The organism is Halorubrum tibetense (assembly GCF_055396225.1).
The window spans coordinates 1950097-2065439 of record NZ_AP043742.1 but is presented as its reverse complement, the minus strand read 5'-3'; the positions used below and the strand labels follow the sequence as shown (position 1 = coordinate 2065439).

103 protein-coding genes, 1 other RNA gene and 1 pseudogene (1 of these 105 running past the window's edge) are annotated in these 115343 nt (G+C 67.0%); 49 read left to right on the top strand and 56 right to left on the bottom strand.

The window, feature by feature from the left end; translation table 11 throughout:
- Nucleotides 1-13: 13 nt before the first annotated feature.
- The 6 genes from ACZ5TV_RS10375 (at nt 14) to ACZ5TV_RS10350 (ending at nt 6272) form a co-directional block, all read left to right on the top strand.
- Nucleotides 14-208, top strand: coding sequence for a DUF7333 family protein (locus tag ACZ5TV_RS10375; protein WP_379783470.1), 195 nt, complete (start codon nt 14-16; stop codon nt 206-208).
- 67 nt (nt 209-275) lie between these two features.
- A complete protein-coding gene (locus ACZ5TV_RS10370; RefSeq protein WP_464383806.1) occupies nt 276-1226 on the top strand; it encodes a calcium/sodium antiporter in 951 nt (316 codons plus the stop codon).
- Between the two features lie 125 nt (nt 1227-1351).
- Nucleotides 1352-2806: a D-aminoacyl-tRNA deacylase gene (locus ACZ5TV_RS10365; RefSeq protein ID WP_464383805.1), complete on the top strand. Its 1455-nt coding sequence runs from the start codon at nt 1352-1354 to the stop codon at nt 2804-2806.
- A 107-nt stretch (nt 2807-2913) separates the two neighbouring features.
- Entirely contained in the window at nt 2914-4071 is a 1158-nt protein-coding gene (gene ftsZ / locus ACZ5TV_RS10360; protein ID WP_379781751.1) for a cell division protein FtsZ, read from the top strand.
- Nucleotides 4072-4183: 112 nt separating this feature from the next.
- Nucleotides 4184-4450: a hypothetical protein gene (locus ACZ5TV_RS10355; RefSeq protein WP_464383804.1), complete on the top strand. Its 267-nt coding sequence runs from the start codon at nt 4184-4186 to the stop codon at nt 4448-4450.
- 43 nt (nt 4451-4493) lie between these two features.
- On the top strand, nt 4494-6272 hold the full coding sequence (locus ACZ5TV_RS10350) for a hypothetical protein (protein ID WP_464383803.1): 1779 nt from the start codon (nt 4494-4496) through the stop codon (nt 6270-6272).
- 94 nt (nt 6273-6366) lie between these two features.
- On the opposite strand, the gene arsB is transcribed toward ACZ5TV_RS10350, so the two are convergent.
- The 11 genes from arsB to ACZ5TV_RS10295 form a co-directional block, all read right to left on the bottom strand.
- On the bottom strand, nt 6367-7545 hold the full coding sequence (arsB, locus tag ACZ5TV_RS10345; protein ID WP_379781745.1) for an ACR3 family arsenite efflux transporter: 1179 nt from the start codon (nt 7543-7545) through the stop codon (nt 6367-6369).
- A gap of 108 nt (nt 7546-7653) precedes the next feature.
- A complete protein-coding gene (locus ACZ5TV_RS10340) occupies nt 7654-8109 on the bottom strand; it encodes a RidA family protein (RefSeq protein WP_379781743.1) in 456 nt (151 codons plus the stop codon).
- Between the two features lie 232 nt (nt 8110-8341).
- Nucleotides 8342-9013 carry an FKBP-type peptidyl-prolyl cis-trans isomerase gene (locus ACZ5TV_RS10335; RefSeq protein WP_464383802.1) on the bottom strand — a complete coding sequence of 224 codons (672 nt, stop codon included), beginning with the start codon at nt 9011-9013 and terminating at the stop codon, nt 8342-8344.
- Nucleotides 9010-11562 (bottom strand): arsenate reductase (azurin) large subunit, encoded by a 2553-nt coding sequence (locus tag ACZ5TV_RS10330; protein WP_379779838.1) that lies wholly within the window; start codon nt 11560-11562, stop codon nt 9010-9012. The genes ACZ5TV_RS10335 and ACZ5TV_RS10330 overlap by 4 nt, the downstream gene beginning before the upstream one ends.
- Nucleotides 11563-11564: 2 nt before the next feature.
- Complete coding sequence (locus tag ACZ5TV_RS10325) at nt 11565-12146, bottom strand: arsenate reductase (azurin) small subunit (protein ID WP_379779840.1); 582 nt, start codon at nt 12144-12146, stop codon at nt 11565-11567.
- Nucleotides 12147-12398: 252 nt separating this feature from the next.
- Nucleotides 12399-13166: an MIP/aquaporin family protein gene (locus ACZ5TV_RS10320; protein WP_379779842.1), complete on the bottom strand. Its 768-nt coding sequence runs from the start codon at nt 13164-13166 to the stop codon at nt 12399-12401.
- A 186-nt stretch (nt 13167-13352) separates the two neighbouring features.
- Nucleotides 13353-13682 carry an ArsR/SmtB family transcription factor gene (locus tag ACZ5TV_RS10315; protein WP_379779844.1) on the bottom strand — a complete coding sequence of 110 codons (330 nt, stop codon included), beginning with the start codon at nt 13680-13682 and terminating at the stop codon, nt 13353-13355.
- Nucleotides 13683-13820: 138 nt separating this feature from the next.
- Entirely contained in the window at nt 13821-14273 is a 453-nt protein-coding gene (locus tag ACZ5TV_RS10310) for a RidA family protein (protein ID WP_379779846.1), read from the bottom strand.
- A 65-nt stretch (nt 14274-14338) separates the two neighbouring features.
- Nucleotides 14339-14623, bottom strand: coding sequence for a hypothetical protein (locus tag ACZ5TV_RS10305; RefSeq protein ID WP_379779848.1), 285 nt, complete (start codon nt 14621-14623; stop codon nt 14339-14341).
- Between the two features lie 101 nt (nt 14624-14724).
- Complete coding sequence (locus ACZ5TV_RS10300; RefSeq protein ID WP_379779850.1) at nt 14725-17232, bottom strand: efflux RND transporter permease subunit; 2508 nt, start codon at nt 17230-17232, stop codon at nt 14725-14727.
- Nucleotides 17233-17787: 555 nt separating this feature from the next.
- The gene (locus ACZ5TV_RS10295) at nt 17788-18177 is read right to left on the bottom strand and encodes an ArsR/SmtB family transcription factor (RefSeq protein WP_379779852.1); all 390 of its coding nucleotides are present in this window, start codon (nt 18175-18177) and stop codon (nt 17788-17790) included.
- Nucleotides 18178-18336: 159 nt separating this feature from the next.
- On the opposite strand from ACZ5TV_RS10295, the gene ACZ5TV_RS10290 reads away from it, so the two are divergent.
- The 7 genes from ACZ5TV_RS10290 (at nt 18337) to ACZ5TV_RS10260 (ending at nt 22553) form a co-directional block, all read left to right on the top strand.
- Nucleotides 18337-18729, top strand: a complete 393-nt coding sequence (locus tag ACZ5TV_RS10290; protein WP_379779854.1) for a cupin domain-containing protein — start codon at nt 18337-18339, stop codon at nt 18727-18729.
- A gap of 194 nt (nt 18730-18923) precedes the next feature.
- Nucleotides 18924-19253: an arsenite efflux transporter metallochaperone ArsD gene (gene arsD / locus ACZ5TV_RS10285; protein WP_379779856.1), complete on the top strand. Its 330-nt coding sequence runs from the start codon at nt 18924-18926 to the stop codon at nt 19251-19253.
- Between the two features lie 3 nt (nt 19254-19256).
- Complete coding sequence (arsA, locus tag ACZ5TV_RS10280) at nt 19257-21224, top strand: arsenical pump-driving ATPase (RefSeq protein WP_379779858.1); 1968 nt, start codon at nt 19257-19259, stop codon at nt 21222-21224.
- Entirely contained in the window at nt 21221-21601 is a 381-nt protein-coding gene (gene hcsL / locus ACZ5TV_RS10275; protein ID WP_379779860.1) for a halo-CC-star protein HcsL, read from the top strand. Before arsA ends, hcsL begins: the two co-directional genes overlap by 4 nt.
- The gene (gene hcsS, locus ACZ5TV_RS10270; RefSeq protein WP_379779862.1) at nt 21598-21822 is read left to right on the top strand and encodes a halo-CC-star protein HcsS; all 225 of its coding nucleotides are present in this window, start codon (nt 21598-21600) and stop codon (nt 21820-21822) included. Before hcsL ends, hcsS begins: the two co-directional genes overlap by 4 nt.
- Before the next feature lie 102 nt (nt 21823-21924).
- On the top strand, nt 21925-22101 hold the full coding sequence (locus ACZ5TV_RS10265) for a protein translocase SEC61 complex subunit gamma (RefSeq protein ID WP_379779864.1): 177 nt from the start codon (nt 21925-21927) through the stop codon (nt 22099-22101).
- On the top strand, nt 22101-22553 hold the full coding sequence (locus ACZ5TV_RS10260; RefSeq protein WP_379779866.1) for a transcription elongation factor Spt5: 453 nt from the start codon (nt 22101-22103) through the stop codon (nt 22551-22553). Before ACZ5TV_RS10265 ends, ACZ5TV_RS10260 begins: the two co-directional genes overlap by 1 nt.
- A 66-nt stretch (nt 22554-22619) precedes the next feature.
- Here the strand turns inward: ACZ5TV_RS10260 and ACZ5TV_RS10255 are convergent, their stop codons facing one another.
- The 4 genes from ACZ5TV_RS10255 to alaS all read right to left on the bottom strand — a co-directional run bounded on the left by ACZ5TV_RS10255 (nt 22620) and on the right by alaS (nt 27631).
- Nucleotides 22620-23144 (bottom strand): DUF2062 domain-containing protein, encoded by a 525-nt coding sequence (locus ACZ5TV_RS10255; protein WP_379779868.1) that lies wholly within the window; start codon nt 23142-23144, stop codon nt 22620-22622.
- 82 nt (nt 23145-23226) lie between these two features.
- On the bottom strand, nt 23227-23943 hold the full coding sequence (locus ACZ5TV_RS10250) for a type 1 glutamine amidotransferase (RefSeq protein ID WP_379779870.1): 717 nt from the start codon (nt 23941-23943) through the stop codon (nt 23227-23229).
- 99 nt (nt 23944-24042) lie between these two features.
- Nucleotides 24043-24843: an alpha/beta fold hydrolase gene (locus ACZ5TV_RS10245; protein WP_464383801.1), complete on the bottom strand. Its 801-nt coding sequence runs from the start codon at nt 24841-24843 to the stop codon at nt 24043-24045.
- 10 nt (nt 24844-24853) lie between these two features.
- Nucleotides 24854-27631, bottom strand: coding sequence for an alanine--tRNA ligase (gene alaS, locus ACZ5TV_RS10240; protein WP_464383800.1), 2778 nt, complete (start codon nt 27629-27631; stop codon nt 24854-24856).
- Nucleotides 27632-27859: 228 nt separating this feature from the next.
- Between alaS and ACZ5TV_RS10235 the strand changes: the two genes are divergently transcribed.
- From ACZ5TV_RS10235 to ACZ5TV_RS10225, 3 genes are read left to right on the top strand one after another with little or no spacing between them, the layout of a single operon-like run.
- A complete protein-coding gene (locus ACZ5TV_RS10235; RefSeq protein WP_379778267.1) occupies nt 27860-29746 on the top strand; it encodes a PAS domain-containing sensor histidine kinase in 1887 nt (628 codons plus the stop codon).
- A 59-nt stretch (nt 29747-29805) separates the two neighbouring features.
- Nucleotides 29806-30084, top strand: coding sequence for a signal recognition particle subunit SRP19 (gene srp19, locus ACZ5TV_RS10230; RefSeq protein ID WP_379778262.1), 279 nt, complete (start codon nt 29806-29808; stop codon nt 30082-30084).
- 2 nt (nt 30085-30086) lie between these two features.
- Nucleotides 30087-30317 (top strand): H/ACA ribonucleoprotein complex subunit GAR1, encoded by a 231-nt coding sequence (locus tag ACZ5TV_RS10225; protein ID WP_379778260.1) that lies wholly within the window; start codon nt 30087-30089, stop codon nt 30315-30317.
- Between the two features lie 3 nt (nt 30318-30320).
- Here the strand turns inward: ACZ5TV_RS10225 and ACZ5TV_RS10220 are convergent, their stop codons facing one another.
- The 15 genes from ACZ5TV_RS10220 to ACZ5TV_RS10150 form a co-directional block, all read right to left on the bottom strand.
- The gene (locus ACZ5TV_RS10220; RefSeq protein ID WP_379778258.1) at nt 30321-30605 is read right to left on the bottom strand and encodes a hypothetical protein; all 285 of its coding nucleotides are present in this window, start codon (nt 30603-30605) and stop codon (nt 30321-30323) included.
- Between the two features lie 113 nt (nt 30606-30718).
- Nucleotides 30719-32230 (bottom strand): NADH-quinone oxidoreductase subunit N, encoded by a 1512-nt coding sequence (locus tag ACZ5TV_RS10215; protein ID WP_464383799.1) that lies wholly within the window; start codon nt 32228-32230, stop codon nt 30719-30721.
- Nucleotides 32223-33755 (bottom strand): complex I subunit 4 family protein, encoded by a 1533-nt coding sequence (locus tag ACZ5TV_RS10210; protein ID WP_379778255.1) that lies wholly within the window; start codon nt 33753-33755, stop codon nt 32223-32225. Before ACZ5TV_RS10210 ends, ACZ5TV_RS10215 begins: the two co-directional genes overlap by 8 nt.
- The gene (gene nuoL / locus ACZ5TV_RS10205) at nt 33752-35809 is read right to left on the bottom strand and encodes an NADH-quinone oxidoreductase subunit L (RefSeq protein WP_379778253.1); all 2058 of its coding nucleotides are present in this window, start codon (nt 35807-35809) and stop codon (nt 33752-33754) included. The genes ACZ5TV_RS10210 and nuoL overlap by 4 nt, the downstream gene beginning before the upstream one ends.
- Nucleotide 35810: 1 nt before the next feature.
- Nucleotides 35811-36113 carry an NADH-quinone oxidoreductase subunit NuoK gene (gene nuoK / locus ACZ5TV_RS10200; protein WP_209482702.1) on the bottom strand — a complete coding sequence of 101 codons (303 nt, stop codon included), beginning with the start codon at nt 36111-36113 and terminating at the stop codon, nt 35811-35813.
- Nucleotides 36113-36448, bottom strand: a complete 336-nt coding sequence (locus ACZ5TV_RS10195; protein ID WP_379778251.1) for a hypothetical protein — start codon at nt 36446-36448, stop codon at nt 36113-36115. Before ACZ5TV_RS10195 ends, nuoK begins: the two co-directional genes overlap by 1 nt.
- A complete protein-coding gene (locus ACZ5TV_RS10190) occupies nt 36445-36717 on the bottom strand; it encodes an NADH-quinone oxidoreductase subunit J (protein WP_379778249.1) in 273 nt (90 codons plus the stop codon). Before ACZ5TV_RS10190 ends, ACZ5TV_RS10195 begins: the two co-directional genes overlap by 4 nt.
- Nucleotides 36718-36766: 49 nt before the next feature.
- Complete coding sequence (locus ACZ5TV_RS10185; RefSeq protein WP_379778247.1) at nt 36767-37228, bottom strand: NuoI/complex I 23 kDa subunit family protein; 462 nt, start codon at nt 37226-37228, stop codon at nt 36767-36769.
- On the bottom strand, nt 37225-38298 hold the full coding sequence (locus tag ACZ5TV_RS10180; RefSeq protein WP_379778245.1) for a complex I subunit 1/NuoH family protein: 1074 nt from the start codon (nt 38296-38298) through the stop codon (nt 37225-37227). Before ACZ5TV_RS10180 ends, ACZ5TV_RS10185 begins: the two co-directional genes overlap by 4 nt.
- A complete protein-coding gene (locus ACZ5TV_RS10175) occupies nt 38298-39965 on the bottom strand; it encodes an NADH-quinone oxidoreductase subunit D (RefSeq protein ID WP_379778243.1) in 1668 nt (555 codons plus the stop codon). The genes ACZ5TV_RS10180 and ACZ5TV_RS10175 overlap by 1 nt, the downstream gene beginning before the upstream one ends.
- On the bottom strand, nt 39962-40660 hold the full coding sequence (locus tag ACZ5TV_RS10170) for an NADH-quinone oxidoreductase subunit B (protein WP_379778241.1): 699 nt from the start codon (nt 40658-40660) through the stop codon (nt 39962-39964). Before ACZ5TV_RS10170 ends, ACZ5TV_RS10175 begins: the two co-directional genes overlap by 4 nt.
- Nucleotides 40657-41076 (bottom strand): NADH-quinone oxidoreductase subunit A, encoded by a 420-nt coding sequence (locus ACZ5TV_RS10165; protein ID WP_379778239.1) that lies wholly within the window; start codon nt 41074-41076, stop codon nt 40657-40659. The genes ACZ5TV_RS10170 and ACZ5TV_RS10165 overlap by 4 nt, the downstream gene beginning before the upstream one ends.
- A gap of 132 nt (nt 41077-41208) precedes the next feature.
- Nucleotides 41209-41826, bottom strand: coding sequence for a 5-(carboxyamino)imidazole ribonucleotide mutase (gene purE, locus ACZ5TV_RS10160; RefSeq protein WP_379778237.1), 618 nt, complete (start codon nt 41824-41826; stop codon nt 41209-41211).
- Nucleotides 41827-42491: 665 nt separating this feature from the next.
- An RNA gene (gene ffs / locus ACZ5TV_RS10155) (signal recognition particle sRNA) lies at nt 42492-42807 on the bottom strand.
- Nucleotides 42808-42942: 135 nt separating this feature from the next.
- The gene (locus ACZ5TV_RS10150) at nt 42943-43350 is read right to left on the bottom strand and encodes a DUF7548 family protein (protein ID WP_379778235.1); all 408 of its coding nucleotides are present in this window, start codon (nt 43348-43350) and stop codon (nt 42943-42945) included.
- A gap of 170 nt (nt 43351-43520) precedes the next feature.
- On the opposite strand from ACZ5TV_RS10150, the gene ACZ5TV_RS10145 reads away from it, so the two are divergent.
- Nucleotides 43521-43979 (top strand): hypothetical protein, encoded by a 459-nt coding sequence (locus ACZ5TV_RS10145; RefSeq protein ID WP_379778233.1) that lies wholly within the window; start codon nt 43521-43523, stop codon nt 43977-43979.
- Nucleotides 43980-44040: 61 nt separating this feature from the next.
- Here ACZ5TV_RS10145 and ACZ5TV_RS10140 read toward each other — a convergent pair whose 3' ends face one another.
- On the bottom strand, nt 44041-45570 hold the full coding sequence (locus ACZ5TV_RS10140) for a right-handed parallel beta-helix repeat-containing protein (protein WP_379778231.1): 1530 nt from the start codon (nt 45568-45570) through the stop codon (nt 44041-44043).
- Nucleotides 45571-46001: 431 nt separating this feature from the next.
- Here ACZ5TV_RS10140 and ileS point away from each other — a divergent pair, with 431 nt between their 5' ends.
- Both ileS and ACZ5TV_RS10130 read left to right on the top strand, forming a co-directional pair.
- Nucleotides 46002-49148 carry an isoleucine--tRNA ligase gene (ileS, locus tag ACZ5TV_RS10135; protein ID WP_464383798.1) on the top strand — a complete coding sequence of 1049 codons (3147 nt, stop codon included), beginning with the start codon at nt 46002-46004 and terminating at the stop codon, nt 49146-49148.
- Nucleotides 49149-49283: 135 nt separating this feature from the next.
- Nucleotides 49284-49751 (top strand): GNAT family N-acetyltransferase, encoded by a 468-nt coding sequence (locus ACZ5TV_RS10130; protein ID WP_379778227.1) that lies wholly within the window; start codon nt 49284-49286, stop codon nt 49749-49751.
- 70 nt (nt 49752-49821) lie between these two features.
- Here ACZ5TV_RS10130 and lrpA1 read toward each other — a convergent pair whose 3' ends face one another.
- The 3 genes from lrpA1 to ACZ5TV_RS10115 form a co-directional block, all read right to left on the bottom strand.
- Entirely contained in the window at nt 49822-50250 is a 429-nt protein-coding gene (gene lrpA1 / locus ACZ5TV_RS10125; RefSeq protein ID WP_379778225.1) for an HTH-type transcriptional regulator LrpA1, read from the bottom strand.
- A 121-nt stretch (nt 50251-50371) separates the two neighbouring features.
- Nucleotides 50372-51310: a thiamine pyrophosphate-dependent enzyme gene (locus tag ACZ5TV_RS10120; protein WP_379778223.1), complete on the bottom strand. Its 939-nt coding sequence runs from the start codon at nt 51308-51310 to the stop codon at nt 50372-50374.
- Nucleotides 51311-51313: 3 nt separating this feature from the next.
- A complete protein-coding gene (locus ACZ5TV_RS10115; protein ID WP_379778221.1) occupies nt 51314-53209 on the bottom strand; it encodes a 2-oxoacid:acceptor oxidoreductase subunit alpha in 1896 nt (631 codons plus the stop codon).
- Nucleotides 53210-53370: 161 nt separating this feature from the next.
- Here ACZ5TV_RS10115 and dph5 point away from each other — a divergent pair, with 161 nt between their 5' ends.
- Together dph5 and ACZ5TV_RS10105 are read left to right on the top strand one after the other, a co-directional pair.
- Nucleotides 53371-54168 carry a diphthine synthase gene (gene dph5 / locus ACZ5TV_RS10110; RefSeq protein ID WP_379778219.1) on the top strand — a complete coding sequence of 266 codons (798 nt, stop codon included), beginning with the start codon at nt 53371-53373 and terminating at the stop codon, nt 54166-54168.
- A 102-nt stretch (nt 54169-54270) separates the two neighbouring features.
- Nucleotides 54271-54672: a CBS domain-containing protein gene (locus ACZ5TV_RS10105; protein WP_379778217.1), complete on the top strand. Its 402-nt coding sequence runs from the start codon at nt 54271-54273 to the stop codon at nt 54670-54672.
- Nucleotides 54673-54714: 42 nt separating this feature from the next.
- On the opposite strand, the pseudogene ACZ5TV_RS10100 reads toward ACZ5TV_RS10105, so the two are convergent.
- Nucleotides 54715-55273 (bottom strand): annotated as a pseudogene (locus ACZ5TV_RS10100) (hypothetical protein).
- A gap of 106 nt (nt 55274-55379) precedes the next feature.
- On the opposite strand from ACZ5TV_RS10100, the gene ACZ5TV_RS10095 reads away from it, so the two are divergent.
- Nucleotides 55380-55754, top strand: a complete 375-nt coding sequence (locus ACZ5TV_RS10095) for a CBS domain-containing protein (protein ID WP_379778215.1) — start codon at nt 55380-55382, stop codon at nt 55752-55754.
- 125 nt (nt 55755-55879) lie between these two features.
- Here the strand turns inward: ACZ5TV_RS10095 and ACZ5TV_RS10090 are convergent, their stop codons facing one another.
- Both ACZ5TV_RS10090 and artA read right to left on the bottom strand, forming a co-directional pair.
- Nucleotides 55880-57127: an MgtC/SapB family protein gene (locus ACZ5TV_RS10090; RefSeq protein ID WP_379778213.1), complete on the bottom strand. Its 1248-nt coding sequence runs from the start codon at nt 57125-57127 to the stop codon at nt 55880-55882.
- A 142-nt stretch (nt 57128-57269) separates the two neighbouring features.
- Entirely contained in the window at nt 57270-58232 is a 963-nt protein-coding gene (artA, locus tag ACZ5TV_RS10085) for an archaeosortase A (protein WP_379778211.1), read from the bottom strand.
- Nucleotides 58233-58401: 169 nt separating this feature from the next.
- On the opposite strand from artA, the gene ACZ5TV_RS10080 reads away from it, so the two are divergent.
- Together ACZ5TV_RS10080 and citZ are read left to right on the top strand one after the other, a co-directional pair.
- Nucleotides 58402-60294 carry a PINc/VapC family ATPase gene (locus ACZ5TV_RS10080; RefSeq protein ID WP_379778209.1) on the top strand — a complete coding sequence of 631 codons (1893 nt, stop codon included), beginning with the start codon at nt 58402-58404 and terminating at the stop codon, nt 60292-60294.
- 158 nt (nt 60295-60452) lie between these two features.
- The gene (gene citZ, locus ACZ5TV_RS10075) at nt 60453-61595 is read left to right on the top strand and encodes a citrate synthase (RefSeq protein WP_379778207.1); all 1143 of its coding nucleotides are present in this window, start codon (nt 60453-60455) and stop codon (nt 61593-61595) included.
- Between the two features lie 10 nt (nt 61596-61605).
- Here the strand turns inward: citZ and ACZ5TV_RS10070 are convergent, their stop codons facing one another.
- Both ACZ5TV_RS10070 and ACZ5TV_RS10065 read right to left on the bottom strand, forming a co-directional pair.
- Nucleotides 61606-62820, bottom strand: a complete 1215-nt coding sequence (locus ACZ5TV_RS10070) for an ArsA family ATPase (RefSeq protein WP_464383797.1) — start codon at nt 62818-62820, stop codon at nt 61606-61608.
- Nucleotides 62821-62941: 121 nt separating this feature from the next.
- Nucleotides 62942-63238, bottom strand: a complete 297-nt coding sequence (locus tag ACZ5TV_RS10065) for a DUF7565 family protein (RefSeq protein WP_379782136.1) — start codon at nt 63236-63238, stop codon at nt 62942-62944.
- Between the two features lie 125 nt (nt 63239-63363).
- Between ACZ5TV_RS10065 and ACZ5TV_RS10060 the strand changes: the two genes are divergently transcribed.
- Nucleotides 63364-64155, top strand: a complete 792-nt coding sequence (locus tag ACZ5TV_RS10060) for a PHP-associated domain-containing protein (RefSeq protein WP_379782134.1) — start codon at nt 63364-63366, stop codon at nt 64153-64155.
- 5 nt (nt 64156-64160) lie between these two features.
- Here the strand turns inward: ACZ5TV_RS10060 and ACZ5TV_RS10055 are convergent, their stop codons facing one another.
- Nucleotides 64161-64652, bottom strand: coding sequence for a metal-dependent hydrolase (locus ACZ5TV_RS10055; RefSeq protein ID WP_379782132.1), 492 nt, complete (start codon nt 64650-64652; stop codon nt 64161-64163).
- A 145-nt stretch (nt 64653-64797) separates the two neighbouring features.
- Between ACZ5TV_RS10055 and ACZ5TV_RS10050 the strand changes: the two genes are divergently transcribed.
- A complete protein-coding gene (locus ACZ5TV_RS10050) occupies nt 64798-65898 on the top strand; it encodes a pyridoxal phosphate-dependent aminotransferase (protein WP_379782138.1) in 1101 nt (366 codons plus the stop codon).
- Nucleotides 65899-65968: 70 nt separating this feature from the next.
- Here the strand turns inward: ACZ5TV_RS10050 and ACZ5TV_RS10045 are convergent, their stop codons facing one another.
- Nucleotides 65969-67555 (bottom strand): lipopolysaccharide biosynthesis protein, encoded by a 1587-nt coding sequence (locus ACZ5TV_RS10045; RefSeq protein WP_379782130.1) that lies wholly within the window; start codon nt 67553-67555, stop codon nt 65969-65971.
- Nucleotides 67556-67624: 69 nt separating this feature from the next.
- Entirely contained in the window at nt 67625-68269 is a 645-nt protein-coding gene (locus ACZ5TV_RS10040) for an FAD-dependent oxidoreductase (RefSeq protein WP_464383796.1), read from the bottom strand.
- A 351-nt stretch (nt 68270-68620) separates the two neighbouring features.
- On the opposite strand from ACZ5TV_RS10040, the gene ACZ5TV_RS10035 reads away from it, so the two are divergent.
- From ACZ5TV_RS10035 to ACZ5TV_RS10015, 5 genes are all read left to right on the top strand, one after another.
- Complete coding sequence (locus ACZ5TV_RS10035; RefSeq protein WP_379781287.1) at nt 68621-70378, top strand: 2-oxoacid:acceptor oxidoreductase subunit alpha; 1758 nt, start codon at nt 68621-68623, stop codon at nt 70376-70378.
- 2 nt (nt 70379-70380) lie between these two features.
- Nucleotides 70381-71244 (top strand): 2-oxoacid:ferredoxin oxidoreductase subunit beta, encoded by an 864-nt coding sequence (locus ACZ5TV_RS10030; RefSeq protein ID WP_379781285.1) that lies wholly within the window; start codon nt 70381-70383, stop codon nt 71242-71244.
- 176 nt (nt 71245-71420) lie between these two features.
- Nucleotides 71421-72653 (top strand): digeranylgeranylglycerophospholipid reductase, encoded by a 1233-nt coding sequence (locus ACZ5TV_RS10025; protein WP_379781283.1) that lies wholly within the window; start codon nt 71421-71423, stop codon nt 72651-72653.
- A 59-nt stretch (nt 72654-72712) separates the two neighbouring features.
- Entirely contained in the window at nt 72713-73876 is a 1164-nt protein-coding gene (locus tag ACZ5TV_RS10020) for an acyl-CoA dehydrogenase family protein (protein WP_379781281.1), read from the top strand.
- A gap of 256 nt (nt 73877-74132) precedes the next feature.
- Nucleotides 74133-74963 (top strand): DUF2103 domain-containing protein, encoded by an 831-nt coding sequence (locus ACZ5TV_RS10015; protein ID WP_379781279.1) that lies wholly within the window; start codon nt 74133-74135, stop codon nt 74961-74963.
- 30 nt (nt 74964-74993) lie between these two features.
- Here the strand turns inward: ACZ5TV_RS10015 and ACZ5TV_RS10010 are convergent, their stop codons facing one another.
- Complete coding sequence (locus ACZ5TV_RS10010; protein ID WP_464383795.1) at nt 74994-76328, bottom strand: MBL fold metallo-hydrolase; 1335 nt, start codon at nt 76326-76328, stop codon at nt 74994-74996.
- A gap of 93 nt (nt 76329-76421) precedes the next feature.
- Here ACZ5TV_RS10010 and ACZ5TV_RS10005 point away from each other — a divergent pair, with 93 nt between their 5' ends.
- The 4 genes from ACZ5TV_RS10005 (at nt 76422) to ACZ5TV_RS09990 (ending at nt 79867) form a co-directional block, all read left to right on the top strand.
- Complete coding sequence (locus ACZ5TV_RS10005; RefSeq protein ID WP_464383794.1) at nt 76422-77189, top strand: nucleotide-binding protein; 768 nt, start codon at nt 76422-76424, stop codon at nt 77187-77189.
- Nucleotides 77186-77845, top strand: a complete 660-nt coding sequence (locus ACZ5TV_RS10000) for a DUF8054 family protein (RefSeq protein ID WP_379783092.1) — start codon at nt 77186-77188, stop codon at nt 77843-77845. The genes ACZ5TV_RS10005 and ACZ5TV_RS10000 overlap by 4 nt, the downstream gene beginning before the upstream one ends.
- Before the next feature lie 81 nt (nt 77846-77926).
- Complete coding sequence (locus tag ACZ5TV_RS09995) at nt 77927-78652, top strand: hypothetical protein (protein ID WP_464384341.1); 726 nt, start codon at nt 77927-77929, stop codon at nt 78650-78652.
- Nucleotides 78653-79324: 672 nt separating this feature from the next.
- Entirely contained in the window at nt 79325-79867 is a 543-nt protein-coding gene (locus tag ACZ5TV_RS09990) for a DUF7344 domain-containing protein (protein ID WP_379783090.1), read from the top strand.
- A gap of 230 nt (nt 79868-80097) precedes the next feature.
- Here ACZ5TV_RS09990 and ACZ5TV_RS09985 read toward each other — a convergent pair whose 3' ends face one another.
- On the bottom strand, nt 80098-82572 hold the full coding sequence (locus tag ACZ5TV_RS09985) for a S8 family serine peptidase (RefSeq protein WP_464383793.1): 2475 nt from the start codon (nt 82570-82572) through the stop codon (nt 80098-80100).
- A gap of 385 nt (nt 82573-82957) precedes the next feature.
- On the opposite strand from ACZ5TV_RS09985, the gene ppsA reads away from it, so the two are divergent.
- The 3 genes from ppsA to ACZ5TV_RS09970 all read left to right on the top strand — a co-directional run bounded on the left by ppsA (nt 82958) and on the right by ACZ5TV_RS09970 (nt 87727).
- Entirely contained in the window at nt 82958-85336 is a 2379-nt protein-coding gene (ppsA, locus tag ACZ5TV_RS09980; RefSeq protein ID WP_379781824.1) for a phosphoenolpyruvate synthase, read from the top strand.
- A 68-nt stretch (nt 85337-85404) separates the two neighbouring features.
- Nucleotides 85405-86472 carry a tyrosine decarboxylase MfnA gene (gene mfnA, locus ACZ5TV_RS09975; protein WP_464383792.1) on the top strand — a complete coding sequence of 356 codons (1068 nt, stop codon included), beginning with the start codon at nt 85405-85407 and terminating at the stop codon, nt 86470-86472.
- A 604-nt stretch (nt 86473-87076) separates the two neighbouring features.
- Nucleotides 87077-87727, top strand: a complete 651-nt coding sequence (locus ACZ5TV_RS09970; RefSeq protein ID WP_464383791.1) for a halocyanin domain-containing protein — start codon at nt 87077-87079, stop codon at nt 87725-87727.
- Between the two features lie 126 nt (nt 87728-87853).
- On the opposite strand, the gene ACZ5TV_RS09965 is transcribed toward ACZ5TV_RS09970, so the two are convergent.
- Nucleotides 87854-88900: a glycosyltransferase family 4 protein gene (locus ACZ5TV_RS09965; RefSeq protein ID WP_464383790.1), complete on the bottom strand. Its 1047-nt coding sequence runs from the start codon at nt 88898-88900 to the stop codon at nt 87854-87856.
- Nucleotides 88901-88991: 91 nt separating this feature from the next.
- Here ACZ5TV_RS09965 and ACZ5TV_RS09960 point away from each other — a divergent pair, with 91 nt between their 5' ends.
- The gene (locus tag ACZ5TV_RS09960) at nt 88992-90860 is read left to right on the top strand and encodes a S9 family peptidase (RefSeq protein ID WP_379782176.1); all 1869 of its coding nucleotides are present in this window, start codon (nt 88992-88994) and stop codon (nt 90858-90860) included.
- 81 nt (nt 90861-90941) lie between these two features.
- Nucleotides 90942-91358: a YccF domain-containing protein gene (locus ACZ5TV_RS09955; RefSeq protein WP_379782174.1), complete on the top strand. Its 417-nt coding sequence runs from the start codon at nt 90942-90944 to the stop codon at nt 91356-91358.
- A gap of 99 nt (nt 91359-91457) precedes the next feature.
- Here the strand turns inward: ACZ5TV_RS09955 and ACZ5TV_RS09950 are convergent, their stop codons facing one another.
- Entirely contained in the window at nt 91458-92243 is a 786-nt protein-coding gene (locus tag ACZ5TV_RS09950; protein WP_379782178.1) for an aldo/keto reductase, read from the bottom strand.
- Nucleotides 92244-92493: 250 nt separating this feature from the next.
- Between ACZ5TV_RS09950 and ACZ5TV_RS09945 the strand changes: the two genes are divergently transcribed.
- Nucleotides 92494-93465, top strand: coding sequence for an AI-2E family transporter (locus tag ACZ5TV_RS09945; protein ID WP_379782171.1), 972 nt, complete (start codon nt 92494-92496; stop codon nt 93463-93465).
- 749 nt (nt 93466-94214) lie between these two features.
- Here ACZ5TV_RS09945 and ACZ5TV_RS09940 read toward each other — a convergent pair.
- The 5 genes from ACZ5TV_RS09940 to ACZ5TV_RS09920 form a co-directional block, all read right to left on the bottom strand.
- Nucleotides 94215-96833 (bottom strand): heavy metal translocating P-type ATPase, encoded by a 2619-nt coding sequence (locus tag ACZ5TV_RS09940; protein ID WP_464383789.1) that lies wholly within the window; start codon nt 96831-96833, stop codon nt 94215-94217.
- Between the two features lie 3 nt (nt 96834-96836).
- Complete coding sequence (locus tag ACZ5TV_RS09935; protein ID WP_464383788.1) at nt 96837-97745, bottom strand: sulfite exporter TauE/SafE family protein; 909 nt, start codon at nt 97743-97745, stop codon at nt 96837-96839.
- A 79-nt stretch (nt 97746-97824) separates the two neighbouring features.
- The gene (locus ACZ5TV_RS09930; RefSeq protein ID WP_379783154.1) at nt 97825-98298 is read right to left on the bottom strand and encodes a hypothetical protein; all 474 of its coding nucleotides are present in this window, start codon (nt 98296-98298) and stop codon (nt 97825-97827) included.
- Nucleotide 98299: 1 nt separating this feature from the next.
- Nucleotides 98300-98716 carry a cupredoxin domain-containing protein gene (locus ACZ5TV_RS09925; RefSeq protein ID WP_379783156.1) on the bottom strand — a complete coding sequence of 139 codons (417 nt, stop codon included), beginning with the start codon at nt 98714-98716 and terminating at the stop codon, nt 98300-98302.
- A 161-nt stretch (nt 98717-98877) separates the two neighbouring features.
- Entirely contained in the window at nt 98878-99669 is a 792-nt protein-coding gene (locus ACZ5TV_RS09920) for a helix-turn-helix domain-containing protein (RefSeq protein ID WP_379783158.1), read from the bottom strand.
- A gap of 136 nt (nt 99670-99805) precedes the next feature.
- On the opposite strand from ACZ5TV_RS09920, the gene ACZ5TV_RS09915 reads away from it, so the two are divergent.
- Entirely contained in the window at nt 99806-101332 is a 1527-nt protein-coding gene (locus ACZ5TV_RS09915; RefSeq protein WP_464383787.1) for a phytoene desaturase family protein, read from the top strand.
- A 268-nt stretch (nt 101333-101600) separates the two neighbouring features.
- Nucleotides 101601-102389, top strand: a complete 789-nt coding sequence (locus ACZ5TV_RS09910) for a bacteriorhodopsin (RefSeq protein WP_379781681.1) — start codon at nt 101601-101603, stop codon at nt 102387-102389.
- Nucleotides 102390-102776: 387 nt separating this feature from the next.
- Here ACZ5TV_RS09910 and infB read toward each other — a convergent pair whose 3' ends face one another.
- Entirely contained in the window at nt 102777-104570 is a 1794-nt protein-coding gene (infB, locus tag ACZ5TV_RS09905; RefSeq protein WP_379781673.1) for a translation initiation factor IF-2, read from the bottom strand.
- Nucleotides 104571-104706: 136 nt separating this feature from the next.
- Between infB and ACZ5TV_RS09900 the strand changes: the two genes are divergently transcribed.
- From ACZ5TV_RS09900 to ACZ5TV_RS09890, 3 genes are all read left to right on the top strand, one after another.
- Nucleotides 104707-104952 carry a PRC-barrel domain-containing protein gene (locus ACZ5TV_RS09900; protein ID WP_379781675.1) on the top strand — a complete coding sequence of 82 codons (246 nt, stop codon included), beginning with the start codon at nt 104707-104709 and terminating at the stop codon, nt 104950-104952.
- On the top strand, nt 104952-105410 hold the full coding sequence (locus ACZ5TV_RS09895) for an NOB1 family endonuclease (protein ID WP_379781677.1): 459 nt from the start codon (nt 104952-104954) through the stop codon (nt 105408-105410). The genes ACZ5TV_RS09900 and ACZ5TV_RS09895 overlap by 1 nt, the downstream gene beginning before the upstream one ends.
- Nucleotides 105411-105482: 72 nt before the next feature.
- Entirely contained in the window at nt 105483-106604 is a 1122-nt protein-coding gene (locus ACZ5TV_RS09890) for a DUF2891 domain-containing protein (RefSeq protein WP_464383786.1), read from the top strand.
- 68 nt (nt 106605-106672) lie between these two features.
- Here ACZ5TV_RS09890 and uppS read toward each other — a convergent pair whose 3' ends face one another.
- Nucleotides 106673-107620, bottom strand: a complete 948-nt coding sequence (gene uppS / locus ACZ5TV_RS09885) for a polyprenyl diphosphate synthase (protein ID WP_464383785.1) — start codon at nt 107618-107620, stop codon at nt 106673-106675.
- A gap of 116 nt (nt 107621-107736) precedes the next feature.
- On the opposite strand from uppS, the gene lwrS reads away from it, so the two are divergent.
- Both lwrS and ACZ5TV_RS09875 read left to right on the top strand, forming a co-directional pair.
- A complete protein-coding gene (lwrS, locus tag ACZ5TV_RS09880) occupies nt 107737-108129 on the top strand; it encodes an LWR-salt protein (protein ID WP_379782771.1) in 393 nt (130 codons plus the stop codon).
- A 174-nt stretch (nt 108130-108303) separates the two neighbouring features.
- Complete coding sequence (locus ACZ5TV_RS09875; protein ID WP_379782769.1) at nt 108304-108954, top strand: HAD family hydrolase; 651 nt, start codon at nt 108304-108306, stop codon at nt 108952-108954.
- A gap of 69 nt (nt 108955-109023) precedes the next feature.
- On the opposite strand, the gene ACZ5TV_RS09870 is transcribed toward ACZ5TV_RS09875, so the two are convergent.
- Nucleotides 109024-111303 (bottom strand): amino acid permease, encoded by a 2280-nt coding sequence (locus tag ACZ5TV_RS09870; protein ID WP_464383784.1) that lies wholly within the window; start codon nt 111301-111303, stop codon nt 109024-109026.
- Between the two features lie 298 nt (nt 111304-111601).
- Nucleotides 111602-113455, bottom strand: a complete 1854-nt coding sequence (locus ACZ5TV_RS09865; protein WP_464383783.1) for a cation:proton antiporter domain-containing protein — start codon at nt 113453-113455, stop codon at nt 111602-111604.
- Nucleotides 113456-113580: 125 nt separating this feature from the next.
- Here ACZ5TV_RS09865 and ACZ5TV_RS09860 point away from each other — a divergent pair, with 125 nt between their 5' ends.
- Nucleotides 113581-113754, top strand: a complete 174-nt coding sequence (locus tag ACZ5TV_RS09860; protein WP_379782780.1) for a hypothetical protein — start codon at nt 113581-113583, stop codon at nt 113752-113754.
- Nucleotides 113755-113784: 30 nt separating this feature from the next.
- Here ACZ5TV_RS09860 and ACZ5TV_RS09855 read toward each other — a convergent pair whose 3' ends face one another.
- A protein-coding gene (locus tag ACZ5TV_RS09855; protein WP_379782777.1) for a helicase HerA domain-containing protein crosses the window boundary here: on the bottom strand, nt 113785-115343 show its 3' portion. Its footprint extends 445 nt past the window's final position; 1559 of the gene's 2004 nt are visible here — the last part of the coding sequence; the start codon falls outside the window, past its right edge; its stop codon occupies nt 113785-113787.

Sequence of the window (115343 nt, the reverse complement as noted above, 5' to 3'; positions counted from 1 at the left end):
CCCGATCGATCGTATGGAGTTCGATCTCCCAACTGCGGCCGGTCTGGTGGTACTGCTCGTCGCGCTCGGCGCGGGCGGGCTCGTCGGGGGCGGTATGATGGTCCTCAGTACGACCCTGACGATGGTCGTCCCCTCGATGATAGCCTTCGCGGCCGTCGTGTTCCTCATCGGGATGAAACACGGCGAGTTCCGCGCTGGGAGCGCCTGAGTGCGGTAGTACCCGCCGTGGACACCACACCGCGGCGTTTTTGAGACGACGGTGAGAACCGCCGAGCGTGCCGCTCGGCTCGCCCCTTACCGAACTCGTCCTCCTCGCCGCGGGCGTCGGGCTGTTGTACCTCGGCGCGGAGCTGTTGGTGTCCGGCGCGCGCGAGCTCGCGCTCGCGATCGGGTTGAAGGCGTCGACGGTCGGCGTCACCGTCGTGGCGTTCGCGACGACCGCCCCCGAGCTGTTCGTCGCCGTCCTCGGCGCGCTCACCGTCTCGACGGACATCGGGCTCGGCGCGATCGTCGGCTCGAACATCGCCAATGTCGGACTCGTGTTGGGGGTCGCCGCGCTCATCCGCCCGTTGGAGGTGTCCGACACCGTCTTAGAGCGTCACGTCCCGTTCATGATACTCGCGGCGTTCCTCCTCGTCGCGCTCGGCTGGGACGGTCGGATCGGCCCCCGCGAGGGGGTCGTCCTCCTCGTCGCGCTCGTCGGGTTCACGGTCGTGGTTCTCCGACGGATCCAACGGACGCAGGCGGGAATCACCGCCGTCGAGCGCGAGGGGATGCCCGACGCGAGCCCCCGAGACGTCGCCGCCGTGGTCGGCGGGATCGTCGCCTTGGTGCTCGGCTCGCGCTGGCTGATCGAGGGCGGACGGGAGCTGCTCGCGGCCGCCGGCTTCACCGACCTGTTCATCGGGCTCACCGTGCTCGCCATCGGCACGTCGCTGCCGGAGCTCGCCGCGAGCGTCGTGGCCGCCGTCCGCGACGAGGCCAGCTTCAGCGTCGGCAACGTCGTCGGCTCGAACATCTACAACGTGCTCGCCGTGATCGGGATCCTCGCGCTGGTCGCCCCGGTCGAGGTGAGCGCCGGCGTCCGCGCGTTCGAGTTCCCTGCGCTGATCGCCTTTACCGTCCTCCTCGTCGGGCTGATGTACCGCGGGAGACGGCTCTCGCGCCTCGACGGCGGGATACTCGTCGTCGCCTACGCCGGCTTCATCTACCTGCTGATCCCGTGAGCGCGACTGCTCACCGCTGATAACCGGTGAGAGGTGGTAGGCGCTGTGAACCGGAGACGCCCGCGTGCGCCCCCGGTCGGTCCCGAACCGACGGGTATTCGGCCGCCCGCGCTCGATCAGGAGGTGTGATAGCGATCGTCGTCAGCCGGGCCGACAGCGCCTCCGAACACATCGGCGAGCGACTTCGCGCGATCGAGGACTGGACGCGCCACGAGGACCCGAGCCGGCCGGACGCCGCCGGCGGCGGGGCGTACTACCGGACGGAGGGGTTCGAGCTCCGCGAGTTCGACGACCTCCACATCCACCTTTCGAACCCGGCGGCCGCGTTCGACGGAACCGAACACGAAGGTGGGTCGGGTGCCGACGCTCTCGACCTCCTCGTCTTCGTCTCCAGACACGCCGGCGAGACGGGCCGCCTCCTGACCGCACACGTCACCGGCAACTTCGGCCCCGCGGCGTACGGCGGGGAGCCACGGACGCTCGCCCGGGCCGCCCCGGGCGCGGTGAGCCGCGTCGTCGACGCGCTCGCGACCCACGCGCCCGAGGGATACGACGTCGGGATCGAGTGTACCCACCACGGCCCGACCGACACCGCGGCCCCCTCGCTGTTCGTCGAGGTCGGCTCCGACGAACCGCAGTGGGCGGACCCGGCGGCAGCGGACGCGGTCGCTCAGGCCGTACTCGACCTGCGCGGGACCGGGCCGGAGCTGCGAGGGTCCGACGGCGAGCCGCGCCACGTCGTCGGCTTCGGCGGTGGCCACTACGCCCCGCGGTTCACGCGGATCGTCCGCGATACCGAGTGGACGGTCGGGCACGTGGGCGCGGACTGGGCGCTCGGCGAGATGGGCGCACCCGAGGCGAACCGCGACGTGATCGACGCCGCCTTCGAGCGGAGCACCGCCCGACACGCCGTGATCGAGGGGCCGAAGCCCGACCTGCGGGCGGCTGTCGAGGAGCTGGGCCACCGAGTCGTGAGCGAGACGTGGCTCCGGGTCGTCGGCGACCGCCCCCTCGCACTGGTCGAGGCGCTCGAAACGGCGCTGTCGACCGTCGACGAGGGGCTCCGGTTCGGCTCCGTGGCCCCCGCGGTCGGGGGGAGTGAGGGCGAGCGCGAGCGCGCCGACGAGGGGGTCGCCGTCCGCGAGCTCCCCGCCGACCTCCTCGCGAGGGCACAGGGGATCGACGGGGACGCGGCCCGCGCGGCCGTCGAGGCGAACACGGTCGCCTTCGAGACCGAACAGGCGGGAACCCGGGCGGTGGGGCGGGCCGCGTTCGCGGCCGGGGACGGGTCCGACGCCCCGCCCGGGTACGTCGACCTCGTCAACGACCTCGCGGACGTGCTGGCGACCGGCTACGACGAGGTGGCCGTCGAACGCGACGAGGCGGGGCGACCCGCGGCGGTGATCGCACGCGAGACCGCGTTCGACCCGGGGCTGGCCGCCAAACGCGGGGTTCCGGAGGGGCCGGCGTTCGGCCGGCTGGCGAACGGCGAGGCGGTCGAGGTCGATGGCAAGACAGTGCGCCCGGTCCAGGTCTCACGCGAGACTCGAGAACGCTTCCCGATCGGCCCGTCCGAGTAGCAGTTCGGATCCCGAACTATCGGGCGTCTCGCTCCCTGATTCTCGTCCGACCCGCGTCAGACGATCGGGCAAAAATAAATACGTCCGGGTCGCAACTGGACCATATAATGGACTCTATCGTTGAGGACGCCATCGACGAAGCCGAGGAGGCCCCGGACGAGGGAGCCGGGGAGCTCGGCGACCCCGCGGACGACGGCCACGCCGGGGCGCCACCACAGACCGGAACGATGACCGACGACGAGCTACAGGACGTCCTCCAAGACCTCCAGACGAACATCACCGTCGTCGGCTGTGGCGGTGCGGGCGGTAACACGGTCAATCGGATGACCGAGGAGGGTATCAAGGGCGCGAAGCTCGTCGCGGCCAACACCGACGTCCAGCACCTCGTCAACATCGAGGCGGACACGAAGATCCTGATGGGCCAGCAGAAGACCCAGGGCCGCGGCGCGGGCTCGCTCCCGCAGGTCGGCGAGGAGGCCGCGATCGAGTCCCAAGAGGAGATCCAAGACGCCATCGACGGCTCCGACATGGTGTTCGTCACCGCCGGGCTCGGCGGCGGCACCGGTACCGGCTCCGCGCCCGTCGTCGCGAAGGCCGCCCGCGAATCCGGGGCCTTGACCATCGCCATCGTCACGACCCCCTTCACCGCGGAGGGCGAGGTCCGACGCACCAACGCCGAAGCGGGTCTCGAACGTCTCCGCGACGTGAGCGACACCGTCATCGTCGTCCCCAACGACCGCCTCCTCGACGCCGTCGGCAAGCTCCCCGTCCGTCAGGCGTTCAAAGTGTCCGACGAAGTGCTGATGCGTTCGGTGAAGGGGATCACGGAGCTGATCACCAAACCCGGCCTCGTCAACCTCGACTTCGCCGACGTTCGCACCGTAATGGAGAAGGGCGGCGTCGCGATGATCGGCCTCGGGGAGTCCGACTCCGAGTCGAAGGCGCAGGACTCCGTGAAGAGCGCGCTCCGCTCGCCGCTGCTCGACGTGGACATCTCCGGCGCGAACTCCGCGCTGGTCAACGTCACCGGCGGCACGGACATGTCCATCGAAGAGGCCGAGGGCGTCGTCGAGGAGATCTACGACCGGATCGACCCCGACGCGCGGATCATCTGGGGCACCTCCGTCGACGAGGAGCTCGAAGGCGAGATGCGGACGATGATCGTCGTCACCGGCGTCGAGTCGCCGCAGATCTACGGCCGGCAGGGTGACGGCGAGGACGCCCCCGCGGCCGCCGAGATGGAAGACATCGACTACGTCGAGTAAGCGCCCGCGACCGACGACGCCCGTCGCGTCGACTCCGATCACCCTCCGAAACTCGCGCTGGTCCGGATATCCACGCCCCTCCCCCTATCGCACGTCCGCCCGCAACACCACGATGTCCACGCCCCGCCCGTCGTTCACCGCCGATCCAGACGCAGTCCCCGATATCGACGAACCGGAGCCGGACACCGACCGCGGGCTCCCCGCGGTCGTCGGCGTCCCCGCCCTCGCGTTCGTCGCGACCGTCGTGAGCCTCGTCGCCGGTGGCGTCCTCGTCGGCGAGCCCGTGACGTGGGACGCCGCGCCCGGAGTCGTTCGGAACGGGATGACCGCTGCCGGCATCGCCGGCGGCTTCCAGTGGCTGGTCGGCCGAGGGGAGTGACGCCGTCCGCGCACTTATCACCCGTGAGAGATAACTCCGGGCAATGGCGAACGGCAGGCCCTCCGGAAGCGACGGCAGTGACGGGAACGACGGTCACGACGACGGCGGACGACGCGGCGGGCTCGGCGGTGGCTCGCTGCTGACGCACCTGCTCACGCGCGGGCTCGTTCTCGCGATCGTCGTCGGGATCGGCTATCTCACTCGACCGCTGTGGCACGGACTCGTGTACAGCGTGCTCTACTCGCCGGGTGCGGCGGTGTTCGGCGGCGGTGCGGCGCTCGCGGCCGTAGTGTTGTGGCTCCTACCGCCAGGGGTCCTCGGCGACGGGGGTGGCGGCGCGTCGCGCGCGCGGCGTCGAATGGACGGGCTGGAGGACGCCGACAACCCGATCGGCCTCCTCCTCGGCATGGACGGGGCGGCCGGCCGGAAACTCCGGCTGTTCGTCGGCGTCCTCGGGGTGCTCGTCGTCGTCGCGTTCCTCGTCGGCGTTCCCGCGGGGGCGCTCGAACAGCGGACGCTGGCACAGTCGACCGTGGCGGACGCGACGGAGCTCGACGAGTTCCCAGAGGCGAACCCTGACAACCCGCGCGTGGTGCCCCGCATGGTCGCGGACGTGACGACCCGCGGCTCCGTCTCCTACCGACAACACCGACTCGGAACGAGCGACATCGCCCGCACGGAGGACGGCTCGCTCGCTTGGTCGTACGCGATCCAACCCGACGGGTTCCGGAACCAGCTGCTCGAGAACCAGCGTGGCGTGCTCGTCACGGATATGACCCGGATGGACGACCGACAGATCCGGGCATACGAGGAGGATTTCACCTACGGCGAGGGGATGCTGTTCCAGCGATCCGCGGACTGGAACCTCAAGACGACCGACTACTTCGCGCGGTACGACGACGACGCGGTCGAGTTCAGCCACGAGGGGCGGCCGTACATGTACTACCCCAAGACGGTCCACGAGTGGCACCTGACGCCGCTACCGCACACGACGCCGACGTGGGATGGCGGGGCGTTGATTCACCCGGATGGGACGATCGAACACCTCACGCCCGCCGAAGCGGCCGACAACGAGGTGTTGGACGGCCAGCGGCTCTACCCCACGACGCTCACGCGCGCCGAGATGGACGCGATGGGGTACCGTAACGGGATCGTCAACCAGCTGCCCGTCGTCGGCGCACACGAGGACGAAGTCGAGGTCGCTCGCCTCCCCGCGGACGCCGACAACACGCAGCCGTTCGTCATCGATCTCGAAGGGGAGCGCATGTCATACGTTACGGCGATGGAGCCGTACGGCGCGGACACTCGCGGGCTCGACGAAGTATGGTTCGCCGACGCCGAAACCGGCGAGTACACCTACTTCGGCACCGGCGACGACACCCTCACCGGTCCGGAACGCGCGATGGGGATCGCTCGGTCGGCGGACTCACGGACTAACTGGGGGCAGAACTTCGTGATCACCGAGCCCGTCCCCGTCACCGTCGACGGCGACCTCTGGTGGCACCTCAAGGTGACGCCGACGGACTTCACCGACGTGACCCGCAACGTGTTCGTCAACGCCGACACGGGTAGTGCCGTCGAGATCCGCGACGATGACGCGGTCCGCGAGTTCATCCGCGGGACGGTGACCGAGGAGGACCTGGGTCCGATCGACGGGGAGGACGGCGACGAGACCGACGACGTCGACGCGATTTACTACGTGCTCGTGACGGACGACAACGGGGAAGTCATCGAGCGGATCCCGGTCGAGCCCGGCCAGGAGACGATCATCGTCGAACCCGACGACGAGCGAGCGGCGGGCAACGAGACGGCGACGGGATAGGTGGCGTCGGACCGCGTCGCGGTTCGGGTCGGTCTGGGTCGGTCCGGGTCAGTGTCGACACCGACGAGGCCGAACCCGACACGCTTGCTGGCCCTCAATCGTCGTCCACGGATGACGACGCCGAACCATCGGTTGGCCTCGTGCTCTCGAGCTGTCCGGTCTCGTAGCCCGTCCAGTCGAACCGATCCTGGAAGTAGATCGCGACGTGGACCAGCGCGAGCAGGACCGGCACCTCGATCAGCGGACCGATGACGGTCGCGAACGCGACGCCGGAGCCGACGCCGAACACCGCAACGGCGACAGCGATCGCGAGCTCGAAGTTGTTGCTCGCGGCGGTGAAGCCGATCGCGGTCGTCGTCGAGTAGTCCGCGCCGATCCCGCGCCCCATCCCGAAGCTCACGAGGAACATCACGACGAAGTAGATCGTGAGCGGGACGGCGAGCCACACCACGTCGAACGGCTGGGAGATGATGTTGTCGCCCTGCGTGGCGAACATCACGATGACGGTGAACAGCAGCGCGAGTAGCGTGAGGGGGCTGATCTTCGGCACGAACTGCTCTTCGTACCACTCTTCGCCTTTCGAGCGGACGCCGCCAAGGCGAGTCACGACGCCGCCGGCGAACGGGATCCCGAGGAAGACCGCGATCGCCCAGAACACCTGCTGGACGGTGATGTCGAACGCACCGATCCCGGCGACCATCGCGTCGAGTCCGAGGATCGGCGGCAGGAACAGCGCGAAAAACCAGATATAGACGCCGTACGTAAGGATCTGGAAGACGCTGTTGAACGCGACCAATCCGGCAGCGTACTCGCTGGAGCCGTCCGCGAGGTCGTTCCAGACGAGGACCATCGCGATACACCGGGCCATACCGATGAAGATCAACCCGAGGAAGTACTCGGGCCGCGCGGGGAAGGCGGGGACGATCCCGCTGAAGAAGATCACCGCGAGCGCGAACATGACGGTCGGGCCGATGAGCCAGTTCTGGATCAGGCTCAGGGAGAGCACGCGCCATTGGGAGAACACCCGCGGGAGCTGGCGATAGTTCACCTTCGCGAGAGGCGGGTACATCATCGCGATCAGGCCGATCTCCACGAGGTGGTACTCCTGGATCGGGTCGACGACCCCGGGAGCGACGTAGCCGAGTCCGACGCCGATCCCCATCGCGAGGAAGATCCAAACGGTCAGGTACTTGTCGAGGAAGTCCATCGACCGCGGATCGCCACAGTCCGGACAGCCACAGTCCGGACCGTGTTCGTGGCTGGTGTCGCTCACGATGCCATCACCTCCCTGATACTCGTGCGGTTCGACGAGGAGCGATACGCAGCAGTCGGATACGAGGTATGGTTCATTAGTTCGGTGAAACGGAGATCCTGAGGACGGCTACTCTTCGGCGGCGATCACGTCGAGCTGGACGTCCGCACCACCGGGGAGCGAGCAGACGCCGACGACGGTTCGCGGGGGGAGCTCGACGTCGTCGAACCGCGACGCGTACACGTGATCGACCGCCTCCGCGGCGCTCGGATCGGTGAGCTGGATCTCCAGTTTCATCACGTCCCCGAACGTGAGGCTCCGGTTGTCGGCGAGCGCGGATTCGAGGTTGTCGAGTGCCGTCGAGAACTGTTCTTCGATTGAATGATCACTCAACACGTCACCGTCGATTACGGGGAGAATACCCTCGAAAAACCGGAGATCGGACGAACCGGTTCGTTTCCCGAACGCGCCGATGTTTCCGGTTCCGTCGCGCTGTCGCCTGCTTTCGTTGCTCAGTTCGGGGTCGATGTCCATCGTGTCACGGTGCTCGTCCGCCCGCTCGGTTTCGGTCGTCTGTTGCTCCATAATAGATGAACAGTTGCTCATATATTAAAACTCTTCGAACCGGTACGAGTCGGACGCTGAACGGGAGTTCCGAACCACTGGAACAGTGATCGGGAGTATCGGATGCGCTCGGGCCAAAGCCGAACCGGCCGTCGTCTCCGGCCAAGAATTCAGTATCGGACTGGCTCCACAGTGATAACGGCGGACTCGAACGCTCCGGGACGGGCGTCTCGCAGCCCGGTCCCGAGGGCGTTCAGGACGAGTACGTTTCGGTCAGCGACACCGTATCGAACGGGAGCAGGCGTTTCGCGTCCCGGACGAACGCCCGGAGCCGTCGATCGCGTTCCGGTGACGGATCAGTTGCGACGACGGAGACGGCGAGTTGATCGTCGGTGGCGGTCGCTTCCGCGTCGAGTCCGTGGAGCGCGAGGAGCCCGTCGACCCGGTCGTCGCCGGTCACCAGCGTCTCGACCGTCACCTCGTACTCCAACGTGACGCCCGCGAGCGGGTGGTTGTAATCGAGGTGTGCGGTCTCGCCGTCGACGGACTCGATCACGCACTCGCGGCCGGCGACGGAGACGGTTCGGCCGGCCTCGCGTCGATCCGCCGGGAGCAGCGAGGCGGGCACGGCCTCGCGCTTGCGCGGGTCACGCTCGCCGAACGCGTCGTCCGGAGCGACCGCGACCGTCGTCGACTCACCGACGCCGACCGCCCGTATCGCCGCCTCGACGGGTTCGAACACGTGTCGCTCCCCGAGTACGACGACGACCGGGCCGGCGGCGTCGAGGTCGGCGATGTCGGCGTCCGCGGCGACCGCTGGATCCGTGGTGTCGACGACGTGGCCGCTGTCGGCCGCACGGGCGGTGTACGCGATCCGAACGAAGTCGCCGTCCGCGAGCGCGTCCGCCTGGTCCGTCGTCGTCATTCGGGGGCGATGTTCTCCGGCTTGAAGCTCATCCGTTCCTTCTGGTCGCTCTCGCCGAGCCGGCGGACGCGACCGGTGGCGTACTTGTACCCGGGACTGGGGTTCGCGGGGTCGAGATAGCCGGGGACGATGTCGTTGGCGACCTGGCCCGGATAGAGCCAGTACGTGAACGCGAGCCCCTCCGGAACGATCTGTCCCTGCACGGCGTCGTCGTCGTCGATGACGTACGCCACGGCGGTGAAGCTCCCCTCGCCGTTCTCGCCGTACTGGCTGTACACGTCGTCGTTGACGACCTCGACGAGGTCGCCGGCCTCGATCCCCCGGGCTTCGGCGTCGTTCGGATGGAGCTGTAAGACGTTCTGCTCGTAGCGTTTGGAGATGTACTCCAGCCGCTGGTGGGTGTACATGTTCTGCCAGAGCCGGTTGAGCCGCCCGTTGGTCACCCACAGCTCGTCGTTCTCGCGGTCGGGCGTCAGCTGCTCGTACACGTCCGCGACCCGGTCCCAATCGACCCTCATGAGGATCGCCTTCCCGCTGTCGGTGAAGAACCGACCGTCACCGGGCATCTCATCGCCGTCCGGCGTGTGGAGCCGCGGCGTCCCCTCGATCTCGCCGTCCTCCAACCGAGCGGGGAGCCGAACGCCGTCCGTGTCGAGGTCGCGCATCACCGTCGACGCCGTCGTCCCGTCCTGCTCGGCCTTCTCCGCGAGGGCTTCGATGTGGTACGGATAGCCGTCGCCGTGCTCGGCGGCGAGGTGATCGAAGAGCTCGTCGCTGCTCTCCCAGTCCATATCGTCGGCACCGAGCCGGCGGCCGATGTCGGCGAAGATCTCCCAGTCGGGTCGGGCGTTCGGCGGCCCCTCCATGAACGACGCGTAGTGACGGAACCGTCGCTCGCCGTTCCACCGGTGGTGGTTGCTCTGCTCGCCGGCCTCAACCGCCTTCGCCGGTAGGACGATGTCGGCGTACTCGGTGGTCGAGTTCGGATAGATCTCCTGGTGTGTGAGCACCATCCCGCCGTCGTCGATTCGCTCGCGGAACGCCGCCATGACGTCGTCGACATCGGCGGTCTGCGGCTGTGGTCCGCTCGTCCGCTCGCGGACGCGGTTGCGGAGCGACTGCGTGTCGTGTTCGTGCCGGAGCGGATCGTTACCGATCACGTGCCAGTGGTCGATCTCGCCGTTCCGGACGCGCTCGATCGTGTTCGGCGGGACCGGAACGTCTTCGACCCGCTCGCCCGTGAACGTCTGCGTGGAGTGTTCGGCGATGACCTCGCCGCCCGGACCGCCCTCCCACCAGCCCTCCTGGTGGCCGCCGAGCCGAGTGATCCCGGTCCCCTCGCGACCGACGCTGCCGGTCAGCAGCGCGAGGTTCGCCATCGCCGCCGTGTTCTCGTGGGACCAGCCCCAGATGAGCCCCTTCTCGTAGGTGAACAGCGTCCGTGTCTCGTCGCTGTCGGGTTGCGCGATCCGCTCGGCCGCGTCGCGGATGTCCGCGGCGTCGATCCCGGTGATCTCCGCGGCGTTCTCCGGAGCGTACCGGTCGTCCGACTGGAGGAGATCGACGTACTCGTCCGGTGTCATCCCGAACTCCTCCTGATACCACCCCTCCTCGTCGATCGCGTCGCGGTCGTCCATCACCCACTCGTCGAGGGACGCCTCGTCGTGCCACCCCTGATCGACGATGTGACGCGCGATCGCGTTCAACAGGACGGGGTCAGTCGCCTCGTTGAGCTGGAGGAAGAGGCCGTCGTTGTTCTCGGCGTAGTTCGCGGTGAACGTCCGGCGCGGGTTGATCTGAATGATGTCGGCGTTACCCGCGTCCACGTACTCGTGGAAGTAGACGTCCTGGTTCTCGTAGGGGTCGCCACCGGCGATGACCATCGTCTCGGCCTCGGCCGCGTCGTCGTAGGCGGTCGACCAGTCGTACAGTCCGGAGTGCTCGACGCCCGGACTCTCGGGGGTGTACGCCGGTCGGTTGTGAAACCCGAAGTTCGGCGAGCCGATCACGTCGAAGATCAGCTTCGAGCCGGCGAAGGTGTTCTCGACGAACTGGTACGCGTACATCTTCATTCCGTACCCGTTCGGCTCGTCCCGCGTCGCGTACTCGGTGACGCGCGCGACGACCTCCAGCGCGGTGTCCCAGTCGACGGGCGTCAGCGACCCGCCGATCCGGATCTGCGGCTGTTTGAGCCGGTCGTCGAAGTCCTCGTTGTGCTTGCTGTACAGCGACTGCGCCTGCGTCCCGCCGCGGATCGAGTGTGAGCCGCCGTTGACCTCGGCGTCCGGGTCGGGTCGGAAGAGGACGTGGTACTCCCGGCCGTCCTCCTCGATGATCTGGTGCATGTTCGGCGAGGGCCACTCCCCGTATCCCGCCGGGTAATCCACGCCGAGCGCGTTGTCCTCGGCGTCAGGTCCGCCCTCCTCGCCGACGGGCCACTTGTACACCTCGTAGCTGCAGCCGACGATACAGTACCGACAGGCCCGCGGCGATCGCTCGGCGTCCGCCGGCGGGATCGGGACCTCGCTGGTGCTCGGGTTGTCCGCCATCGTCACTCGCCCTCCTCGGGGACCGGCTCCCCGTCAGCCAAGTTGTTCCGCCGACCGTGGACGAGCCCGTCCATTCCGGTCGCGAACACGTCGCCGTCCGCGACGTCGAGGCGCACTTGCGGGAGGTCGGTGGTCGCGGGACCGACGACGACGAGTCCGCCCTTCGAGAGGTCGAAACTGGTGTAATGACACGGACACGGGCCGGCGGTACCGCGCTCGGCGTCGACGTTACCCGAGACCGCACAGCCCATGTGCGTACAGAGGTTGCTGAACGCGACGATACCCTCCTCAGGGCCGACGCCGGCGTCCGCGTCCTCCGTCAGCCGTGTGAGGAAGTTACCGGAGCCGTCGAGCGGGTACTCGAACTCGACCGTCTCTCCCACGTCGATCTCGTCTACGGCCGCGATCCGGAGACGAGGGTACCGTTCGATCCGGCCGACCCGTTCGGTCGGCGACTCCGCGGGGCCGTCCCCCTCGCCCGCCGTCGGGGGTTGGAACCCACAGCCCGCAACGGACGCGGCCCCGGCCGTGCCGACGGCTCCGAGCAGCCGTCGTCGCGTGACTGAACTATCACTATCTTTCATACTGTGATGTCGATTTATGATATGTACACTTGTATCTTTCTCATACGGAGTCGGAACTCGGTGGTGATGTTATAAGGAACAAAATAATGAAGCAGAAGGCTCATACAGCGTCTTATTCTACGATACATCCCTCTCAGCACCATGGAATCATATATTAGTCGTTTCTCATCCGTACGACGCAGTCCGCCCGGCGTTGAAGGGGACCGACGGAGTCACACGGCGACTAGGCCCGGGCGGGAGACGCCTCCCGTCTCACAGGAGGTGGTAGAGTCCCGCCGCGAGGAGTGCTCCGAGGATCGGTCCCACGATCGGCACCCACGAGTACGCCCAGTCCGACGGTCCCTTGTGTGGAAACGGGAGCACCGCGTGTGCGACGCGCGGGCCGAGGTCGCGTGCGGGGTTGATCGCGTAGCCAGTGGGGCCACCTAACGAGAGTCCGATGCCGAGCACGACGAGCGCGATCGGCAGCGCCGACAGCGCCCCGAGACCGAACCCGACCTCCTGCCCGTCGATGGTGATGGTTTGAAGCACCTCGCCCGACGCGCCGTCGAGAAATCCGGCTGAGTTCAGATACAACACGCCGAAGACCAGCACGAACGTCCCGATGATCTCCGTTAGCAGGTTCGACGAGTAGTTCCGTATCTCCGGGGCCGTCGAGAAGATCGCCAGCTTCGCGTCCTCATCTTCCGTCGCAGCAAAGTGATCCTTGTATGCCAGCCACACGACCACGCCGCCGAGGAAGCCACCGATCGTCTGCGCGACGACGTACGGCGGCACCTGTGCCCAATCGAACAGTCCTGCGGCAGCGAGGCCAACCGTTACGGCGGGGTTGATGTGGCCGCCGCTGACCTGACTGATGGTGAACACGCCCATGAACACCCCGATGGCCCAGCCCCACGTGATGACGATCCAGCCGCCGCCGTTTCCTTTCGTCTCATTAAGAACGACATTGGCGACGACGCCACCGCCGAATATAATGAGGATCGCGGTCCCGATGATCTCTGCGATGTATGGATGCATTTCGTGTCTTCACTAGATTTATATCTGCACATCTATTAAACTGAAATGGATCCCTCAGTTACCGACGTTTTTTGTAGTCTACAAACAGGCAAGGCGAGTGCCTCGAAGTGTGATCCCGAGACGATCGTCACAGACATCGCTCACTCGGACAGAGAACGTCTCACCGCCGTGGGCGACCGCAGTCGCTTACCGCGTCCGATCGAGCGCCTCAACGAGCGTTTCCGCACGCCGGGTCGTAGAATAGATCCGTGATCGCCCGTCCCTCTCCTTCTGGACGAGCCCCGCATCACAGAGCAGGGTGAGCGCGTGGCTAACGGCGCTGTCGCTGATGGAGACGTACGGTGTGATCTCGTCGAAAGACATCTCGCCGTCGGCGTGGACGAGGAGCCGAACGAGGCGGTAGCGCGTCTCGTAGCCGAGTGCGGAGAGCGTTTTGACATCTGTTGCCGTGATCTCGTCGTCGATCACCGCGCCCAGATCGATCGTATCGGTTTGATCCGACGACGCGTTCGTCATAGGTCACCCGTCGTCAGTATCGGGTATAATCGTTGTGTTGCCCGTTGTCGGGCAAGCCGGGTCGGATCTGGGATGTCCCTATCGCCGACGACGGTCGTGTGTTACCATCGGGTGGTGGCGATCGCTCCGCGACAGCGATCATTCGGCGGCCGCGATCACGTCGAGCTGGACGTCCGCACCGCCGGGCAGCGAGCAGACGCCGACCACGGTTCGTGGCGGAAACTCGACGTCATCGAACCGCGACTCATACACCTGATCGACCACTGCCGCGGCGTTCGGGTTCGTGAGCTGCACCTCGAGTTTCACCACGTCAGCGAGCGTCGTGTTCCGGTTCCGGAGCATCAGTTCGAGTCGATCGAGACACATCCGCACCTGCTCCTCGATCGGTCTCGTCCCGACGATATCGCCGTTGATCTCCGGGAGGACCCCCTGAAAGAACACCAGATCGGACTGGCCCGTACGCGTTCCGAGCGGACCGACGTTCGTGACCGAGTCACGCTGCCGTGCGCTCTCGACACTCAGCTGACGGTCGACGTTCAACTCGTCGTTACGAGCCGATCTTTCGTCGACGGCACGTGCGTTTTGCGACACACGATTGAATATACCTTGAATCAATTAAGCCGTTTCGATCGGTTCTAGAGACGGATCGGTCCCCGTCACTCGGCGGTTACGGCGGAGGGGCGACAGGTGCCACAGGTTTCGGGGTCCGGACAGTCGAACGGGTCGGTCCGCTCCGCGGATGTGGCGGTGTTGGAACTCGTTTCAGCGTCGCGATCGGCGGCGTAGAGACCCGTTCCCGGCTGTGTGTTCGTCTGCTTGTACAGTCCGTCGCCCCTCGTTCGGAGCCCACCGTAGACGGTACGCGGCGGGCCGTCCGCTTCCGACGAATCGTGTCGCGTCTCGAAGGCGCTCCGGATCGCTGCGAGTATGGTTTCCAGCATCTACCAACAATTGAGCATATATTAATGTAAATTGCTCGGCCGAGGAAGCGCTGTTGGAGTCGAGTCCGGACTGTGGTGTGGGAAAGCCGGATTTGCGCCTTCTACTCTGTCGATGACGGTTCGGTGCCGGTCAGTAGGTACCCGCGACGTGTAAGGATCAGCGCGACCGCGGGCATGAGCACGAACGCCGTGAGAAGCGCCGCGCCCATCGCCAGAGCGATCGCGATTCCGAAGTTCGATAGCACGGGGAACACCGAGACCGTCAGCACGCCGAACCCGAGCATCGTCGTCGCTCCGGAGCCGAGCACGGGGCGGGACTTCTGGACGAGCGCCGTGGCGATCGCCCGGTCCGGCGACGAGCCGCCGCCGACCTCCTCTCGGAAGCGCTCGTAGATGTGCACCGCGTAGTCGATCCCGATCCCGAGGATGATCGCTGCGGTCGTCACGGTCAGCGGGTTCCACGGCACGCCGAGCGCATACATCCCGCCGGCCGTTATCGCCAGTGCCCCTCCGGAGACGCTTCCGACGAGCAGCACCGACTCGCGGCCGGAACGCAACACGAGCCCTAAGAACAGTGCGCCGAGCCCGAAGCTGACGAGAGTCGTTCGAGTCAATCCTGACGTCACGTTCTCGATGACGTTCCGGTTGAGAACCATCTCCCCGGTCACGCGCGTCTCCATGTGGTCCGGAAGCGTCGCGTCCGCTGTCGCTTTGGTGTCGTCGATCACCTCACGTTCGGTCTGTCCCTCGATGTCCTCAACGAACACCTGAACCACGATCCGGTCGGGGTGGTCGGCGGGCGTCAACCCGAGCTGTGGCGGCCGGTCAACGCGTGTTCGATGATCGAGCGCCGCGTCGAATTCGTCCGGTTCCGGGAACGTATCGCCTTGTGGGCCGGTCGCGGGCGGGCTCGCCTCACCCACCTCCATCGCACGAGCGGGGCTCATAACCGTCACGATGTGTTCGTGTTGCTCCGCCTCGTGTTGGAACTCCCTTACTGACTGGAAGTTCTCGTACGTGTAGGCGTCGTCCGTCTCGATGATGACGTAGTTGATGTTCGGACTCGGAACCGTCGCCTCGAGCTCCCGGATCTCCTGTCGCTCTTCGATGTCCGGCCAGTAATCAAGCATGTCCTCTTTGGTGTCGACCGCGGGATATGCCGTAGCACCTCCGACGACGACCGCACTGAGTAGTAACACGATCAGCAGCGGACGCGCCGCGATCACTCCCGAGAGCCGTCCGAACACGCCCTCCACAAAGCCGGTCGTCTCGTCCACGGTGTCGTTCCGCCCCGCGCCGTCGGGATCGGTCGTCGATGTGACCGCCGCCTCGGGCTCATCGAACGTCACCAGCAACGCGATGAGGAAGGTGATCGATAACACCATCGCGGCGAGCACGCTGAAGACGACGGTGATGCCGAACTGACGGACCGGCGGCACGTCGGCGATCAACAGCGATCCGAGCCCCACCGCTGTCGTTCCGAGGACGATCGCCAAGGAGCGACCTGTCGTCCGCGCCGCGACTTCGGCAGCATCGATCGGTTGACGGCCGTGTTCTCGTTCCTCAACGTATCGGGTCTGGATCTGGAGGCTGTAGTCGATCGCGAGTCCGAGGGCGATCGGCATCACGCCAAGCATGATCGCGTTGAAGTCGAACCCGACGAACCCCATCATTCCGAGCATCAACAGGACGACCGACAACGACGTGACGAGCGGCAGTGCGACACGCCGGGTCTTCCGCAGCCGCCCGTGCATGATCGCCACGACTAACAGGAGAATGATCCCGAACGCCATGGCGAACAGCTGGATCATCTCCGGGAGCATCATCCCAAAGGCGGCCTCCTCGAAGACTGGCGTTCCGGTGAACGTCAGCTCCATTCCGTCGAGGTCTGCGTTCGCAGTGGTCTCTCTGAGTTGCTCCTCGACGATCTCGTCCTCGCTCGTCGGTAGAAAGCCGAACAGTTCGCCGTCCCGGTCTTCGGGGACCTCGATGTCTCCGTACTGCACGATGATGATACCGGTGTCCCCCCCGTCGAACATGTCTTCGGCGTCCTCAACGACCATCGGATACGCATCCGGGTCGACACCGTCGGGGATCTCCGGATACTGCTCTGTGTCCTGAATATCCGGGTGTAGGTTCGCGATGACACCCATGTTCGACCGGTGTTCGTTATACGAGTAGCTCAGGGAGTAGAGGATGTCCTCCCTCGTTTCCGGCACTTCCCCGCCACCCGGCCCAGCCTTGACCGGATGGACGGGACTGGTCACGAGGGCAGCAGCGTCGACATCGTCGTAATACGACCCGTACAGATCTGACAGCTGTTCTTGTGTTTCCGGGTCGTACAGATCCGTCCCGTCGTCAGTTTCGACGACGACGAAGACGACGTTTCCTTTGTCGAAGTCCGCCTGGATCTCTTCCCAGTCCTGCATCGTCTGGGAGTCGTCGTCGACGTACAGCTCCATACCGAGGCTCATCTGGACGCCGGCAGCACCAACGACCGAGAGGAGTAGCAGAACGAGAACGCCGGCGAACACCGCTCGTCGATTGCTCGCAGCTGTTCGACCGATCCGACCGAGTACGCTCCGTGTGTTTCTGTCGTCTTCAGGCATTCATTTGACCTCCAATTTGTTGTCTACTGTTGTGAGCACTATACATCTCTATATCCACAATTTCGGTCCGGCACCTGATCACGTGTTGTCGATATGACCGCATACTGGGAGGAGGCGATTAGCTGGACAGATCTCCGCAAACTGCTTTGAACGGGTTTTAAACCGGAAAGAGCGGAAATCACGATCAACAACTCGTGGACTGTCCATGCTAATTCGATACCGAGAAGCGTGACTATGCCGGATATACAGTGCACACTACTTTCGTATAGTCTTGCCATTTCTACACAAGATAGTTAAACGGATTTAGCCACTTAAATCTGTTTTCGACGTACGATCGAATACGGCGGATCGACTGATGGTGGCTCCCGACGCGACGAGGACGACGGAAGTCGACATCCGAGTAGCGAACATTGAAAACGCGGTCCGGATCGAACCGATCGTCGAAGTATCGTTGATCGAGCAGTCCACTCGGCGTCGAGGTGGTCGTCCGACGTCGAGTCGGTACTGATGAGACAGGGAGTTATCGACGTGGGAGATTCACACTGGGTTAGGAGGTTACCGGCGTGACCCGTCGAGTGCGACCAACAGGGCAGTGGCTTGCGCTGTGGCCTCGTACTTCCGCCACTTTCCGTCCTTGCGGCGAGTGACGAGACCGGCGTCGGTGAGCTGCGAGAGAGCGTGGCTTATCGCGCTGTCGCTAACGTCCAACAGCGGCGAGATCTCACAGACACAGAGCTCGTCGTCCGCGGTGTGGAGCAGGCGGACGATCTTGTACCGGGTCCCGTTGGCGAGCGCGGACAAGAGGTCCACGTCGGCCTCGAAATCGGATTCACCGGTCCGCTCGTCCAGCTCCTCGAGTTCGGCCAGTCGCTCGGAGAGATCCTCGTCGGTACAGCTCCCACACTCGTCGGCGACGTACCGACGAAGCCGATCGGTCGATGACATACGGGATATTTGAGCGAATGAGTGATTAAGCGTTGTGGATCGGGGGGATTCGACCCGGCAGTTGAACCGGAACGAATTAGTGCTTATTCAATCAATTCGGTGTATGCGATCGAGTACTTCGCGCCCCCCGAACGCGAACCGACCGGAGTGTGCCGTCTGATGGCCGCGTACGAGCGAGTCAACTACGCCGACGTCGAACCCGTCTCGGGAGCGATGCGCTCGCTCACCGAGTCGCTCGGCAGCGAACAGGTGGGGGTGTCGATGGTGCGGTGTGAACCCGGCTGGCGGAACGAACCGCACGACCACGTGGCGGACGACCACGAGGAGGTGTACGTGCTCCTCGAGGGCGAGGCGACCGTCGTCGTGGACGACGACTCGGTGTCGATGGAGCCGGGCGACGCGGTGTGGATCCCGCCGCGGGCGACTCGTCAGATCCGCAATTCGGAGACCGATAGCGCGTTCGTGTTGATCAGCGCGCCGGCGTCACAGTGTCGGACGACAACGTGTACGAACGACGTCGATTCGTGGTCCGCGGACGGGTTCGTCGGGTGACCGGTCAACGCAACGCCCCACCACCCACGCGCTTCTCTCCACCGAAGGGTTTATGAATAACTGAGCGTTTCTTCAAATGAAGTCGGTTGAGTGATGCACTGGCGGTCCGATCGCGAACGGAGAGAAAGTTCAAACGAACCGTCCTCCATTGACCGCCGGCCACTAACCACCGACGACAGCCGATCAACCCACACATGACCGAACTCACTCTGTACGAAGAAGCGATGTGTTGTTCCACGGGCGTCTGCGGACCGGATCCCGACGACGAACTGGTCGAAGTCAGCGCGGCCCTCGACCAGCTCGAGGACGCGTTCGACGACCTCGATGTCACTCGGGCGAACATGCAACACGACATCGACCGGTTCCTCGAAACGCAGCGGATCTACGACCGCGTTCAAGAGAACGGTCCGTCGATCCTCCCGATCACGGTCGTCGACGACGAGATCGTCGCCGAGGGGGAGTACCTCTCGTACGACGAGCTGACCGCAGCTATCGACGGAAACCTGACCCCGCAGGAGGCCTGAACGATGGCACGGACAGCACAACAGCCGGAAGCGAGTGAAACGACCGCGCGCGAAGTCGTCGAGCCGAGCGGCGACGACACCGAGTTCGTCTTCTTCAGCGGGAAAGGCGGCGTCGGCAAGAGCACCGTGAGCTGTGCGACCGCGACGTGGCTCGCCGACAACGACTACGAGACGCTGCTGGTGACGACCGACCCCGCGCCGAACCTCTCCGACATCTTCGGGCAGTCGATCGGCCACGAGGTCACCGCGATCGACGGGGTCGAGAACCTCTCCGCGATCGAGATCGATCCGGACACCGCCGCCGAGGAGTACCGTCAAGAGACGATCGAACCGATGCGCGAACTGCTCGGCGAGGAGGAGATACGGACTGTCGAAGAGCAGCTCAACAGCCCCTGTGTCGAGGAGATCGCCGCCTTCGACAACTTCGTCGACTTCATGGACAGCCCGGAGTACGACGCCGTCGTCTTCGACACCGCCCCTACCGGCCACACGATTCGACTGATGGAGCTCCCGTCCGACTGGAACGCCGAACTCGAGAAGGGGGGCTCGACCTGTATCGGGCCCGCCGCCTCGATGGAGGACAAGAAGGCGCAATACGAGCGCGCCATCGACACGCTCCAAGACGGCGAGCGCACCTCTTTCGCGTTCGTCGGCAAACCGGAGGACTCGTCGATCGATGAGATCGAACGGAGCGCGAGCGACCTCGCCGACCTCGGGATCGACTCACAGCTCCTGATCCTCAACGGCTACCTCCCCGAGTCGGTGTGTGAAGACCCGTTCTTCGAGGGGAAACGCGCGGACGAACAGGCGGTCATCGAGCGCGCTCGCGAGGAGTTCGACGCCGACGCGACGGCGACGTACCCGCTTCAACCGGGTGAGATAGCCGGACTCGATCTGCTCGCCGACGTGGGGGGCGTCCTCTACGACGGGGCGGACGCGACCGTGGACGTCGGCACGGCCGCCGACGAGGACGGCGCAGGGGCAGCCAGCGACGACGGGACTGACTTCGAGGCAGTGACCGATCCGGACGCTGTCGTCGACCAGCTCACGCCCGGCGAGGAGACGGAGTACCTCTTTTTCACCGGGAAGGGCGGCGTCGGCAAGAGTACGATCGCCTCGACGGCGGCGACGAAACTCGCCGAGGCGGGCCACGAGACGCTCGTCGTCACGACCGACCCGGCAGCACACCTCGAGGACATCTTCGGCGAGCCCGTGGGCCACGAGCCCACGTCGGTGAGCCAAGCCAACCTCGACGCGGCCCGGATCGATCAGGAGGAGGCGCTCGCCGAGTACCGCGAGCAGGTCCTCGACCACGTCACCGAGATGTACGAGGACAAGGAGGACACGCAGATCGACGTCGACGCCGCGATCGCGAACGTCGAAGAGGAGCTGGAGTCGCCGTGTGCCGAGGAGATGGCCGCCTTGGAGAAGTTCGTGAGCTACTTCGACGAGGACGGCTACGACGTCGTCGTCTTCGACACCGCCCCTACCGGCCACACGCTCCGGCTGCTCGAACTCCCCTCCGACTGGAAGGGGTTCATGGACCTCGGGTCGCTGACGAAGGGTGCCGCGCCCGCGAAGGGCGACAAGTACGACGAGGTCATCGAAACGATGAAAGACCCCGAACGGAGCACGTTCGCGTTCGTGATGTATCCCGAGTACACCCCGATGATGGAGGCGTATCGGGCCGCCGAGGACCTCCGCGATCAGGTCGGTATCGAGACCTCGCTGGTCGTCGCCAACTACCTCCTCCCCGAGGAACACGGCGACAACGCCTTCTTCGCGAACCGGCGCGCCCAGCAGGCGACGTACCTCGAGGAGATCCGCGACCGGTTCGACGCGCCGCTCATGTCCGCACCGCTTCGGCGCGAGGAACCGATCGGGTTGGCGGCGCTCCGCGACTTCGGCGAGGAGATCCCGGGACTGGCGGCTATCCCCGAGACGGACGCCCCGGAGGTGACGCCCTCGTGAGCGACGCGCGTCCGTCCGAACCCCAGGGCGAGCCGAGCGTCGAGCCGAAGCTGCAGGCGTTCATCGAGACGATCAAGCGCTCCGGCACGTATCGAGACTTCATCGAGGCGGACGAGTCGCTCGCGGACGACCCGGAAGCGATGGCGCTGCTCCGGGAGTACCGGGAGACCCGGATGCGGCTCCAGCGGAACGGGTTCGACGAGTCGACGATGGCGGAGCTCCGCGACCTCCGCCAGGAGATGGCCGACGTCGAGACGATCCAGCGACACCAAGCGGCACGGGACGCGCTGGTGGAGCTGTTAGCGCGGACGAACGACGTCATCAGTGAGGAGATCGGCCGCGAGTTCGCGCAGTCGACCGGAGGTGGGTGCTGTTGAGCACCCCGGACGACCCCATCGCTGGGGACGACGGCCCGGTCGACTACGCCGACGAGGACGTGATCGCTGCCGCCGAGGCGCTCGCTACGGAGCTGGCGGCGGCACAGGCCGAGTCGACGACGGCGGAGATCGACTCGCTACTCATGCGGTGTACCGAGGAGATATCCGACGAGACGGGGGTCGACTACGGACGCGCCTGCGGTGCCGGCGGGAGCTGTTGAACGACAGCTGTCCCTCGTAGGGATCGCCGCCGACACGTGGCGGTCCGGGGCGCGACCCGCATCAAAAGGTAAAAACCGTCTCGCCTCGAAGCCGCTCGTAACATGGACGTCCCGTACGACCTCAACAGTTACATTCGCGTGTTGAAACTGGCGAGCACGCCGAGCACCGGTGAGTTCCTCCAGGTGTCGAAGATCGCCGGGGCGGGCATCATCCTCGTCGGGTTCATCGGCTTCCTGATCTTCGCGGTCATGAGCCTCCTCCCGGGGGTCGGCGCGTAATGCCGATCTTCTCGGTCAAGACCACGGCGAGCCAAGAGCGCACCGTCGCCGACATGCTCGCCGAGAAAGAGATGCCCGAGATCCAAGCGGTGATCGCTCCCGACCAGCTCACGAGCTACGTGATGGTCGAGGCGAGCGACGGGAGCGTCTTCGCCCGGATCCTCGACGAGATCCCCCACGCCCGTGGCGTCATCCAGGGCGCGGACGGCCCCGCGGAGAGCCCGTTCTCCGAGGTCGAACACTTCCTCTCGCCGACCCCGGACGTGGAGGGGATCGGTGAGGGTGACATCGTCGAGCTGATCGCCGGACCGTTCAAAGGCGAGAAGGCTCGTGTCCAGCGGATCGACGAGGGGAAAGATCAAGTGACCGTCGAGCTGTACGAGGCGACCGTCCCCATTCCGGTGACGGTCCGTGGCGACCAGATCCGCGTGCTCGACTCCGAGGAGCGGTAACGCGCGTTCTTCCGGTCGGGCTCCCAACCGTTTCGTTTGTCCTCTCCAGCGTTCCCCGTTCCGCCGTCAGTCGTCCGTTCCGGGCGGCGCTTCGGTCTCCGTCCCGTCCGGGTCGACGATATCCGCGACCGCATCGACGACATCGATCTGGTGGGTTCGGTACGCCTCCACGAGCCGGAGACAGACGAAATATCCCGGGACCGCGGCGACGACCGCCAGGATCAGGTTACCGACGAGGAGCCGGATCACGATCTCCGGGCCGGCCGACAGCGACACCTCCGCGGGCGTTACGCCCGGGACGGGCCCCAGTATCAACACCCCGAGGGTGAAACTGGCGGCGTACACCCCCCACTTCACTACCGGGTTGAACACGATCACGGACGCGACGAGCGCCGCGCGGTTGATCCGATCGAACAGCCACGCGAGGAGGAAGAAAAGCAGGAGGCCGGTCCCGAGCGTCGGCAGCATGGTGATGAACACCCCGATCGAGAAGCTTCCCGCCGTCTCACGCGGGGTGTACTCCTCGGCGAAGGAGTGCTGTAGCTCCGTTTTGATCCGCCCGAGCCACTCGTTCGTCCGGCCAACGATCATCTCCCTCTGCTACACCACCACACGGAAAGTAGTTGTCGCCGACTCCTTGTTCCTCAGGCGTTCCGGAGCGTCGCCATGGCCGTCAATCGGTCGTGACCCGAGCCGTCCCCCGCTCCGCGGCCAAGTCACGGGCGTAGCCGACGAAGTTGTCGAACAGCGCCTTCGCTTCACAGGCAGCGTCGTACGCCTCGGGGGTGATCCCCGCGAGCACGTCGTCGACGCGGGCGTCGCCGAGCCGGTCGCGTTTCCCTTCGGTCACCTCTCGGGCGGTATCGAGGTCGTACTCCGGGTGGAACTGGACCCCCCAGCAGTGACCGTTACGGAAGGCGTGGACGCCGTGTTCGTTCTCGGCGAGTAGCGTCGCACCCGGCGGGAGCGTCGTCACGGTGTCGCCGTGAGTGGTGAAGACCGTGAACGACTCGTCGATGTCGGCGAACAGCGGGTCGTCACGGACGCGGTGGACCGCGTTGTAGCCGATCTCGAACCCGTCCATGCCGGCGACGTGGCCGCCGAGCGCCTCCGCGAGCACCTGATGGCCGTAACAGACGCCGAGGACCGGAACCCCGGCTTCGGCGGCCTCGGCGACGTACTCGACGAGCGGCGGGATCCACGGCTCGTCCCAGTAGACCGAGGAGCGCGAGCCGGTGACGACGACGCCGTCGAACTCGGTGTGGTCGGGGAGATGGCCGTCGACGGCGTCGAACTCCGCCAGGTCGGCGTCGAGCTCGCGCCGGAAGTTCCGACGCGTGCTCGCGCCGTCGTGTGCGGCGTTCAACAGGGCGAACCGGAGACGTGTCATCGGGTGTACGGAGGGGCGAACACCCCAAAACGGTTACGTCGCCGGACCGGCCCGGTCACGTCCGCGGACTGCCCTGGTCACGTCGGCGAGTCCGCCCGATCACGCCGACGGGTCGGCGGTCCGCTCCGCGAGCCAGCCGACGACGCGGTCGTTCACCTCGGCGGACGCCTCGACGCCGACGAGGTGTCGGGCGCCCTCGACCGCGTGAAGCTCGCCGCGAGGCAGCCCGTCCGCGAGCGACTCGGCGGCGGTGATCGGACAGACGGTGTCGTCGACCCCGTGGACGACGAGCGTCGGGGTCGTCAGCTCGTAGAGCCGGTCGGAGCGGTCGAACGTCTCGACGGCCGCGCGGTGCGCCTCGTACGTCTCCCGGTCGGCGTCCTCCGCGAGCCGCCACTCGACGATCCGCGAGACCGCGTCCGCGTGCTCCGTCCGGAACCGCTCGGAGAGCAGTCCGGCGAGCGACCCCTCGATCGCCGCGGAGTCGGTGGGGTCCGCCCACACCGCGTCCGGGTTGTACGCGTCGCCGACTGGCGGCGTCCCCAGGACCGTCAGGCTCGCCGGCCGTGAAGAGGCCATCGCGTACGCGAGCGCGACCATCCCGCCGAGCCCGTAACCGACGAGGTGCGCGTTGCGGATCCCCTCCGCGGCACAGACCGCGTCGAGGTCGCTCGCGAGCGCCTCGACCGTGTACGGCCCCGGCGGCGCGTCCGACTCCCCAACCCCGCGCGTCTCCGGCGTGATCACCGTGTGCGGGCCCGCGAGCGCCGCGTGTTGCCAGCCGAACTGCCAGGCACCGAGCCCGATGTCGCCACAGCAGACGACCGCCTCGCCCGGGGCGGACCGCCCCTCGTCGACCTCGTACCGGATCGAGACGCCGTCGGTTCGTGCTCGCGGCACGGCTCCGATCTCACGCCTCCTGAAGCGTCCGCAGCACGTCCGGGGCGTCGTCGAGCGCGTCGTCGAGCGCGTCGACGTCCGGCCCACCGCCCTGCGCGAAGTCCGGCGGACCGCCGCCACCGCCGCCGACGCGTCCGGCGAGCTCGGAGACGACCTGACCCGCGTTGACGTCGACGCCCTCGGGGACGCCGACGACGACACTCGCCGACCCGCCGGCACCGCTGCCGACGACGGCGACGTTACCGTCTTCCACGTGGGCGTTCGCCGTCGCGCGGAGCTCGTCCGCGTCGCCGTTGATCCGCTGTATCACGGCCGTGAAATCGCCGATCTCGACCGTCTCGGCGTCGTCACCACCGGTGGCTCGCGCCTCCGCGAGCGACGCCTTCAGCGACTCGATCTCCTTGCCGCGGGCCTTCCACTCCTCGAAGAACCGCTCCGCCGTCTCGGGGACGTCGAGCGGGTCGACATCGAGCACCGCCGCGGCGTCGTACAACGCGTCCTCCGTCCGCTGTGTCGACTCGACGGCCGCGTCCCCAGCGGCGAACACGATCCGCTCGACGCCGTCCTGAACCGGTTCCGTCTTCAACACCTTCACCGCGCCGATGTCGCCGGTGCGGTCGACGTGAGTGCCGGCACACGCCTGGACGTCCGCGTCGCCGACGTGGATCAGGCGGATGTTCGTTCCCGGCGGGACACCTCCCTGATACAGGTCGAACCCGTGCTCGGCCTCCGCTTCGTGCCGATGGGGCCACTCCTGGCGCACCGGGACGTTCTCGCGGACGAGCTCGTTGGCGAGTCGCTCGATCGCTTTCACCTCCTCGCGAGAGATCCGCTCGTAGTGACGGATGTCAAGGCGGGAGGAGTCGAGTCCCTTCTGTGCGCCGGCTTGTCGAACGTGATCGCCGAGCACCTCTCGGGCCGCGTGCCCGATCAGGTGTGTGGCGGTGTGGTGCGCTCGCAGGCGGTCCCGTCGCTCGCCGTCGACCTGCCCGCGGACGAACTCCCCTTTTCCGGGATCCGCGTCGGTGCGATGGAGGACGATCCCGCCGACCTCCTGGACGTCTACCACGTCCACGGTCGTCTCGCCGCCCGTAAACGAGCCGCGGTCGGCCGGTTGGCCGCCGCCTTCGGGGTAGAACATCGTCTGGTCCAACACGACGTCGTACCCCTCTTCGCGCTCGAACACGTCGAGGACGACGGCCTCGAACTCCGTGCGACCCTGGTCGTCGTAGAACAGCTTCTCCGTCTCCGGGAGGTCGGCGAGGCGGTCGTCGCGCTCCGTCCCCTCGCCGCCGTCGTCCGACTCCTCGTGGCGGTCGGCGACGAGCGCGTAGAAGTCGTCGGGGACGTCCACGTCGGCCCCGCGCTCGGCGGCGATATCCGCGACCATGTCCGGCTGGATCCCGTGAGAGTCGTACAGCTCCAGCAGTTCGCCGGTCGGGATCGGCTCGCCAGTGCCGGCGTACTCGTCCGCGAGCGCCTCCACCTTCCGCGAGCCGCGTTCCAGCGTCTTGTGGTACTTCCGTTCCTCCGTGCGGACGATCTCGCGGATGGTATCGCGGTTCTCGTAGCCGAGCCGCTCGGCCTGCATATCGACGAGCTCGTCGAGGGGCGCGTCCACGCCGACCTCGTCGACGAGCCGTTTCGTCCGGCGGAGCACCATCCGCGCGAGGTACCCGGTTCCGACGTTCGAGGGGACGATCCCGTCACCGAACATGTACGCCAGCGTGCGGGAGTGGTCGGCGATCGCGTAGATGCTCTCCAACGGCTCGACGAGCTCGCGGAGGCGATCGACGTCGACGTCGAGTTTGTCAGCGATATCGCCACGAGCGGCCTCCACGTCGTCGACATCGTCGATGTCGAGCCGGCCGGAGAGCTTCGCGGCACGGTGGATCAGCTCCCGCTCCGTCTCGGTGTGCTCGATCCCGGCGTTCTCCTTGAGGAACTCGATCGCATCCGGGTAGACGGCCTCGTACACCGTCGCGGTCCCCTGGCTCATCCACGTCCATCGCTCCAGACCGTAGCCGGTGTCGACGATGTACGTGTCCATGAACGAGTACGTGTTCCCGTCTTTCATCTCGTACTCGCCGTCCGGGTCCTGTTCCATACACATGAAGACGAGCGTCGCGAGCTCCGCGCCTTTATATATAACCTCGATGGCGGGCCCGGCGTTGCCGCCGCCGACCCAGGGGTCCTCGATGTAGGTTATCTCGGAGAGATCGGCACCGAGGCTCTCGAACAGCTCGTCGCAGTACCGAACCGTCTCGTCTTTCCAGTACACCTCGCCCTCGTAGGCGTAGTCGTCTTCGGCGTCCTCGCGCGTGTTGAACGCGTGGTGTGCCATCATCTCGAACGCCATCGTGTGCCGCCCCGTCTTCCCGACGTTGTCGATGTCCTGCATCCGGATACAGGGCTGTGAGATGGTAAGGGGGTTCGCCGGTGGGGGGGTCTTACCCGAGGTGACGAGCGGCTGGAAGTCGTAGATGGAGGCCTGTGTTAACAGTACGTCGTCGCGCCACCGGTTCGCAGCGACCGGGTACGGATCGATCCGTTCGTGGCCGTTCGATTCGAAAAAGGAGAGGAACGCTTCCCGCATTTCCGACAGCGTGTACGACTCGGGGAACCCCGGGTCGTCGATGAAGCTGTAATCGGCACACGGCGGCTCCCCACACAGCTCGCGGTCGTGATCCCGGCTCCAGAAGTGGGCGCCACAGGAGTCACATTCCGTGCGGACGAACCCCTCCTCCTCGAAGTAGTCGAGACGGTACTCCGCTTCGAGATCGCTCATTACCATGTTCTGGCCCGTGTTGCTCCAAAAGGGTTCCGGGGTGCCCGCGAAGGGACGTCGCCGCGGGAACATCGGACGCGGGAACATCGGACGCGGGAACGTCGGACGCGGGAACGTCGGGCGCGGGAACGCCCGCAACCGACCGCGGGAGGAACGTTTATAACCGGAAGCGAGATACACCGTCCCATAGTGGTGCCTACGACCCCGGACGGACCGACCGTCGTCGCCCTGGGAGCGGACGGGACGCCGTCGCGGTGGCCCGGCGACGCGGCGGACACGGGGAGATCCGACGGGTCGACTGGTGCGGATCGAGGACCCGCCGATCCGGCTGCGGCCGACGCGTTCGTCGTCACCGACCGCGACGGTCTCGATCGGGTACAGGAGGTCGATCCGACACGGCCGGTCGTCGCACTCGTCGACGACCCGATCGGCTCGTTCGCGACGGACCCGACCGTCGACGCGATCGCAACCGACCCGACCGCCGTCGACGGTCACGTAGCGTGGCTGCTCGCCCGTGAGGACACGTCGATCCGTGACACCCCCTCGGAGGAACCATCGCGGATCGAGCGGCTACAGAACGAGACGGCTCGGCTCGCCACCGTCCGATCCGTCGAGGAGGCGTATCGAACGACGGCCGCGATCGCCGACGAGGTGTTCCCGGAGTACCACGTCGGCGTAGGCGTCCTCGACGACGGGTGGATCGAGCCGGTCGCCGTCTCATCGAACGTGGACCTCGACGACTGCCGGCGCGTCCGTGTCGGCCGCGGATCGGCCGGAATCGCGCTGGACCGATCGGAGTCGGTTGTCACTCCCGCACGAGAGGGGGACGGCAGACAGATCACCGTCCCCGTTGGCGACGACGCGGTGCTCCAGGTGTCGACCGGCGACGACACGGGGTTCGACGCGGGCGACAAGCGGCTCGTGGAGCTGCTCGCCTCCCACCTCGAGGAGACGCTCGAACGGCTCCGCGCCGACACGGAGCTTAGAGCGGAGCGTGACCGGCTGCTCGCCCTGTTCGAGAACGTCCCGGACCCGGCGGTGGCCTACGATTTCACCGATGGCGGCCCCCGGTTCCGCCGGGTCAACCCCGCCTTCGAGGAGACGTTCGGCTACGACGAGGAGACGGTCGTCGGGGAACCGATCGACGAGTACATCGTCCCCGAAACCGAGTCGGAGCGGTCGGAGGCGGACGAGCTCAACGCGAAGCTCCGTCGCGGGGAGAACGTCAGACGGGAGGTGACGCGCCGAACCGCCGACGGCGAGCGCCACTTCATCCTCCACGTCATCCCGATCCACCTCGACGCGGAGAACGTCGCCGGCTACGCCATCTATACCGACGTCACTGAGCGACGCGAGCGCGAGGCGACCCTCCGTCGGCAGAACGAGCGGCTCGAGGAGTTCTCGTCCATCGTCTCGCACGACCTCCGGAACCCGCTTTCGGTCGCCGAGGGGTACGTCGACCTAGCACGCGACACCGGGGACCCGGATCACCTCGACCACGCCGCCGATGCGCTGACCCGGATGGACCGGCTCGTCGGGGACCTACTCTCGCTGGCCCGGAAGGGTGAGGTCGTCGGCGAAGTCGAGCCGATCTCGATCGCGTCGGTGGCGCGTGACGCATGGAGGAGCGTCGACACCGGCGATGCGGCACTCGACGTCGAGGCCGATGTCCGGCTCGACGCGGACGCGACACGAACCCGGGAACTGCTCGAGAACCTGTTTCGGAACAGCGTGGAACACGGTTCCACGAGCAACCGGACACAGTCCGGTGACAGCGTGGAACACGGCTCGACTGGTAGTCGGGCGGGGTCCGGTGACGGCGCGGGAGACGGCTCGCCGGACGGTGCCGAACGGTCCGATCCGACGGTTACCGTACGTATTGGGTCGCTGGGCAGCGGTGAAGGGGCAGAAGACCTCGGGTTCTACGTCGAAGACGACGGTCACGGGTTCACGGAGGATCCCGACCACGTCTTCGAAACGGGGTACACCACCGACGAGGACGGGACCGGACTCGGGCTGGCGATCGTCCGTCGGATCGCGGAGGCACACGGCTGGGAGCCCCGCGCAACGACCGGCGAGGGCGGCGGTGCCCGGTTCGAGTTCCGGGCCGGGTGATCGACCGGCGGCCCGACGGGAGTCGAAACGACCTTACCGCGTCCGCTCGCGGTTCCGATATGGTCGAGAACGTCGTCTATCCCGCGTACTTCGACGCCGACCGCTCACGGTCGGAGGGGCGTCGCGTCCCGATGGACCTCGCGGTCGAGGAGCCGACGGTGGACGAGATCGCGAAGGCGGTACAGCAGGTCGGCTACGACGCGGTGATCGAACGCGAGAAGACGTACTCCCGGGAGTACGAACCCCGCGGCGCGGTCGTCGTGACGGGAACCGAGGACACCAGCAAGAACGACCTCGTGCAGGCCGTCGCCGCCTACATCGGGATCCTTCGCGAGTGACGATGCGCCGCGTCGGAACCGTCGTCCGAACCGCCGGCGGGCTCGCGATCGCCCGGGGGAGTGTCGGCGAGGACCCGCCCGATATCGGCGCGGGAGTCGTCGACGAGTCGCTCTCGCGGGTCGGCCGCGTCGTCGACGTGTTCGGCCCCGTCGATCACCCGTACGTCGCCGTCACGCCGGCGAGCGGCGTCTCCCTCCCGGCACTCGTCGGTGGCCCCCTCTACGCCAGATAACGCCTACCCCTCCACTTCCGGTCCGACGACCTCGAAGTCCGCGAGCGTCTTCGTCGATCTGACGAGTCGCTCGCAGACGACGAACTTCTCGACACGATCCAGCTGCTCCCAGTCGATCTCCGCCGGTGGGGACGCCTCGAACGACTCGTACTGCTGATACACGTCTTCGTTGACGAACCGCTCGAACGAGCCACAGTTCGGGCACGTCACCGAGAGATGTGCGGCGTTGAACGAGCGGGTGAGCGTGTGTTCGAGACAGCTCAGACAGCGGTACTGCCGACTGCTCATGGCATCCGTACGCGACGCGCCGGGTAATACCTGTGGACGGCGGCAGGGAAGCGATCCGACGGGGGAAGAACGCCGTGAACGGGGGAAGTCCCCGCAGCACGCGTCGTCCGCGGCTAGAACAGCGCGGAGGCCGCGGCCTCGGCCGTCTCGACGACGGGCCCGAAGCCGGGCAACAACAGGACGGTCGCTACGGCGGCGAAGACGACCGCGGCATACAGCGCCGTTGGCCGGCTGTCGACCGCGTCGAGCGCGCTCGACGACGCGGGATCGTCGAGGAACATCGCCTTGACCACGCGACTGTAGTAGTACAGCGAGATCACGCTGTTGATCGCGCCGAGCGCCGCGAGCCAGACGAACCCGTTGTCGATCGCTCCCATGAACAGGAAGTACTTCGAGAAGAACCCGGCGAACGGCGGGAGCCCCGCGAGCGAGAACATGAACACGGCCATCGCGGTACATGCGATCGGCGCGCGGCGAGCGAGTCCCGCGTAGTCCTCGAACGTCCGGCCGACGCCCCAGCGCTCCGCCATCGCGACGAACAGGAACGCACCGGTGTTCATGAACCCGTACACGAGCAGGTGGGCCATCGCCGCGCCCATCACGGCGCTGTTACCGGCAGCGCTCCCGGAGAGCGCGCCGAGCCCGATGAGCGCGTAGCCGGCGTGGCCGATCGAGGAGTACGCCAACATCCGCTTGACGTTCTCCTGGACGGCCGCCGCGAAGTTCCCGATCGTCATCGTCACCGCGGCCAGCACGCCGAACGCGAGCACCCAGTTGACGTCGGCCACCAGTGACGCGCCGATGGGGAACGCTTCGGTGAACACGCGGAACGCGACCACGAATCCGGCGGCCTTCGATGCCGACGAGAGGAACGCGCTCACCGGTGCGGGCGCGCCTTCGTACGCCTCGGGTGCCCAGAAGTGGAACGGCACCGACGCGGTCTTGAACGCGACGCCGCCGATGATCATCGCGATCCCGATACCGGCAACGCCGGCGAGCCCGTCGAGCGTCGCGATCTCGGCGGCCACGTCCGCGAAGATCAGCGAGCCGGTCGCGGCGTACACCAGGGAGATACCGAAGACGAAGACCGCCGACGACAGCGCGCCGACGAGGAAGTACTTCAGCCCCGCCTCGACGCTGCCGCGGTTCTTCTTGAGGTACGCGACCAGCGCGTACGACGGGAGCGACACCATCTCGAGGGCGACGAACACGACCGCGAGCGAGTTCGCGACCGCCAGCAGCGACATCCCCGTCGCCGCGAAGACGGTGAGCGAGTAGAACGCCGCCGGACTGTCGTGGCCGTCGAAGTAGTCGTGGGCGGCGACGACGACCAGCGCCGTCACGGACGCGAAGATCGCCGTGAAGAACAGGGCCATCGTGTCGACCTTGATCGCGTCCGCGAGCAGGTAGATCGCGCCGCCGGTGCTCGCGTCGCCGGTCCCCGCACCGACGAACCAGACCGTCACGGCGAGCGCGGCGAGCGCGCCGAGCGTGCTCACGACCGCCGAGGCCGTGTTCGACCGCGTGTTCGGACGGACCGTGTCGACCAACAACAGCGCCAGTCCGGTAACGCCGAGGATCAGGGTCGGCGCGAGCGCGAACCAGAGCGGCGTGTGACTAGACATCGACGCTCACCCCCTCGACGACCGGGACGGCAGCATCACGGATCATCTCGAAGAACAGGTCGGGGGCGACGCCGAGCACGATGATCGCCGCGAGGAGCACCGCGAGCGGCGCGACGTCGTGGACCGGCGCACGCCCGACCTCGTAGTCGGTTTCGAGCCGGAACGGCCCGAACAGCGTCTTCTGCATCGCCGCAAGCAGGTAGCCCGCGACGATCACGATGCCGAACATCGCCAGCGCCGTGAACAGCGGCGCGTACGGGAGCGACGGCGCACCGAACGCGCCGACGAAGATGAAGAACTCTCCGGCGAATCCGGCCATCAGCGGCAGTCCCATGTAGCCGAACGCGCCGGCGACGAGGATGCCGACGGTGATCGGCATCCGGTCCGCCATCCCGGCCATATCGCCGACCATCCGGGTGTGTGTCGCGTTGTAGATGACGCCGACCGCCATGAACATCAGCCCCGAGATGAGGCCGTGTGCGACCATCTGGAACGTCGCGCCGCCGACGCCGTACTCGGTGAACACGACGAGCCCGAGGATGACGTACCCCATCGACGAGACGGAGGAGTACGCGACGATACGCTTGAGGTCCTTCTGTGCCAACGCGAGCATTGCGCCGTAGATAACGCTGATCACGGCGATCGCCGCGATCGGGATCGCGAGTGCGGACGCCTGCTCCGGCAGCATCGTAAAGTTGAACCGCAACAGCGCGTATGTCCCCATCTTCAGGAGGACGCCGGCCAGCAGCACGGAGACCGGTGTTGGTGCCTCGACGTGGGCGTCAGGCAGCCACGTGTGTACCGGGACGATCGGGACCTTCACCGCGAAGCCGGCGAACATCGCGAGGAACGCGACCATCGCGAGCGTCCCCGGCGCGATCCCGAACCATGTCCCCAGTTCCCCGGCCGCGATCGCCTGGGTGATCTCCGGGAGCCCGAAGGAGCTCACCCCGTCCCCGAGCGCGAACACGAGCGACATGAAGCCGATGAACATCACCAGCGACGCCGCGTTCGTGTACACGAAGAACTTGATCGCGGCGTACTTCCGGCGCGGGCCGCCCCACACGCCGATGAGGAAGTACATCGGCACGAGCACCGCCTCCCAGAAGACGAACCAGAGGAAGAAGTCCAGCGCAGTGAACACGCCGAGGAGGTTCGCCTCCATGAACAGCATGAGCCCGTAAAACTGGCTCTGTCGGCTGTCGATCGGGGTCCACGCGCTGACGATCGCTAGCGGCACGAGGAACGTCGTGAGCACGACGAGCGGTAGGCTGATACCGTCCAGCCCGACGAACCACGAGACCGAGCGGCCGCCGACCTCGAGCCATTCGATCCGCGACTCGAACGCGATGGTGCCGCCCGTGAGCGCGTTGCCACCGGCGTCGAACGCCGACCAGAGGTAGAGGCTTCCGACGAACGGAACGATACTGAGCCCGAACGCGAGCCGACCAGCCCACTCGTCGGGTGCGACCAACACGGCGAGCGCGGCGACGAACGTGAATCCGATGAGCGCTTCGAGTATCACAGGAACCACCCCCCACTAACCCCGAGAGCGACAAGCAACGCGAGCAGCCCGAGCGTCAGCATCGCGGCGTAGTGCGTGACGACGCCGGTCTGTATCCGGCGAACGCGCTGGCCGGCCGCGAGCGCGACAGACGAGACGCCGTTGACGACGCCGTCGATGATCCCCTGATCGAAGGTGTCCGCGCCGCCCGCGGTGTCTTCCGTCCGATACGCGAGCCATACCTGCAGTTCGTCGAGGTAGTAGTTGTTGTACAGCACGTCTTTGACACCGCCGAGCGTTGCCGTGTGTTCCGTCGGCGATGCGACGTTGTACAGCCGCCACGCCACGAGCACGCCGGCCACGGCGAGACCGAGCGAGAGTCCGGCGGCGACGAGCAACGTCAGCTCCTCGCTCAGCCCGGCGAGCGTTTCGGCCTCGTAGCCGCCGTACGTCGCGAGCAGATCGTTGTACGCCGAGTAGCCGACGCCGTCGATGCCGCCGAACTCGTTGTCGAGCCATTGCGTGAGGAAGTCGATCCCGCCGAGGCCGAGCAGCTTCTGAACCGGCACCATGTTGACGAAGCCGGCGACGACCGCCAACGAGCCGAGCACCGTGAGCGGCCCCTTCACGTTCCAGCGGACGGGTTCGGGGTCACGGGCCAGATCGGTCCGCGGCTCGCCGTGGAACGTCAGGAACACCATCCGGAAGGTGTAGAAGGCGGTGATCGGTACCGCGAGCAGCCCCATTATCCAACCGCCGAGCAGCAGCGGATCGTTGAGGCCGTGGATGAACGCCTCGTAGAGGATCTCGTCTTTCGACCAGAAGCCGGCGAACGGGAAGATCCCCGCCAGGGCGAGCGACCCGGCGAGGAACGTCCAGTAGGTGACGGGCATCCGGTCTTTTAGTCCGCCCATGTCCCACATGTTCTCGTTGTGGTGCATCGCGATGATCACCGAGCCGGCACCGAGGAACAGCAGCGCCTTGAAGAAGGCGTGAGTCATCAGGTGGAACGTCGCAGCGACGTACGAGCCCGCGCCGAGCGCGAGCATCATGTACCCGTACTGTGAGATAGTCGAGTACGCGAGCACCTGCTTCAGTTCGTCTTTCACGACGCCCATCGTCGCCGCGAACAACGCGGTGAACCCACCGACGAACGCGATGACGGCGAGCGTCGTCGGAGTGAGCGCGTAGAAGCCGAACATCCGCGCGACGAGGTAGACGCCAGCCGCGACCATCGTCGCCGCGTGGATGAGCGCGGAGACCGGCGTCGGACCCTCCATCGCGTCGGGCAGCCAAGTGTGCAGCGGGAACTGTGCGGACTTCCCGACGACCCCGCCGAGCACGAGCAGCCCGATTATCGTGAACCACGTGCCGAGTTCGAGTCCGCCCGGCACCCACGCGACTTCGCCAGCGCCGGTGAGCGCCTGTTCGGCGAGGACGGGGAACGACCCCTCGCCCGCGAACTGGGCAGTTCCGAACGTCGCCAGCACCGCGACGACGCCGACGAGGAAGAAGTAGTCGCCGAACCGGGTGACCAAGAAGGCCTTCTTCGCCGCCGACGGCGGCCCCGCTTCGCGGAAGTGGAACCCGATGAGGAGGTACGAACAGAGGCCGACGAGCTCGAAGAACATGAACGCCATCAGCAGGTTATCGGCGACGACGAACCCGAGCATCGAGGCCGTAAAGAGGCCGAGTCCGGCGTAGTAGCGGGGGAGACCCGTCTCGCCCTCGTCGTTCATATAACCGAGGGAGAACACGTGAACGAGGAGCGCGACGAGCGTCACGATGACGAGCATAAGCGCCGACAGCGGGTCGATCAGCAGGCCGAAGGTGAGTTCGATGTCGGTCGGTCCGACACCACCCTCGCCCGCCCACGTGTAGATCGTTTCGTTGTACGCCCGGCCGCCGGCGACGGTCGCGAGCACCCACAGCGACAGCAGGAACGAGCCCGCGGTCGCCGCGATGCCGCCGAACGCGCCACCTTTCGGAAGATACCTGCCGGCCCCGAGGGCGACAAGGAACGAGAAGAACGGGAGCAGGACGATGGCCGGAACGTACGCGAACGCGTCCACCATCTTACCACCTCATCTCCGTTGGAACCGTGACGTCCGTGTCCCCGAAGTTGCGGTACAACACCAGAATGATGCCGATCCCGATGGCGACCTCCGCGGCAGCCAGCGCGATGACAAACAGCGCGAACACTTGCCCGGTGAGGTCACCGTAGTACAGCGCGAACGCGACGAAGTTGATGTTCGCCGCGTTCATCATGAGCTCGACGCTCATCAGGAAATACAGCGCGTCACGCCGCGTGAGCACGCCAAATAGCCCGATACAGAACACGCCAGCGGCGAGCAGCAGGTACCACTCCGGCGGCACCATTACCGCTCACCCCCGTCGGTGAACGCCCCGCCAACCGCGGCGACGATGGAGCCGTCCTCCTCGCGTTTCGCGAGGTAGATCGCCCCGTCGACCGCGACATCGAGCGCGACCGCGACGATCAGGAACGCCGCGAGGAACCCTTCCGAGGGAATCGTCGACACCTCGTAGCCGGTGAGGTTGAACAGGGCGTACCCGATGTTGTGGATGACGGACTCGCCCTCGAACGTCGCGAACTCCCCGAACTCGGCCCCGAGGAACGTCGCGGCCATCACGCCGAACAGGAGGGCGACGGCCGCCGCAGGAAGGACCCGACTCCCGCCGGTGTCCTCGGTCATCCGCTACTCACCTCCAGGTCGTCCGTGTCGTCCGATCGCGTGAGCATCACGGCGAACGTGACGAGTATCAGAACCCCGCCTACGTAGACGAGGATCTGCATGGCGGCGATGAACTCCGCCTGTAACATCACGTAGTGCACCGCGACGCTCGTCAGGGCACCACCCAGAAGCAGCGCGGCGTGGAACACGTCGCGCGCCAGGACAACCCCCAGGCTGAACGCCAACGTGACCGCGGCGAACAGCGCGAACGCGATGGTAGTATAAACCATTGTATCTGTCTCCTATGAGAATCCCTTTGAAGATTTCGAGACGCGCCCGCTACTGGTAGTCGACCTCGCCGTCACCCTCCCCGATCCACGCGCCACGATCGGGGTTTCGGGATTCGAGCGGGTCGATACCCTTGTACCACGGGACGTTCTTGAGCTGTTCTTTGTTGTAGACGAAGTCGTCCTTCGTGTCCGCGGTGAACTCGAAGTTCTGTGTCAACAGGATCGCGTCGACGGGACACACCTCCTCACACAGCCGGCAGTAGATGCATTGCCCGATGTGGAGGTTGTACTGCTCCCCGTTTCGTTTGTCGTCCTGTACGATCTGGATCGTGTCGTTCGGACAGACGTTCTCGCACTGTCGACACCAGATACACCGCTCCTGACTGAACTTGTGGACGCCACGGAAGCGCGGGCTCACGTCGGGCGCGTCCTCGGGGTACTCCACCGTGAACGTCTTCCCGTCGAGCGCGTGCTTCATGGTCGTCGCCATTGATTTCATTAATCCGATCATACGATCACCCCCACGATAACGGCCGTGAGAACCAGGTTCGCGAACGACAACACCAGCATGCCTTTCCACCCGATCTCGATCAGCTGGTCGATCCGGACACGCGGGAACGCCGCGCGGGCCCACTGTGTGAACAGGAAGAAGCCCCAGATCTTCACCACGAACCAGAGGAAGCCGATGCTCTCCGGTCCGGGGCCGGACGCCCCGCCGAGGAACGTCACGGCGAGGATCGCCCCGCCGAGGAAGATGTGGACGAACTCCCCGAGGTAGAACAACACGAAGTACGCCGAGGAGTACTCCGTCTGGTACCCGCCGACGATCTCCGTCGGCGCTTCGGGTATGTCGAACGGGTTCCGGCCGATCTCGGCCATGTTCGCCGTGAGGAACAGCACGAAGGCGAACGGGTTCACGAGCGCGTACCACGTCGGGATGTCGAACCCGGCGATCGTGAACAGCACGTCCTGTTGAGCCTCGACGATGCCGCTCATCTGGAGTGTCCCCGCGAAGATCACGACCGACATCGCCGTGACGATAAGCGGGATCTCGTACGCGAGGTTCTGTGCGACGGCGCGTAGCCCGCCGAGCATCGAGTACTTGTTGTTCGACGCGTATCCGGCCATCACCAGCGAAACCGAGGCGATGGAAGCGAACGCGAACACCAGCGCCAACCCGACTTCGGGGTCGGCGAGCTGGAGGTTCACCGGGCCGAGATGTCCCATCGGGATCACGGCGAACCCGAGCAGCGCCGACGCCGGCAGCAGTATCGGCGCGATGTCCCACGTCGGGCGGTCGACACCCTCGGGGATGATGAGCTCCTTCGCGAGCAGCTGGACCGCCGCCGCCGGGATGATCAGGAGCCCGAACGGTCCGATCCGGTCGACCGCGATCCGGTCGGTGAACGCCGCGGTGATCTTCCGTTTGGCCCATGGACCGGCGACCCCGGTGAACGCGAGCACGATATTGCCGACGACCGCCGCGGCGATGAGTGCGCCGACGACTTGGCCGGCCACGCCGGGTAACCCGAGCGTCTCCGCGATGAACTCGGGGAACAGCTGTGCGGGCGCGACCCCCATCAGCGGTCCACCTCCCCGAGCACGATGTCGAGGCTCCCCAGCGCGGCGATCACGTCGGGGATGTACTCCCCGTTCGCCATCTCCGGGAGCGTCTGGAGGTTCGAGAAGCATGGCGAGCGGATCTTGAACCGGGCCGGCGTGTCCGTCCCGTCCGCCCGGATGTAGATGCCGAGCTCGCCTTTCGCGCCCTCGACGGCGCGGTAGATCTCGGCGTCGTCGTCCGGTTTCAGCGTCCGGGGGACGTTGGCCTGGATGTTCCGTTCGTCTTCCGGCCAGTCCTCCAGCAGGTCGACGCACTGCTCGATGATCTTCGCGGACTCCTCGACCTCCTGCATCCGGACGAGCAGCCGGCTGTAGTTGTCACAGCCGTCCTCGGTGATCACGTCCCAGTCGAGCTCGTCGTAGTAGCCGTACGGGTCGTCACGCCGAAGGTCGTAGTCGACGCCGGAGCCGCGGGCGACCGGCCCGGTCGCGCCGTAGTTCTTCGCGACTTCGGGCGGGAGGATCCCCGTGTCGATCGTCCGCATCTGGAAGATCTCGTTCGAGGTGATGAGGTTGTGGTACTCCTCTATCGAGCCGGGCAGCTGATCGAGGAAGTCCCGCGTCTTCGAGAAGAACTCCTCGCGTGGCTCCGGGAGGTCCCACACGACGCCGCCGAGCCGGAAGTAGTTGAACATCAGCCGCTGGCCCGTCAGGTCCTCGAGGAGGTCCTGGACGCGCTCCCGGTCGTTGATCGCGTACATGAACGTCGCCGTGAAGTCGCCGTTCACGTCGAGCGCGAACGTCGCCAGCGCGAGCATGTGTGCGGCGATCCGACACATCTCTGCGCCCATGGTGCGGATGACCTGTGCGTACTCCGGCACGTCGATGTCCGCGAGGTCCTCAGCCGTGCGCGCGTACGCCCACTCGTTGAGCAGCCCCGCCGAGATGTAGTCCCAGCGGTCGGGGTACGGCATGATCTGGTGGCGGTACGTTCCCTTCTGGGCCATCTGCTCCTCACAGCGATGGAGGTAGCCGATGTCGGACTCGACGTCGACCACCTGCTCGCCGTCGAGGACGGTTTTGAGGTGGAGTACGCCGTGTGTCGCCGGGTGGTGCGGACCGATGTTGAGGAACATCGTGTCCGACTCGTCGTCCTTGTGGTGCTGCTGGATCGGGTTGACGTGATCCGGCAGCGAAGCGATCTGCGGTTGGTTCTGGTCGTAGTCCATCGACAGCGGGTGCCCCTGCCACGTCTCGGGCAGGAGGATCCGCCGGAGATCGGGGTGGCCGTCGTACTCGATTCCGATGAGATCGTACGCCTCCCGCTCGTGCCAGTCCGCGGTGCGGAAGACCGGTTCGGCGGATTCCGAGACCGGGTCGTCCTTGTCCGCGGGGACGACGATGCTGACCTCCTGGGTCGGGTCGTCGTACTTCTTCAGGTGGTAGATCGACTCGTATCGGTTCTCGTACTCCTGTGCAGAGACGACCGATAAGTGGTCGTAGCCGGCCTGCTCTTTCAGGATCGAGAGCGTCTCCTGAACCGTGTCCGGCCGGATGACGAAGGCGGGCGCGTTCAGGTGGTCGTCGCGACCGACGACGAGGTCGCCGAGCAACGCTGCCAGCTCGTCGGGGTCGTGTTCGACGACCGCGTCCGTGTCGGGTGTGTCTGGTGCTTCGAGGCTCATGGAGAATCGGCGAAGTTGTACCGCATGACCAGTTCGTCCTCATCGATCCGGTCGGCGAGCGTCTCGACGAGCTCGTCCTTTTCGAGGTCGGAGAACTGCTCCAGCTCGTAGGGTTTGACGGTCACGGGCGCGGCCTCGCCGTTGGCGACGCGCTCCTGGAGCTTGACGACCCCGTACACGAGCGCTTCGGGACGGGGCGGGCAGCCGGGGACGTGGATGTCGATCGGAATGACCTCCTCCGCCCCCTTGATCACGTTGTACCCCTCCTGGAACGGGCCGCCGGAGATGGTACACGAGCCCATGCCGACGACGAACTTCGGCTCGGGCATCTGGTCGTAGACGCGCTTCATCCGCGGCGCGAACTTCGAGACGATCGTCCCGGGGACGATCATCACGTCGGCCTGTCGCGGCGAGGCGCGGGGGACCCCGCTGCCGAACCGGTCGAGGTCGTGTTTCACCGCGTAGGTGTGCATCATCTCGATGCTACAGCAGGCGATACCGAACTGGAGCATGAACATCGAGGAGCCGCGACACCAGTTCAGGAACTTGTCGAACTTGGTGAGGATGAACGGCGAGGAGCCGAACGCCTCCCGGAGCCGGGAGTTGAACCGGTCTCCTTGCCCGGTCATCCGGGCGTCTCGGGTTTCGGTTACGACTCGCGATTCGTCGGTGATGAAGGGTTGATCGCTGCTCATGTGTTCAGATCACGCTCCGTCTTTCGTTGCGTTGCGCGGGGGCTGCGGGTCCATTTGACCGCGCCCGTCCGCCACGCCCAGACGAGTCCGATCGCGAGGATTCCGACGAACGCGAGCATCGGCCACAGCAGCTCGAACATCGGAACGCCGCCCTCGAGGGCGGGTCGGTAGATCGCGACCCACGGGAACAACAGCACGGTCTCGATGTCGAACACGACGAACAACAGCGCGACCATGTAGTACTGAATGTTGAACCGGATCCGCGTCGTGCCCGTCGGGGTCTCGCCGGACTCGTAGGTGGTACTTTTGCCGGTCTCAGGCACGCTCGGACGGAGTAACGCCGACACGGTCATCATCCCTATCGGGATGAGCAGGCCGACGGCCGCCAAGGCGCCGATCGCTATCCAATCGCTCATATAGGTCTCCGTAACGTGCTGGGGTTTGAACCGCCCCCTCATAAGCGTTGAGTCTTCACCGCACCGGAGACACGCCGGCTGAAACGCCCGTGCTCGGCATATTCGGACGGGAGGGGAAGAAACGAGCAGCGCCTACTCGTCGTCCCGCTCGCGGAACCCGTCGATCCCGAGGTCGTGGAGCGCCGCGGAGACGTCGGCAACACCGCCTTTGAGGGCTTCGTGGTACGACACCAACCGCTCCGCGATAGTATCGTGTTCGCGCGCGAGCACCTGCGCGGCCGAGAGCCCGGCGTTGAACGACTTGCCGGCGTCGACGGCGACGATGGGAGCACCCGTCGGCATCCCGATGACGGAGTCGACGGACTTCTCCTGGACCGGTACCCCGATCACCGGGATCGGGTAGGCGATAGACGCGGTCATGTTCGGGAGGTCCGCGGATTTGCCGCCCGCGCCCGCGATGATGACGTCCAACCCGCGGGCCGCGGCGGTCTCGCCGTAGGCGTACATGAGCTCCGGAGTCCGGTGGGCAGAGACGACGTAGCTCTCGAAGGTGAACCGGGCGTCCGGCGGGTCGGCGAAATCGGTCTGTTCCGCGAAGCCGAGCTCGCGGAGCGCGTCGTACGCGCCTTCCATCGTCGGGAGATCCGAGTCCGAGCCCATGATGATCCCGACGTCGGGGGTCGTCGCCGGGTCGGCGTCCGCCGCCGCCTCCGATTCGAGCCGCTCGATCAGATCCGCGACCGTGGTCATATCGTCGGGAACGGCCGGCCTCTTATAAGTCGTTGCGGCTCCGGGGCGCAGTGGCCCGTCTTCGCGATCAAACGGCCACCGATCCGTTCACCACACGTGCTTGTTGGGTGACATCGGGAGTGGGTATGGCAAAACGGCTATGGCGAGATAGTATATAACTGCCCGAGAGTGATGCGACGATTGCTTGTACATAAGCAAGGCGGTGGCGCGCCCCGGTTCGCGCCTTTATAAGGCGCGAACCGCGAGGGACCTTCGGTCCCTCTGGCAGCCGGCGCGTAGCGCCGGCGACGACGGGGCGAGGTTGGGGAGGTGTGAGGTGTGGTCGCCGTGCGGGGTGAGACTCAAAGGGGCAGCCGCGAGGGCGAAGCCCGCCGCAGTAAGCACCGCAGCGAGGGAGCGATAGCGACTGAGCGAGGCGCACAACGAGGCGCTCGAGCCGTCGCGGCTGGGGCTTTGAAGGTTTTACCGCGCCAGCAACGAGTTATAACCGAGCGGCTGGGGCTTTGGACGTGTTCATCACGACAGCAACCCCTTATAAATATCCGCCAGCAACACCACTTCTTCCCTGATAAACAACCGATCGTCCATACTGCGATACCCACGCCCGACATCGTTCAACGAACACTCCGTGCTCAGACGGGGCCGGTCGCTTATAAACTGCGTATGAATGGACGGACGGCCGAGTTGGCCCGGCGTTCCGGAACGGGGTATCCCGGTTGCCTCCTCCACCCCGCGACCCGACGAGCGACGGACGTCCGGCGGTGGGCTGCTCGCTTCCGCGCCTGACCCGTTGTCGCCGACGAACCACGACGGACCGCTCCTGCGAGCGGGCGCCGTGGACCGCTGTCCCCGGCGGACGAGGCTTCCACGTTGGCTCTCGGGGCCCGTGCCGGTCTGACCGGACGCGCCCGGTGTTCGGTCCCCGCTAAAGACTACCTCACGGGTTGCGAGCGGGGCCTAACCGCCCGACCTAGTCCAGTTTACACTACACGGGTACCCCATAAGGGCCTTTCGTTCGCCGGACACGACACGTGCTCGTCGCCGGCGGTGGCGGTGGCTGTACGGTGGCGGTGGCTGTATGGTGGCGGTGGCGACGACCGACGACCGACGACCGGTTCAGCCGAGCAGGTCGCGGGCGTACATCCCGGCGAGCGCCGGGAGCGGGAGCGTCGTCGCGATCACCGCGGGGGCGTGGTACTCCAGCCAGCCGTACTCCGCGAACATCGTCGTCGGTTCGATAGAGAAATACCACAACACCGCGAGTAGCGGCGTCGCGACCGCGAGCACGACGAGGACTCCCGTGAGGGTCCCCGGATCGACGTTCCCCCGCTCGACGGAGGCGAACACCACGGCGGTCACCAGTGCGAACAGGGCGATCCCCCACGCGCCGACCGGGCCGGCGGCGTAGTACCCGGCGATCTGCGTCCCGAACCCGGAGACGACCGCGTACGGGGCGAGGAGGATCAACACGCTGAGAACGCTGATAGCGACTCCCGCCTGCCGCGAGCGATCACGGACGTTCATACCGGGAGATCACGCGGGAACGCGGTAAAAGGCGCGGATCGCCGTCGAGAGACGCGTCGCCGCAGAGTGACGAGCCGTCGTCGAGAAGCGAGTCGTCGGCGAGAGACGCGAGTCGATCGCCGACCTACTGAGCCCGCACCGTTTTACCCGGCGGGCGCGGATCGACTGGTATGTCACTCGACGTCGAGACCCCCGACCCGCCCGAGCTCGCGGCGGTCGATCCGAACGAGTACGACGACGCCGAGGTCAGTGGCGGCGACTACCGGCGCGACGAGCTGTCGGCGTTCCTCCGCGAGGGCGCGTGGGAGGAGGCGTTCTCCCAGTGGGCCAGAAACAGCGACCTCGACGCCGAGGAGTGGACGATCGTCGAGGACCTCGAGCTCGTCTCGCGCTTCGACTTCTTCTGGGACGATTTCGCCGACCGCGTCGGCTATCACGCGCCCGGGCTTCCTGAAGACTGGAAACAGCGCGATCTCCATCCGGATTTGGACTCGTGGGGGACCGTCTCGGGGATCAACGCCGGACTCACGGAGCTCGGTCAGATCGCCTGTGAGGTGTTGAAAGACGAGTACATCGACTGGGAAGCGGAGTACGAAGCGCCGGACGACCTCCCGAACTTCGACGAGTGACCCCCGGACACCGGTTCTCGCTCTCAGTGCTCCCAGCGGATCCCGTCTCCTGATCAGCCGGTCACGTCTCGTCGCCCTCGTTCGGATCCGTCGGTTCGAAGTCGACCCGCACGATCTCGTCGATCGTTCCCGCGAACCCACCAGTGTCGACCTCCTCGTAGCCGGAGCCAGGGTCCTCGGTGACGATCCGGTACTCGACGTCGGCGCGGAGTTCCTGTTCCGGATCGACGAACAGCAGCGATTCACACCGGCCCCGATCGCCACCCCACGTCGGCAACGTGACCGGAACCGCGTCCGGCTCCGCGCGAATGACGTGTCCTGGCAGCGACCGACCCCCGGCGACCTCGTCGTCCTCGTCTTCCGACGGGAGCGTTATCTCGCCGGGACCGGCGAACCCGGCGTTCTCGACCTCCGAGGGAGCGGTGGCGTAGAGTGCCTCGTCCCAGCAGTCGACGTCGTCATACGGTCCTAAGCCCATGATCCGCCGGTAGGACTTCTTCGCGATATATCCAGTCCCGGCCTTCGGCGGAGCGTCGGGCTCCTCGCCGAGGCCGCCCTCGCACCTGCCTTCGCCGTCCTCGATCCGCTCGACCGACCAGGGGAGGAACGCCACGTCGTCGCTGACTCGCTGGCCCTGCTGGCTCGCGGTGAGCTCGTTCTCGTGGACGGGGCCGGACTCGTGACCCCACCAGTTACACGTCGCCTCGACGGTGGTCGTGACCTCGTCCGCACGGGTGTGTAAGACCCCGTACTCCTCGTTGTCCTCGATGTTGCTGTATCGAAGGATCGTTTCGTAGGGGTCCAAGCCCCCGGGTACCCAATAGCCGATGCGATTCCCCGACAGCGTACACTCACGGACGTCGAGGGAGCCGTTGGGCTGTTCGATGCCGGCACCGTCACAGTCCTCGATCACGCAGTCGCGTATCGGCATCGGCTCGTCGTAGATCCCGCGGTCGCCGTAGTTGGTCTCCAGTCCGGCCCCCTCGCTCCCGCTGACGAGCGTCCCCTCGATCGTCGATTCCGGTCGCGGCACGAAGGTGACCGGACCGCCGTTGTCGATGACGCGGCAGTCCTCCAGGCCGAAGATCGCGCTACTACCCGCCCGGACCGGACGGGATCCGTTCTGCCGGATGTCGCAGTCTCGCATGAGAACGTCCCTGGAGTAGTCGGAGATACTGACACCCCGCCCGTCGTTCTGCCGGATGTCGCAGTCTCGCATGAGAACGTCCGAGGAGGCACTGATGACAACGACGCCGGAGCCGTTCTGTCGGACCGTCGTTGAAGCAAGCGTCACGTTACTGGTTAAGTTAACCCTGATACCGAGCCCGAAGTTCCGTACCGTGAGGTTCCGAACCGTACTCCCGGACCATTCGATATCCAGCCCGGTTCCGGTTCCGTCGCCCTCGATCGTGTGCCCGTTGCCGTCGAGCGTCACGTCGGAGGTGGTGATCTCCAAACAGTCGCCCTCGGCGGACAGGTCGTCGCCGAGGACGTACTCGCCGGGCTCGTCGATCTCCCGACACTCCGTGATCGTGGTCGGGCCTTCCTGGGCTGTCGTCCATCCGATGGTAGAGAGCCCGAGAAAACTCACGGAACCGATAGCACCGGCTCGGAGTGCATCCCGACGCGATCTGTTCGTCGGTTTGTTGTCACGATGTGTCATATCACGGATGGACCTCTCGGTGAAGGGCACGTTGTTATAACTGGTACAATCAAAATATCGAGAGATTATTTCATAAGTATAGGTATTTAGTTGCCTCATCCCGAAGAACGAACAGTTCTGGCCGATCGTACGGACGCTGTAGACCGGTCGGGAGTCCCGAGCGTGATCGCATGGAGTGAGGATACGGACTACTCTCGTGTAGGCGATCGCCCCAGCCGGGGGGTTTCACCGCGATACGCGGGTCACGACCACGTGTACACGTTCGAGCGGCTCCGTGATCTATCGATTCCCCCGCCAACCTGTGTCACAGCGGCACGCGACTCCGTCGTATTCAAATATCCGCGCCCAGACCGATCCGTATGGACGACATCGACGACCAGTACACCCCCGCGGACGTCGAGTCCGGGGTCGAGACGTACTGGGACGAACACGACGCCTACGAGTCGGCCACGGAGGCGCACGCCGACGACCCGCCCTTCTTTTTCGTCGACGGGCCGCCGTACACCTCCGGGCAGATGCACCTCGGGACCGCCTGGAACAAGACCCTGAAGGACGCGATCATTCGATACAAGCGGATGACCGGCCACCGGGTCACCGACCGCCCGGGTTACGACATGCACGGGCTCCCCATCGAGGTGAAAGTCGAGGAGGAGCTCGGCTTCGAGAACAAACGCGACATCGAAGCGTACGGCATGGAGCCGTTCATCGACAAATGTAAGGAGTTCGCCCTGCGCAACCGCGCGGCGATGGACGAGGACTTCCAGTCGATCGGCGTGTGGATGGACTGGGAAGACCCCTACGAGACGATCTCGCCGGAGTACATGGAGGCCGCGTGGTGGGCGTTCTCGAACGTCGCCGACAACGGGCTCGTCGAGCAAGGGAAACGCTCGATCTCGCAGTGTCCCCGGTGTGAGACCGGCCTCGCCAACAACGAGGTCGAGTACGAGCACGTCGACGACCCCTCGATCTACGTAAAGTTCCCGCTCGCCGACCGCGAGGGGAGCCTCGTGATCTGGACGACGACGCCGTGGACGATCCCCGCGAACACCTTCGTCGCCGTCGACGAGGAACTCACGTACAACGCCGTCCGCGCGGAGAAGGACGGCGAGGAGGAGCTCCTCTACGTCGCCGCGGAGTGCGTTGAGGACGTCCTTCAGGAGGGCCGCTACGAGGCGTACGAGATCGAAGCCGAGCTTTCGGGCGGCGACATGCTCGAGTGGACGTACGACCACCCCCTCGCCGATCACGTCGACGAGTACCCGGACTTCGAGGGGGCGGGACGGGTGTACGCCGCCGACTACGTCGAGGCCGACCGCACGGGGCTCGTCCACTCCGCGCCCGGCCACGGTGAAGAGGACTTCCACCGCGGGAGCGAGCTGGGTCTCGAGATCTACTGTCCGGTCGGGCCGAACGGCGAGTTCACCGAGGCCGCGGGTGAGTACGCCGGGCAGTTCGTCCGCGACGCCAACGACGACATCGTCGAGGACCTCGTCGCCGACGGTCACATGCTCGCACACGGGACGGTGAACCACAGCTACGGCCACTGCTGGCGCTGTGACACGGGGATCGTCCAGCTCGTGACCGACCAGTGGTTCATCTCGATCACGGACGTGAAAGACGACCTCCTCGACAACATGGAGGAGTCGGAGTGGCACCCGGGATGGGCCCGCGACAACCGCTTCCGCGATTTTATCCAGGACGCCCCGGACTGGAACGTCTCCCGCCAGCGCTACTGGGGGATCCCGATCCCGATCTGGGTGCCCGAGGACGCGGACGGCGACGACCTCGACGACGACATGATCGTGATCGGCTCCCGAGAGGAGCTGGCAGAGCGGGTCGATCAGGGGATCGACCCGGAGACGATCGACCTTCACCGGCCCTCGGTCGACGACCTGACGATCACGGACAGAGGGACGACCTACCGACGGGTCGAGGACGTGTTCGACGTGTGGCTCGACTCCGCCGTCGCGACGTGGGGGACGCTCGATTACCCGAGCGAGACCGAGGCCCACGAGGCGCTGTGGCCCGCCGACCTGATCGTGGAGGCGCACGACCAGACCCGTGGCTGGTTCTGGTCACAGCTCGGAATGGGAACCGCCGCCGTCGGCGAGATCCCCTACCGGGAGGTGTTGATGCACGGGTTCGCCAACGACAGCGACGGTCGAAAGATGTCGAAGTCGGTCGGCAACATCGTCACCCCCGAGGAGGCGATCGAACGCGCCGGCCGCGACCCGCTCCGCACTTACCTGCTCAGTCACGACCAGCAAGGTGTGGACCTGGCGTTCGAGTGGGACGGGCTCGGCGAGATCCAGGGGAAGCTGAACATCCTCTGGAACGTGTTCCGGTTCCCGCTGGAGTACATGGCGCTCGACGACTACGACCCGGCCGGTGCCGACCTCTCGGACGGCGAGCTCGCCGTTGTCGACGAGTGGGTGCTCTCTCGACTCCAGTCGGTCGAGCGCGAAGTCGCCGACGCTTGGGACGACTATCGCGTCAGCGACGCGGTCAACGCGCTGATCGAGTTCGTCACCCAGGACGTCTCCCGGTTCTACGTGAAGGCGGTCCGCGACCGGATGTGGGAGGAGGCGGACTCGGCGTCGAAACGCGGGGCGTACGCGACGCTCGCGACCGTCCTCGACGAGGTCGTCCGGATGCTCGCGCCGATCGCCCCCTACATGACCGAACGGATGTACCAGACGCTCGATGGGTCGGCGACGACCGTCCACGAGCTGTCGTACCCCCAGCCGACTGACGCGCTCCACGATCCGGACCTCGAACGCGACGTGGCCGTCCTCCGTGACGTCGAGGAGGCGGCCGCGAACGCCCGCCAGCAGGCGGGCCGGAAGCTCCGCTGGCCGGTCCCGCGCGTCGTCGTCGAGACCGACGACGAGGGAGTCGCCGAGGCAGTCCGGAACCTCGAACCGCTGATCCTCGATCGCGTGAACGCCCGCGCGCTGGCCGTCACCGACGCGTTCGACGAGCTCGTCGAGACCGCCGAACCGCGGATGTCGGCGATCGGACCGGCGTTCGGCGGCGAGGCACAGGAAGTGATGGCCGCCGTGAAGGGCGCGACCCGCGACGAGGTAGAGTCCGGACTCGACGTCGGCGGGGAGACGGTCGACCTCGGCGACGAGATGGTCGAGTACGTCGCCGAGCCGCCCGAGCACGTCTCGGGGGCCGAGTTCGACGGTGGAACCGTGTACGTCGACACCTCCCTGACGCCCGATATCGAGTCCGAGGGGTACGCCCGCGACGTGATCCGGCGGATCCAGGAGATGCGAAAGGAGCTCGACCTCGACGTGGAAGCGCGGATCCGGGTCGGGGTCGCCGTCGACGACGAACGCGTCGCCGGCTTCGTCGAGGAGCACGCGGACCTGATCGCCGGCGAAGTTCGTGCGGACGCCTGGCTCGACGACCCCGCCGACGCCGACGAGGCGGGCGGTCGGATCGAGGAGTGGGACGTCGAAGACGTCCTCGTCACCATCGGGATCGAACCGGTCGCGTAGCGACGGACCCCTCCGGCGAGGGACCTCCGACCTCCCGACTAGGAGCAGCCGTTCTCCCCGCGGGGAGCCGGTGGATCGCATCCTTCGCCGCCCCCGAAACGTATACCCGAACTCGCGTCTAGACTCCGAATACACATGCGTGTCCGACCGGCCAGCCCTGCCGACGCGGAACCCCTTAGAACCGCGGTGTCGCGAGCCCGCGAGGCGACCGTGTTCGACGACATCGCCGGACCCCTGTTCGATGTCTCGGCGGCCGGCGTGCGCGAGGCGGCCGCCGGTGCCGACTGTCGGTTCCTGATGGAGGACGAGGACGGACCGGTCGGGGTCGCGCTCGCGCACCCCGACCCGGACGGAGCCGAGGCCGAGCTGCTCGCACTGTGGGTCCACCCGGAACACGCGGGCGAGGGGGTCACCGAAGAGCTGCTCTCGCGGGTCGGTTCGTCGCTAGCCGAACGCGACATTCGGACGCTCCGAACCGCCGTCCCTGCCGATGAGCCCAGCGTCCGGGAGTTCTACCGGAGTCACGGGTTCTCGAAACGGGAGGTTCGACGGGGACCCGAAGGCACCGAGGCGATCGTCGTTATCGACGTCGATGCGCTCTAAACGCGGGCCTCGGACCGGGTGACGGGATCCCGGACCGGCGTCGGTGCCCACGAGCGTCCGACCGGAACGGTCACTTCAGTCGTTCCTGGAGAAACGAGGGGTGTGCGGCGGTGACACCGTCGACGGCGAGCAGCTCGTCGTTGATCACGTCGCCGAGCTCGTCGCCGTCGGCCGCGCGCACCTCCGCCATCAACATGTGGTCGCCGGAGGACGTGTACAGCGCCTCCACCTCGTCGAGCTGCTTTAGCTCGCGGGTCGCCGAGACGTACTTCCCCGAGTCGACGTCCATCCCGACCATCGCGATGGACTGCGTGGCGAGCTTCTTGGGGTCGACGTCCGCCGAGTAGCCGACGATGACACCCTCCTCTTCCAGCTTGTCGATGTACTTACGAACCGTGGGTTTCGAAACCTCGGCGCGTTCAGCGATCTCTCCACAGGAGGCCTGTGCGTCCTCCTCCAACACGGAGAGGATACGCTCTTCCGTCGATACCGTACTCATATGAATACCTTTGTCACCACCGAAAAAATACCTTGCGAACCCGAAAACGACCGGCGAGACGGAATAAACCGGGGCGGACCGACGCTCCCGCACCGGATTCCGTCGGTCTAGGGCCGTGTGGCTACTGGTGTTTGTCGACGAACCGGTCGTGGGAACGCTCCCACTCGTAGTCGTCGTCCCAGTACCGCTCGGCCAGCGGCTCCTCGGGCATCTCGCCGATCGCGCGCTTCTCCTGGCCGTACGACGGACGGCCTTCCTCGACGTAGTAGCGCCCGGTGAGGACCTTCCCCTCGTGGAGCGCCTCCTCCGTCTCGCGCATCATCTCCGCGGCCTCGACCTTGTCGCTCACGTCGAAGTCGTAGTCCTCGGAGTCCTGTACGTCGATGTACGGGACGTACTGGCGCGCGTCCTTGTTCCAGGTGGGACACTGCGTCAGGAAGTCGACGTGCGCGAACCCGTCGTGTTCGATCGCTTCGATCAGGATCTCTTTCGCCTGGTTCGGGTTCACGGCGGCCGTGCGGGCGACGTACGACGCGCCGGCGTTGAGCGCGAGCGAGAGCGGCTTGAGCGGCTCCTTGGCGCTTCCGTGGGGCTGCGTCTTCGACTTGTGTCCCTTCGGGCTCGTCGGAGACGTCTGTCCCTTCGTGAGCCCGAAGATCTCGTTGTTGAAGACGATGTACGTCATGTCGTGGTTCTCCCGGGCCGTGTGGAGGAAGTGGTTCCCACCGATCCCGTAGCCGTCGCCGTCGCCGCCGGCAGCGATGACTTCGAGCTCGGGGTTCGCCAACTTCGCGGCACGGGCCACGGGCAGCGAGCGCCCGTGGATCGTGTGGAACCCGTACGTGTCGAGATAGCTGTTCAGCTTGCCCGAACAGCCGATCCCGGTACACAGGAGCGTCTCCTCGGGAGTTCGTCCGACCTCCGGGAGCGCCTGTTTGAGCGCCTTGAGCACGCTGAAGTCACCACAGCCCGGACACCAGGTCGGCTGTGGCTCGACGCCGGGGGTGTACTCGTCGCGGTCGATCTCTCGTTCCTCGCCGATGGCTGAAAACGTACTCATTGGTTAATCACCTGCTGCTGGGACGAAGGTGGTCTGGTGGCCGGACGCGTCGCCGTCGCCCTCGATGATCGCGGCCTCGAACCCGTCGACGACCTCGGCGGGCTCGAACGGGTTACCGTTGTACTTCAGCAGGCTCGACAGTCGGTCGCCGTAGCGACCGAGGTTCTTCTGGACGAGCCCGCGGAACTGTCCCGACGCGGTCATCTCGACGACGAGCACCTCGTCGACGCTCTCGATGAACGCCTCGACCTCGTCGGTTGGGAACGGGAGCATATCGGAGACACCGAGCCCCTTCACGGCGTGACCGGCGTCGTTGAGCCGACCGACCGCCTCCTGAACGGTTCCCTGCTGGCTGCCAAACGTGAGGATCCCGTAGTCGGCCTCGTCGGGACCGAAGTACGTCTGCGTGGATTCCGTGTCGAGGTCGGCCCGGATCGCTTCGAGCTTCTCGGTCCGCCGGTCGATCTGTGCGACCCGGTTGTCCGGGTCCTCACAGATGTGACCGGTGGGGTCGTGCTCGTTACCCGTCGCCAGGTAGCGGCCGCCCTTCTGGCCGGGGATCGATCGCGGCGAGACGCCGTCCGCCACGTCGTGTTGGAACCGATGGAACTTCCCGTCGGCCGAGTGCGGCTCCTCCGCCAGCGCGTCCTCGGTGAGCGTCTTCCCGAGACCCGGGTTCGGATCGCGGTCGAAGTGGCTCTTGGGGACGTTCAACAGCTCGCCGCCGAGCTTCTGGTCGTACAGGAGGATCGTCGGGATCTGGTACTCGTACGCCAGTCGGAAGGCGAGCCGCGACTGTTCGTACGCCTCCGCGACGGTACCCGGCGCGAGAACGACACGCTGGGAGTCCCCCTGAGAGGTGTACAGCACGTGCTCGAGGTCCGACTGCTCCGGCTTCGTGGGAAGGCCAGTCGACGGCCCGGCACGCATCGCCTCGACGAGCACGATCGGCGTCTCCGTCATCTCCGCGAGCCCGAGGGGCTCGGACATCAGCGCGAAGCCGCCGCCGGAAGAGCCGGACATCGCCTTGACGCCGGCGTGTGACGCGCCCACGGCGAGCGCTGCCGCGGCGATCTCGTCTTCGACCTGCTCGGAGATCCCGCCCAGCTCGGGCAGGTTCTGACTCATGATGGTGAACACCTCCGTCCACGGTGTCATGGGGTAGCCAGCGATGAACCGGCAGCCCTCGTCGATAGCGCCGTAGGCGATGGCGTCGGATCCGGACATGAGCAGCTGGGTCTCGTCGTGCTCTCCGGTCGGGACCGACACGTCCGGCGCGTCCACGTCGTACTCCTCCGTGACCTGGTCGTACGCGGTGTTGAGGATCTCGAGGTTCGGCTCGAGGATCTTCTCCGGCATCGCGTCGCGCATGAGGTCCTCGACGTGGTCGAGGTCCATGCCGATCAGCGCGCAAGTCGCGCCGACGCCGGCGGTGTTCCGCATGACCTCACGACCCATGTCGCGAGCGAGTCCGCGGAGGTCGAGCGGGTAGACGTGCCAATCGTTCTCCTCGACGCGCTCGTCGAAGTTCGGGATCTCGGCGGTGTCCAAGAGCCCTTCGTCGTACACGATGACACCCCCCTCACGGAGCTCGTCGAGGTTCTCCGAGAGCGGTTTGATCTCCTCGTTCCCGTAGACGGCCCCCTCCTGCGGGTTTCGGGCGAACGAGTCGCCGAGCGCCAACAGGAAGTTGTAGCCGTCGCCGCGGGAACGGACCGGATCCGAGGACGCCCGGATCTCGGTGTAGGTGTGCCCACCGCGGATCCGCGACGGGTAGTGTCGATGTGTGAACACGTTCAGCCCGGATCGCATCAGGGCCTTCGCGAAGTTCTGGCTGGTGGAAGCGATCCCGTCGCCGGACCCCCCCGATATCCGCCAGATGAGTTCGTCGTCAGTCATAGTATGGATCCTGGCCCGGTAGGGCCCAGTAGCTTAGGGTTGTGTCGGTCACCTCTTATGGCTTGCTATGGAATCACAAGGGATGATCATGAAAGACCTACGAGACACGTCGGACTCGTCCGTTCCGCGCCCTTTTAGGGGGTCCTTCCCGGAACGGAGGTATGCTCACGTTCATCGGTCTCGGCCTCTACGACGAGCAGTCCGTCACGGTCGAGGGTCGCGAGGCGTTACGCGCGGCCGACCGCGTCTTCGCGGAGTTCTACACCAGCCGGCTCGTCGGTGCCGACGTCGACGATCTGGAGGCGGCACACGGGATCGACGTCGAGGTGCGGGACCGCGAGGGGGTCGAACGCGATCCCGATGCGATCCTCGCGGCGGCCGAAGCGGGCGACGTGGCGTTCTGTACCGCCGGGGACACGATGATCTCGACCACGCACACGGACCTCCGGATGCGGGCGGAAGACCGCGGGATCGACACCCGGGTGATCCACGGCGTCACCGCCCAGTCGGCGGCGTCGAGTCTCACCGGCCTGCAGAACTACCGATTCGGAAAAGCCGTCACCCTCCCGTTCCCGTACGCACACGGCGGCGACGACGTGCCGGGAAGCGTGATCGAGGCGATCGAGGCGAACCGCGAGCGCGGCCTCCACACCCTCGTCTACCTCGACATCAAGGTCGGCACCGGCCCGACCGGCCCGGACCCGGACCACGAGGAGTACATGACTGCGGCGTACGCCGCCGATCTGCTCGCGGACGGCTGGGCGGACGAGCTCGGCGTCGTGATCGCCCGCGCAGGTTCGCCCGACCCGGTTGTCGCCGCCGACCGCCTCTCCGCGCTCGCCGATCGGACGTTCGGCGACCCTCTCCACATGCTCGTGATCCCCGGCGACCTCCACCACGTCGAGGCCGAGGCGCTCGTGGGACTCGCCGACGCTCCGGAGACGGTCCTCGAGGAGTGAGCGGATCGTAGAGCGTGAGCGACGACGGCCGAGGCGTACCGGTGGGCAAATCGTGCCAAGAACCCTCACGATTGATTACGGAGGGGCCCCTCGACCACCGGTATGACGGACGTACCCGTAGGGCGACTCATGTCGACCGACCTCGTCACTGTCAGCGTCGACGCCACTGCCGCCGAGGCGGCGACCCGGATGTTGGAAACGGACGTGAACTCGGTCCTCGTCGTCGACGAAGCGGGCCGGCTCGAGGGGATCCTCACCGGAACCGACTTCGTCACGCTCGTCCGCGAAAACGACCCGGGAGACCGAACCCCGGTCGGAACGTGTATGACGACCGACGTCGTGACCGCCTCTCGAACGGACTCCGTGGAGGCGCTCACTACGCTCGCGGACGGCCAGTACACCCACGTCCCCGTGACCGACGACGAACGCGTCGTCGTCGGCATGCTCTCGACGACCGATCTCACGAGACATCTGGCCGAAAAGCGCCGACGCAGCGAGGAGTGACGGCGGATCGGACGGAGTCGGCGGGGTGAAAGTCGATCTGCGCTACTTCTCTCTTCCCTGGGTTTGCTCGTCGTAGGTCGCCGCGCCGGCGATCAGGAACCCGGTGATCGCGGTGACGAGCGCGACGCTCCCGATCGCCACCACCGCGATCGAGAAGAGATCGCTCGGAAGCACCTGCGCCGACGTGAGCAGCGACACGGCAGTAACGAACCCGATGAGCCCGAGCAGCCGGCCGAGTCGCCCGGTGTCGAAACCACCCTCGCCGACGTCGGCGACCTCGGGGTCCTCGCTTCCGCCGGTGTCCGTCCCCGCGCCGTTCGTGTCCGTCCCGCCGCGGTCGTGTTCACCCGACATACTTCCTCAGCTCGTTGATAACGCCGTCGTAGTCGTCCTCACGGGCGGCAGCACCGAGCGAGTGGATCGACTGGGACACCCAGAGCCCAGCGGTGAAGTTCAACAGCGCGACGAACGACACGAGACCGACCTGTGAGTCGACGGTCAGGCCGACCGCGATCCCCGCCACGAGGGACAGGACCATGAGCGCGTGTGTGACGAGGGATCGCGTCCCGAAATCGGCCAAGCCGGCAGCTACTCCTGACATGTGTCAGTACATGGTTCGAAGCGGCATATATGCTCCGTAGGGGGCGACCGCACGGGTCGGTTGCGCGATTCGGAAGAGCCAACAGGGCCCTCGACACAGGTGTGGTATGAACTTACACGATCGTACCCGCGTCAGCGAGGTCATGTCGACGCCGCTGGAGACGGTCGCGGCGGACGTCCCGATCCGGGAGGCGGCGCGTCGGATGCACGACGACGACATCAGTGCGCTTGTCGTCACCGCGGGCGGCGGCTGTATCGTCACGCAAAGCGACATCGTCGGTGCCGTCGCCGAGGGGAAGGACACGACCGAGACGCTCGTCCAGGATGTAATGACCGAGGACGTCGAGACGGTGACGCCGGACCTACTGATGGAGGAGGTCGCGGCCATGATGACGATGTACGGCGTCAAACACCTCCCGGTCGTCGACGACGACTACGTCGGCATGATCTCCTCGACGGACGTGGCCGCCCACATCTCGTGAGTAGCCACGGTCGACGGTGAGCACAGCGGATCGCAGACCACGCTGACCACGCGGATAGCAGCGACAGCAACGACAGCAGCGACAGTGACGACAGCACAACGGCAGCGGCACGGCGATACGAACACCTACAACAACAACAGCGGCGCGCCGACGAGGAGGCCGACAGCGATGAGGACGGCGTTCCACACCAACACCGGCCGGACCAGATCGCGACTGATCCCCGCGGCGAACGCGGTCTTCACGAGGATGCTCGCGGCGGTCCCGGCGACGACGCCGGCCACCGCCGTCTCGACCGTTATTTGACCGGTTCCGAGGAGCGAGACGGCGGTCGTCGTCGCGGTACCCGAGGAGACGAGCCCGGCGAGGAACGCCGTCACGAGGAACCCCGTCGAGCCGAACGCCGCCTCGGCCGCGACGGAGATCAGCAACACGACGAGGAACAGCGCGCCGAACGTGAGCGCGTTGCGGAGGCTGAACGGCGAGGTGAGCTCCGCCTCCATCGTCGTCCGCCAGTCGCTGCGCCAGACCGCGATCCCGACGCCTGTGAGTGTGATCGCGCCCAGTGGCGCGCCGACGACGAACGCGGCTTCGGGGACGAACACGGCGACGAGCGCGGCGTTCCGCAGCGCCATCGCCGCGTTGGCGAGCAGGATCGAGCCGACGGCGATCCCGATCAGGTCGGTCTGCCCTTTCGCGCGCTTGGCCATCTCCGCGACGACCGCAGTGGAGTTGACCAACCCGCCGAAGAACCCGGTGACCGCGTAGCCGCGGCCCTGGTACTTCCGGACGAGGACGTAGTTCACGAAGCCGATGGCGCTTATCGCGACGACCAGCGACCAGATGAGCCGCGGCTGGATCGCGTCCCACGGGTCGATCGTCTCGGCGGGCAAAAGCGGGAACACGACGAACGCGAGGATCGTGAACTCGACGGCGCTGCGCACTTCCTCGCGCGAGAGCCCCCACGCGAACTGGTGGAGCTCACGTTTGAGCACCAACAAGAGCGACGAGAGGACCGCGACGGTCACCGCCTCGATGAACAGCTCGACCGCGACGAGCACCCCGACGCCGTACGTGACGAGCATCGAAACCGAGGTGGTGAGCGAGAGCCCGTCGACGTCGGGCTCGACGAAGCTCCGGACGGCGAGCAACACCGCGGTGGCGACGATCAGGATCCCGCCGACGACGAGGAGGCCGGGCGCGTCGGCGATGGCGAACACGGCGGCGACCAGGCTTATCAGCGCGAACGTCCGGATCCCCGCGGATTTCTGGGACCACTCCCGTTCTAACCCGAGGAACATCCCCAGCACTGTCGCCAACACCAGCTTAGCGACGTTCGTCTCCAGGTACACCAGCGGGTCGATCGCGCTCAACACCGCGGCTCACCACCGTCGTCGGCCGAACCGGTCGGCGACCGCGCCGACGACCCGTCCCGCCCGTCCCACGGTCTCGTCACTCGCATGGGTTCGATGTATCGGGGAAATACGCCTATATCTTGCTATATAGGACTATATATAACTAGGTATTCGTCGGCTCCCGAGGCAGGTCGAGCGACTCCGTGAGGTCGTGTTCCTCGCCGGTGAGCACGTACAACACGTCCTCCAAGACGACGACCAGCTCGGGCAGCTGCCGGGCGACGAGATAGGTGATCCCGATCAGCGCGACCACGGCGAGCAGCTGGCTGATGATCCGATCGGATATCAAGAACGAGACCCGGAGCGGATTTGTCGCGCCGAACATCAACAACACGAGGTCCGGCTGCCAGTGCATGTACTGGTTGCCGGCGACGACCGTGATGAACGTCGTCCGCAGGATGTTGAGGACGTAAATAAGCGGGATGGAAACGGCGAGCGCCCGGACCTTGCGGTTCAGCGGGCCGTCGACGGCGGCCACGAGCCCGCCGAAGATCGCCATGCTCCCGAGCCCGGTACACGCCAACACGACGTTGATCCGGATCGTCTCGCCGCTCGCGAGCGTCCAGCGGAAGGCGGCGTCGAACCCCTCGCTGCTCGTGACCCGCTCCGGAGCGTACCCGAGCAGGTCGATCATCGCGCCGGTGTGGGTCGCGACGATCTCGATGAGCACCCGCCGTGGCTCGGGGATCGCCATTCCCGCGACCGTGAACGCCGGGATCGTCTCGAACGGGAGGTAGATGAACAGCATGATCGCGACCGCGCGGGTGAGCGTGAACAGGGAGGCGCGACCGTCGTACAGCAAGTAGCCGACGTACGCGCAGGCGGGGACGCCGACGAGCGCGAGGATCGACTCGACGTAGCTCTGGTGTTCGAACGCGAAGTACGGCACCATCGTCAGCCAGAACAGGCCGAACAGTCCCCACGTGCCGGCCGCGAGGGACCGGCCGAGCGCGAGCCCGCGGGCGTCGAGTACCCACGCGATCCCGAAGAGGATCGCGACGACCCACGCGAAGGTGAACGTGTCGGGGAGGGTGCTCAGGATCGCCGGCACGCCGGAACCGAACATACCGGACGAATCGGCGGCGGTCGAATAAAGCCCTTGTCGTTGTCCGCGTCGCTCCCCGGTGTCGGCGTCACCGGCGGAGTGATCGGATGACTGGGTCGTATCCGAGCCCCGGCCGGCCCGGACCGCCCCGGTCGAACACGCTTATACGGTTCCCGCCCGGAACGCCGGTATGAACGTAGTACCGGACACCAGTGCGGTCGTCGACGGCCGCGTGTCCGAACGCGTCGAGGACGGGACGTACGAGGGCGCGACCGTCGTCGTCCCGGAAGCCGTCGTGGGCGAGCTGGAGTCGCAGGCCAACGACGGGCTCGAGTCGGGATGGGACGGGTTGAGCGAGCTCCAGCGGCTCGCCGAGTTCGCCGACGAAGGCCGGATCGGCCTGCGGTACGTCGGCGAACGACCGACCGGAGACGCCCGCTCGCACGCCGACGAGGGCGACGTCGACGCGCTGATCCGCGACGTCGCCGACGCGGAAGGGGCGACGCTCCTCTCCAGCGACATCGTTCAGGCGGAGGTCGCCCGCGCGAAGGGGATCGACGTGGAGTACGTGGAGCCAGTCGCCCGCGGCGTCGTCGACGAGCTCCCGATCGCGGACTACTTCACCGACGAGACGATGTCGGTCCACCTCAAGTCGGGGACGAAACCGAAGGCGAAACGCGGCAGCCTCGGGGAGATGCGCTACGAGGTCATCGAGGAGGAAACGACCAGCGAGGAGCGGATGGCCGAGCTGGCGAACTCGATCGTGGACCTGGCGCGGCAGTCGAGCGACGGATTCATCGAGCTCTCCGACGACGGCATGGACATCGTCCAGTACCGGAACTACCGGATCGCGGTCGCGCGCCCGCCGTTCGCCGACGGCATCGAGATCACGGCGGTCCGCCCGATCGCGAAGACGACGCTCGACGACTACGAGTTCGCCGACGAGCTGCGCGAGCGGTTCCTCGAACGGAAACGCGGCGTCCTCATTTCCGGGTCGCCCGGGGCCGGCAAGTCGACGTTCGCGCAGGCGGTCGCGGAGTTCCTGAACGACAACGACTACGCGGTGAAGACGATGGAGAAGCCGCGGGACCTCCAAGTCGGTCCGGAGATCACCCAGTACGGCGCGCTGGGCGGGAAGATGGAGAACACCGCCGACTCCTTGCTTTTGGTCCGGCCCGACTACACGATCTACGACGAGGTCCGGAAGACGAAGGATTTCGAGGTGTTCTCCGATATGCGGATGGCCGGCGTCGGGATGGTGGGCGTCGTCCACGCCTCGCGCGCGATCGACGCGCTACAGCGGCTCGTGGGCCGTGTCGAGCTCGGCATGATCCCGCAGATCGTCGACACGGTCGTCTACATCGAGGCCGGCGAGGTCCACACCGTCTACGACGTGACGACGGAGGTGAAAGTCCCTGCGGGGCTCACCGCGGAGGACCTCGCGCGCCCCGTCATCCAGGTCCGGAACTTCGAGACCGGTACGCCGGAGTACGAGATCTACACGTTCAACCGACAGGTCGTCACCGTCCCCCTGAACGACGAGGAGAGCGGAGAGTCGGAGACCGGCGTCGGGCGGATCGCCAAACAGGAGATCGAACGCGAGATCCGCGCGGTGGCACACGGCCACGTCGACGTCGAGCTCACGGGGAACGACGGGGCGATCGTCTACGTCGGCGAAGGCGACATCGGGACCGTGATCGGGAAGGGCGGCGGCCGGATCGCCGACATCGAGAACCGGCTCGGCATCGAGATCGACGTCCGTACCCACGACGAGAAGCCGAGCGACGGCCCGAGCGGAAACGGTTCGGGCGGTCGAGGCGGTGGCGGGTCGACCGGGAGCGGACAGGTCGGCGAGGAGCGCGGCTCCGTCGTACAACCCGAGATCACCTCCCGGCACGTCGTGCTCGCCGTCGACGAGGGCGTCGGCGAGACGGTCGAAGTGCGTGCGAACGGGGAGTACCTCTTCACCGCGACGGTCGGACGCGGCGGCGAGGTGCAGGTGTCGCGCGGCTCCGCCATCGCCGAGGAGCTGGAGGACGCGATCGATCGGAAGCGGACTATTACGGTCGTCCCGGCGCGGTAACGCCGGTTCACACGCCACCCCGACGGCGTTCCTCCGATCGTCGTCCGTCGTTTGATCGGCCCGTCGTCCGTCGTTTCACACGTCCGTGATCGACGATCGTCGAATCCAGTTCCTCCTGAAAGATAACGCTTTTTTGATGGTGGTAGGAAGGTCGTGGTATGTCAGACGAGCTGAAACGCGGGTTGGAAGGGGTCCTCGTCGCGGAGTCGGAGCTCAGTCACGTCGACGGGGAGGTCGGAACGCTCGTGTATCGCGGGTACGACATCGAGGAGCTGGCACGCGACGCGAGCTACGAGGAGGTCCTGTATCTCCTCTGGTACGGGTCGCTGCCGACGCGCGAGGAGCTCGAGTCGTTCGCCACGTCGCTGGCGGACGAGCGCGACGTCGACGAGGACGTGCTCGCGACCGTTCGGACGCTCGCCGACGCGGGCGAGCGCCCGATGGCCGCCCTCCGCACCGCGACCTCGATGCTGTCGGCGTACGACGACGGTGCGGAGGTCGAGGGTCGCGAGGGGACGCTCGAACAGGGCGCGCGGATCACGGCGAAGATCCCGACGGTCCTGGCTGCCTTCGAGCGCGCCCGACAGGGGCAACCGCCGATCGACCCCGACCCCGAGCTATCACACGCCGGTAATTTCCTCTACATGCTCACCGGCGTCGAGCCCGACGAGGTGAGCGAGGAGACGTTCGACGAGGCGCTGACGCTCCACGCCGACCACGGGCTCAACGCCTCGACGTTCACGGCGATGGTGATCGGCTCGACGATGGCGGACGTCTACTCCGGCGTCACCGGCGGGATCGGGGCGCTCTCCGGATCGCTTCACGGCGGCGCGAACCAGGACGTGATGGAGCTGCTGTACGAGATCCACGAGTCCGACAAGGACCCGGTCGAGTGGGTGAAAGACGCCCGGGAGGCGGGGCGACGGGTCCCCGGATTCGGCCACCGGGTCTACAAGGTGAAAGACCCCCGGGCGCGTATCCTCCAAGAGCGGCTCCGGGACCTCGCGGCGGCCTCCGGCGACGACACGTGGCTCCAGTACACCACCGCCATCGAGGAGTACCTCACGGAGGAGGGGCTCGTCGAGAAGGGGATCGCCCCCAACGTCGATTTCTACTCCGGGTCCGTTTACGACAGCATGGGGATCCCGATGGACCTGTACACTCCGATCTTCGCGATGAGTCGCGTCGGCGGCTGGGTCGCACACGTCGCGGAGTACCAAGCGGACAATCGCCTCATCCGCCCGCGAGCGCGCTACACCGGCCCCGATTCCGCCGAGTTCGTCCCGATCGACGAGCGATAGGACCCCCCGACTAGTCTAGACACGCGGCGACGACGCGGAGGGCGGCCTCGCCGCGCACCTCGTTCGCCAACAGCGGGACGCGTTTTACTTCCCGACCGCGGAACAGGTCCGTGGCGCGCCGCAAGGCGGCCTGTTGGACCTCCCATCGACGGGCGCAGAACTCACAGCTCTCGGGGTTCGGTTCGACGATCCACTCGGGGTCGACGTCGGCGACGCCGCTCACGCGCTCCATTACGCGGTTGACCACGAGCGTGTTCACGGGGATAGAAAACTCGTCGAGCCGCGCGACGAGCCGCTCGGACTCGACGACGCTCATCTCCTCGGGGATCATCACGACGCGGAAGTCGGTCCGTTCGGGGTCCTGTAACACGCCGCGTAGCCGCTCGATCCGCGACTGCAGCTCCTCCAGGTCGGCGGTGGGGTCGGCGTCGTCGCCGCCGCCGAACATTCCTTTCAGCCCGTCCATCATTCCAGAGAACCGCTGGCGGAGCTTCAACACGCGCCCGATCATGGAGTCCATGATCTCTGGCAGCTGGAGCAGCCGGAGGGTGTGGCCGGTAGGCGCGGTGTCGACGATCACCCGGTCGAACCGAGGGTCGTCGAGGTACTCTAAGAGCTGTCGCATCGCCGCCGCCTCGTCCGCCCCGGGCATCGTCCCGCCGATGAGCGATCCGGGAGCGTCGTCCATTCCCTCGGCGGCGTCCGCCGCCATTCCCTCCATGCCGCCGCCCATTCCGCCCATCGCGTCTCCCATCCCGCCCATCCCGCCGAGTGGGTCGCCTTCCGCGCCGAACATCCCCTCGTCCATCGCGGCGTCGGGGTCGATCTCGGCCGCGTACAGGGGGATGTCTTCGCGGATCCGCGCCGGCTCCGCGGGGATCTCGACCTCGAAGGTGTCGGACAGGGAGTGGGCGGGGTCCGTCGAGACGACGAGCGTGCGGACGCCGCCGGCCGCCGAGGAGAGCCCCGTGGCCGCCGCCATCGTCGTCTTCCCGACGCCGCCTTTCCCGCCGTACAGCACGTACTCGGGCGCGTCGACTCCGGCTGGGAGTGCGGTTTCGTCGTCGACGGCGAGCGCGTCCCCGTCGCCCGTGCTACGGTCCCCGTCTCCGCCTTCCCCAGTCCCGTCGGTACCGCGTCCGTCCGCGCCCGACCCGTCGTCGCCCGCGTCGGGAGCGGCCGGGTCGTCGACGCGGTCGACCGGCTCGACGTCGATATCGTCCATGCGCGATACTGGTAGCGGCGCGTTTGTGTACCCGTCGGTCCGAGGCGACGGGAGCGGGACGTGGGAAAGGAACGCGAAGCGTCGAACCGGCGAGAACTCGCGGGCAACGACCGCCGACCGATCAGACCGAGCCGTCGAGTCGATCGACGACCGACTGGAGGTCCGCCTCCGTCTCGATCTCGCGTTTCACGGCCTCGCGGCGGCGGACCGCGCCGGAGTCGGCGTCATACGCCCGGACGTACTCCGCCCGGGTGTGCTCGTCGAACGTGTGCCGGATAGCGAAGTAGCCGTCGGGGACGATCGTCCCGCACACCTTACACTCGTGGCGCTGATGATCGCGCGTCTGGTGGAGGATGAGCGACTCGACCCCGTCGAAGACGGCGTCACAGCCCTCGATCCCACACGCCCAGGGAACCATACCGGGACACTGCCCGCCCGGGGGATTAACCGTTTCCCCCGAGGGCGACACCGCGGACGCGGCGACAAGGGTCCGGGTCGGGTGGGACGATCACGCCGGACACCCGACCGGAACCCGACACGCCTATGCCGCGGTACCCGGTACTGCGGCCCGTGAGCCGACCCCGAACGCGCGTCGACGCCCACGTGAAAGTGCTCGACGAGCGCGTCGTGGCCCGCGCGAAGGACCGCGGGATCGACGCGCTCGTCTACGCCCCGCATTTCACCCGGCTGCCGACGATCCGCGAGCGCGCCACCCGTTACAGCGACGACGAACTCACGGTCGTCCCCGCGCGCGAGGTGTTCACCGGCGACTGGGGGAACCGACGGCACCTGCTGGCGCTCGGCCTCTCGGAGCCGGTCCCCGACTACATCACCTTCGAGGGCGCGATGGCGGAGTTCGACCGACAGGACGCCGCGGTGTTGGTTCCCCACCCCGCGTTCGCGAGCATCTCCCTGACCCGGCCGGAGATACGCGCCCACGCGGCCCGGCTCGACGCGGTCGAGACGTACAACACGAAGCTGCTTCCCCACCAGAACGCCCGCGCACAGCGGATCGCGAGCGAGGAGGCGCTACCCGGGTTCGGCTCCTCGTACGCTCACCTCGTCTCGACGGTCGGCGAGGCGTGGACCGCCTTCGACGCCGAGCTGGACGACGCCGACGCGGTCGTCGACGCGTTCCGCGAGGGCCGTCCACGGACGGTCGTCCATCGCGGCGGGCTCGGCCACCGGCTGCAGGGGCTCGTCGAGTTCGCGCATATCGGCTACGAGAACACGTGGGTGAAAGCCGACCGGCTGTTCCTCTCGGGCGACGAGCCGACGCTCCCCTCGAACGTCGCCTACGAGGGGCGGTTCGACGACGTGAGCGTGTATCGCTGAGCCCCTCAGATCCCGAGGCCGGCGGTCGTCGCCGAGAGGTCGGGGTCGAGCCCGACGACGTAGGTGTGGACCGCCCAGAACGCCGCGACCTCTAACGCCGTGATGATCACGGTGACGAGGTCGGCGTACTTGCTGCTCGTCGTCACGCCGAACGGCAGCGAGAACTCCTGTTCGGAGAGCGGGTGGAACAGCGCGATCCCGCGGCGGCTCCCCACCAGGTCGAGCAGGTAGTGCGTGAGCACGCCGATCCACACGAAGTGAAGGTTGTCGAAGACGATCGGGTACGCGAGAAACACCGCGAGCACCGGGAGACTGTGGAGCGTCTTACGGTGTTTCCCGAACGCCGTGTCGACGTCGGGGAACAGCGCACCGAGCACGATCGGAACGGTGATCTGGGCCGTCTTCGTGGCGGTGTCGGCGTTCACTCCGGGTTCGAGCACGAACCCGATCCCGACGGCGAGCAACAGCGCGTTCAACACGTGACCGCGTTTGTTCATGTACGCCCCTGTTGTGGAGATGACTCAAAAGGCACGGATCGCGACGGAGCGGGACGAGAGCGATCACGGTGACGGCCCCCACGGACGGACCGCTTGCGACGACCCGTCCCGAAAGAGCCACGGCGGCCGCCCCCGAGGCGTCGGTATGGAGTACGAGGAGCCGAAGTTCTTTCACGTGATGAAGTACGCCGAGGCCGCCGACGGCGACGTGGTCGACATGGTGAGCGGTAACCCTGACTGGGAGCCGCCGGCGGCGCTCCGGGAGGCGCTCTCGGAGTACGCGACGCTTCCATCCACGGAGTTCCAGTACCCGCCGAGTGAAGGGCTTCGAGAGCTTCGGGAGTCGATCGCGGCCCGCCGGAACGTCGACGTCGACCGCGTCGTCGTCACCAACGGCACGGGGGAGGCGAACTACCTCGCGATGGCCCGAGCCTTCGAGCGTGACGCCGGGAGCGAGGCACTGCTTATGGACCCCGTCTACCCGTACTACCCCGGGAAGACGGAGCTGCTCGGCGGGGAGCCGACACTGGTTTCGACGGAACGGGACGGGAGCCTCGACGTCGACGCGGTTCGTGAGGCCGCGAGCGAGGAGACGGCGCTGATCGTGTTGAACACGCCGAACAACCCGACCGGGGCGGTGTACGACATCGGGTCGGTTCGCGAAGTCGTCGAGGTCGCCGAGGCGGTCGACGCGCTCGTCGTCGTCGACGAGGTGTACGACCACTTCGATTTCACGGGGACGTTCGAATCCGCGCTGACGCTCGACTCCGACCGCGTGATCGTCACGAGCGGGTTCTCGAAGTCGATGGCGATCACCGGGTTTCGGGTGGGGTACGCGGTCCTCCCGAATGCACACGCCTTCCCGGCGAAGGCGCGGCACATGCTCGTGAACGTCGCCGGCTCGCGTCCCGCCCAGTACGCGGTCGCCGACGCGCTCGACGCCACCGACGCCGACTACTACGCGGAGGCGCGGGAGCAGCTCGCCGAGCGGATCGACGCGTTCACCGCCGGGCTCGACGAGGCCGGCGCGGCGTACACCCGTCCGGACGGGGCGTTTTACGTCCTCGCGCGCTTCGACGGCTTCCCCGGAACGATGGCGAACGTCAAGCGGCTGATCGACGAGGTCGGCGTCGCGGCGATGCCCGGCGAAACGTTCGGCACGGCCCGCGAGGAGTGGATCCGGTTCGCCCTCGTGACTCCGCGGGCCGTCGAGGCCGCCGAGCGGCTCGCCGAGTACTTCGAGTAGGCACGGGAGACGGGTAGTCGATGGGGTAGCCCGGAGTACCGCGGGACGGAAGGGTCGGCCCGTCAACCGCTTACCGCCGCTCGACGGGCACCCACTCCGAGAGGGCCGTCCGATAGCTGGCGACGAGCTCCGTAACGACGAGTCGGTCTCGGGGGTCGACGCCGAGCACGCGAAGCGTCAAGAGGTACCCGCCGATCCCGACGGGCGTCCCTACTACGACGCCGAGAAGGCCATCGACCGACTCGCGGACCGCCAGCATACAGCCGACCATAACGACCCCGGCCGCGATCGGCGTCAGGAACGTCCGATCGAACGGCCACAACCCCTCGAACCGTCGGAGCAGGAGGACCTGGAGACCGTTCTGGACGGCGATCGCCAGCGACGTGCCGAGCGCCGCGCCGACGAGCCCGTACCGAACCACGAACGCGTACGTTAACACGACGTTGAGGACGGCGAGCAGCCAGTCGAGGATCATCCGGGCGTACTGGTGGTCGGTCATCATCAGGAGCCACCCGGTCGCCCCGACCGCGCTGCCGACGAAGACGCCGCCGAGGTAGACGACGAGGGGGACGTACCCCGCCGTGTACGTCGGACCGAAGACGGCGAGCAGCTCGGCACCGTAGACGCCGAGCACCGCGAGCAGTGGGAGTACGGTCGTGACGATCAGCCGCGTGACCGAGCCGTACACCCCGTTGAGTGTCTCCATCCGGTTGGCCGCGTACAGGTCGGAAGCGACCGGCGGCAGCAGCTGGTTGAACGAGAGGAGCGGGATCCACGCGAGCGAGATCAACACGAGGACGACGTTGTACACCCCGGCAGCGACGGAGGTGAGCAGGGCCCCGACCAACAGCACGTCGACACGGTTCTGAAACACCTTGCCGAAACTGCTCATCGCGACGGGGGCCGCGTGGTTGTAGAACCGGTAGCACTCCCGTCGTGCGCCACGTAACGTGGGGGCGATCCCCGTCGCACGCACGGAGACGGGAACCCCGACTACGACGAGCAGCAGGGTCGCAGCCACGATAGCGCCCGCGACTCCGACGATCGAATAGCCGAGCGCGAGCGCGAGACTCGCACCGACGAGCCGAACGCCGGGTCGGAGCAGCTTGTTGAACGCGACCTCGCCGCGGGCGGAGCCGATCGCACGGAACACGGCGGCGGCAACACTGACGAGCCCCAACAGTCCGATAAGCGGTCCGAAGAGCCTGAGCGTCGGGGTGAACGACGGGTCGGAGACGGTCCACTCGTTGATCGAGGGCGCGAGAACCCATATCCCGACGGCGAACAGGACGCCCATCGCGATCGTCGTCGCGTACGCCAGGCCGGTGACGCGCGACTGCTGGCCGGGGTCGTCGCTCGCAGCCGGGACGTATCGCTGCAGCGCCGGAACGCTCCCGAACGTGACGAGCCGGACGAGGACCTGGGTGATGCGCCACGCGTACGCGTAGACACCGTACGTGACCGGGCCGAGCCCACGAGTGAGAACGAACTCGGTCGCGGTCGTGAGCGCGCGCTGTGCGGACACCGCACCCGACGTGACGACCGCGCCGTGAGCGATCGTCACGAGCGCGTCGTGCTCGTCGAGCGCGATTCCGGAGGGATCGTCGATGTCGTCGCGTCCGTCGGAGTCATCGCATGCGTTCGAGTCGGCCACCACTATCGATCCGTTCGACCCCAGCCGGTTCCAGCCGTTAAGGAGATCGGTTGCGGCCCGGGCCGCCGCGTCTTACCCGAAGTTCTCGACTTTCGCGGCGTCGGCGTCGCCGCCGGCGGCCTCGATGGCGTCCGTCGCGTCGGCGACGAACTCGCCGAACCCGTACACGAACACGCCCTCGTCGTCCGACCCGGTCAGTGCGTCCGCGACGGGGTCGGTCAGGTCGGCCGCGCCGTCGAGAACGGCGACGGTCGCCCCGCGTTCACGGAGCGCGTCGAGGCGGGCCTCGTGTGCCGGATCGTCGTCGCGGTAGACGACCGCTGCCTCGCCGCCCTCGTCGAGCGCGCGCTCGGCGATAGCGACCGCCGGGCCGACGCCCGGCCCGCCAGCGAGCACGACGACACGGCCCTCGCCGTCGTAGTGCTGGTCGCCGAACGGCCCCGCAAGCGTCATCTCGACGCCGGGTTCGACGGCCGCGAGGAACGCGGAGAACTCGCCGCCCTCTTCGGGGTCGATACCGACCGTGACCTCGAACGTCTCGCCGACGGTCGGCGAGGAGAGGGTGTAGAATCTGGCGACGTGTTCACCGTCGATCTCGGTGCCGAGCTTGACGAACTGCCCGGGTTCGGCCGTGAGCCCCTCGGGCGTCTCGAACCGGATCGCGTACGTGTCCGGTCCGACCTCGTCGACCGCAGTAACCGCGACTGTCGCGTCCATACCGCCGATCCGGCCTTCGGACACAAACGTGTTCCCGTCCCGGCGGGGCGGGCAGGCGGCCGGACGGCGACCGATTCCGCTGAGCGGAGGGCGGGCCTGCCGAGCAACGCGCCGTTCCGCCGATCGGAGCGCTGATCCACGGGGATATCGACGAACGTCGAAAACAGCTGCGACGCGTGGCTTCGATCGTGCGGAGATCGGTGTACGTTTGCCCAATTTAAAACGGTTATTTTGGGTATACACCGCCTATAATCCGTCAATATTCGCGAGTAGTTGTATACTCGTCCAAAAATACGGCGGTGGCTCCTTCCAGAAGCCTTTTGATTAGTCCCGAAAAACCATCGACATAGTATGGTTGCGGACTTCAACTGGGCCGTCGGCGGAGAGGCCGGCGACGGCATCGACTCGACGGGCAAGATCTTCGCGCAGGCCCTCTCACGCTCGGGTCGACACGTGTTCACGTCGAAGGACTTCGCCTCCCGGATCCGCGGTGGGTACACCGCGTACAAGGTGCGGACCTCCGTCGACAAGGTACAGAGCGTCGTGGACAGACTCGACGTGCTCATCGCGTTGACCCCCCGGACGATCGAGGAGAACCTCGACGAGCTCCACGACGGGTCCGTGATCATCTACGACGGCGAGCGCACGACGATGCAGAACGTCGAGATCCCCGGCGAGATGGTCGGTATCGACGTGCCGCTCAAGCGGTTGGCCGAGGAGGCCGGCGGGGCGATCATGCGGAACGTCGTCGCGCTCGGCGCCGCGTGTGAGGTCGCCGAGTTCCCCATCGAGAACCTCGACTCCGCGCTGGAGAAGCGGTTCGGCGACAAGGGACAGAAGCTCGTCGACAACAACAAGGAGGCGGCCCGCGCGGGCCAGTCGTACGTCGCCGAGGAGTACGACCACGAGTTCGACTACGACCTCGAAACGACCGACAACGACTACGTCCTCCTCAACGGCGACGAGGCGATCGGGATGGGGGCCATCGCGGCCGGCTGTCGGTTCTACGCCGGCTACCCGATCACGCCCGCGACGGACGTGATGACGTATCTGACAGGCCGTATCGAACAGTACGGCGGCCACGTCGTTCAGGCGGAAGACGAGCTCTCCGCGATCAACATGGCGCTCGGAGCGGCCCGGGGCGGCGCACGCGCGATGACGGCCACCTCCGGTCCGGGGATCGACCTGATGACCGAGACGTTCGGGCTGATCGCCACCTCGGAGACGCCGCTCGTCATCTGTAACGTGATGCGTTCCGGCCCGTCGACCGGGATGCCGACGAAACAGGAGCAGGGCGACCTGAACCACATGCTGTACGGCGGGCACGGCGAGATCCCGCGGTTCGTCCTCGCACCGACGACGGTCGCGGAGTGTTTCTGGAAAACCGTCGAGGCGTTCAATCTCGCCGAGAAGTACCAGATCCCGGTGTATCTCACTGCCGACCTCTCGATGGCGGTCACCGAAGAGACGTTCACGCCGGAGACGTTCGACATGGACGAGGTGGAGATCGATCGAGGGTTCGTCGTCGACGAGGCCGAGGTCGACGATCACCTGAGCGAGTCGGGCGGCTTCCAACCGCACGAGCTCACCGAGGACGGCATCTCGCCGCGAGCGTTCCCCGGAACCGCCGACGGCGCACACATGTCCACGGGCCTTGAGCACGACGAGCAGGGCCGGCGAACCGAGGACACGGAGATGCGCGTCGAGCAGGTCGACAAGCGGAACCGGAAGGTCGAGACGGCCGAGGCCCGTGAAGACTGGAGTCCGCGCGAGTTCGGTGACGCCGATGCGGAGAACCTCGTGATCACGTGGGGCTCGAACGAGGGCGCGCTCGTCGAGGCGCTCGACCTCCTCAAGGACGACGGGATCGACGTACGGGTGTTGTCGGTGCCGTACGTGTTCCCGCGACCCGACCTCAGCGACGCCGTGGACACGGCGGAGAACGTGGTCGTCGTGGAGTGTAACGAGACCGGGCAGTTCGCGGACATCGTCGAACACGACGTCCTCGAACGCGTCGACCGGGTGAACAAGTACACCGGCGTGCGGTTCAAGGCGGACGAGCTCGCAGACGAGATCGAGGCGACCCTCGCGGCGGGGGTGGAGGCGTAACCATGAGTTCAGACATTAGATTCACCGACTTCAAATCGGACAAGCAGCCGACGTGGTGTCCGGGCTGTGGCGACTTCGGCACGATGAACGGGATGATGAAGGCGCTCGCGGAGACGGGGAACGACCCCGACAACACCTTCGTCGTCGCCGGTATCGGCTGTTCCGGCAAGATCGGGACGTACATGCACAGCTACGCGCTTCACGGCGTCCACGGCCGAGCGCTCCCGGTCGGCACCGGCGTCAAAATGGCTCGACCCGACATCGAAGTGATGGTCGCAGGCGGCGACGGGGACGGCTACTCTATCGGTGCGGGCCACTTCGTTCACGCGGTGCGGCGCAACGTCGATATGACGTACGTCGTGATGGACAACCGGATCTACGGGCTCACCAAGGGGCAGGCATCGCCGACCTCGCGTGAGGACTTCGAGACGTCGACGACCCCGAACGGGCCGAAGCAACCCCCCGTCAACCCGCACGCGCTGGCGCTCGCGTCGGGCGCGACGTTCATCGCCCAGTCGTTCTCCTCGGACGCACTGCGTCACCAGGAGATCATTCAAAAGGCAGTCGAACACGACGGGTTCGGCTTCGTCAACGTGTACTCGCCGTGCGTGACGTTCAACGACGTCGACACGTACGACTACTTCCGCGACTCGCTCGTCGACCTGCAGGACGAGGACCACGACCCGTCCGATCGCGACGCCGCGAAGGACGTCATTCTCGATTCGGACAAGGAGTATCAGGGCGTCGTCTATCAGGACGAGGAGTCGGTTCCGTACCACGAGCAGCACGGCGTCGACGAGGACATGTCCGTGATCCCCGACGGTGCGCCCGAGGGCGCGACCGATCTGGTCCGCGAGTTCTACTGAGACGCAAGCGTCGTTTTCCGGCCGGTTCGATCGTCGAGTAGCGCCGCGTCGACCGGGGGTTTCGCGGCCGAATCCCGACCTTCATGCGACGCCAAAATCCGTCGACGGCGAGCGTCTCGCGCCGATATCCGTTCCGTTCCGGCAAGTCTAATTACACGGATCCGTATGTAACGTGTATGTCCGATCGCTACGACGTCGCCATCGCCGGTGCCGGCCCGGCGGGCGCACAGTGTGCCCGCGATCTGGCGGCCCGTGACTACGACGTCGTCGTACTCGAAACCGAATCGGAGGCGGAGTTCCCGCGACAGAGCAACAAGTCCACCGCCGGGACGTTCCCCTCTATGATGGCGTCGTTCGGGATCCCCGACGACGTCGTGATGTCGTTCACCGACGACGTGGTGTTGGAGTCGCCCTCCGACTACTACGAGTCCTACCAGCCGGGAGCGGTACTGGAGTTCGCGGATTTCAAGCGGTTCCTCGTGGAGGACGGCCGCGAATCCGGCGCTGAGTACCGGTTCGACGCGCGTGTCTCCCGGCCGATCCTGGGCGACGACGGGACCATCGAGGGCGTCAAATACGCCGGCGACGAGGAGGTGTACGCCGATATCGTCGTCGATGCTACGGGGCCCGCCGCGCCGATCGCGCAGGCGCTCGACGTCGTCGACCTCGAACGCGAGAACCAAGCGATCGGGATCGAGTACGAGATGGAGGGTGTCGACCTCGACCATCCCGAGTTCGCCGACCTGCGCCGCTCGATGATGCTCCGGTTGGACCACGACATCGCTCCGGGCGGCTACTCGTGGATCTTCGCCACGGGCGAGACGTCCGCGAAGGTCGGGATCTGTTACATCCAGAACGATCGGCACCGCGAGTTCGCGAAGGAGGGGCAGACCGTCGACGGCTACCTCGAGGACTGGATCGAGAACGACCCGCGGTTCGCGGACGCCGAGGTGCTGGAGGGGAAGGTCCACCGGGGCTCCGCACACATCCAGCGGCCCGGCCGGATGCACACGGACGGGTTCCTCGCCATCGGCGACACCGTGCCGACGATCGACCCGCTGTGGGGCGAGGGGATACACAAGGGGATGAAGTCCGCGCGGGCGGCCGCGGCCACTATCGACCGGTGTCTCACCGATGCCGACCGGCCGACGGACGCCGAGAGCCTCGCGCTGTACGACCAGCTCTGGCACGAGGAGGTCGCCCCGCGGATGAACGCGCGGCTGCTGCTGACGGAGCTGTTGTATCTCGCGCCGAACGAGCGCTACGACCGGCTGATGCGTGACCTCCGCCGGACCGACGACGACACGCTCGCGAAAGCCAACCGCGGCGAGAAACGAGCGATGGCGAAGCTGATCCATCTGGACGACCTCCCGCTGTTAGCCAAGTACGCGCGCGAACGGCTGGCGTAAGCGGTTGGGATCGAACCGTCCCCGATCCGTTTTTGACCACCCGACTCCCATGGTCGTTCATGCTCGATTACGTGGGGCTGGAGTCGGATCTCGACGAGGAGGAGCGGCTGATCCGGGACACGGCCCGGGAGTTCGTCGAGGACCGCGTTCGACCGGAGATCGGTGACCACTTCCAAGAGGGGACGTTCCCGACGGAGATCATCCCTGAGCTGGGCGAGATGGGGTTTTTCGCACCCAACCTCGACGGCTACGGCCTGCCGAACGTCTCCGAGACGGCGTACGGGCTGTTGATGCAGGAGCTGGAGGCGTGTGACTCCGGGCTCCGGTCGATGGCGAGCGTTCAGGGCGCGCTCGTGATGTACCCGATCCACGCGTTCGGGAGCGACGACCAGAAGGAACACTGGCTCCCCGCGCTCGGCGAGGGTGAGGCGGTCGGCTGCTTCGGACTAACGGAGCCCGAGCACGGGTCGAACCCGTCGGCGATGGAAACGCGTGCCGAAGCGGACGGCGACGAGTACGTGTTGAACGGCTCGAAGACCTGGATCACGAACTCCCCGATCGCCGATGTCGCGGTCGTATGGGCGCGCGAGACGTCCGCCGAGGGCAGCCCCGTCCGTGGGTTCCTCGTCGAGACGGACCGCGACGGCGTGACGACGAACGAGATCCACGACAAGCTCTCGCTTCGCGCGTCGATCACCGGCGAGATCAGCCTTCAGAACGTCCGGATCCCCGCCGAGAACCGACTCCCGGGCGTGGAGGGGATGAAGGGGCCGCTCTCGTGTCTCACGCAGGCCCGCTACGGGATCGCGTGGGGGGCGGTCGGCGCGGCTCGCGACTGCTTCGAGCAGGCGCGGGAGTACGCGCTCGATCGCGACCAGTTCGGCGGGCCGATCGCTCGGTTCCAACTCCAACAGGAGAAGCTCGCGGAGATGGCGACACAGATCACGACCGCGCAGCTGCTCGCGTATCGGTTGGCGGAGCTGAAAGAGCGCGGCGACCTCCGGCCACAACACGTCTCGATGGCGAAACGCAACAACGTCCGGATGGCCCGCGACCAGTCGCGGATCGCCCGCGAGATGCTCGGTGGCAACGGGATCACCACCGACTACTCCCCGATGCGTCACATGGCGAACCTGGAGACGGTGTACACCTACGAGGGCACCCACGACATCCACAGCCTGATCCTCGGAGAGGACCTCACCGGGATCGCCGCGTTCGAGTAGTGCGGGTTCGAGTCGCGCGGGTTCGAATCGCGCGGCGTCGGCCGTAGAGTGTCGGCCGTACGGCGTCGACTACTTATATACTCCTTTGCGAGTCGCTGTCGACTACTTATATACTCCTTCGACGACGCTCGCTCGTCGTTCGCGTTCAGCCGCACGAGTCTCACCTATCACTTATATACTCGTTCGGGCCGCCACTGACCGGAACGGCACCGTCCGGAACGGACGCGTTTTTACGCGCTACGCCCGTCCTGTCGGTATGGACTGCCGGCAGTGTGGGACGCCCCTCGAGAAGCCCGGGGACTACTGTCTCACCTGCAACACGGCGAACAGCGACGCGGTCGTCGTCGAGTTCGACCCGGATCGCGCCGAGCTCACGATGCTCGACGAGGACGAGGTGGTCGGTCACACCGCCGTAACGACCCGCCCGGAGAACGACAGGGAGCTGAGCCAGATACAGCTCCGCAACTTCGCTGGGCGCGTCGCCGACGAGGTCCGCCGCAAGCGCCCCGAAACGGTGTACGCGGCGGGCGAGCGCGACCCTCTCCGCGAGACGCGCGCGCAGCTCCACCACGAGTTCTACCGCGTGCCGGACGCCGACCGGAAGGGGTCAAACGCCGGCCGCGACAATGCGAACCGGAAGGAGACGAACGGAACGGGGGCAAACGGGACGGGACCGGACGGGTGGGCGGCCGCCGAGAGCGACGTGGTTCGATGGGTGCTCGACCGGCGGGGCGACCGCGCGTTAGAGGTGGTCGAGACCCCGCCACGCGAGAAGATCGGCGGTTCCCACTCGACGCTCATCGGCGATCGAAAGGGGCGGAAAGCCGTCCAGACGGTCGCCGCCCATCCGCACGTCAAGAAGATCGTTCCCGGTCCGATCGACGCCGGCGGGACCGGGTCCCGAACCGGCCTCCGGGCGAAGGCGACCCGCGCGGGCACGAACGGTAACGTCAGGCTCCTCTTGCGGGACGGCTCCAGCGTACAGGAGAACCGGATCGTCACGACCGCGATGGACCGCGAGACCGGCGAGCGTGTCCGCGCCGACCTCAACGAGGCCCTTCGGGACGCGGAGCTACAGGACGTCTAAGCCGGCGGCCTGTCGCCCCGTGTCCCGTGCTCAGTCGTCCGCCCCGGCTTCGGGCCCCGTCTCGGCCGCACACCGGTTCGGCCCGAGCTCCAGTTCGATCGCCGAGACCTCGTCCGGGGGCGACTCGACGCCGCGGTTCGCCGCGATCACCGATTCGTAGTTCGGGGGTTTCTCCGGGAGCGTCGCCGTGATCCGCTCGACGAACGACGCCCGGTCCCGGTCAAGCACGTCGATCCCCGTGCGAGCCTCGCCGACCGTGGTCGCCACGGGCTCGCCCGGCGTCACGTCGCCGGTCGTCCCGTCGTTCGCGACCGAGAAGTGCCCGGGCAGCACCACCGCGTCGTCCGGTTCGGCGAGCAGCGTGCCGTGAAGCGAGTCGTACAGCCGCTCCGCGCCCTCGCGCGCGCCGGCCGTCTCGGGGTCGGTCGCTTCGGGATCGGCCGCGCCCACGTCGGCCGCCTCCTCAGTCCCGGTCTCACCCGTCGTTTCACCCTCTCCGCCAGCCGCGAACTGCAGCTCGGTGCGACCGACGCTGTCGGTAAAGAGCGTGTCGCCGGTTAGTACGGCGGACCGACCGACGAGGTAGCTCGCCATGTCGTCGGTGTGTCCGGGTGTCGCCAGCGCTTTCACGTCGACGCCGCCGACGTCGAGGGTCTCGTTGCGGTCGAGCGGCTCGAACGTGTACGCCACGTCGCGGTCGGCGGCCGCGGCCGGGAGGACGTAAGGAACGTCCAGCTCGTCCGCGAGCGCGCGTCCGCCGGAGAGGTGATCGGCGTGGACGTGGGTGTCGAGGACGGCCGCGATCTCGGCGTCGTGTGCCGCAGCGGCCGCGCGCCACTCCTCGCCGTGTCGCGAGACATCGATCGCGACCGCGACGCGGGAGTCGTCGGGATCAGCGACCGCGACGCGGGAGTCGTCGGGAGTTTCCCGTCCGCCGACGACGAGGTAGCCGAGACATCCCTTCGCCCGGCGCTGTATCTGGACCACGTCGAGCGGGTCGTCGCCGGCGTCGGGGAGCGGAACGCGGACGCGGTCGTACACGGCCGACCAGCCGCGCATGCCGTCATCGATGGCGACGACCTCGTCGTAGCCGGCGGCTTCGAGCTCCGCGGCGAGATCGAGCGACGCCTTCCCCTTCGCACAGGTCGTAACGACCGTGTCAGACGCAGAGAGCCCGGTCTCACGCTCGAACGCGTCGAGGTCGAACTCGTGGAACGGTTTGTAGACGTAGTTGATCGAGTCGGCGATACGCCAGCTCTCGAAGTCGTCCGTCGGCCTGGTGTCGACGACCGTGAACGACCGCTCGCCGCGGCGCGCCGCGTCGACCATGTCACGGAACGCCGATGCGCTAACGACGGTAGGCATACCCGCAGCTCGGTGCGGACGGACAAAACGCTGTCCCGAGCTGGGTGGAGCCACGATAGACAGGCTTTACTCGGCTCCCGCGGACCGAGGGGCATGGTAGAGGCGTTCGCGGTCGCCAGCGGAAAAGGCGGCACCGGTAAGACGACGAGCACGCTGGCGCTCGGGATGGCGCTGGCCGACGAGTACGACGTCACTGTCGTCGACGCCGACACCGGGATGGCGAACCTGCTGTTCCACACCGGCCTCGACGACGCGACGGTAACCCTTCACGACCTCCTCGTCGAGGGGACGGCGACCGACGTCTCGGAGGCGACGTACGACCGCTTCGGGATGTCCGTCGTCCCTTGTGGCACGTCGCTGGCCGGGTTCGAGGCCGCCGACCCCGCACGGCTCCGCGCGGTCGTCGCCGAGCTCGCGGGCGACACGGACGTGCTGCTGTTGGACTCCCCCGCGGCGCTCGCCTCGAAGTCCGCGGTGTTGCCTGTCGTACTGGCCGACCGCGTCGTGATCGTCGTCGAGCCGACGATCCCCGCGCTCTCGGACGGGCTGAAGGTTCAGGAGTACGCCCGCTCGTACGGCACGGAGACCGCTGGCGTACTTCTCAACAAGGTCCGGGAGGAAGCCGCCGACGTGGCCGAGGGGGCCAGCAGACATTTCGGCGGCCCGGTGCTCGCGAACGTCCCTGACAGCGATGTCGTCCGTGCAGCCCGCCGGAACGGCGAACCGCTCCTCGCCCACGCCCCCGACAGCGAGCCCGCGGCACGGTACCGGGACGCCGCCGCACGCCTCGCTGTCCGTGACGGTGACGGCGACGCGGTCGCAGCCCGGTTCAAGAGCGCGGTCGTCCCCGACACGCCATGACGCGTCGCACGGACGCGCCGGACGTGACGGACAGGTCGCGGACCACCACGACGTCCGAACAGACCGGGTCCGACGGTGACCCGCCGGAGCTCCGGATCCCACGCGGTGATCTGCTGCGGTCCCGGGTCGTCTCCGACGTCGCGACGCCGTTGGTGACCGCGCTCGACCGCGAGCTGACGGGGTACGCGACGCTCGTTCCACAGGACACGCTGTTGCTCGCGGGAGAGGCCCGAGGCGTGGTAACCTTCGACGACGGCGTTCCCGTGTTAGTATACAATACGGTGAGCGACCGGGGCGGTCCGGACGCCCTCGCGGAGCTCGCGGTGCCCGGTCCCTACCGGGTCGAGCTGTACGCCGTCCCCGACGGAGCGTTGGCCACCGCGCACCGCGAGGAGTCGCTTCGGGTGTCGCCGGGATCGGTCGCGACGGCGCTCGCGGACGACCACGCACTCGCCGACCGAACCCGCGAGGCTGCACCGGCGGACCGGCTCGACGGCGACGACGACGATCCCGACGCGATCGAAGCGTTCCTCGCGGACGACGACCGGATAGAGGCGATCCGTGAACAGGCTCGTGCCGAGGCGGCGGCGCGCGCGGACGAGTGGGGGCTCGACGGTGTACTGGAAAGCGACGGACCGCCGGGTACCGGGGAGTGACGGCGAATATCAGCCGGTCGGCAGTTCGATCGGGCTGAGGTCCGCCGGAGCGGTTTTGCCCCTCCCGTGTGTAGTCGTGGTATCACCGTCCTCCGCCTTCTCCGACTGACCGAGCCGAGCGAGTTCGCGGACTGGTACGCCGCGAGCCGAGCGTACACCCGACACGTCGCCGACGGGATGGGGTTCGAAGGCGTCGACGCGATCGACGGCGACGCGGTCGCGACGGAGCTCGCGCGTGACCCGACCGGGCTCACCCCCGACGGCGCCCGATCGGTCGCCGCGACCCTCCTCGCGGACGGTGCGTTCTCGGAGCCGTACTGCGAGTGGATGCCGCTGTGGTACGAGGCCGCCCTGATCGCTCCCGTTCGCTACGCCGACTGGCGGCTTCGCCGAGTGGTCGACACGGTCGCGGAAGCCGCCGGCATCACCGTTACCGCGCCACGGTTCTCCCGACCGGCCGACGTCCGGATCGACGGTAACCCGGCGCTCGAGGGCGTTTCCGGGTTTCGCGAACGGTTCCTGCTCGCCGACGCGCTGTTACACCTGGAGTGGTTCGCCCACGCGGCCGCCGCCGACGGGATACTCGTTCCGGGCGACCTCCTCGAGCGGACGCGAACGGAGTCGCTGGCGTACTACGGCGGAGATCGTGACCGACTGTCGCCCGACGTACGACGGTTTCAGGCGCTGCTGTTCGCCGACGACCGGTGGGTCGGCCGCGTCGACGAGGCGTACGGGCTCGACAGTCGACTGTTCGGCTACTGGGAACGTCTCCTCGCCGAGGAACGGCGGCGGCTGGAGTCGGTCTGAGTGGTGTTACAGCAGTTGTAACATAGTACAGCAGCCGCACACATATCAGGAGATAAGTATAGGTCCGAAACAGTCGAGCAATACGTACGGACCGACTAGCGGTTCGTCACACCCCGACGTTTCGGCCCTCTTCTCGTCTCAAACGACGCTATTGAGTGTCGTTGCTGGCGAACGACACGGAAAGGCCACGGTGAAACGCGACAGGTTTGCCGTTGGAGGGCGGCAGCCGCGTCGATCGTCGCTCTAAACGTGGTGAACGTCCCGTACATACGACGAATGTGGCCCCACATACGGCGAATACCATGACGCCATCCACAGCGATACTCCGGCGTGCATCAGGCTCGGACCAGCGCCGACGATCGCGAACTCGACGGATGTGACGACTGAAGCCACGATAACCGGCGGTAGAACGGCGAATAATCCGTACGATGCGACTTCGTGTGTAGTTACCATGTGAAGTACCGGCATAACTATCGATTACTCGATTTCCTTACAGAAGTAAAAACAGTTTTACCGATTGAAACAACTGGTATGGGCATGCGAATCGGAGAATTGAAATGACTTGGTTGGAACCCTCTTGGAGTTGGCGGCGATGAACAGCCAGAATCCGACGGATCGGGTGGTCCTGATGACGGAAGCCCGAAACGAACGGATCAGGCGGCCGATTCGGAGTTGGAAGCAGGTCTCGATCCGAACGACCTCCTCGAGATACTCAGCAACCGGCGGCGGCGATTCCTCTGGCGGCTCCTCCGTCGCGAGTCCGGCGAGCTGGAGCTCAATGAAGCGTCCAGACGGATCGCCGCTTGGGAGAACGGTGTCGATCCCGAAGACGTCGATTACGACCAGCGCAAGAGCGTCTACAACTCCCTCCGCCAGTTCCACTGTCGAAAGATGGACGAGGCCGGACTCATCGAGTTCGACAAACGCGAGTCGGTCGTCAGTCTCGGCCCCGAACGTCCGGAGGAGCTGAAGATCACCGTCGAGCCCGACGCCGAAAACGCCCTCGAACGGATCCTCGGCGCGCTCGGAGTCGCCTCAGCCATCGTGCTCGGCGCGTGGGGGCTCGGACTCCCCGTGTTCGGATCGCTCCCGCTGACCGCCGTCCTCCTCTCTCTTGGCATGGGCGCGGCCGCGGCCGTGTTCGTCTACTCGCTGGTGATGCGGACAGAGTTCCAGCTGTCGCTCGCCGACGCGCTTAGCCGCGTCGACTCCTAAGCGACGGCGACGACCTCGACGAGACGGATACGACCGGGAACCCGCTGTTTTCGGCGATCGGGGTTTCCTGTGTGGAAACATCGAAGTCACCGGCCGCTCGCTTGTGCGCCGCTGCTGTGTGCGAAGCCTGAAATAATGGAAGCCGCGTGAGCGGAGGTTTGCGCGTCGAAACGGCAGAGTGAGAGCCCGCGCGGGGTAGCGCGCAGCGCTCCAGCCTACCGGGGTCGATCTTAGACGGCGGCGGCGACAGCGCCGTCGGTGTCGATCGATGTCGCGTCCTGCTGTTCTTCGAGCAGTTCGTCGGCGTCCGTGTCGCCGTCGACGATCATGTCGAGGAGGGCGATCACGTCGCCGGTGTGGATCTCGCCGTCCTGAGTGACGTCAGCCAGCGCGGGGTAGAAGTCGTCTGCCGGCTCCTCGCCCGCGATGTACTGCTGGATCAGGATCGCGTCGAACGCGTTGATCTCGCCGTCGTTGTTCACGTCGCCGAGCTGGCCGGCGGTGAGCGTGGCGTCCTCGAAGTCGACGAAGACCTCGTAGCCGGCCACGTCGTCAGCCGAGGTGTTCATCGTTACCGTGTCGGTCTGACCCGGTGCGAAGAGGAACTCGCCGTCACCGAAGCCGACCGCGTCCTCGGCGGGCGGGTCGTCGTCCTCGTCACCGAACGTGTGTTCGATCGCGAACTCGGTGTCGAGCTCGGCGTCCTCGTCGACCGCGACGTCGAGCGTGACGCCGTCGGCATTGAGTCCACCGAGGTCGATCGGCTCGCCGAACGGCAGCTCGTCGCCGTCGAGCGAGACGGTCACGTCTTCGGGGTCAGTCGTCGACTCCTCGGTGATCTCGAGCGTCAACGTCTCGACGTTGCGGACGTCGACGACGATCTCGAACTCGTCACCGGGCGTGACGAACTGTGGCTGGTCCTGTACCAGCTCCACGCTGGTTGCGGGTTCGAGCGCGAAGTCGGTCTCCTCGCCGCCGCTGACCTCGACGGTCTGGGCGGCGAAGCCGAACTCGTCAGCCGTGATCTCGGCCGGGTCGCTCGTCACCGTCAGGGTGTACTCGCCGTCGTCGTCGGTCGAAGTGAGCGCACCCTCGGCGCTCTCGACGGTCGCACCGACGAGCGGCTCGCCCGTTTCGGCGTCGGTGACGGTGCCCTCGATCGTCTGGACCTCGTCGCCGGTTAGTGCCTGGGCGGCCGCGTGCACGTCGATGATACCGGTTCCGTACCGAATATCGCGGCTGTTGAGCTCGGCGAAGTCGTTCTCGGGTTTCTCCGCGGTCTCCGCGAGCGCGTTCTCGATCGCTTCGGGTTCGAGCTGTTCGTCGGTCACGGACTGGAGCAGCGCGACGGCTCCCGCGTAGTGCGGGGCGGCCATCGAGGTGCCGCTCGCGTAGGAGTACGTCGCCGCAGGGTCACCGATATCGCCGCCGAGCGGCCCAGCGCTGAGTACGTCCGCACCCGGCGCGCTCACGTCGGGTTGAACGTACTGTCGCGGGAACGTCTCGGGCAGCGAGTCGCCGCCGCCGACGAACTCGACGCTGCCGTCGTCGATCACGGCACCGCTGGAGAACGTGGCGATGTCGCCGGCTTCGGTGGACGCGCCGACCGCGACGGAATCGAAGTTGGTCGCGGGAGCGGTCACCGGACCGCCGATGTCGCCAGCGCCCTCGTTACCGGCCGAGACGACTGCGGCCGTGCCCGCCGCGTTTACGTCTTCGATCGTGTCGACGTATGCGGGCGCGAACGTGGAGCCGTCGCCCTCGGGGGCGAACCCGAGACTGTAACTCGCCACGTCCGCGTCTTCCTCGGCGGCCCACTCCATCGAGGCGATGATGTCCTCGGTGAACGCGCCGCCCTCGAAGACGTTCGCCTTCAGCAGATCGGCGTTGGGTGCGACGCCGAACCGCGGGACGTCGCCGACTGGCTCGGCCGCACCGGTCGCGGTGCCGGCGACGTGCTCACCGTGGGCGCCCGGCGAACCGAGCCCCTCGTTGATCTCGCCGTTGACGACGTTCACTTCCTCGGCGAACTCGAGGTCAGGATGGCCTTCCTCGGGGTTGCTGATCCCGTCGTCGCCGATGACGACGCTTGCGCCGTCACCCATCCCGTCGAACTCCTCGTCGAACTCGGGGACGTTGATCTGTTCAAGTCCGAAGGTGAAATCGCCGTCGAGGTCGGGTTCGGCGGCGTCCATCTGCGGGGCGGGCCGCTCGTACTCGAGGTTCGGCGAGACGCGGGCGACGCCGTCGATCGCCGCGATCTCCTCGACGTCGACGCGGTCGAGGTCGACCTCGGCGGAAACGACGTTACCGGCCCAGTACTCGCTTCGGACTTCGGCGTCGAACGCTTCGAGCGCCTCGATCACCGGAGCCTGCGTCGCCGCGGTGTCTTCCATGAGCGCCTTGGTTACGTTGGCGTCGGCCGCGCTCAGGCCCGCGACCGAGCCGAGCTCGCGCTCGACCGAGACCAAGACGACAGTGTCACCCGTCGCGTCACGGAGAGCCGGGTGGACATCGGTGTCGTCGGACTCGTGATGAGCGCGTAGTTCGCCCGATCTATCGGTGTCGGGGGTGTCAGTGTTCTCGTCTACGTCGAACTGTGCATCCGTCTGAATGTCGGAGGTATCGACATCGATCGCGTCGCCGGATGTCGCACCCATGGCTGCCGCCGCGCCGGCGGTCGGCGCGAGCATGGATACGACCATCACGGCCGCGAAAATGGTCGCAAAGATACGAGTCGTATTGTGTGTCATCGATTATGTCGCCTCCACCGACAGAGGGTGTCGATCCCCAAGGGAGACACACTCATGGTAATTCGGCGTTTACGATCGTTCCTGTCCCACGGAAACCACGGTAAAGAGTCGTTTCAGCGGGTTGAAACTCGGGACCCGATCCGGGAACGGCGAAACGGACGGATCCCGGCACGAACCGAAAAGAGGAACGAACCGACGAGAGGAGAGCGGATCGGCGCACCGGAGGGTCAGCAACGCCTCGTGGTTCCCATCCCTAACTCACACCCGAGTAATATTTATTCGAGGCCGTGTTCGTCGGAAGATTCATTGGACGCCTCGCGGTACCCCCGAGTAACGAATGGGAGTACTCTGGCTCGAGGAAGTCGATGCCGGCGACGTCGGGATCGTCGGCGGTAAGGGAGCGTCGTTGGGTGAACTCATCGGTGCGGGACTGCCGGTCCCGCCCGGATTCGTCGTCACGGCGGAGACGTACCGCTCGTTCATCGAGGAGGCCGAGATCGACGAGGCGCTGTTCGGTGCCGTCGATGTCGACCCGGAGGACTCGGGCGCGCTTCGCGAGGCCGAGGCGACGGCTCACGAACTGATCATCGAGACGCCGTTCCCCGAATCGGTCCGTGAGGAGATCCTGACGAGCTACCGTTCGATGGGCACCGAGGACGACGAGGCGTTCGTCGCCGTTCGGTCGTCGGCGACCGCCGAGGACCTACCGGACTCCTCGTTCGCTGGCCAGCAGGAGACGTTCCTCAACGTCCGGGAGGCGGACCTGCTCCGGCGGGTGAAGGAGTGCTGGGCCTCGCTTTTCACCCAGCGAGCGATCTACTACCGCCAGCAGCGCGGGTTCCCCCACGAGGAGGTCGACATCGCGGTCGTCGTCCAGCGGATGGTCGACGCCGAGAAATCGGGCGTGCTGTTCACGAGCCACCCCTCGACCGGCGACCCACAAGTGACCGTCGAGGCCGCCTGGGGGCTCGGGGAGGCCGTGGTGTCCGGGACCGTCTCGCCGGACAACTACGTGTACGACCGCGAGAGCCGCTCCGTCGAGAGCGTCACGGTCGCCGAGAAGAAAGTCGAGATGGTGAAAGACCCGGACACCGGTGAGACCGTCCAGCTCGACGTCGAGGACGACCGGCGAAGCGCCCGCGTGCTCTCGGACGCGGAGATCGAGGAGCTGGTGTCGCTCGGCGAGACGGTCGAGTCGCACTACGGGACGCCACAGGACGTCGAGTGGGCGATCTTCGAGGAGGAGATATACATGCTCCAGTCCCGCCCGATCACGACGATCCGCGAGGACGCGGACGCCGCGGCGACCGGGGGTAACGGCGGACCGGTCGCCGTCGACGCCGACACCGACACTCCCGGGAACGGAGACCAGGCCACCGGCGACGGCGGGGAAACCGACACCGAGAGAACGAACCGAACCGGGGACGCAGACGGCGGCGACGTTCTCGTCGACGGCCTCGGCGCGAGTCCGGGGATCGTGTCGGGTGCGGTGCGGATCGTCGACAAGCTCGACCACCTCGATCAGGTCGGCGAAGGCGACGTGCTCGTCACGGAGATGACGATGCCGGACATGGTGCCGGCGATGAAACGCGCCGCCGGGATCGTCACCGACGAGGGCGGAATGACGAGCCACGCGGCGATCATCTCCCGGGAGCTCGGCGTGCCCGCCGTCGTCGGGACGGGCAACGGGACCCGAGTGTTGCGCGACGGCGGCCGCGTCACCATCGACGGCGACAAGGGAACGGTGCGGGCCGGGGCGGACGAGGAGGCGGAGCCCGCCGAGGAGTTCGAACCGGTGGAGGCGGCGCGGCCGGAGACGCCGGTGAAACCGATGACCGCGACGGAGGTGAAGGTGAACGTCTCGATCCCGGAAGCGGCCGAGCGGGCGGCCGCGACCGGGGCCGACGGGGTCGGCCTGTTGCGGATCGAACACATGGTGCTCTCGCTCGGGAAGACGCCGGAGCGGTACATCGCGGACCACGGCGCGCGAGCGTACCAAGACGAGCTGATAGACGGGATCCGCGCGGTCGCCGACGAGTTCTATCCGCGGCCGGTTCGGGTGCGGACCATCGACGCGCCGACGGACGAGTTCCGCGAGCTGGAGGGCGGCGAGGGCGAGCCGGTCGAGCCCAACCCGATGCTCGGGTGGCGCGGCGTCCGTCGGAGCCTCGACAAGCCGGAGCCGTTCAAACAGGAGCTCGCGGCGTTCGGGCGGCTGATCGAGATGGGGTACGACAACGTCGAGGTGATGTTCCCGCTCGTGAACGACGCCGCGGACGTCGAGGGGGTGAAACGACACCTCCGGGAGGCCGGCATCGATCCCGAAAAACACACGTGGGGCGTGATGGTCGAGACGCCCGCGAGCGCGCTACTGATAGACGACCTCGCCGACGCCGGCATCGACTTCGCCTCCTTCGGCACCAACGACCTCACCCAGTACACGCTGGCGGTCGACCGCAACAACGGCCACGTGGCCGACCGCTTCGACGAGCTCCACCCGGCCGTGTTACAGCTGATCGGCGACACGGTCGAGCGGTGTCGCGAGCGCGGCGTCGACACCAGCATCTGCGGACAGGCGGGCTCGAAACCCGAGATGGTGGAGTTCCTCGTCGAGGAGGGAGTCTCCTCCATCTCGGCGAACATCGACGCCGTCCGCGACGTCCAACACGAGGTCAAGCGGGTCGAACAGCGACTCCTCCTCGACTCGGTGCGCTGAGACGGAGCGGAGGCCTCCTCGCGGCGGAGCGGAACCGGTAAACGGTCGCCGCGGCGAATGGGAGGCGAATGCAGTCGCCCGAGCCGCAGTCGTTCGACCGGGTGCTCTCCTCGATGTGTACGGAGCCGCATCCGGCCGCCCGCGAGGCCGCCGAACGCTTCCTCGCGACGAACCCCGGCGATCCCGCGACGTACGACACGGTCGCGGCCCTCGAGGAACGCGCCGTCGAGCTGCTCGCGACGGTGACGGACCACCCGACGCCGACCGAGGCGTCCGGATACGTCACGGGAGGTGGCACCGAGGCGAACCTCCAGGCGGTCCGGTCGGCGCGAAACCGTCACCCCGCCGCCGACGCCAACGTCGTCGCGCCCGAGAGCGCCCACTTCTCCGTCCACAAGGCCGCCGAGGTGCTCGACGTCGAGCTTCGGACCGTCCCGGTCGACGACGAGTACCGAGCGGACATCAACGCGGTCGCGGCCGCCGTCGACGACGCGACCGCGCTCGTGGTCGGCGTCGCGGGCACGACGGAGTACGGCCGGGTGGACCCGATCCCCGAGCTGGGGCGGATCGCCCACGACGCGGGGGCGTTCCTCCACGTCGACGCCGCGTGGGGCGGGTTCCTTCTGCCGTTCACCGACCACGACTGGTCGTTCGCGGACGCCCCCGTCGACACGCTGACGATCGACCCGCACAAGTGCGGCCGTGGGGTCGTTCCCGCAGGCGGGTTGATCGCGCGAGAGCCCGCCGCGCTGGACGCGCTCGCGGTCGAAACCCCCTACCTGGAGACCCGGTCGCAGGCGACGTTGAACGGCACGCGGAGCGGCGCGGGCGTCGCCGGCGCGGTCGCCGCGATGGAGGCGCTGTGGCCCGACGGCTACCGCGAGGCCGCCGAACGCGCCGCGGCCGACGCCACCTGGCTCGCCGACGAGCTCGTCGCGCGCGGGTACGACGTGACCGAACCCGAGCTCCCTCTCGTCGCGGTCGACCTCCCCGACACGACGTTCGAGGCGCTCCGGGACGCCGGTTGGAAGCTCTCCCGCACGGGCGCGGGCGAGGCCCGCGTCGTGTGTATGCCACACGTGACCCGCGAGGCGCTGCGGGCGTTCCTCGCGGACCTGGACCGGATCCGAACGTGAGACGAAGCGGATCGGGATATAAAAGTGGACTACACCGTCGGTATCCATGCTGCGCGGTCGCGTTATACATGGTAGTCAGTACAAAGGCGTCAGTGAGTGATGTCGGGAGTAGGTGTATCAGATCGCTGGCGGCACCAGAGTATATAACTGAATAACGAGCGGCAGCACCGATCGCTTATAAATAGCCACTGCGGTGGCGCGCCCCGGTGAGCGGCCCGAAGGTCCCTCGCTGGAGTCGCTGGCGCGGAGCGCCCGCGACGAGGCTGGGGAGGCGTGAGGTGCGGTGTTGTGCGGGGCGGGTGGGACCCAAAGGGACAGCCGGCGGCTTCGCCGCCGGCGACTGGGGCTTTGGACGAGTTCACCATCAATCGATGATCAACCACTTATAAACGAACGGCTGGGGCGTTGAACGAGGCCACCGCGTCAACAACCACTTATAAACGGCCGACAGCAACACCGCTTGCTCACTTATACCCAACCGATCGATCGTATTACCATACCCACACCCGATATCGATCACGGAGCTCTCGCTATCGACCGACTCTCGGCGATCCGCGGGAGCCGAACCAACATATTCACTATCGGGCATCACGAACCGGCGGCTATGAGCACGGACGACGTCTCTCGGCGCACGTTCATGTGGGCCGCCGGCGGAGCGGCGGCCGCCGGCACGGCCACGGCCGCGTCGGGGACGGCAGCCGCACAGGAGGACGACGACGAGAACGGTGGCGGCGGCGAAGTCGAACCCGACTGGCCGAGCGGCGCGCAGGGGAACCTCGGCACCTACGAGGACGCGCGCGGCCAGGACGAAGTCACCGTCACCGTCGGGGGCGGTGACGACGGGCTCGCGTTCGACCCGACCCTGCTGTGGGTCGACCCCGGCACCACGATCACGTGGGAGTGGAGCGGCGCGGGCGGCGGCCACAACGTCGTCACCGTCGAGGGACCCGCCGAGCTCGACAGCGGATCGCCCGTCGACGAGGGGGGACACACCTACCAACACGAGGCGACCGAGGAGGACGAGGGGATCACCCACTACGTCTGTACCCCGCACGACGGCGTCGGGATGCACGCCGGTCTCGCGGTCGGGGACGACATCGACACGGTCGACGTCGGCGGCGACGGAGCCTCCGGAGTCGTGTTCGTCCCGCAGGGCGCTCGTGCCCTCGGTATCGCCACGTTCATCGCGATGTGCAGCACGCTTGGGCTCGCGTTCGTCTTCATGAAGTACGGCGGCACGATCACCCAAGAGTAACGCACGATTTTCCCGGCTCGATCGGCCGCACGTGCCGCGGTTCCCGGTCGGCTCGGCGGACGACTCACCGCGACCGCTTCCCTCGGACCCGACGGGGACCCCGCTCTCGGTGTCGGCGTTCGTCGCCTACTCGCCCGCCAGCTCCCGATACAGGTCGACGTATCGATCGAGCGTCGCGGCGTGATCGTACGAGTCGAAGTCGGGGTCGACCGCGCGGCGGTCGAGCTCGTTCACGGCCACGAGCTCGTCGGCGAGCTCCGCGGGACTGGTCACGAGTCGCCCGCGCGTCCGCCCCTCGACGAGCTCGTGAGCGCTGGAGTCCGCCTGGTACTCGACGAGACCCACACAGCCGCAGGCGAGCGCCCACAGCAGCTCCGTCGCGAACGTCTCCCAGCTCGCGGTCTGTGCGAAGACGTGTGTCCCCTTGAATATCGACACGCGGTCCTCGACGGGAAGGTCACCGAGGAACGCGACCCGGTCGGCGATCCGGAGGTCGCGGGCGGCGGCCTCGACCCGCTCGCGTTCCGGACCGTCGCCGATCACCGCGGCGGTCCAGTCGCGTCGGCGGATCTCCGCGAGCGCGAGCAGGAACGTCTCGACGTTCGCGTGCCGGTCCAGCCGGCGGGAATAGACGGCGTCGAACCGGTCGTCGACGGGAGCGTCCTCGACGACGCCGACGTCGATGCTCTCGGGGACGACCCGGACCGCGTCGCCCGCCGCGCCATGCTCGCGAACCCGAGTCTTCGTCGTTCGCGAAGGTGTCGTCACCGTGTCGGCCCCGCCGGCGAGCAGGCGGTACCCGCGGCGCGAGTCGGCGGGATGGTCGCGCCACCAGTCGACGAGCACCGGCGGGCCGCGGAGCCGCCGGGCGACCGTCGTCGCGAGCGCGGGGGTCGGTGGGCTGTTGACCGCGTGGACGACGTCCGGGCCGACGCGGCGGACCGCCGCCGGAAGCCGCGCGGCGAACGCCGCGGGTGCCGGGTCGCCGACGACCGCCCGATAGGTGATCCCGTCCGACTCGAACCGGTCGGCGTCGCCGCCCCACCAGCGGGCACACAGCCAGACCACGTCGTGGCCGCGGGCGGCCAGTCCGGACGCGATCCGTCGCGTTCGCGCACGGGCCGGCGTGTCGCCGTGCCCGGGAGTGAAAAGCGAGACGAACGCGACACGCATACGCCGATTCGACGCCCGGACTGAATAAAAAGACACGGCATCGGGTTCGTTCACCCGAAACGGTTTCACACCGGGGACGGAACCGGACGACATGCATCGATACGATATCGAACGGTACCTCAACGTCCGCAGCGCCGGCGGAGCGGACCTCGGCCCCGGCGGCCGGCTTTCGTTCCTCCTCGACACCACCGGCACCCCGCAGGTGTGGTCGGTCGAGGGGGCACTGGAGTGGCCCGAACAGCACACGTTCTACGAGGAGCGAGTCACGTTCGTCGACTCCTCGCCCGAGTACTCGGAAGCCGTCTTCGGGATGGACGAAGGGGGGAACGAGCGCGCCCAGCTGTACCGCCTCGACTTCGAGTCCGGCCGGATCACCGATCTGACCGACCGTCCGGGGGCCAAACACCGATGGGGCGGGTGGAACAGCGACGGCGAGCGGTTCGCGTTCGCCTCCAACCGCCGCGACGAGTCCGTGTTCGACGTGTACGTGCAGGGGCGTGACGAGACGGGTAGCGACGCCGAGCTCGTGTACGAAGGGGACGGCTGGCTCTCGGTCGCCGGCTGGTCGCCGAGCGACGACCGGCTGATCGTTCACGAGGCGCACTCCTCGTTCGACCACGACCTCTACACGCTCGACCTCGAGTCGGGCGGTCTCACCCATCACACCCCGCACGAGGGCGACGTGCGATACGGCAGCCCCGAGTGGGGACCGGACGGCGAGGCCGTCTACCTCGTCACCGACCGCGAGAGCGACACCCTCCGGCTGGAGCGTCTGGACCTCTCGACGGACGAGTTCACGGTCGTCGCGGACGGGAGCGACGGCATCGACGAGGACGACGACGAGGCGTCCGGGGCCGCGAATGCCAAACCGGGCCCGGACGGCTGGAACGTCGACGGCGTGGCGATCCACGAGGAGTCCCGCCGGATCGTCTACTCGCGAAACGTCGATGGCTACACGGAGCTGACGGTCGGCGAGCTCGCCTCGCCGCACCGGATCGACGAGTTCCCCGCGCCGGACCTGCCCGACGGTGTCGCCGGCGGCGTGAGCTTCGGGCCCGACGGCGAGCGGTTCGCGATCACTGCGACCGGCAGCACGGCGAACGCGAACGTGTACGTCGTCGACGTCACCTCGGGCGAGACCGAGCGATGGACGAACGCCTCGACCGCCGGGATCCCCCGCGAGACGTTCATCGAACCCGAGCTCGTCCACTACCCCACCTTCGACGGGCGACAGATCCCCGCGTTCTTCTCCGTACCCGAGACGGAGACGCCCGCGGACGGCTACCCCGTCGTCGTCGACATCCACGGCGGGCCGGAGTCCCAACGGCGACCCTCGTTCGGGTCGGTCAAACAGTACCTGTTGAACGGCGGGTACGCGGTGTTCGAGCCGAACGTCCGCGGCTCCTCGGGGTACGGGAAGGCGTACTCCGGGCTCGACGACGTCGAGAACCGGATGGACTCCGTCGCCGATGTCCGCGCGGCCGTCGAGTGGCTCCACGACCATCCGGAGGTCGACCCCGACCGGATCGTCGCGATGGGCGGGTCCTACGGCGGGTTCATGGTGCTCGCCGCGCTGACGGAGTATCCCGAGCTGTGGGCCGCCGGCGTCGACATCGTCGGTATCGCCAACTTCGTCACGTTCCTCGAGAACACCGGTGACTGGCGACGCGAGCTGCGCGAGGCCGAGTACGGCTCGCTGGCGTCGGACCGAGAGTTCCTCGAGTCCGTCTCGCCGATCAACAACATCGAGTCGATCGAGTCGCCGCTGTTCGTCCTCCACGGCGAGAACGACCCCCGGGTGCCCGTCGGCGAGGCCGAGCAGATCATCGAGCAGGCTCGCGAGCAGGGCGTTCCCGTCCGGAAGCTGATCTTCGAGGACGAGGGGCACGGCTTCTCGAAGCTGGAGAACCGCATCGAGGCGTACCGCGAGATCGTCGACTTCCTCGCGGAACACGTCTGATCGGGGTCGCGACCGTCCGGCTTCGGCCCCAGCCCCGCACGTACCCGCCTCGTTTTATTCTTGCTCCCCGTAGCCGTCGCTATGAGCTCGAACGGCCCGGCACTCGTCTCGGAGGACCGGTCGCTCCTCGTCCGTGCGGCGTGGTTCCTCCTCGTCGGCTGGTGGGCGACCGGGATCTGGCTGAGCGTCGCGTGGCTCCTCCTCGTGTTGGTCGTCACGATCCCGATCGGGATCAAGATGATCAACGTGGTCCCGATGGTGTTGTCGCTGAAACCACCCGCACGCGAGTTCGTGGAACGGGCCGGGGACGGCGCGGTTCGGTCGAGAGAACAGCGGAGCCTCGTCGTTCGGGCGGTGTGGTTCCTCCTCGTCGGCTGGTGGGCGAGCGGGATCTGGATGGCGGTCGCGTACGCCCTGACGCTCTCGATCGTCGGGATCCCCGTCGCGATCTGGATGTACGGGAAGTTACCCGCGATCGTGTCGCTGTACCGCTACTGAGCTGCCGCGGCGCGCTGAAACGACGGCCGCCGGAAACGAGAGGAAGTGGACCGTCACCGCGGTCCCCTGCTCGCGACCCGCCACGCCGCGCCGTCTCCGCTACCAGTCCGGCCCGAAGTCGGGGTTGAGCTGGCGGTCGGTGCGCTCGATCGCGTCGATCGTCGCGACGTCCTCGTCGTCGAGTTCGAGGTCGAGGCTCGCGAGGTTATCCTGGATATGCGCCTCGCCGGTCGCTTTCGGGATGGCGGTGACGCCCTTCTCGCGGAGCCACGCGAGGCTCACCTGCGCCGGGCTGACGCCGTGTTCCTCGGCGATCTCCGCGATCGTCGGGTCGTTGAGGATCGCTCCCCGTGCCAGCGGCGAGTAGGCGACGAGCTCGAGGTCGTTGGCATCGGCGTACTCGCGGAGCGCCTCCTGGCGGAGCAGCGGGTGCATCTCGACCTGGTTCGCGAACGGCGTCTCGCCGAGGGCGTCGGTCGCGGCGTCGAGGTGTTCGGGTTCGAAGTTCGAGACGCCGATCCGGTCGATCAACCCCTCGTCGCGCAGCTCGGCGAAGGCGGGCAGCGTCTCGGCGGGATCGTACGCCCCAGCCGGCCAGTGGACGTACATGAGATCGACGCTCTCGACGCCGAGTTTATCGAGACTCTCTCGGGTCGACTCGGCGACGTCGGCGGGCGCGAGCTGGTCGATCCACACTTTCGAGGCGAGGAACACGTCCTCGCGGTCGACGTCGGCCGCGGCGATCCCCTCACCGACGGCCGCCTCGTTGCGGTAGATCTGGGCGGTGTCGACGTGGCGGTAGCCCGCTTCGAGCGCGGTTTTTACCGATTCGGTACACTGTGCGGGGTCGTCGTTCTCCCACGTTCCGAGCCCGAGGACGGGTATCCCATCGCGGGTTGGCGTTTCGGTCGGCTGCTGCTCTCGGTGTGACATGGATCGGAGTACGGTCGTGGACGGAAAGTCGCTTGTGATCGGTCGGTCGGATCTTCACAGCGCCCTCGTCGGACCGTACGGCGGTTCGTCGATACGGGTCCACGGCACCGCGGCGCATAACTATATAACTGCGATCGTCATATCGGCCATGGCTGGGATCCGGCGGTCTTCGGCGGGTAACGCGTTATCGATATTGGCCGTGGTGAGCGCGCTTCTCGCCCTGGCGCTCGTCTCCACGTATCTCTCATACGTCCTGTTTGCGATCGTGCTCGCATACGTTCTCACCCCCGTACAACGGAGACTCGAGGAACACGTACGCTCGATGACCGCGGCGATCCTCCTCATCGTGGCCTCGATACTCGTGGTGTTCATTCCGCTCGCGTACGTCCTCGCCATCGCGATCCAACAGGGAGTAACACTCCTGACGCCGCTCCAAGAGGGAGAGATAAGCCCGGATGGGATCCAGGGTCGGCTCGAAAGCATCGGATACGTCGTCGATTTCGAACTGTTGTACGAGACGTATCAAGAGCCGATCACGGACGGGGTACAGAGCCTCGCCCTCGGTACACTCAGTGCCGTCAGCGGACTCCCCGACGTGCTGATCGGGTTCACCGTGACGGCGTTCGTTCTCTTCGCGCTGTTGCGCGACGGCGACCGGCTACTCGCCTGGTTACGATCGGTCGTTCCGATCCGCGACGGGGTACAGCGCGACCTACTGGAACAGCTCGACAATCTCATGTGGGCGTCCGTCGTCGGCAACGTCGCCGTCGCAGCCATTCAAGCGGGGCTGATCGGGATCGGATTGGTGGTTGCCGGTATTCCCGGAGTCGTCTTCCTGATCGTGGCGACGTTCGTTCTCGCGTTACTCCCCCTGGTCGGCGCGTTCGGCGTGTGGGTTCCCGTCTCGACGTATCTCTTCGTGATCGGACGCCCCGTGGCAGGGGGAGCGTTCCTGGTGTACGGTTCCGTGGTTAGCGCCTCGGACATGTATCTCCGGCCCGCCCTCATCGGCCGGAGCGGAACGATCAACGTCGCGATCATCGTCGTGGGTATTTTCGGCGGGGTCGTCCTGTTCGGGGCAATTGGCCTGTTCATCGGGCCCGTCGTTCTCGGTGGCGCGAAGATCGTTCTGGACCTGTCCGCCAGAGAGCGCGGCCAATCGACGACGGGCTGAATCCGATCGGCACTCGGATCCGTACTCACCGGAGCAGTTTGGCCCCGCTGAGATGCTCCCCTTCAGACGTGGCCGGAAGGACACGGCCGTTTCGTGCCGCGTGCTCAGTGAACGTAGGCGGGAGTGGATACGGCGCTGAAGGTGATCGGTTGCTTATAAGTGGGCGACTGGTGTCGCGGTCGGCCATTTATAAGTGGGTGACTGGTGTCGCGGTCGGCCATTTATAAGTGGGTGACTGGTGTCGCGGTCGGCCATTTATAAGTGGGTGACTGGTGTCGCGGTCGGCCATTTATAAGTGGGTGACTGGTGTCGCGGTCGGCCATTTATAAGTGGGTGACTGGTGTCGCTGTCGGCCATTTATAAGTGGGTGACTGGTGTCGCTGTCGGCCATTTATAAGTGAGTGGCTGGTGTCGCTGTCGGCCATTTATAAGTGGGTGACTGGTGTCGCTGTCGGCTGTGTATGCGTCCTCGACGTGTCCGTGGTGACGACCTCCGAACCCCCGTTCGCTCGGTTATCAATAGTGGACCGTCGATCGACGGTGAACGCTTCTAACCTACAACCTGTCCACACTACGGGGAACTAGAGCAGCCGATCGAGTATCTGTTCCGTATCCGAATAGTTCAGAGGAGTATTGTGACTGCCGGTTCGGTTTCTCCGGTACCGAGTAGGCGACGGACCCGGATCAATCACTCTCGTTTTCGTTCGAGACGGGTTGTTCGGTCGCGTCCTCGCCCCCAGAGCGCCGCGCTACTCGTCCGAAAGCAACGCCCGTGAGGAGTTCGTCACGACGAGCAGACTCGACAGGCCCATCGCGACCGCGGCGAACAGCGGGTTGAGGAGGCCGGTGACGGCGAGCGGGATGGCGATCGCGTTGTAACAGAACGCCCAAGCGATGTTCCCCTTGACACGCCGGCCGGCCGCCCGCGAGAGGGCGAACACGGTCTCGACGGAGTTGAGATCGTCGTCGACGATCGCCACGTCGGCGGCGTCGGCCGCCATCGCGGTCCCGCCGCCGAGCGCGACGCCGAGGTCTGCAGCTGCGAGCGCGGGTGCGTCGTTCGTTCCGTCCCCGACCATCACCGTCCGGCCGCGTCCTTTTAAGCGTTCGACGGTCTCGGCTTTCCCCTCCGGCGGCACGCCCGCGAACACCCGCGAGACCGCGTCGTGCTCGGCGAACACCGTCGCGGCGCGTTCGTCGTCACCAGTGAGGACGACGACCTCGACACCCGAACCGGCGAGCGACGAGAGCGTCTCCTCCCACCCGTCCCGCAGCTCGTCGCCGACGACGACGAGCCCCGCTGCCGCACCGTCGCGGCCGACCGCGACCGGTACGCGTCCCACATCCCGGGCGGCTGCGACGGACTCGCGGAGCCGATCCGGCACCGTCCACCCGCGCTCGTCGAACAGATCGGGGTGGCCGACGACGACCTCGACCCCGTCGACCGTCCCCGACACGCCGCGGGCGTGGCTCTCGAACGATGCGACCGGGAGAGTCGTGTCGCCGGCTCCGGCGTCGGTAGCGTCGGCACCCGCGCCGCCCTCGGCGTCGGGATCGTCGACATCCGCGGTTCCGTCCTCGGCGTTCACGGCACCGGGGTCGGACGACGCGACGCTGCCGCCGTCGGCCACCATTCCGTCGTCGGTCGTTCCCGACTGCGCCGCGGCGATCGCCCGCCCGACCGGGTGCGCCGAGCGCGATTCGAGCGCGGCCGCGAGCGCGAGCAGGTCGTCGTCGACGTCGCGTTCGAGGAGGCGCATCTCCCCCGTGGTGAGCGTCCCGGTCTTGTCGAAAACGACGGTGTCGGCGTCACGGATCCGCTCGAAGACGGTATCGTCGAACACCACGATCGAGCGCTCCAGGGCGTCCCGGATACCGGCGGCGACCGCCAGCGGGGTCGCGAGCCCGAGGGCACACGGGCACGAGACGATGAGCACCGTGAGCGCGACAAGCATCGCGGTCGAGAACCCGTTGCCGAGCGCGAGGTTAGCGACGGCGACGAGGACGGCCATCGTCAACACGAGCGGGACGAACACGGTCGCGAGCCGGTCGGCGAGCTGCTGAACGCCGTGGTTCCCGCTTTGGAGGTCCCAGACGAGCTCGGCGACGCGGTCGAGGCTGGACGTCGCTTCCGGCCCGACGGCGATCGTGAGCGAGCCGTCGGCGACGACCGAGCCGCCGACGACCGTGTCGCCCGGCTCCTTTCGGACCGGCAGCGACTCGCCGGTGACGACCGACTCGTCTACGGCGGCGGGACCGTCAAGCGCTTCGCCGTCGACCGGGACGCGCTCGCCCGCGCGGACGAGTACGCGATCGCTCGGTTCGAGGTCATCGATGGCGACCGTTTCGGTCGATTCGCCCGTGGCTGGTTCCGTTTCGGGTGTCTCGGTCTCCGCCTCGACGACGCGTCGGGCAGTGTCGACCTGGACCGCCGTGAGGTCGGAGAGCAGCTCGGTCGCCCGCCGTTTGATTGACGTCTCGTAGTGGTTACCGACGGTGACGATCACGATGATCGCGACGGTGACATCGTAGTAGATCGAGGGGTCATCGACCAGCGCGACCGCCAGCGTGCTGTAGAGGTACGCGCTAACGGCGGCGATCGCGACGAGCAGATCCATGTTCGGCGATCGCGTTCGGGCGCTCACGTACGCGCCCCTGAGGATCGGTTTGCCGGTGACCAGCAGGACGATAGTCGTGAGCACCCCGATGATGATGAAGAAATACGTCCCGGAGGTCGACGCCATCGCCTCGTTGATGAACTCCAGCGTCCGCTCGTCGTAGAAGGGGAACGCGAAGTACGTCGGGTAGATCAGCACGATGTACTGGAGCATGACGGCCATCCCGACGAGCACGCCGACGGCGAGCCGCGCGGTAGCCATGTTGTCCGCCTGTCGCCGCGAGAACGCATCGTCGCGGGAGTACGCGCTGTAGCCGAGCCCGCTCACTGCCTCCGCGATGTCGTCCGTCGAGACGGAGTTAGGGTCGTGGTCGACCCTCACCGTGTCCGTGACGTAGCTGGCGCTCGCCGCGCTCACCCCGTCGGTCCGGGTCGCGACCGTCTCGATGAACGCCTCACACGTCGCACAGTGCATCCCGTCCACTTCGAGGAACGTCGCCTCGTGGTCGGCGGGGACGTCGGGGGAGTCGTCGATGTCGGTTCGATCACCGCCTCCCGACCTCTCGTCCCGCCGCGCCGCGATCGCCTCGGCACCCACGTCGACGTCGCCGAGCGCGTCGTAGACGCCGCGACAGCCGCTACAACAGAACCGGTTCCCCTCGTCGTCGACGACATTGACCCCCTCGGTCGGGAGGTCACACAGCGTGCAGTCGGGGACGGGGTGGTCGTCGGACGCGCCGTTCTCGCTCATCGGTCAGTGCCCTCCGTGGTCGTGTCCGGCGGCCTCGTGGCCGACGAGCTCCCCGGCGTCGAGCGGGTTCCAGAACGGCAGTTCGGGGTGGGGGACGTGGACGCCGACCGCCATCAGGCCGTGCGCGAACAGGACGTAGCCGAGCACGAGGAACGCGACCCCGAGCAGCCGGTGGACCCGGCGGCGGTGGACGGCGTCGACCCGCTCGATCAGCGTTCCGTACAGGAACACCGCCGGCATCGTCCCGACGCCGAGTGCCGCCAGTGCGGTCCCCCCACTGACGGCGGACCCGCTCGCGAACGCGTACAGGTACGCCGGGTAGAGGATCGGACACGGGAGCAGTCCGTGGACCGCGCCGAGCCCGACGATCCCCGGTCCGTTCGCGAGCCGGTCGACGTGGCCCGTCAGCCAGCCGGTGATCCGTTGAAGCCCGGGAAGGTGGACGCCGCCGGTCGCGCCGCCGAGGACGTACCGGACGCCGACCGCCATCACCGCCGCGCCGACGAGGAGGCCGGTGAGCCCGCGGACCGTCGCGGCGGCGTCCGTGAGCGTCGCCGCCGTGACGAGCACGACGCCGCCGACCGCCCCCAGCGCCGCCCCGATAAGCGCGTAGCTCGCGGTTCGGCCGAGGTTGAACAGGGCGTGTTGGCGCACCTCGTAGGTCGTGAGGTGGCCACCGCGTCCGCGATCGGTCGTACCCGCCGCCCCTGCCGAACTCGACCCTGCCGAACCCGCTCTCTCCGTCGCGTTCGTCCCGCCATCGGTCCGGCTCCCGGCCGTCGACCCGCCGTCCATTCGGGCGGCGTACGTCGTCACGAGGGGACCACACATCCCGATACAGTGGGCTCCGCCGAGCAGCCCGATGGCGAGAAACAGGAGGACGTCCGCGCCGAGCAGGGTAGATGGGTCCATCGCGTGTGTCACCGCGGGTTAGGGCCGAGCGTGCTAATGGGTTTCGTCGAGAACGGTCCCACGTCCGAACGGACGCGGATCATCGATCGTTCAGCTCTCGGACCGTGAGCACGGAGAGAACGGCCAGCAGCGCCGCCTCCACGAGCTTCGAGGCGAACGCCAGCGAGTCGTCGAGGAGGTGGACGGCGATCAGTCGGAGAGGCCCCAGATCGGAGTGGCCGCCGTGTGCGGGCCGCCCCGGCCAGAACGCGCCGTGGTCGAGCACCGTGTGCCACGCGGCGTAGCCGCCGAGGAACACGACCATCAGGGCGATCCCGCCGACGTACACGGGAAGCGGATCGAACCCCTGGAGGACGAGCAGGACACCCATGAGCATCGCCATCGTCGCGAGCAGGAACGCCGCGGGCCGGGGGTCATGGAGGATCCCGAACCGGAGCTGCTGGGTCGCGACCGGCAGCGCCCAGTACAGGTGGATCCCGGCGACGACGGCGGCGAGGAGGCCCGCGACCCGTCGCAGCGAACGGTCGGACGCGACTCCCCGACCGGCGGTCATCTCACTCACCCTCCACGAACACGGTCGCGTACATCCCGCCAAACTCGTGGGGGATACAGACGTAGTCGTAGCGGCCCGGCACCTCGAACGTGTGGCTGAAGCGGTCCCCGTTCTCGAGCCGGCCGCCGAAGTCGTCGTGCCACGCGTCGCGAGCCGTCCGCTCGTCGTCGAAGCCGCCGGAGGCGAAATACGCAGCCTCGTCCGGGATCCCCCCTTCATACGCGGTGACGGTGTGGTTCCGTGTGCTGGTGTTCTCCCAGACGACGGTGTCGCCGACCGACACCGTGAGCTCGTCCGGGACGAAGCCGTCGGCGGTCATCCCGACGTCGTATCCCTCGTCGAGACAGCCGGCCAGCGCGGCGGAGGCACCCACCGTCGCGCCGCCGCCGACACGCGCGAGGAACCGTCTCCGATACATGTACGACGGTAGGAGCGTCAATCGTTTGAATATCGCGATCAGGCCCGGGAGGCGGGAATCGCCGCCGGCCACAACGACCGACCGTCACCGGCCACAACGACCGACCGTCACTACCGTCCGTTCCCCCACGCAGCTGTTCGGCACCCTATGCGCCGAATACGCTACCCGTCGGTTCCGTGTTCGTCGACGAGCGCGCCGACAACCCGACGCTGGGCCGCAGCGAGGTGTTCGGCGAACGTCGACCGGGCGATCCCCACCGCATCGGCGACCTCGTCGGCGCTGGCCTCGCGCGGGTACGCGAAGTACCCCATTCGCCGAGCCGTCCGCAACACCTCCCGCTGGCGGTCCGTCAACCGCTCGCGGTCGATCACGATGGGGTCGGCACGGCGGGCGCTTCCGGACCGGGTGAGCCGATCGAGAGTGACCCTCGCGCCCGCCGACTCCAGCGCCTCAACGACGTCCCCGAGCGGGTCGACCGACGGGAGATGAATGGAGAGCTGGAGCTGGTCCGGATTCGTCCGAACCGTCGCGTCCGTCACGGGATAGCCGAGCGCCTCGACCGCCCGATACGGACAGTTCCCCTGCGTGGCGACCCGACGGCGGTACACGTACCGACCGTCGGCCGCGAACACTGGCTCCGCGGGGATCGGTCGGTCGGTGCGGAACTGTTCGACCGTGACACCGTCGAGCGCCGTCACCCGGACGTCGCTGGCGACCGCACCGTCGGGGAGGATATCGACGACCGGACACCCCGGCGGGTCGTGTGCGACGAGCCGCGCGCGGAGACCCGGTTCCGTGGAGCCACCGGAAGCCGCCGTGTCGGTCCGTTCCGTCGGCACACGGTCATCGTTCGATCCGGGCGGGAGGAAGCCGTCCGTCGCTCGACTCGACTGCGGGGTGGCCTCTGACGTTTCCGACGAGGTGGCGTCGGGGGGATCCGACGTACCGGACATGTCTCACGGTCCGTGTTCGACGAATAAAACATCGGAGCCGAACGAGTTCGTCCGGGAACGGTCTCGGCACGTCGTATATAAAGTCCCGTCGTGCGACGGCGATGATACTCACGGCTGGGCGCGTACGTGTGAAACGATGACAGAGCGATCGCTCGGGGACACGTCGGTCGGTATCGTCGGGGGCGGCGTCGGGGGACTCGCCGCCGCCGCGTATCTCGCGGACGCCGGCGCGTCGGTGACCCTCTACGAGCGCGAGAGCCAAGTCGGCGGGGTCGCGGGCCGGATCGAGCGCGAGGGGTTCCGCTTCGACACCGGCCCCTCCTGGTACCTTCTGCCCGAGGTGTTCGAGCGGTTCTTCGGGGAGTTCGGCCACGAGCCCGAGGAGTTCTACGACTTGGAGCGGCTCGACCCGCACTACCGCGTGTTCTGGGACGACGGAGACCGCGCCGACGTGCCCGCGAACCCGGAGGCGGCCGCCCGGCTGTTCGAGTCGTACGAGGACGGGGCGGGGGCGGCGTTCCGCGACTACCTCGCGGACGCGGAGGCGGCCTACGAGGCCGGGATGGAGCGGGTCGTACTGCCCGGCCGCTCGCGCCTCCGCGACTACCTCTCGACCGAGGTCGTCCGCGCCGGCCGCGAGCTGGCGCTGTTCGAGAGCCTCGACGAGCGCGTCGGCGAGTACGTCGACCATCCGAAGCTCCGACAGCTGCTCGAGTACACGCTGGTGTTCCTTGGAGGATCCCCGTACGACACGCCGGCGCTCTACCAGCTCATGAGCCACGTCGACTACGGACTCGGCGTCTACTACCCGATCGGTGGGATGTACGAGGTCGTCGACGCGGTCGCGTCGGTCGCGCGCGAGCGCGGCGCGGACGTCCACACGAACGTCGAGGTCACCGGCCTCGAGCCGGTTCCCGACGGCGTCGCGGTCGACCTCGGCGGCGACCGATACGTCCACGACCGTGTCGTCTGTAACGTCCCGCCGGAGTACGTGGAGCGGGAGCTGCTCCCGCCGGGGACGGTCCGCCGTTTGGGCGACTACTGGGGTCGGCGGACGTACGGCCCCTCGGCGTACCTGTTGTATCTCGGCGTCGAGGGGCGGTTGCCGGAGCTCGCCCATCACACGCTCGCGTTGCCGACCGACTGGAGCTCGCAGTTCGAGGCGATCTTCGAGGACCCCCGATGGCCGGCGGACCCGACCGTGTACGTCAACGTCCCCTCGCGGACGGACCCGTCGGTCGCGCCGTCGGGCCACGAGACCGTCGTGATCCTCGTACCGCTCGCGCCCGGCCTCGACGACACGCCCGATCGACGGGCCGCGTTCCGCGATCACGTGCTGGAGGCGGTTACCTCGTACACTGGCGTCGACCTGTCCGATCGGATCGTCTTCGAGGAGTCGGCGTGCGTCTCCGAGTTCGCGCGACGATTCAACCGGCCGGGCGGGAGCGCGCTCGGGCTCGCCCACACGCTCACCCAGACCGGTCCGCTTCGGCCGGGCCCCCGAGTACGGGGGGTCGATCGGCTGTACTACGTCGGCGGCGGGACGAATCCGGGGATCGGCGTCCCGATGTGTCTGTTGAGCGGGGAGCACTGCGCGGACGCTCTCGCCGAGGACGCCGCCGGCGGGCTGTCCGCTCGACTCCCGTTCGTGGGGCGGACCTGAGACGTGAGAAACGGCCAGGATAGCGTGCGGTATGTGACACCACCACAAGACCTTTTACGCCGAGGTCCTGTCCCGAAACTGGGACAAATAAGCGCCGAGATCCGGGGGATCCATACTCGTTAGGTTGAGGGACTTAATCAACAAAGCACCTACCTGTGGGTGTCGCATGATAGAAACAGCAGCAGCGGACTTGGCCGTAGCAGCACAGGGGGTCCCCCTCGAGGTAACTCAAACGGACATATACAACTACCTGCAAAGCGACGAGGGGATGCTACTGAACCTCTCGCTGTGGGTTAACATCGCCCTCGCGGGGCTTTCGATCCTCCTGTTCGTGTTCATGGGACGTAACGTGGAGGACCCGCGCTCGCAACTGATCTTCGTGGCGACGCTGATGGTCCCGCTGGTGTCCATCTCCAGCTACACGGGGCTCGCGTCCGGGCTCACGATGAGCGTGCTCGAGATGCCAGCCGGACACGCGGCAGCCGGTGCAACGACGCCGGTCGCCGGCGGGACGGACGGCGTCCTCACGATGTGGGGTCGCTACCTCACGTGGGCGCTGTCGACGCCGATGATCCTGCTCGCGCTCGGCCTGCTCGCAGGATCTAACACCACCAAGATCTTCACGGCCATCGTGGCCGACATCGGGATGTGTGTCACGGGCCTCGCGGCCGCGCTGACCACGTCCTCCCACGCGCTTCGCTGGTTCTGGTACTTCATCAGCTGCGCGTTCTTCGCCGTCGTGCTGTACATCCTGCTCGTCGAGTGGGCGGCCGACGCTGAAGTCGCCGGCACTGCGGAGATCTTCAACACGCTGAAGATCCTCACCGTCGTGATGTGGCTCGGTTACCCGATCTTCTGGGCGCTCGGTGCCGAGGGGATCGCGGTGCTCGACGTCGCCATCACGTCCTGGGCCTACAGTGGCCTCGACATCATCGCGAAGTACATCTTCGCGTTCCTCCTGCTCCGCTGGGTCGTCGACAACGAGTCCACCATCGCGGGCATGGCGTCCGGCCTCGGTGCCGCTAGCGGCGGCGGCGCGGCCCCGGCCGACGACTGACGACCGAGCGTAGCGGTACCACCGTTCGGACGGTTTCGCAGCACGGTGCGGTGCGGTGTAGTGCGATGCGATGCGGCGCACTGCGGTTCGGTTCACGCGTCCCGCTGGCGGCCCGACGTGGGGTTGGCCGTCAGCGGCTTTCTTGCGGTTCTCGCCCGGCTAGCGGCAGCGCTGTCGGACAGCGTTTCCGTGTGCGACACCGTGAGGCGGCGACGACCGACGAAAACACGGGCACGAGCGGATCCGCGATACCGGGCAACGAGCCAGCGAGGACTGACGAAGACGGAAACAAGCGCGACCACGACGAACGGTATCAGGAGCCCGTCCTACGGGAACCCGTGTCGTCGGGTCCCGTTCGGTGTTAGAAACCGCTTCGGGCGCTGTGTGTCACTTGCCCCAGAACGGGTCACGCTTCCGTCGCGTGTCGAGGTAGCCGGCGAGCGCCTCGCGCTCGTCGGCGGTGATCTCCTCTTTGAGCTCCTGTTCGAGGATCTTCGCGTGTTTCTCCGGGACCTCCGTCCAGAGGGTGTCGCCCTCCTCGATGTCGCGGCCGACCGTGGGCCCGTCGATGGCGATGCTCACGCGCTCGCCCGACCGCGCCTCGTCGACGTCGTCGCCCTGCTTTTGGATCCCCGAGAGGCTCCCGACGCGGTGGAACTCGTTCCCCTCGAAGTAGCCGACCGAGCGGTTGTTCTGAAGCGTCCCCGCGATGACCTCGACGCCGACGACGGCGGGGTCGTTCTGGCGGAACGTGTGGTCGGGGAGGAGACGGAACCGAGCCGGCCGAACCACCTTGTCGAGCACCGTCTCCTGTTGGGCGCGCTGCTTCTCCTCGACGTACGTCTCGTAGTCCTCGATCAGCTGGTAGATGACGTCGTTGGTGAACAGTTTCACGTCGGCGCTTTCGAGCTCGTCCTCCGCGTTCGCAAGCACGTCGACGTTGAATCCGAGCAGCGCCTTGTGCTCGTCCTGGTTCGCCGTCTCCGCGATGGCGATGTCACGGGGCGCGATGTCGCCGACCTCCGCGCGCATGATCGGCACCTCGGCCTCCCGGAGCGCGTTCGCCATCGCCTCCAGCGAGCCGAGCGTGTCCGCCTTGACGACGACGCCGTCCTCGGCGGTGTCCACCTCGATCTCCGCGAGCTCGGCTTTCACCTCCTCGATCACGTCCTGGAGCGGTCGGTCGCGGACGACCCGGACGGGCGCGCCCGCCATCGCGTCGTCGAGGTCGGGCGCGGCGATCTTCACCCCGGCGGCAGCGCCGACCTCCGCCACTTTCTCGAACTGTTTCTCCGTACGGATCTCGGCAAGCGGACGCGGCTGTAACAGCGCGCGGACCTCGGTGACGATCGGCTCGTCCTGTCCCCCTACGACGATCGTGTCGCCGTTGCGGATCACGCCGTCGTACACGACCGTGTCTACGGTCGCGCCGAAGCCGCGTTCGTCTTTGACTTCGAGCACCGTCCCCTCGCCGGGGCCGTGCACGTCGATCGCCATCTCCTCTTTCATGAACCGCTGTGAAAGTCCCATGAGCACCGCGAGGAGGTCCGGTATCCCCTCCGCGGTGATCGCCGAGACGGGGACGACCCCGATGTTCTTCTGGAAGTCCTGGACGCGCCAGTAGAGGTCGGCGGAGAACCCCGCGTCGGACAGCTGGCCGATGATCTCGTAGAGGTTTTCGTTGAGCATCGATTCCGCGCGCTCGGATTGGGCCTCGAGGCTGCGCTGGATCGGCTCGCCCTCCTGAGGGTTCCATCCCGGCGTCGTGTCGATCTTGTTCGCGGCGACGACGAACGGGGTCCCCGTCCGTCTGAGGATGTCGATCGCCTCCTCCGTCTGTGGCTGAAACCCGTCGTTGACGTCGACGACGAGCACGGCGATGTCGGCGAGCGCGCCGCCACGAGCGCGCAGCGTCGAGAAGGAGTGGTGCCCGGGAGTGTCGATGAACAGTAGGCCGGGGAGATCGAAGTCATCGGGGTTCACCAGCTCGCCAGCCATCGACGATATCGTCGAGAGGGGGATGTCGGTCGCGCCGATGTGTTGGGTGATCGCGCCGGCTTCCGCTTCGCTGACGGCGGAACCGCGGATCTCGTCGAGCAGGCTCGTCTTTCCGTGGTCGACGTGGCCTAACACGGCGACGATCGGCGTCCGAAGGGTGTCCGGTTGAGTGTCGTCAGTCATGAGAATCGCCCCGAGAAGGTTGTTGTGTTCCGTTCGGTCGGGCCGTCAGTTAAGCCTTTCAGGACGCGGCCGAGCGCGTCCGTCAGCCGTCGGACGCGCCGTGGCGTTTAATATCGTCGCCCGGGACGGGACGCATATGGCAAACATCCTCGCGGAGAACCTCTCCGGGAAGGCGGTAATGGGATCGGACGGGACGGAGCTCGGCGACCTGTACAACATCACGATGGACCTGAAATCGGGCGAACTCCGTCATCTGCTCGTCAGTCCGCACGAGCACCTCAACGTCGAGCTGGTGTCGTTCGACGTCGACAGCGCGGGACGGCTGCAAGTCCCGGTCGGGAACGTCCAGGCGGTGAAAGACTACATCGTCGTCGGCCGCTGATGCAAGTTCTCGATACGTCGGCGTTCATCCACGAGTACACGACCGACGAGTCGGTGGTGTCGGTTCCGGAGGTCCACGACGAGCTCGACGGGGAGACCGCGCTCCGGTTCGACGCGATGGAGGGGTCGGGGATGACGATCCATGTCCCGGCCCCCGAAGCGGTGACGAACGTCGAGCGCGCCGCGCGGGGCTCCGGCGACCTCGCGGAGCTGTCGGGGACGGACGTCCGGCTGATCGCGACCGCGTTAGAGCTCCACGCCACGCTCGTCACCGACGACTACGCGATGCAGAACGTCGCGGAGCGGCTCGACCTCGCGGTCGAAGCGATCGCCCGCGAGGGGATCACGGAGGAGCGCGAGTGGCGGTTCCAGTGTGTCGGCTGTAGCCGAACGTTCGACGAGAACCGGGAGCGATGTCCGGTCTGCGGCAGCGACCTGACGAGAAAGAACCCGGCGTAGCGGGATCGGCCCGGGTGCGGACCGCTCGCACACCATCGACCGATTCAACACCGACGACGACGAGTCGTCGGTATGAACCCGCTCGCGGAGCTCCCGCCGGACGTGCTGGTGGAGGGTCGCCGTGACGCCCTCCCGATCGACGCCGCCGCGACCCTCGCGACACATCCGCTTGAGGGTGTCGAGACGGAGTATCCACACTACGTCGGGTCCGTGGAGTCACCGGAGGGGCCGCTACGACCCGCCGCCCGACACCCGGTGTTTTACGGCTGTTTCGACTGGCATTCGGCGGTCCACGGCCACTGGGCGCTCGTCCGCGGGCTCCGGCTGTTCCCGGACCACCCGGACGAGGCCGCGATCGTCGAGTGCATCGATCGGCGGCTGACCGACCGGAACGTCGCCGAGGAGGTCGCGTACTTCGAGTCGAACCCCTCCTTCGAGGAGCCGTACGGGTGGTCGTGGCTGCTCCGGCTCGCCGCCGAGCTCCACCTGTGGGACGACCCACGGGCCGACGCGTGGCGGGAGACCCTCCGGCCGCTGGAGGCGTGGATCCGCGACGCGACCAGGGAATCGTTGCTCGACATCGAGCGCCCGCAGCGCGTCGGGACGCACGGGAACACCGCGTTCGCGCTCGCGGGCGTTCTCGATTACGCGCGGACGGTCGGGGACGACGACCTCGCGACGGGGACGGCGGCGACCGTCCGACGGCTGTACACCGACGACACGGCCACGGTCACGGGCGCGGAACCGATCGGGTGGGACTTCGTCTCCCCGGCGCTGACGGAGGCGGATCTCCTCCGTCGCGTGCTCGCCCCCGACGCGTTCGCTCGATGGCTCGACGGGTTCCTCCCCGATCTCTCTGCCCAGCCCCACGACTCACTGCTGGAGCCGGTCGGCGCGGAGCCCGACGAGGGAGACGGGATGGCGATGCACCTCGTCGGCCTCGACCTCTCCAGGGCGTGGTGTCTGGCGGGGGTCGCGGAGTCGCTGCGGGCAGCGCGCGATGCGACCCCCGACGGCGACGCCCCGTCAGTTGCCGAGCGACTCGTCGACCCGCTATCGACCGCGGCTCGCGAGCACGTCGGGGCGGCTGCCGGCCACACGTTCACCGACGAGTACGCCGGATCGCACTGGCTGTCGTCGTTCGCGCTGTACCTGCTCACCCGCAACGAGGGCGGGATCGCGCCGTCCGCGTGAGAACGCGAGAGGAGGGACGCGCTCCACGCGTCGGTCGGCTTCGCGCCGGGTCACGGCGTCGAGCCCGCTCACTCCGCCGGGTCCCTCCCGGCGTCGGTTTCCGTGTCCTCGCCCGATATCGCCTCGGTCAGGGCGGCGTGCTCGACCCCCGGGAGTCGGGTACGGAGCCGGCTGGCGACGCGGCGTGCTTCCTCGAGCTCGACCTCGGCGACCGCCCTGACGAGCGCGGCAGCTCGCTCGGCGCGGGCGCGTCGCCAGCTCTCCTCGCGCGCGCCGTACGTTCGGATGGCGCGCATGAAGTCCACCTCGGAGAACTCCGGCCAGTAGGGGGTACAGAAGTAGACGGCCGCCTCGTTACCGTTGGCGTGCCACGGGAGGAAGTTCGAGGTGCGCTCGTCGCCACCGGTTCTGACGATGAGATCGACGTCGCGGATCGGCCGGTCGTACAGTCGCTCTTCAACCGTTTCAACGTCCACGGAGGCGGCGTCGATCTCGCCGGCGGCGGCCTCTCGAGCGATGTCCCGGGCCGCGTCGAGCAAGGCGGTCCGGCCGCCGTACGCGAGCGCGACGTTGAGCGTAAAACGGTCGTTATCGGCAGTTCGGCGCTCGGCGTACGCGACCGCCTCTCGGACCCGATCCGGGAGGCGCTCCACATCGCCGATAGCACGGACGTGGACGCCTCGCTCGTGGACTCGATCGGCGTCGGCGAACTCGCGGAGCTTCGTTTCGAGGAGGGCGAACAGCGGTTCCAGCTCCTCGTCCGGGCGGGCGAAGTTCTCCGTCGAGAACGCGTACAGCGTCAGCTCCTCGACACCGAGGTCCGCACACCAGTCGAGGAGTCGCTCGGTCGTGTCGGCACCGGCCCGATGGCCCTGCGGCGCGTCGTCACCCTGTTCGCGGGCGTACCGACGGTTGCCGTCCTGAATGACGGCGACGTGGGTTGGGACCTCGTCGACCCGCCGGTGGAGGTGTCGGAGGTATGCGCGCTCGATCGCGCCGCGGAACGGGGAGAGCACGGTCGTCGGGACGGGACGAACGGGTATGTAGTTTGTCGTTGTTGCTGTCATGTTCGTCGCATGGGCGGCCGAGGGCCGGGAGAACGGTTATCGCCCCGCCGGGAGAGCGTCCGGGTATGGACGCCGCGTACGTGTTCACGGTCACGTTCGAGCTCGGGCCCACGTCGAAACCGGACGATCCGGCCCCGCCGCGCGTCGAGCCGAACCGATTCGAGACGACGGTCGAGCTCCCCGCCGCGGTCCCCGGCGACCCGGGGTGGAAGCTGTTCCGCGACCGCCTCTGGCGCGGCGAGGTCGGTGACGATCCGTCGTTCCGTCGGTTCCTCGCCGACCGGCTCGGCGTCGACGTCGTCGCCGTCTCCTTCCGCGAGCTCCGGACCGACGAGGCCTACCTGTCGGCGCTCCGGTCGGCGGTCCGCGAGGACCTGGCGGCGTTCAACGCCGCCGACGTCGACGAGGCCCTTCACAAGTACCTCGGGTCGTCGATCCACGTCCGGGAACGAGAGTAGTGGCGACGAGGACAGCCGGCGGCGGACGCGAGCGACGGCCGGCGGCGGACGCGAGTGATAGGGACGAGATCACCACCGGTGGGAGCGGTCGCGACGGCGATGACTCGATCGCGACGGCGACCACCTCGCTGCCACCGCAACGCACTTGTCGGGACCGCGCCTACGAACGCGCCCATGGTCGTCGCCGACTACGAGTTTCACCTGTTCGACCTCGACGGGACCCTCGTCGACGCGGAGTGGGCGTACACCCGCGAGGTGTTCGATCGGGTCGGCGAGCGACTCGATCGGCGATTCTCCGACCGGGAGGCGTACGTCCTCTGGCACGGGCTCGGGGGTGCGCGCGCGGGGACCCTTCGAGGACTCGGCGTCGACCCCGACCGCTTCTGGCCCGCGTTTCACGACGTTGAGGACCCGATCGCCCGCGCGGAGGCGACGTACCTCCACGACGACGCCGCCCGGCTACTCGACCGGCTCGACGCCGCAGGGCAGCCGACCGGGCTCGTCACGCACTGTCAGGCGTTCTTGGCGGAGCCCGTGCTCGATCGACTCGACCTGACGGACCGCTTCGACGCGGTCGTCTGTTGTACCGACGACACGGGCTGGAAGCCGAACCCGGAGCCGCTGGAGGTCGCGATGGACGCGATGGGCGTCGACGCCCGAGGGCGAGGCTACTACGCCGGCGATGGCGAGAGCGACGTGGGCGCAGCCTGGAACGCCGGGCTGGACGCGATCCACGTGGAACGGATCGGTCACGAGGATCGCGGACGCTGTATCCGTGGCGACCGACGGGTGGCCGCGCTCGACGAGCTCGTCGACGCGCGATAGGTCGGGCGTCTGACCGCCCACCGGGGCGGGAGTGTCGCGGGCGGAATCAGGGCCTGGAGGACGAACGGATCAGTTGCTGCCGAATATCCGATCGAGCAGCACGCGCTGGATGAAGCCGGACTGCCGCTCGTCCGGGGGCTGGACCATCACGGCGGTACAGTCGACGCTATCGACGAGCCGGTCGCCGGGACGCCCGAACACGGCACCGCGCAGTCCGCGCCGTTCGGTCGTGGTGACGAGCAGGTCGGCCGACTCCGCGAACCGCGAGAGCCCCTCGACCCGGTCGTCAGTCTCCAGGATCCGCGAGTCCGCGGTCACCGTGAGTATCCGTCGGAGCTCGTCGTGATACTCCTGAACGACGGCACGACGCTCCTCGGAAACGTCTTCCGGGACGGTCTGAAGCAGTGTCAGCGTCGCGCCCGTCTCCTCGGCGATCGCGTCGGCGACGAGCAGCTTCACCGGGTCGTACGTCCCGCTGTTCGTCGCTACGGCGATCTCGTCGGCCCCGTCGAAGCCGCGGTCCTCGACGAGCAACACGCCACACGGCGCGTTCTTCAGGACGTGTTCGTTGAGCCCTTCGCCGTACAGCTCGTGCAGCTCCTCGACCCGACGTTCGAGCACGATGAACTCCTCCTCCTCGAAGGAGGCGTACTCCACGATCGCGGGACCGACGTCCTCGGTCTTGATTTCACGGAAGTCGACGCTCGACAATGCGTTTCCGGATCCCGCGTCGTCGGACACCTGTTGGACCCCGCCATCGGGGCGTTCGTCGGTGTTCGAACCGATTGGTAAGGTAGTCGCGTTCGTCGCCCACTCGGGTGGATCGACCCGCGTCGACGTAGTGTCACCGGCGGTGAACGCCCGGTGGGGCACCCGTTTGAACGTTCCAACCGTGACCTCCCCTTTGCGGAGACTGGAGAGGTCCATCCCGATACGGAGCATATCGACGCTCGTCTCCGGCGAGGTGTCGTCGGTCACCGCGACCAGCGTGTCGTACCGTTGCTGTTCGCCGAACAGCTCTCTCGTCCGCTCGAGTGCGGCCTCGCTGACGTTCTGTCGGACGCCGGTCCGGGCCGCGCCCTCGCGGTCCGTGCGCGGTCGGACGTAGAGATAGAAGTACACGACTGAGACCGCGGTGATAAACGCCGCGCCCGCGAACGGGACGAGTCCCACCTGCGTGAGGACGAGAAAACCGCTCGCCATTCCGAAGATCTGCATCCAGGGGTACAGCGGCGACGTGAAGACGGGGTCGTAGTCGTCGACCGCGCCCTCGCGGAACCCGACAAGCGCGAGGTTCACGAGGATGAAGACGAGGATCTGGAACGCGCTCCCGAACTTCGCCACCTGGTCGATCGGGAGGAAGACGATCATCAGGACGATGATCCCACCGGACAGCGAGATGGAGAGGACGGGGGTGTTAAACCGGTCGCTGACGCGCTCGAACGCCGGCGGCGCGAGGCCGTCACGCGCCATCGCGAACGGGAACCGGGACGCCGACAGCAGCCCGGCGTTCGCGGTCGACGCCAGCGCCAGCAGTGCGGCGGCGACGACCGCCGCGGTACCGATCGTTCCGAGCGCCTGCTCCGCAGCGAGCCCCATGATCGGCCCCTCGCCGTCCGACTGGAGCTGACCGGCCTCGATCGCGGCCGGGATGTCGACGATGCCGATCGCGACGTAGACGACCGCGACGTACAGCGCGGTGGTGAGCACGAGCGACCCGATCATCGCTCGCGGGATCGTCTTCCCGGGGTCTTTCACCTCCTCGGCGACCGCCGCGATCTTGATCACGCCCGCGTAGGAGATGAACACGAGCGCGGTCGCCGCGAGCAGTCCGCTACTCCCGAAGTTCAACGCGCCCGCGGTCTGTTCGGGGACGATATCGGGGACGCCGCCGACGATGAAGTAACCGAGCACGACGATCATCACCCCGACGATCACGAACTGGAGGCTGCCGGCGCTTTTCGTGCTCACGATGTTGATGAGGGTGAAGAAGATCGCGAGGGTCACCGCGAGCGGGAGGATGTACTCCGCGATCCCGGGAGCGACGAACACGAGATACGGGACGCCCCCGACGAGCGCCAACGCACCCTTAAACGAAAGCATGAACCAGTTCCCGACCCCGGCGATAGTGCCCAAAAGCGGTCCCATTCCGCGTTCGACGTAGACGTAGGAGCCGCCGTCTTCCGGCATGGCCGTGGCCATCTCGGAGGCGCTGAACGCGGCGGGAAGTATCAGTATCCCGGCTAAGAGAAAGGCCAGAACGACCGCCGGCCCGTCGACGGTGACGAACGCCACGCCAGGGAGGATGAACACGCCCGATCCAACCATCGCACCGATGGCGATCGCCATCGTGGAGAACAACCCGAGATCACGTTTGAGTCCTGTTGGCACGTAGGGTCACGTCGAAGTGTTCGACGTAGTTTTGTAATGTGTACGCACTACTTAACGAACTCCCTTACTGGTTAGATCGACGGGTTTAATATTGTGCTATAGTTGGGTTTCTCTACAATACTCTTAGAAGCCATACGGTGGCCAAGCCGTTCTAAAACCGGTGTCGTCGAGACGGCCACCTCGCTGAGCGAGAATCGGTCCGCCCGGGGCGTCCCTCTCGCTCCGAAGGAACCCGACTGGTCAGGAAGACGGCGGCTCAGTCGTGGGGATGAACGCGTTTGATAGCCTTCTCAACGTCGTCCTCGTCGCCGAGGATCGTGACCCGGTCGCCCGCCTCTAACACCGTGTCGCCGTGGGGGACGAACGTCTCGCCGTCGCGGTCGACGACGGCGATGAGGACGCCCTGCGGGATCTCCGAGCCCATCTGCTGGACCGTCTGCCCGGCGAACGTCTCGGAGGTGACTGTCACTTCCTGTGCGTCGTGACCGTCGCCGAGCTGGTTCATCCAGTGGGCGAGCGAGGGACGTTCGATCTCGTTGTCGATCGACCACGCCATCGCCGAGGAGACGTCGATAGCCCTGACGTCCAAGGCGTCGAACGCCGGAACGTTGTCGGGGTCGTTCACCCGAGCGATCACCGTCTCGACGTCGAACTTGTTCTTCGCGAGCTGGGAGACGAGGAGGTTCGTGTCGTCGTTGGCGGTCGCCGCAACGACGAGCTTCGCGTTCTCCGCGCCGTGTTCCGACAGCGTTGCCGTCTCCGTTCCGTCACCCGTCGTCGCACGGAACCCGTCGGATTGTAACGTCTCGACGACCGCCGGGTCCCGGTCGAGGATCGTCACGTTCTCGCCGCGTTTCGTCAGTCGTGTGGCGAGGGTCCGACCGACTCGGCCCCCGCCGATGATGAGTGTCTTCATCGGTTGGACGTCGAAGAGTTCCGCGATCTGTCTGGCCAGCCCCGCCTGCAGGACCACCGTGACGAAGATGACGAGGAACACCGCCCCCACCAGCGTCTGCGCCTCGGCGGTCGCGCCCGTCTGTTGTAAGTCGATCGCGAACAGCGTGGCGACCGACGCCGGGATGATCCCCCGTGGGCCGACGAAACTGAGGAAGTACCGCTCGTTCCGCGTGAACACCGACTCCCGTGCAGAGAGGAACATCACGAGCGGCCGGATCACGAGCGTCACCGCGATGACGACGGCGATCCCGCCGAGACCGAGGCCGAGCAGCGCCTCGAAGTCGATGAGCGCCGCCAGCGAGATGAACACGAACGAGAGCGCCACGAGCGTGAGATCCCGCCCGAACTTCACGACCTCCTCGCGGTGCGGGAGGTCGACGTTCCCGAGGGCGACGCCGGTAGCGGCCGCGGCGGCGACACCGGTTTCCGGGGCGACGGACTCGGCGAGCCCGTACGAGACGAACGCGCCGCCGAGCGTGACGAGCCGCACGGTCCGTTCCGCGTCCGCGCCCGGGGCGTCGAGCCGGACGAGCACCACGTAGACGACCGCCGCGACGACCATCCCGACGCCGAGCCCGGCGACGAGCCGCGAGAGGAACCCGGACAGCACGCCCGCGGTGTCGCCGGTCCCGACGACGAGCGTCTCGAACACGACGATCGCGAGGATCGCGGCCGTCACGTCGTTGATGATACCCTCCGCCTCCAGCGTCGAAGCGACGTGTTCGCGGACGTCGATCACCTGCAGGATCGGCGTGATGACGGTCGGGCCCGTCGCGATGAGCAGCGCGCCGATCAGGAACGCGAGTCCCCAGTTGTCGGTGAGGAAGAACTGCACCGCGAGCGCCGTCCCGAAGAACATGATCGCCGCGCCGACGGTCACGACCCGAAGGATCGACTTCGGTGCCTCGGCGAGCCGTTCGCGTGTGAGATCAAACCCGCCGTCGAAGACGATGATCGCCACGGAGAGCCCGACGACGGTGCCGAGACCGTCGCCAAACGTTTCGAGGCCGATATACCCGAGCCCTTCCGGTCCCAGCAGAACGCCGACGAGGATCAGGAAGAGAACGCTCGGGATCCGAAGCCGTGACGAGACGACCTGTAGCGCGATCCCGATCCCGAGGATCGCGGCGATGATCGGGAGTGTCGCACTCACTGTACACGACTATTTACCACGAACGCTTATAAGGGATCCTCAATACGCGTTAGGCTCGGTGCCGAAGAGGGCGCGCCGTCGGCGTCACCCGAGAGAACTAAGCCGGTGAGTGTTCGAGTGTACGTATGTCGCTTCTGGGACGGTACCTCGACTGGTTCCGCGAGCAGAGCTCGCAGGTACAGATCGGGTCGACGGTCCTGCTTTTCGCCGTACTCTTCGTGTTCGGCGTCTACACCGCCGGGATCGGACCGGGACTGCTCATCGTCATCGTGATGATCGACCACTGGTACCGGGGCTGACCACGGGCTAGAGCCACCCACAGACGCGGATCACTCCGTGTCGGCGGCGTCCGCACCGCGCTCGGCGATCCGCCGTGCAACCTCGCTCAACCCGCCGGTGTGAGGGAGGGGTTCGTCGTCGTCGGTGTCGGGCGTGTCGTCGGTATCGGGCGTGTCGTCGGTGGCAGCGGCAGTGTCTGGGTGACCCGCGTCCCCGGCGGTACCGACGAGATCCACATCGCCGCCGGCAGTGTCGGAACGGGAGGTCTCGTCGTCGGAACTGCCGGCGTGTTCCACGTCGCTCGGGTCCGCATCCGGCGGGTACGAGCGCTCTGCCGGCGGGACGAACGCCGTTTCCACCTCCCGAACCGTCTCCCGGACCGCCGGTTCCTCGAGTCGGTCAGCGTACGCCTCGCGGATCAGGTCGGGCACCGCGTAGGCGTACTGCCCCCGACCGGCGTGGCGGAGCAGGCCGGCCTTTCGGATCGGCCGATGCCGGCTGTACGCGTGCTCCGTGTCGCCGTCGCCGCCGGCGTCGATATGTGCAGCGACCGGGTCGCTGACGCCCTCGCGTCGGTAGTGTCTGAGCATCCCCCGCGAGAGCGCTGGGAGCGACTCGATCCGGGCGCGAAGCTCCTCGATGACGGCCTCGCGGGTCCCCAGCTGGACCGCGTCGTCGAACCGGAGCGCACCCTCGGCGACATCGGCCCGCGTCACGGGGTCGACATCGTCGGACGAGTCGGTGTTGACGTCGTCGGACGAGTCGGCGTCGTTCGGGTTGGCGTCGTTGGACTGCCCGCGGTTCTCCGGGGGATCGGCATCGTTCGACGACGGGCCGGCCACGTCCTCGGGGTCGGAGTCGCTTCGGTCGCCGCCGCTCCCGTTCTCAGCTCCCGGGACCGACTCCGTCGCCGCGACCGCGGCGTCGTAGTCGGCGAGACCGGCCTGTTCGCGACGCTTCGCCGACGCGACCGAGCGACCGTCACCGCCGCGATAGGGGGCTTCGGCCTTCCCCAACAGCGCCTGTGCGAACTGGTCCGCCATGTCGCTCAGGTCCCGCGCCTCCTCGAGTTCGCGTTCGAGCTGACGGATTCGCTGGTCCTTTTTTTCCAGCTCCTGTCTGAGGTCGGCGAGCTCGGACTCGCGACGGGCTTTCTCGTCGGAGATCGACTGGAGTTCGCCGACGAGGTCGCTGGAGACCGACTTGAGCTCCGGGCGCTCGAAGTCGTCGAGGCCGGGGGTCGCGCCGGCGTCGAACGTCTCCTTGCGGTGGAACTGGATCCGGCGGATCGACTCGTCCCAGTCGGTCATGAGGAATGCCTCGCCGTCGCCGAGGTCCTCGACCGCACTGGCGTACTTCGACCCGAGGATCCGGCCGACGACTTTCGTGTCGTTGTCCCACGTGAGCCGGTGCCAGCAGAGCCAGTCACACTGAGTGATGAAATCCTTTTTCACGTCGGCCGGCCGCTGGCTGATGCCGACGATCCCGAGGCCGTGTTTCCGGCCGCGTTTTCCCACCTTGATCAGCATCTTGCCGGTCTCGTCCATCCCGCCGCCCTCGGGGATGTACTCGTGGCACTCCTCGACGACGAGGAGAAACGGCTTTTTCA

Bases quoted from the DNA above. Each gene is read 5' to 3' on its own strand.
- ACZ5TV_RS10375 (WP_379783470.1), top strand. From the start codon at position 14: ATGGAGTTCGATCTCCCAACTGCGGCCGGTCTGGTGGTACTGCTCGTC.
- ftsZ (WP_379781751.1), top strand. From the start codon at position 2,914: ATGGACTCTATCGTTGAGGACGCCATCGACGAAGCCGAGGAGGCCCCG.
- ACZ5TV_RS10355 (WP_464383804.1), top strand. From the start codon at position 4,184: ATGTCCACGCCCCGCCCGTCGTTCACCGCCGATCCAGACGCAGTCCCC.
- ACZ5TV_RS10350 (WP_464383803.1), top strand. From the start codon at position 4,494: ATGGCGAACGGCAGGCCCTCCGGAAGCGACGGCAGTGACGGGAACGAC.
- ACZ5TV_RS10340 (WP_379781743.1), bottom strand. From the start codon at position 8,109: ATGGAGCAACAGACGACCGAAACCGAGCGGGCGGACGAGCACCGTGAC.
- ACZ5TV_RS10335 (WP_464383802.1), bottom strand. From the start codon at position 9,013: ATGACGACGACGGACCAGGCGGACGCGCTCGCGGACGGCGACTTCGTT.
- ACZ5TV_RS10330 (WP_379779838.1), bottom strand. From the start codon at position 11,562: ATGGCGGACAACCCGAGCACCAGCGAGGTCCCGATCCCGCCGGCGGAC.
- ACZ5TV_RS10325 (WP_379779840.1), bottom strand. From the start codon at position 12,146: ATGAAAGATAGTGATAGTTCAGTCACGCGACGACGGCTGCTCGGAGCC.
- ACZ5TV_RS10320 (WP_379779842.1), bottom strand. From the start codon at position 13,166: ATGCATCCATACATCGCAGAGATCATCGGGACCGCGATCCTCATTATA.
- ACZ5TV_RS10315 (WP_379779844.1), bottom strand. From the start codon at position 13,682: ATGACGAACGCGTCGTCGGATCAAACCGATACGATCGATCTGGGCGCG.
- ACZ5TV_RS10305 (WP_379779848.1), bottom strand. From the start codon at position 14,623: ATGCTGGAAACCATACTCGCAGCGATCCGGAGCGCCTTCGAGACGCGA.
- ACZ5TV_RS10300 (WP_379779850.1), bottom strand. From the start codon at position 17,232: ATGCCTGAAGACGACAGAAACACACGGAGCGTACTCGGTCGGATCGGT.
- ACZ5TV_RS10295 (WP_379779852.1), bottom strand. From the start codon at position 18,177: ATGTCATCGACCGATCGGCTTCGTCGGTACGTCGCCGACGAGTGTGGG.
- ACZ5TV_RS10290 (WP_379779854.1), top strand. From the start codon at position 18,337: ATGGCCGCGTACGAGCGAGTCAACTACGCCGACGTCGAACCCGTCTCG.
- arsD (WP_379779856.1), top strand. From the start codon at position 18,924: ATGACCGAACTCACTCTGTACGAAGAAGCGATGTGTTGTTCCACGGGC.
- arsA (WP_379779858.1), top strand. From the start codon at position 19,257: ATGGCACGGACAGCACAACAGCCGGAAGCGAGTGAAACGACCGCGCGC.
- ACZ5TV_RS10265 (WP_379779864.1), top strand. From the start codon at position 21,925: ATGGACGTCCCGTACGACCTCAACAGTTACATTCGCGTGTTGAAACTG.
- ACZ5TV_RS10260 (WP_379779866.1), top strand. From the start codon at position 22,101: ATGCCGATCTTCTCGGTCAAGACCACGGCGAGCCAAGAGCGCACCGTC.
- ACZ5TV_RS10255 (WP_379779868.1), bottom strand. From the start codon at position 23,144: ATGATCGTTGGCCGGACGAACGAGTGGCTCGGGCGGATCAAAACGGAG.
- ACZ5TV_RS10250 (WP_379779870.1), bottom strand. From the start codon at position 23,943: ATGACACGTCTCCGGTTCGCCCTGTTGAACGCCGCACACGACGGCGCG.
- alaS (WP_464383800.1), bottom strand. From the start codon at position 27,631: ATGAGCGATCTCGAAGCGGAGTACCGTCTCGACTACTTCGAGGAGGAG.
- srp19 (WP_379778262.1), top strand. From the start codon at position 29,806: ATGGTCGAGAACGTCGTCTATCCCGCGTACTTCGACGCCGACCGCTCA.
- ACZ5TV_RS10225 (WP_379778260.1), top strand. From the start codon at position 30,087: ATGCGCCGCGTCGGAACCGTCGTCCGAACCGCCGGCGGGCTCGCGATC.
- ACZ5TV_RS10220 (WP_379778258.1), bottom strand. From the start codon at position 30,605: ATGAGCAGTCGGCAGTACCGCTGTCTGAGCTGTCTCGAACACACGCTC.
- ACZ5TV_RS10215 (WP_464383799.1), bottom strand. From the start codon at position 32,230: ATGTCTAGTCACACGCCGCTCTGGTTCGCGCTCGCGCCGACCCTGATC.
- nuoL (WP_379778253.1), bottom strand. From the start codon at position 35,809: ATGGTGGACGCGTTCGCGTACGTTCCGGCCATCGTCCTGCTCCCGTTC.
- nuoK (WP_209482702.1), bottom strand. From the start codon at position 36,113: ATGGTGCCGCCGGAGTGGTACCTGCTGCTCGCCGCTGGCGTGTTCTGT.
- ACZ5TV_RS10195 (WP_379778251.1), bottom strand. From the start codon at position 36,448: ATGACCGAGGACACCGGCGGGAGTCGGGTCCTTCCTGCGGCGGCCGTC.
- ACZ5TV_RS10190 (WP_379778249.1), bottom strand. From the start codon at position 36,717: ATGGTTTATACTACCATCGCGTTCGCGCTGTTCGCCGCGGTCACGTTG.
- ACZ5TV_RS10185 (WP_379778247.1), bottom strand. From the start codon at position 37,228: ATGATCGGATTAATGAAATCAATGGCGACGACCATGAAGCACGCGCTC.
- ACZ5TV_RS10180 (WP_379778245.1), bottom strand. From the start codon at position 38,298: ATGGGGGTCGCGCCCGCACAGCTGTTCCCCGAGTTCATCGCGGAGACG.
- ACZ5TV_RS10175 (WP_379778243.1), bottom strand. From the start codon at position 39,965: ATGAGCCTCGAAGCACCAGACACACCCGACACGGACGCGGTCGTCGAA.
- ACZ5TV_RS10170 (WP_379778241.1), bottom strand. From the start codon at position 40,660: ATGAGCAGCGATCAACCCTTCATCACCGACGAATCGCGAGTCGTAACC.
- ACZ5TV_RS10165 (WP_379778239.1), bottom strand. From the start codon at position 41,076: ATGAGCGATTGGATAGCGATCGGCGCCTTGGCGGCCGTCGGCCTGCTC.
- purE (WP_379778237.1), bottom strand. From the start codon at position 41,826: ATGACCACGGTCGCGGATCTGATCGAGCGGCTCGAATCGGAGGCGGCG.
- ACZ5TV_RS10150 (WP_379778235.1), bottom strand. From the start codon at position 43,350: ATGAACGTCCGTGATCGCTCGCGGCAGGCGGGAGTCGCTATCAGCGTT.
- ACZ5TV_RS10145 (WP_379778233.1), top strand. From the start codon at position 43,521: ATGTCACTCGACGTCGAGACCCCCGACCCGCCCGAGCTCGCGGCGGTC.
- ileS (WP_464383798.1), top strand. From the start codon at position 46,002: ATGGACGACATCGACGACCAGTACACCCCCGCGGACGTCGAGTCCGGG.
- ACZ5TV_RS10130 (WP_379778227.1), top strand. From the start codon at position 49,284: ATGCGTGTCCGACCGGCCAGCCCTGCCGACGCGGAACCCCTTAGAACC.
- lrpA1 (WP_379778225.1), bottom strand. From the start codon at position 50,250: ATGAGTACGGTATCGACGGAAGAGCGTATCCTCTCCGTGTTGGAGGAG.
- ACZ5TV_RS10120 (WP_379778223.1), bottom strand. From the start codon at position 51,310: ATGAGTACGTTTTCAGCCATCGGCGAGGAACGAGAGATCGACCGCGAC.
- ACZ5TV_RS10115 (WP_379778221.1), bottom strand. From the start codon at position 53,209: ATGACTGACGACGAACTCATCTGGCGGATATCGGGGGGGTCCGGCGAC.
- dph5 (WP_379778219.1), top strand. From the start codon at position 53,371: ATGCTCACGTTCATCGGTCTCGGCCTCTACGACGAGCAGTCCGTCACG.
- ACZ5TV_RS10105 (WP_379778217.1), top strand. From the start codon at position 54,271: ATGACGGACGTACCCGTAGGGCGACTCATGTCGACCGACCTCGTCACT.
- ACZ5TV_RS10095 (WP_379778215.1), top strand. From the start codon at position 55,380: ATGAACTTACACGATCGTACCCGCGTCAGCGAGGTCATGTCGACGCCG.
- artA (WP_379778211.1), bottom strand. From the start codon at position 58,232: ATGTTCGGTTCCGGCGTGCCGGCGATCCTGAGCACCCTCCCCGACACG.
- ACZ5TV_RS10080 (WP_379778209.1), top strand. From the start codon at position 58,402: ATGAACGTAGTACCGGACACCAGTGCGGTCGTCGACGGCCGCGTGTCC.
- citZ (WP_379778207.1), top strand. From the start codon at position 60,453: ATGTCAGACGAGCTGAAACGCGGGTTGGAAGGGGTCCTCGTCGCGGAG.
- ACZ5TV_RS10070 (WP_464383797.1), bottom strand. From the start codon at position 62,820: ATGGACGATATCGACGTCGAGCCGGTCGACCGCGTCGACGACCCGGCC.
- ACZ5TV_RS10065 (WP_379782136.1), bottom strand. From the start codon at position 63,238: ATGGTTCCCTGGGCGTGTGGGATCGAGGGCTGTGACGCCGTCTTCGAC.
- ACZ5TV_RS10060 (WP_379782134.1), top strand. From the start codon at position 63,364: ATGCCGCGGTACCCGGTACTGCGGCCCGTGAGCCGACCCCGAACGCGC.
- ACZ5TV_RS10055 (WP_379782132.1), bottom strand. From the start codon at position 64,652: ATGAACAAACGCGGTCACGTGTTGAACGCGCTGTTGCTCGCCGTCGGG.
- ACZ5TV_RS10050 (WP_379782138.1), top strand. From the start codon at position 64,798: ATGGAGTACGAGGAGCCGAAGTTCTTTCACGTGATGAAGTACGCCGAG.
- ACZ5TV_RS10040 (WP_464383796.1), bottom strand. From the start codon at position 68,269: ATGGACGCGACAGTCGCGGTTACTGCGGTCGACGAGGTCGGACCGGAC.
- ACZ5TV_RS10035 (WP_379781287.1), top strand. From the start codon at position 68,621: ATGGTTGCGGACTTCAACTGGGCCGTCGGCGGAGAGGCCGGCGACGGC.
- ACZ5TV_RS10030 (WP_379781285.1), top strand. From the start codon at position 70,381: ATGAGTTCAGACATTAGATTCACCGACTTCAAATCGGACAAGCAGCCG.
- ACZ5TV_RS10025 (WP_379781283.1), top strand. From the start codon at position 71,421: ATGTCCGATCGCTACGACGTCGCCATCGCCGGTGCCGGCCCGGCGGGC.
- ACZ5TV_RS10020 (WP_379781281.1), top strand. From the start codon at position 72,713: ATGCTCGATTACGTGGGGCTGGAGTCGGATCTCGACGAGGAGGAGCGG.
- ACZ5TV_RS10015 (WP_379781279.1), top strand. From the start codon at position 74,133: ATGGACTGCCGGCAGTGTGGGACGCCCCTCGAGAAGCCCGGGGACTAC.
- ACZ5TV_RS10010 (WP_464383795.1), bottom strand. From the start codon at position 76,328: ATGCCTACCGTCGTTAGCGCATCGGCGTTCCGTGACATGGTCGACGCG.
- ACZ5TV_RS10005 (WP_464383794.1), top strand. From the start codon at position 76,422: ATGGTAGAGGCGTTCGCGGTCGCCAGCGGAAAAGGCGGCACCGGTAAG.
- ACZ5TV_RS10000 (WP_379783092.1), top strand. From the start codon at position 77,186: ATGACGCGTCGCACGGACGCGCCGGACGTGACGGACAGGTCGCGGACC.
- ACZ5TV_RS09985 (WP_464383793.1), bottom strand. From the start codon at position 82,572: ATGGTCGTATCCATGCTCGCGCCGACCGCCGGCGCGGCGGCAGCCATG.
- ppsA (WP_379781824.1), top strand. From the start codon at position 82,958: ATGGGAGTACTCTGGCTCGAGGAAGTCGATGCCGGCGACGTCGGGATC.
- mfnA (WP_464383792.1), top strand. From the start codon at position 85,405: ATGCAGTCGCCCGAGCCGCAGTCGTTCGACCGGGTGCTCTCCTCGATG.
- ACZ5TV_RS09970 (WP_464383791.1), top strand. From the start codon at position 87,077: ATGAGCACGGACGACGTCTCTCGGCGCACGTTCATGTGGGCCGCCGGC.
- ACZ5TV_RS09965 (WP_464383790.1), bottom strand. From the start codon at position 88,900: ATGCGTGTCGCGTTCGTCTCGCTTTTCACTCCCGGGCACGGCGACACG.
- ACZ5TV_RS09960 (WP_379782176.1), top strand. From the start codon at position 88,992: ATGCATCGATACGATATCGAACGGTACCTCAACGTCCGCAGCGCCGGC.
- ACZ5TV_RS09955 (WP_379782174.1), top strand. From the start codon at position 90,942: ATGAGCTCGAACGGCCCGGCACTCGTCTCGGAGGACCGGTCGCTCCTC.
- ACZ5TV_RS09940 (WP_464383789.1), bottom strand. From the start codon at position 96,833: ATGAGCGAGAACGGCGCGTCCGACGACCACCCCGTCCCCGACTGCACG.
- ACZ5TV_RS09935 (WP_464383788.1), bottom strand. From the start codon at position 97,745: ATGGACCCATCTACCCTGCTCGGCGCGGACGTCCTCCTGTTTCTCGCC.
- ACZ5TV_RS09930 (WP_379783154.1), bottom strand. From the start codon at position 98,298: ATGACCGCCGGTCGGGGAGTCGCGTCCGACCGTTCGCTGCGACGGGTC.
- ACZ5TV_RS09925 (WP_379783156.1), bottom strand. From the start codon at position 98,716: ATGTATCGGAGACGGTTCCTCGCGCGTGTCGGCGGCGGCGCGACGGTG.
- ACZ5TV_RS09920 (WP_379783158.1), bottom strand. From the start codon at position 99,669: ATGTCCGGTACGTCGGATCCCCCCGACGCCACCTCGTCGGAAACGTCA.
- ACZ5TV_RS09915 (WP_464383787.1), top strand. From the start codon at position 99,806: ATGACAGAGCGATCGCTCGGGGACACGTCGGTCGGTATCGTCGGGGGC.
- ACZ5TV_RS09910 (WP_379781681.1), top strand. From the start codon at position 101,601: ATGCTACTGAACCTCTCGCTGTGGGTTAACATCGCCCTCGCGGGGCTT.
- infB (WP_379781673.1), bottom strand. From the start codon at position 104,570: ATGACTGACGACACTCAACCGGACACCCTTCGGACGCCGATCGTCGCC.
- ACZ5TV_RS09900 (WP_379781675.1), top strand. From the start codon at position 104,707: ATGGCAAACATCCTCGCGGAGAACCTCTCCGGGAAGGCGGTAATGGGA.
- ACZ5TV_RS09895 (WP_379781677.1), top strand. From the start codon at position 104,952: ATGCAAGTTCTCGATACGTCGGCGTTCATCCACGAGTACACGACCGAC.
- ACZ5TV_RS09890 (WP_464383786.1), top strand. From the start codon at position 105,483: ATGAACCCGCTCGCGGAGCTCCCGCCGGACGTGCTGGTGGAGGGTCGC.
- lwrS (WP_379782771.1), top strand. From the start codon at position 107,737: ATGGACGCCGCGTACGTGTTCACGGTCACGTTCGAGCTCGGGCCCACG.
- ACZ5TV_RS09875 (WP_379782769.1), top strand. From the start codon at position 108,304: ATGGTCGTCGCCGACTACGAGTTTCACCTGTTCGACCTCGACGGGACC.
- ACZ5TV_RS09870 (WP_464383784.1), bottom strand. From the start codon at position 111,303: ATGGCGATCGCCATCGGTGCGATGGTTGGATCGGGCGTGTTCATCCTC.
- ACZ5TV_RS09860 (WP_379782780.1), top strand. From the start codon at position 113,581: ATGTCGCTTCTGGGACGGTACCTCGACTGGTTCCGCGAGCAGAGCTCG.